This is a genomic window from Fictibacillus nanhaiensis (assembly GCF_023715445.1).
GTDB classification, from domain to species: domain Bacteria; phylum Bacillota; class Bacilli; order Bacillales; family Fictibacillaceae; genus Fictibacillus; species Fictibacillus nanhaiensis_D.
Genome location: NZ_JAMBOD010000001.1, coordinates 1,266,273 through 1,381,323, shown reverse-complemented (window position 1 = coordinate 1,381,323; position 115,051 = coordinate 1,266,273). Strand labels below are relative to the sequence as shown.

Here is a 115,051-nt window from a genome sequence, read left to right as displayed (position 1 = left end):
CCAGGAAGTCTGTATACGAGTATTCTGCCCAATTTGCTTGTTACCGGTATTTCTACAGCTATTCGTGAGGCAACGGCACCTAGAGTGTATGTATGCAACGTGATGACACAACCGGGTGAGACGACAGATTATACAGCCGGAGATCATATCCAGGCTTTAATCGACCATGTTGGGCATAATTTTATTGATGTGGTCATCGTAAACAACGAAACGATTCCTTCTGAGTTTTTAGATCTTTACCTTGAAGAAGGTGCGTCACAAGTTAAGTTTGATGAAGAACGTCTAAAATCGTTCGGCATCGGATTGGTTTGCGATAATATTATTCAATACGGGACGCTGGTCAGACATGATGCCAAACGTGTATCGGATCTGCTTTTAGGTTTGATTGAAAAATAGAAAGTGTTATGGAACAAAAGAGGGTGGTGAAGCAGATGTCATTCGCTGCAGATACAAAGAAAGAATTGACGCAGCTGGAACTGAAGGACTGCTGTAAAAAGGCAGAACTGGCTGCATTGATTCGAATGAATGGCTCCATCTCTTTCAGCAACAGAAAGCTGATTCTGGATATTCCCACTGAGAATGCTGCAATTGCGAGAAGAATCTATACGTTGATCAAGCGTGTTTATCCTTATCATGTTGAGCTATTGGTGCGAAAAAAGATGCGCTTGAAAAAGAACAACGTATACATCGTACGTGTTTCAGAAGAATCGAGAGCATTGTTGGAAGATTTGAAGATTATTGACGGGTCGTTCACGTTTACCCGCAATATTGCAGAGGAATTTAATAAAAAAAGCTGTTGCCGTCGTGCATATATGAGAGGAGCTTTCCTTGCGGGGGGGTCCGTAAACCATCCTGAGACAAGCTATCATCTCGAGATTTTTTCAATGTACGAAGAGCATACGGTTGCATTAGCTGAACTGATGAATAAGTTTAAGCTGAAAGCGAAAGTTCTTGAACGTAAAAAAGGGTATATCATTTACTTAAAAGATGGTGAGAAGATCTCAGAGTTCTTAACATTAATCGGCGCTCACCATGCCGTTCTATTCTTTGAAGATATTCGCATTTTAAAAGATATGCGAAATTCGGTTAACCGCCTTGTAAACTGCGAAACGGCAAATTTAAACAAAACCGTTGGAGCAGCGATGAGACAGGTGGAGAATATTAAATACATCGAAGAACAAGTAGGACTTGAGGTGCTTCCTGATAAGCTGCGTGAGATCGCCCGGCTGCGCGTTACACATCAGGAAATTACGCTTAAGGAGCTAGGAGAAATGGTATCCTCCGGCCCTGTCAGCAAATCAGGTATAAATCACAGATTGCGAAAAATTGACGAAATTGCAGAAAAAATTAGAACCGGTCAACCCATCAATTGATGTTTCATAGAGAGAAGAAGGTTAGAGGAGGTAGAATAGAATGGTTGAGAAGAAGGTAACTGTGCAGTTGAAAAGCGGACTTCAGGCCCGTCCGGCAGCGCTTTTCGTGCAAGAAGCAAACCGTTTCACATCAGATGTGTTCGTTGAAAAAGAAGGCAAGAAAGTCAATGCAAAAAGCATCATGGGGATTATGAGCTTAGCAGTCGGTTCTGGCTCTGAGCTTTTGTTAGCAGTTGATGGTCCTGATGAAAATGAGGCGATCGAAGCCCTCGCTGAGTTTGTTTCAAAAGCAGAGTAGGGGTCTGACCCCAGACAAATACAAACCGCCCTTTTGTCCATATGAGGAGGACAAAAGGACGGTTTTTTTCAATTTATAGGGTTGGCCCTACAACGTTTCTTAATATAATGATAAAGAGGAAAGGGAGGCGATTGCTATGCAGCATACGAGTATTATGTATGACTGGTCGTTTGCCGCGGTGTTAACGGTGATAAACTTTCTCTTAACTCTTTATATTCTTAAACCCAAGAAAAGCACACTGCGGAGGATCTATTGGGTTTTTATGCTTATTTTTATTACCATCTATCCTCTTGCTTTGTTGAGTTCTTCCTTTTTGGACCCGGTTAATCCAGGTCTCTTCTTAAGTTTAGCGTTTACCATCACGGTTTCATTTACTGCTTTGTTAGTTTTCAGTGTTTGCTGGGTGTGGGTCTTCAGGCATTCCTTTTTTCGCTAACAGGACTGAACGGCCACAAACCCCCTCTTCAATTGGCAGTTGACAGATAAAGGGCTAGCCTTTATATTATTCACTAATCAGGAGAATAGCAATTAGTTGAGATGAGTGGAGAAAAGAGAGCATAGCTTGAGCTGAGTTGAGAGTTTTTAATCCTGGATTAAGCCTCTTTCTTAGTTTATTAATGATGCAGAAGCAAGCCTCCGCTATAACGATAGCGCGAGGCTTTTAATTTTTAGAAAGAGGTGAGTTGACTATGTTTATCCCATCTTTAGAAGATACTCTAACTTTAACGAAACAGAAATATAACGTCATCCCGATAGGATTCACGTACCTATCTGATCATGAAACGTGTATCTCACAGTTTGAGAAGGTCCGCCACGAAACGTATTCGTTTTTACTCGAAAGCGTTGAAGGCGGAGAACGCTGGGCGAGGTACTCCTATATTGGCAGAAGGCCATTTTTGGTGATCTCCTCAAAGGGTTATGATGTGAATCTAACTTATTTGAATGAAAATGAAAACCAAACGATGCATGAACAAGGATCTCCTTTAGACATTGTTAAGAAACACATAGCACGCTACAAATCTCCCAAACTCTCTGAACTACCTCCATTTACAGGAGGGGCTGTTGGATTTTTCGGCTATGATCTTATTCATACGTTTGAAAACGTCCCAGCGCCGCCAAATCCATCCAAACAGTCGAATGAAATGGAATTTTTGTTTACGGATGAAATAATTGTTTTTGATCATCTCAAACAAAAAACTACGATTTTATGTAATTTGCACATTGCTCCTGATGATCATGCAGACTCTATTCGATTAAAATATGAAAAAGTATGTTCCAAAATCCGAAAAACTTACCGTGAATTGCAGGAACCATCGATAAACAAATCAATTAAAAATGAGTTTACATTTGAAAAAAATCAACAGGGATCGAAAGTCCGTTCATCACATTCAAAAGAAGAATTTTGTTCGATGGTTGAAAAAGCTAAAGAATACATTAAAACAGGTGATATCTTTCAGGTCGTTTTATCACAGCGATTTGAGCAGGAAACAGAAGCGGATCCTTTCGATGTGTACAGGCTGCTTCGTTCCATGAATCCGTCGCCCTACATGTATTATTATAAATCGAACGACACCTATATTGTTGGCGCGTCACCTGAACTGCTTGTTAAAGTTGATAACGGCTGCGTGGAAAACCGCCCGATTGCAGGTACCCGGCCAAGAGGGAAAACACGTGAAGAAGACTTAGCGTTTGAACAAGACCTTTTAGCTGACGAAAAAGAACGGGCAGAACATGTGATGCTTGTAGACCTTGGCCGAAATGATGTTGGCCGGGTGAGTGAATTCGGAACAGTTGAACTGGATTCTTATATGGAGATCGAACGATATTCGCATGTGATGCATATGGTTTCTCATGTAAAAGGAAAATTAAAAAGTGATAAAGATTTCTTTGATGCGCTTCGTTCATGTATGCCGGCAGGTACCGTTTCAGGTGCCCCAAAAGTAAGAGCGATGCAGATCATCTCAGAGCTTGAAAAAGATGCACGAGGCGTCTATGGAGGAGCAATCGGCTATTTAGGGTTTAATGGCCAAATGGACTCTTGTATCGCCATTCGAACTATAGTGTTCCAAGACGGAAAAGCGTGTGTACAAGCGGGAGCAGGTGTAGTAGCAGATTCCGTACCAGAGCGGGAATACGAAGAAACTGTCAATAAAGCCAAAGCCATGCTCAAAGCAATCGAGGGGGGGACAGACCCCAGACAAATACAAATCCCAAGTTTGTCCATCCAGTAAAGACACCATTATTAAGCCAAACGTAGTTGCATATAAAAAAACAGGACCGCCCTTTGCAGTCCTGTTTTTCATTTTTAAATTATTTTTTAATATCTGTGCTGTCCACAGATGTAATCAGCTTATCGACTAAGCCGTATTCAACCGCAGCTTCAGCTGTAAGGAAGTTGTCACGGTCTGTATCACGCTCGATCACTTCAAGCGGCTGACCTGTTTTTTCAGCCAAGATTTTGTTAAGCTGTTCACGCATCTGGATAATGCGGCGTGCATGAATTTCGATATCACTTGCTTGACCGCGAGTTCCGCCAAGCGGCTGGTGAATCATAACCTCTGAGTTTGGAAGAACGTAACGCTTTCCTTTTTCACCTGCAGCAAGCAAGAATGCACCCATGGATGCAGCCATACCGATACAAATCGTTGATACATGCGGCTTAATGAAGTTCATTGTGTCATAGATCGCCATACCAGCTGTAATGGATCCACCTGGGCTGTTTATGTATAACGAGATGTCTTTATCAGGATCTTCAGCGGCTAAGAATAAAAGCTGTGCAACGATAGAGTTAGATACGTTGTCATCGATCGCGCTGCCAAGCATAATAATACGGTCTTTTAATAATCGGGAGTAGATATCGTAAGCGCGCTCCCCACGGTTCGTTTGTTCAATTACTGTTGGAATTAAGTTCATGGAAATCCTCCTTCTCCTTTTTCACTTTTAACTGTACTGTCATCATACAAAAAAGGTCAAACAAGGTCAAACGATATGCTGTGTAACTTTTCATTTCGCCAACTTTGCTGAATATCCTTCTTAAACCTTATGTATGGGCTATCATCATAATGCCCGCAAGGAGTAGGATTTTAAACCTCTAGATGTGAAAACATTACCCTAAATCTTATAAATGTAAGCTTATATCTCATTTTTTATTTCTATATAAGCCGTTTCTAAATTACGGATGCGGCGAACGATCTCGCTATTTTTATTCAGGTTATCGTTAATTAATGTACCAACAATAGAACGGTAATACGCGTTCATCGCATGTGTTTTTGTAAAAATGTCTTTGTTTCTTTCTATATATTGTTGAAAATTTTCTTTAAAATAAGGAACTGAAAATGCTTCGCTCATGGTCATCCTCCTAAATCTTAGTTAAAAGTAAAAATTAATGTATAGAAAACCCTTATTTATCATAGCCTATTCTTGTGCTCAATCAAAATTAAATGAACAAAATCATCCCTTGTTTTGACAATTGAACTTGAGCATGTTATAGTATATTTAACCATTTACGTTGTGAATATTTTTGGATTTAAAGCGGTCGTACTTTTGAATAAGAAGTGGAACACTTAAATCCGCTTCTGATTATTCAGATGAGTACGCATTTTTTTATGTTCTTTTATTTACATAGTAATACGGTTAAAAGAGTTAAAACGCTTACATAGCGTTTGTAAGGAGGAAACACCCATGCAAAATGGTAAAGTAAAATGGTTTAACGCTGAGAAAGGTTTCGGCTTCATCGAGGTTGAAGGCGGAAACGACGTATTCGTTCACTTTTCTGCGATTCAATCTGAAGGCTTCAAGTCTCTTGAAGAAGGACAAGAAGTATCTTTCGAAATCGTTGATGGCGAGCGTGGACCACAAGCTGCTAACGTAACAAAACTTTAATAGTAAAGTTTAAAATGCCAGACTGCCTTCGGGCGGTGCTGGCATTTTTTTGTTTTAACGAGTTTTAAATTGTGTGGGAATTGACTGGGGTCTGTCCCGGGACAGACCCCAGTTAGTTTCAATCAATCCCTCTTCTATTGCCACACCAAATTTTGTAGGATGTACAGCGCTTACATCTGTAGTATCATGATAGGTGGGGAGGGATTTAAAAAATGGAAATGGGTTTGTATCAACAGCAGAGCATGAATCTTGTCATGACAACTGAACTACGTCAGGCCATCGCCATTTTACAAGTTCCTAGTTATGAACTTACATCCTATCTACAAGAACAAGCGTTAGAAAATCCTCTAATTGAAATTTCAGAGCCTAAAGGCATGTTTACAACACTGAAAAAGAGCGTTCGCAAAAAAGGAATCAGCGGTTCTTCCGCCGATAAACAACAAAGTTATGACCATCTGATCATCGAACAAGAAACTCTATATGACTTTCTATATAAACAATCGATCCTGTTTCCGCTCCAGGAACAGGACCGCAAAGTATTTAATTTTCTATTAATGAGTCTGAATGAAAATGGCTATTTGACGGTTTCGGCTGAAGAAACGGCTGCACGTTTTTCCATCAAAATAGAAACATGCGAAGAGCTGATCAAACTTCTTCAAAAATTAGAACCTGCAGGTATCGGTGCACGAAGTTTAAGAGAATGCCTTCTTATCCAGCTGCGCTGTCAAAAACTTGAAAACACACTAAGCTACATAATAGTAGATCAGCATTTAGAACTGCTTGCTGAACGTAAAATAAAAGTGCTATCTGCGCTGCTTCACGTTCAGCCCCAGCAAATAGAAGAGGCAGCAGATTTTCTTCAAACCTTGGATCCCCGCCCAGGTGCCGCTTTTTCACCGGCAGATGAGCAGTCTTATCTTTATCCAGATGTTTCAGTGACTGAAGAGAACGGACGGTTTCATATTTCCATTAACGAGCAATATACGCCTGACATAAAACTGAACGACAGCTATGCATCACTTTTACACGATAAAAACTCAACTTCTAAGTTTATAGATGAATCCTTTCAGAAATTCAACTGGCTAAAAAAAGCATTAGAGCAAAGAAAAGAGACGCTGCTCAAAATAACAGCTGAAATCGTTAGAGTTCAAGAGAAGTATTTTTATACGTTCAACAAAACGGACCTTATACCGCTAACGTTAAAAGATGTAGCTGATGAAATAGGCGTACATGAATCTACCGTAAGCCGCGCAGTCAAAAATAAAGTCCTACAGACTTCAAAGGGAGCAGTTGAGCTCAAATCCTTTTTTTCTGCAAAAATATTAATGCAGGATGGAGGGAGTGCTTCTGCAACATCTGCTAAATCTGAGATAAAAAAGCTTGTAGAAAGCGAAGACAAATTAAAGCCTCTATCCGACCAGGTTCTTGCGTCACTGTTAGAACAAAACAGCGGAATGAGCATCTCACGCAGAACTGTTGCAAAATACCGGGAAGAACTTAAGATACCTTCATCTGCAAAAAGAAAACGTTATTCTTCATAATTGAAATATAAGATCTTTTCCAGGGGAAGAGATCTTTTTCTTTTGATCAATAGATTCATGATAAACTAACTACAAAGTTAACAATCGTTTTAAAAGGAGAACCAAAAATGGGCCACAAAAACTTGATTTTTTATACGAAAATACATTGTCCACTCTGCGATAAGGCGCATAAACTATTACAAGAGCTACAAACAGAGATCCCTTTCACAATTGAAATAGTAGACATCTATAATGATGATGCTCTTGTTGAAAAATACGGAATGATGATTCCAGTTGTTGAAGTTGACGCCGAAGAAATTGACTATGGAATAATATCCATGGAAAAGGTTAAGAAAGCGCTTACTAATTTTTAATAAGTAAAAGTTGTTGAAATCTAGTGAAAGTATTTGATAATATATACTTGCCAGAAGGAAATTTGAATTTTTTATGACAAAAATAATGTCTGGCATGTTTTAAAATCATGCGATCAGGGAATTATACAATTGGCACTATTCATACTTGGGTAACACCAAGTTATTTTCTTACGCTAATGGGACACAAAATGACTAACCGGGACGAAGAGTGTCCACAGAGACACCATTTTACCCATCTTGTTTTTAAAACTTAACGGAATCCCATTGAATCAGGAGAATGTGCAATGAAAAATCTATTAGATGTACAAAAGAAATTGCTGCCAGACCTTCTGGAAACGATGAGGAAACGTTACAACGTTTTAAATGTAGTGAGAATTCACGAGCCAATTGGCAGAAGAAGTTTAGCTTCAACCCTGAACATGACAGAACGAGTCTTGCGTTCTGAGGTTTCCTTTTTAAAAGATCAAGGACTTCTTACCATTCAAACGTCTGGCATGTCATTAACTTCAGAGGGACATGATATTTTAGTAGAACTTTCTGAAATGATGAAAGAATTGTCAGGTTTGCATGTTTTAGAATCAGATCTTAAGGAAATGTTAAATCTGTCTGAAGTCATCGTAGTACCTGGTGACAGTGATCAAGATCTTTGGGTCAAGAACGATATGGGTAAAGCTGCGGCTGACAGGCTTAAACGTCAGCTATCATCAAAAACCATCATCGCGGTAACGGGCGGTACAACACTTGCCTCAGTAGCTGAAATGATGTCTCCCATTCAAAAAGGCCAGCAGTTGCTGTTTGTGCCTGCCCGCGGCGGACTTGGAGAGAAAGTAGAGAACCAAGCCAACACCATTTGCTCGACAATGGCTCAAAAAGCCAACGGCGAATACAGATTGCTTCATTTGCCGGATCAGCTAAGCAAGGAAACTTACCTTTCGTTAATGGCTGAACCTGGTGTAAAAGAAGTGATGGAGCTCATACACTCCGCTGGTATAGTGCTTCACGGGATTGGTGATGCTAAAACAATGGCAGAACGCAGGAATTCCAACCCATCCCTTTTGGAAAAACTGGATGAAGAAAAAGCCGTTGCAGAGGCATTTGGCTACTACTTTAACCAGAAGGGGGAAGTCGTTCATCGCGTCCGAACAATTGGACTGCAGCTTGATGAGCTTCACAAAAGTGACTTCATCATGGCAGTAGCAGGCGGTTCATCAAAGGCAGATGCGATTGCAGCTTTTATGAAACACGGCCCGAAAAAGGTACTTATAACAGACGAAGGAGCTGCCCGTAAACTTTTGGAACGTTCATAAGTCTATTTTCAATTCGTTATTAAGGGTTTTTCCCTTTATATAAAAAATAAATTCTCTCTTAAATCAAGGAGGTCATTTTACATGGCAACAAAGATTGGTATTAACGGTTTCGGTCGTATCGGCCGTAATGTATTCCGCGCAGCATTCAACAACCCTGAGGTAGAAGTTGTAGCTGTAAACGACTTAACAGATGCAGACACACTTGCATTCCTTTTAAAGCATGACACAGTTCATGGCAAGTTCACTGGTTCTGTAGAAGTTAAGGAAAATGCACTTATTGTAGATGGCAAAGAAATTAAAGTTTTAGCTGAGCGTGATCCAGCACAACTTGGCTGGGGAGACCTTGGCGTAGAAGTAGTTGTTGAATCAACTGGACGTTTCACAAAGCGTGCAGACGCTGCTAAACACTTAGAAGCTGGCGCTAAGAAAGTAATCATTTCTGCTCCTGCATCAGATGAGGATATTACAGTAGTTCTTGGTGTTAACGAAGACAAGTACGACGCTGCTAGCCATGATGTTATCTCTAACGCATCTTGTACAACGAACTGTCTTGCACCATTCGCAAAAGTTCTTCACGAGAAGTTCGGCGTGAAGCGCGGTATGATGACAACCGTTCACTCATACACAAACGATCAGCAAATTCTAGATCTTCCACATAAAGATCTTCGTCGTGCTCGTGCGGCAGCTGAGAATATCATTCCTACTTCTACTGGTGCTGCAAAAGCGGTATCTCTAGTGCTTCCTGAACTAAAAGGCAAGCTTAATGGTATGGCAATGCGTGTTCCAACTCCTAACGTTTCTTTAGTTGACTTAGTTGTTGAGCTTGATAAAGAAGTTTCAGTTGACGAGGTTAACGCTGCACTTAAAGCAGAAGCTGAAGGCAACCTAAAAGGTATCCTTGGCTACTCTGAAGAGCCGCTAGTATCTACTGACTACAATGGCGATACTCACTCTTCTACAATCGATGCTCTTTCCACAATGGTTATGGAAGGAAACATGGTTAAAGTAGTATCTTGGTACGATAACGAAACTGGTTACTCAAATCGTGTTGTAGATTTAATTGACTATATCGCTAAAAAAGGACTTTAATAGATAGAGAAGAACAATAAGGAGGGGGAGAAGTCGTTTTAAACCGGCTTCTACTCCTCTTTCCCATGTAAAACCCGGGGATTGTCATTCTTTTAATCTTTTTGACTAGTCAGGAGGCTGCATGTACTTATGAACAAAAAAAGTGTTCGTGACATCGATTTAAAAGGCAAAGTGGTTTTTTGCCGCGTTGATTTTAACGTGCCGATGAAAGATGGGAACATTACGGATGAAACGCGTATTGTTGCCGCTCTTCCAACCATCAAATACTTAACAGAGCAAGGTGCAAAAGTTCTTTTAGCAAGCCACTTAGGACGTCCAAAAGGACAAGTGGCAGAAGAGCTTCGCTTAGACCCAGTAGCTCAGCGTCTTTCTGACCTTCTTGGAAAAGAAGTTGTGAAAACAGACGAGGCTTATGGAGAAGAAGTAGAAAAAGCGTTATCTAGCTTAGAAGAAGGCGGCGTAATCCTCTTAGAAAACGTTCGTTTTTATCCAGGTGAGGAAAAGAACGATCCTGAATTGGCAAAGAATTTTGCTGCTTTAGCTGATGTTTATGTCAATGATGCATTCGGAGCAGCTCATAGAGCTCATGCTTCAACAGAAGGCATCGCAAAACACCTTCCAGCCGTTTCTGGGCTTTTAATGGAAAAAGAACTTGAAGTGCTTGGAAAAGCTCTATCTAACCCTGACCGTCCTTTCACTGCGATCATTGGCGGTGCGAAAGTTAAGGACAAGATTGATGTAATCGACAATCTATTAGAAAAAGTAGACAACCTGATCATCGGCGGAGGACTTGGCTATACGTTCATTAAAGCGCTTGGCCATGATGTAGGAAAGTCTCTTTTAGAAGAAGACAAGATCGAAACAGCGAAAACGTTCATGGAAAAAGCAAAGAAAAACGGCGTAAATCTCTTGATCGCGGAAGATGTTTTAGTAGCCGACGACTTCTCAAACGATGCAAATACTAAGATCGTTGACATCGATTCTATCCCATCAGACTGGGAAGGTCTTGACATCGGAACGAAAACAATTGAAAAGTACGTAAAGGTTATTAAAGAATCGAAGCTTGTAATATGGAACGGACCTATGGGTGTGTTCGAAATCGACGCATTCGCAAATGGTACACGTTCTGTTGCAAACGCACTTGCAGAAGCCACTGACACATACAGTGTTATCGGCGGCGGAGACTCAGCTGCGGCTGTTGAGAAGTTTGGTCTTGCTGATAAGATGAGCCACATCTCAACAGGCGGCGGTGCTTCTCTTGAGTTCATGGAAGGTAAGGCACTTCCAGGCGTCGAAGCACTTAACGACAAGTAAGACGATTACAAATTGAAAATTTTTTGAAAAAGACTGTTTTCGTATACTTTGTTGCCCTCGTTGGTGGTTGATTTCCGCTTCAGGATGCTCGTTTTTATGTGAAAAAAGGTACTTTGAGCGAAAAAAGGAAGATTTTGAGCGAAACGAAAGGTAGTTTGAGCGAAACCAAGAAGATTTTGAGCGTAACTCGGCGTTTCCTGAGCGAAACCTCATTGATTTTGAGCGAACGTGTAATAAATATAAGAACACGTACCGTGAAACAACGAGCCGCTTCCGCTTTTCGGGAATGTCCTGCTGTTCCTACCGGTAGTCTCGCGCCTTGCGATCCAATCAAATTGTCAATGATGTTCCGAATGCAACAACCTATTAGAAAATAGTCAAAAAAGAAACTCTTTAAAGAGGTGAATTTTGAATGCGTAAACCTATTATTGCAGGTAACTGGAAAATGAATAAAACGTTAACAGAAGCACGCAGTTTCGTAGAGGAAGTGAAAGGTCTTGTGCCTTCAGCTGATACAGTTGATTCTGTAATCTGTGCGCCTGCTCTTTTCCTTGATTGTTTAGCAGACGAAGCTGAGGGTACACCTCTTGCGATCGGTGCACAAAACATGCATTTTGAGGAGAGCGGTGCTTTCACAGGTGAGATCAGCCCTGTTATGTTAAAAGATCTAAACGTTCAGTATGTAATTCTTGGACATTCTGAGCGTCGTGAACTTTTTGGTGAAACAGATGAGCTGGTTAACCAAAAGACACATGCTGCTTTTAAACATGGATTAACTCCGATCGTTTGCGTTGGTGAAACACTGGAACAGCGTGAAGGAGACAAAACAAAGGATGTTGTAAAAGGCCAAACAGAAAAAGGACTTCAAGGTCTTTCAGATGAGCAGATGAAACAAACGGTTATCGCATATGAGCCAGTTTGGGCAATCGGAACAGGAAAGACCGCTTCTTCTGAAGATGCAAATGAAGTTTGTGCATACATCCGCAGTGTTGTTGCAGAACAATTCTCACAGGATGTAGCAGACGCTGTTCGTATACAATACGGCGGGAGTGTAAAACCTGATAACATTAAAGAGCTTATGAGCATGTCTGATATCGACGGTGCATTAGTTGGCGGAGCTAGTCTTGAGCCGAAGTCTTACCTTCAGCTTTTGGAGGGCGTTAGCCGATGAGTAAAAAACCGGTAGCTTTAATCATCTTAGACGGCTTTGCTTGCCGTAATGAAAACAAAGGTAATGCTGTTGCACAAGCGAAAAAGCCCAACTTTGACCGCTACTGGGAAACGTATCCGCATGCACAACTAACAGCAAGTGGGGAAGCTGTAGGACTTCCTGATGGTCAGATGGGGAATTCAGAAGTAGGTCACTTAAACATTGGTGCAGGACGTATCGTGTATCAAAGTTTGACTCGCGTGAATTTAGCGATCAAGGAGGGAGATTTTCACGAAAATCAAACCTTTATCGAAGCCATGAACCATGTGAAAGAAAAAGGAAAAGCGCTTCATATTTTTGGGTTGCTGTCTGACGGTGGAATTCACAGCCACATCGAACATATTTTATCGTTGCTTGAACTTGCTAAAAAGCAGAATGTAGAAAAGGTATATCTGCACGGATTCTTGGACGGGCGAGATGTACCGCCTCAATCTGCTAAGGGCTATATTCAAACAACAGTCAATAAGATGAATGAACTTGGTGTTGGTGAGATCGCAACATTATCAGGCCGCTATTATTCCATGGACCGCGACAAGCGATGGGATCGTGTAGAAAAGTCTTACCGCGCGATGGTTTATGGTGAAGGACCTGATTACACAGATCCATTTGAAGTTGTCGAAGATTCTTACAGCAATGGAATTCATGACGAGTTCGTCTTGCCATCTGTGCTTAAAAGGGAAAATGGCGAGCCAGTAGCAACGATCCAGGATGGAGACGCAGTCATCTTTTGTAACTTCCGTCCAGACCGTGCGATCCAAATTTCACAAGTGTTTACGAATGAAGACTTCCGTGGTTTCGACCGAGGGGATGCTTTTCCTAAAAATCTTCATTTTGTATGTTTAACACATTTTAGTGAAACAGTAGATGGTGATGTGGCATTTAAGCCGACAAACTTGGACAATACGCTTGGGGAAGTTTTATCACAGCAAAACTACAGACAGCTACGTATTGCCGAAACGGAAAAATATCCGCACGTAACGTTTTTCTTTAGCGGAGGACGTGAAGCGGAGTTCCCTGGTGAGACCCGCATCTTGATCGATTCGCCGAAAGTTGCAACATACGACTTAAAGCCTGAAATGAGTGCTTATGAAGTGACGGATGCACTTTTAGGAGAGATCGAAGCGGATAAGCATGATGCAATCATCTTAAACTTTGCTAACCCTGATATGGTAGGTCATTCTGGAATGCTTGAGCCTACGATTAAAGCGGTTGAAACAGTTGATGAATGCTTAGGGAAAGTAGTAGATGCGATACTTGCAAAAGGGGGAGCGGCTATCATCACAGCTGACCATGGAAACGCCGATGAGGTAATTACGATGAAAGGCAACCCGATGACCGCTCATACTACGAATCCTGTACCGGTAATTGTCACTCAGGAGGGAGTAGAACTCCGTCAGGATGGAGTATTAGCAGACCTGGCACCAACGGTTCTAACCCTTTTAGGCGGCAATCAGCCAAAAGAAATGACTGGTAAAACGTTAATCAAATAGGATCTTTGGTGAATAAACCTGTAAAGGACCCTTGTACGTTTGCATCAGCTGGCTTATGGTGAGTTTATAAACTTTTTTATTAAAAGGAGAGAATTTTATGTCAACGATTATTGAAATTTATGCTCGCGAAGTCCTTGACTCTCGTGGTAATCCAACAGTTGAAGTAGAAGTTTACACGGAATCAGGTGCTTTCGGACGAGCAATCGTTCCAAGTGGTGCTTCTACTGGTGAATACGAAGCAGTTGAGCTTCGTGATGGAGACAAGGAGCGTTACCTTGGAAAAGGTGTTATGAACGCTGTTAACAATGTAAACGAAAACATCGCTCCTGAGCTAATCGGCTTTGATGTATTAGACCAAGTTGGAATCGACCAAACGTTGATCGAGCTTGATGGAACTGAAAACAAAGGTAAGCTTGGCGCTAATGCAATCCTTGGTGTTTCCATGGCTGTTGCACACGCTGCTGCTGATTTCTTAAATGTACCGCTTTACATGTACCTTGGCGGATTCAACTCTAAGACTCTTCCTGTTCCGATGATGAACATCCTTAACGGTGGAGAGCACGCTGACAATAACGTTGATATTCAAGAATTCATGGTTATGCCTGTTGGTGCGGAAAGCTTCCCTGAAGCACTTCGCATGGGGGCTGAAATCTTCCACAGCCTAAAAGCAGTACTTAAAGAAAAAGGCTTAAACACAGCTGTTGGAGACGAAGGCGGATTTGCTCCCAACCTTTCTTCAAACGAAGAAGCGCTTCAAACGATCATGGAAGCAATCGAAAAAGCCGGCTACAAGCCAGGTGAAGAAGTTCGTCTTGCAATGGACGTTGCAGCTTCTGAGTTGTTCAAGAAAGAAGATGGCAAATACCACCTTTCTGGTGAAGGTGTTGTTAAATCATCTGAAGAGATGGTTGCATTCTACGAAGAGCTTGTTAACAAGTATCCAATCGTTTCAATCGAAGACGGACTTGATGAAAACGACTGGGAAGGCTTTAAGCTATTAACAGAGCGTATCGGTGACCGCGTTCAGCTAGTTGGTGACGACTTGTTCGTTACAAACACGACAAAGCTTTCTGAAGGAATTGAAAAAGGGATCGGAAACTCAATCCTTATCAAAGTTAACCAAATCGGTACATTGACTGAAACATTTGATGCGATCGAAATGGCTAAGCGTGCAGGTTACACAGCTGTAATCTCTCACCGTTCGGGTGAATCAGAAGACAGCACAATCGCTGACATCGCCGTTGCTACAAACGCTGGTCAGATTAAAACAGGTGCTCCTTCACGTACAGACCGTGTTGCGAAGTACAACCAGCTTCTTCGTATCGAAGACGAGCTAGGTAACCTTGCCGTATATCCTGGAATGAACGCATTCTACAACCTAAAGAAATAAGTAGTACAAAAGTAGGGGTCTGACCCCAAACAAAGACAAACCCGCCATTTTGTCTTTCTGAAAAAAACACCTCCGAGTTTATTAATAACTCGGAGGTGTTTTTTATGTGAAAGCAAGAGGTCAGTCCTCTAACTACAACGAGCTTTTTGGAATATGCTTTTCTTTTATGTGGATATTTGTATAATTAAAACTAGCTGAATAAGAAATTAAGGTCGTTTTATGCCTTGCATAAAGCGTTAAAAGGGAAGTTGGTGAAAATCCAGCACGGTCCCGCCACTGTAATCGGTAGAGCTGTTCAATAGCCCACTGTTCGTTTAAGAATGGGAAGGGGAGCTAAGCTTGTTTGACCCGAGAGTCAGGAGACCTGCCTTAATAGATTGTGCGTACCTTCGAGGAAAAGGGAAAGCAATAAGTGAACATTAACACTTTGTTTATTTTATTGTATTTTGCTCTCCGAAGGGAGGGCTTTTTTTATTTTAATACGTTCGCCCTTTCAAACAGGATTTAGAAAGTACCGGTCGATTTGTTTAGCTGATAAATTATACGGGAGAGATGAAAAGATGAAAAGATTGATATCTTTATGGTTTACGCTGATGCTCGTCATTAGTGTAATAGCAGGATGTTCTGCTGAAAAGACAGGATCTACAGAAAAGGCTGCTGAAAGCACAAAAGTACATACCGGCGCATTTCCTGTTTCGATAGAAGATGATACAGGTGAAAAAATAACAATAGAAAAAAAACCAAAACGTATCGTATCTTTGGTTCCGAGTAATACGGAAATTGCTTTTGCTCTTGGATTAGAAAAAGAAATCGTAGGAGTTTCTGATTTTGATAATTATCCTGAAGCCGCGCTAAAAAAAGAAAAAATCGGGGACATGGAGTTTAATGTTGAGAAGATTATAGGTTTAAAGCCAGACCTTGTTCTTGCACATGCATCAGGAGGTGAAAGTGCTAAACCAGGGTTATCACAGATTAAAGATGCTGGGATACCTGTTCTTGTTGTAAAAGATGCAACCAATTTTGAAGACACGTATGGATCAATCGAAATGATAGCAAAGGCGACAGGTACGAAAAAAGAAGGACAAACTATCATTCAGTCAATGAAAGATGACTTAAAACAGATTAAAGATCAAGCAAAAAATGTAAAAGATAAGAAAAAGGTATGGGTAGAGGTTTCTCCAGAACCTGAGATCTATACGACTGGAAAAGGAACGTTTATTGACGAGATGTTAAACGTTATTCAAGCAACCAATGCAGCTGGTGATCAGCAAGGCTGGGTGAAAGTGACTGAAGAAGAAGCGGTTAACTACAATCCAGAAGTAGTGATTACAACTTATGGCTATTATGTTGAAAATACAAAAGACCAAGTAATGAAACGGAGTGCATGGAAAGATGTCCCTGCGGTAAAAAATGAGCAAGTTTTTGATGTTCATTCAGATAAAGTAACAAGGCCGGGTCCTCGCTTGATCGAAGGGGTGAAGGAACTTGCCAAAGCAATCTATCCAGATGTATTTAACGAATAAATTCTTTTGGTCTTACTTGACTGTTTTTCTTATTTTATTGTTTACCATTGGAATTGGGGTATCGGCAGGCAGTGTGCCAATCCCCCTTTCTCACGTATTTCAAATCATTTTTTCTGAAATTTTTCATACAAAGCTGCCCGATGGCATTGACATTGCAACTGTAAATATCGTCATGCAGATTCGCTTTCCAAGAGTGCTTTTAGCAGCAATGGTCGGGTGCTCTCTTGCTTTGGCAGGTACAGCGTTTCAGGGACTTTTAAAAAATCCTCTAGCTGATCCATACACACTCGGGGTTTCTTCCGGTTCAGCGCTTGGGGCAGTCTGCGTTTTATTTTTTAGCTTCCAACTACCGTTCCTAGGAGATTTCACATTACCGGTAGTCAGTGTAATTGGCGGTTTCATCGCATTATTAGGAGTGCTTGCCCTAGCGCAAATTGTTCAACGGGAAATGTCTATCGAGACCATTATCCTCGCAGGAATTTTAGCAAGTTCATTTCTAGGTTCTCTTATTTCATTATTGATCGCGATGACAGGTGAAGAGCTCCGACAGATCATCGGCTGGCTATTAGGAAGTGTCTCAATGAGGGGATGGCCATATGTACAACTTGTCACTCCATTCTTGGTAATTGGATTTATCATTTTAATAATGAGCAGCCGGGAACTGAACGCGATGTCATTCAGCAGGGAAGATGCTAGAACTACAGGGGTTAATGTAAAGGGACACACTTCATGGATTCTGCTTGCTGCTTCCATACTGACAGGATCTTCGGTAGCAGTTTCAGGTACGATTGGGTTTGTAGGACTTGTCATCCCACATATAGCCAGAAGGTTTTGGGGCACTGACCATCGTCATTTATTGCCTTTGTCAATGGTACTAGGGGGTATCTTTCTCGTTTTGATTGATGTGATAGCACGAACTATCATTTCCCCAACAGAACTGCCGATCGGGGTTTTGACAGCCATTATCGGCAGTCCTGTATTTGCCATCATTTTTATTTCTTATCGAAAAAAGAGGGTGGGTTCATGATTCAAGTTGATCAAGTATCTGGAGGGTATTACGGGAAGACCATACTTAAAGAGATTTCACTCTCAGTTGAAAAAGGGCAATTTACTGGAATCATCGGTCCTAATGGAAGCGGTAAAACAACACTTATGAAGATGCTTAGCGGGGCATTAAAGCCTTTAAAAGGAACGGTATTGATCAAAAATCGTGATATCCGGTCTTATTCTTCGAGGGAATTAGCAAGATCTGTTGCTGTTTTGCCTCAGCATGGGAATCATTCCTTTGAATTTACTGTTCGTGAAGTCGTAAGTTTAGGCAGGTACCCATATTTCAAAGGATGGCTCAAACAATCAGACAAACATGATGCAGAGTTGATCGAAAGAGCCATGGAACTCACACATGTTCAACAGTTTGCTTCTCATCGAATTCAGGATTTAAGTGGCGGTGAGCGTCAACGAGTGTTCCTGGCGAAAGCTTTAGCACAAGAGCCTGAGATATTATTGCTAGACGAACCTACGAATCACTTGGATTTGTCCAATCAGATGAAGCTTATGGATCTATTAAAGATGTGGAATCGATCAAGAGAACTGACAGTGGTCGCCATATTGCATGATTTAAATATTGCAAGCTTGTACTGTGATAATATCTACATGCTTAATAATGGGGAGCTTCAATCAAAAGGTATACCGAATGATGTAATGGATCAAGTAACGTTACAGAACGTGTATGAAGCCAATCTTTTACGGCAGGAACATTCCAAGGTTCCACGGCCATTGATTTCCATTAATCCTCGGGAAGTGAAGAAAGTGAATAGCCTTGAGGATTTAAAGATTTCTCAACAAGAAGATAGGTTAGTCGTTTCGTCTAGATACCCGCTAAAAACACTCTCATCAACACATGGTTTTGAATGGACGGATACTTTTATCATTGAACGGGAGCCTGCTCAAAGCTATACCCGACTTGATCACACATTAAGATTTCAGGTAATGAATAACTTGAATCAGGCAGCTGTTATACACAGCACAGAATCATTCGGAAAAGTTAGTGTTGTGGCAAGTGTCGATCCATTTACTAATCGACCAATCACTATTGGTGTATTTTTACAGGCGACTCTTACAGATGCATCTTTCATTCAAGTGATGCTTACTGTTAATGAATCCATACATACTTTAATCCCAATAAAATCAGACTTCGATTCAAATACTTTTATCGCTGTTACTCAAACAGGAGAAAAAATTCTTTCTGCCACGAGGAGTACAAAAATTGCCAAGACACTATTAAAAAGGGTAACAGAAGCGATAGATCTAGCTAAACAAAAGATAGCTGATACAAGGTCTGATGAACCTAGAGATTATCGAGTGTACTTAGAAAGGCGGTAGGAGCATTGCTGATATTTGTAACCGGAGGGGTTAGGAGTGGTAAAAGTACCTATGCCGAACAAGTTGTTTCTCGATTAGCCTCAGATGATCGCACAGCTTATTATGTTGCAACAAGTAATCATATTGATCATGAAATGAGAATGAGAATCCAAAAGCACCAGAATGATAGAGAAAGAGATCCATTGAATTGGATAACTTTTGAACAGCCTAGAAATCTTCATGAATTAGCTGTGTCTTTTCAACCTGGAGATGTGGTTTTAATAGATTGTCTGACAAATCTCTTGAATAATGAACTATTTGATGGATGGGAAATGAACGCTAACTGGTGGATTTCACCTCTATTCAGAAAAAAAATGTACGAAAAAATCTTAAAAGGTATAAATGAGCTTATGAAAACAGGTATAAACTTGGTGATTGTATCAAATGAAGTATTTTTTGATCCTATATCAGTAAATGAGGATGGAACATATTACTTTATTGAGCTCCTCGGAAAATTGCATCAAGCTATCGTTAAAAAAGCAGATATAGCTTGTTTAGTAGAGAATGGAACACCGATGTTTATGAAGAGGAGCAGCAGGCATGCAGACCGAACAGCGATCCGTTAAGTTTTCCTTCCTTCATGGTCTTGGACTAGCCTTTCAATTTTTGACGATTTTGCCCATTTACCGTTCTTTTATATGGAACCAGCAAACCGCCAGATGGAGCATTATGTTTTATCCATTCGTAGGGTTGGTATTAGGAATACTCGCTTCGGTTCAAGCCTCACTGCTTCAGCCAATAATCAGTATTCCACCACTTATACTCACAGTTTACTTGTTTTCCTTTTCTATCATTATTACCGGTGGCCTGCATTTGGACGGCTGGATGGATTGCAGTGATGCATATTTCTCCCGGGCTACAAATGAGAAGAAACTAGAGATTATGAAAGACTCACGTGTAGGTGCGTTTGGAGTACTGTCTGTTTTATTCCTTCTTGGCTGGCGTTTTGCGTTCGTTTACGAAATCGTAAAGGGAAACCATGAATTTGGATGGTTGCTATTTTTATTTATACCTTTTCTGACGCGTATTGGTATGGTGTATGTCCTTGTAAAGACCCCATTAGCAAGGAAGAACGGAATGGCATTCGCTATGAAAGAGGCTTTAGCTCCACATCTGATGGCCGGGTTAATCGGGTACGTTATTTTTGGTCTATTCGTCTCTTATTTTACTAGTACCTTCCTGTTGGTATTATCGTTAAGCGTTAGCGGGCTTGTTTTCGCTATAGTAAGCGGACATTTTTTTATAAAAAAGTTTGGAGGAATTACTGGTGACATGCTTGGTGCCTGTGTGGAGGGAGCAGAAACATGGCTATGGTTCGTAGGGTGGCTGTTACTATACTTCGTCATGGCTTAACAGCTGCAAATCAACAAAAACAATACATCGGGTTACATAATCCTTCCCTTTGTAAAGAAGGAATCAAAGAAATAAATCGCTTAAAAGAAGAATTGATGTTTCCTGCGGCAGATGTAGTGATATCAAGTGACAGAAATCGTTGTGTGGAAACGTCCCGTATCCTTTACCCAGATCAGGCAATCATTACTTCAGGGTCCTTTTGCGAAATTCATTTTGGAAAATGGGAAGGGAAGACCTATGAGGAGTTGAAGCATCACCCTCATTACCAAAAATGGATAGATGATCCCTCCCAATATCAGCCACCAGAAGGTGAATCACTCTCAGAATTTGAAAGAAGATTAGAGCTCGGATGGCAAACAGAATTGATTTCCTATTTTGAAAAAGAACATGTTAATCACATCGTTCTTATAACACACGGTGGTCCGATTCGCTATTATTTATCCAAGCTAGGACCAGCTAACTATATGTGGACGTGGAAAACAGGGCATGGAGAAGGATATACATTCTTTTGGGACAGAGAAGAATTAAGGAGTGGTAAGCGATGCATTTCGTTGCAGGCGGTGCCTTTCATGGCAAGGCAAAATGGGTAACAGAAACCTACAAGTTCTCTCGGGAAAATAAAGGTTGGTTCGTTTTAAAAGATGTCATTCCTGACACCGATGATTTTTATGGTGCCAAAATAGTAGTTCTTGAAGGAATTGAACATATCGTTCGAACGTTGATACTCGAAAAAGGCGAGTCAGCAAGAGAAACGTTATCACAGGTTTTAGCATCCTGGATGATTTGGGATGAAAGTAAAGATCATCACCTTATTTTAATTGGGACAGATATTGGAAAAGGAATCGTACCCATGGAACAGGAAAATCGAATGTGGCGTGATCTCAACGGTTGGTTCTTTCAGGACATCGTGAGAATGGCTGATAGAGTCGATTTAATCTGGTACGGTATCCCACAGCTTTTAAAAGGAAAGGGTGAAGGACATGAAACTGTATACGAAAACCGGAGATGAAGGAAAAACGAGTGTTATTGGAGGACGTTTAAACAAAAGTCATATTCGAGTAAAAGCATATGGTTCTCTTGATGAATTGAATAGTTTTGTTGGACTTACGATTACTAAACTATACGATCCCTCATTGAAAGATATTGCCTCTGAAATGGTCAAAATTCAGCATGAACTTTTTGACTGCGGTGGGGATCTCTCTGCTGTTAAAGCAGATTATCCTTTTAAAACAAAAGAAGAAATTGTCTTTTTTCTTGAGGAACGGATTGATCTCTATGTTCAGGAAGCACCTGAACTGGAACGCTTTATTTTACCTGGAGGTTCTGAACTCGCAGCTCTATTTCATATTTGCCGTACAATTGCACGCCGGGCAGAACGAGAGATTGTAGAATTGAAACAGACGGATACCATTCATCCCGAAGTTCTACGTTATGTAAATCGATTGTCCGACTACTTTTTTGCTGCAGCTCGTGTAGTCAATCACAGGCTAAAAATCAAGGATGTTGAATACGAACGCAGTGCGATTGTTTTTAAGGGAGGAAAACGGAAAGGAAACGACCAGGATGAGAAGTAATCATCCTGTTCTTTTCGTTAGTTTCTTATCACTCGCAATTGCGGGTTCATTTATTAAAATCCCAGCTGGAATCGGTACCCTTGCATTTGATTCCATGCCTGCCTTGGTTGCTGCTTCTCTGTGGTCCCCTGGTTGGGGCATGATTGTTGCTTGTGCTGGACACTTGATGTCAGCAGGACTTGCAGGTTTTCCATTTGGTCCATTGCATGTTCTTGTTGCTGTTCAAATGGCCGGGTTAACTTTCCTTTTTGGATATTTTTATCGTAAAAAAAACCGCCATCTTGCATTTTTCTTGTTTGTCGCTGGAAACGGAATTATTGCGCCATTCATGCTTTGGCCGATAATCGGGAAGGGAATTATACTAGCAATTATGCCAGGACTTATCATTGCTTCTGTACTAAACGCATTTGTTTCTATGCTCATTATCCCCCGGTTAAAACCATTTTGGGAAAGACGGAGGGTGTGATGGACCGATGAATAAAAGAGACATTTCCATAATCCCTTTTCAAAAAGAAACTAGCCTTGTATTTGCATCTGACAATTCAGGTTGTATTGGTTTAAAGGAACTTGATCAGGTGAACGTGCACTATGATATTGTTTCTTATTATGGATTTAGAGTAGCGCTGATGGAGCTGCTGGCTGTCGGGGCACAACCAATCACATTAATTGTCCATTCTTTCAATGGAGATGAAGCATGGAGTTCACTAGTTAATGGAGCGAATCGGATAATTGCCGAGCTCGAATTGGATGATTTGGAAGTAACGGGTAGTTCTGAGTCTAACTTTTCACTCCTTCAATCAGCATCCTCTTTTATAGTCGCGGGAACAGTATTACATAAAAAATTACGAATTGGAAGAACACTTGAAGACGCCAAATTTGCTGTGGTAGGAGAACCTCTCGCAGGTGAAGAAGTGATGTGTAAGGAGAATAAGATTCTTCCTTTACGACTATTTAAGGAACTTTTAGCTCAGGAAGAAGTGTATGAAATTATCCCTGTAGGCTCAAAAGGAATTCTATATGAACTCCATTTACTCACTGATCAGCAGAGAGCATTTACATCCGATTTAACGTTAACAAAGTCTGCAGGTCCGGCAACATGTGTTGTTATTAGTTATTCACCCACCGTACATGACACTCTTAAACAAATCTGCGGAGCACATTTTCATCCATTAGGGGTCTGACCCCAAACAAAGACAAAACTTACTTTTGTCTTTGTGGAAAGGACAGCCCCCAAGCAATTGCTTGGGGGCCTTATTAATACTGGTAGTTAACGAGAGCGGCCATTAGAATGAAGGATGGTAACAATGAGCATCGAGAAACTAATCATCAGTGACATTGTTTCAAAAACAGTCATTTCGATCCCTCCAATCTTGTTACCCTTAAGATTTGTAAAAGCTGGGTTGTCCTATACGGTACAATTAAAATATTTGAAAAAATTATTAAAAATCTTGGCGTATCTGCTAAATAAGCTCTTATTTCTTCTAATTTTAACAATTATCATTTAAAATGCTTATAACACGTTAATTGTTTTTGTTCGGAGGAGTTATCATGAAACAAAGTTTATACATACGAATAGAAGCCGGAGATCCATATGATACGGGGAGCTTGATTCCGCTGAAGCCTGAAGGAGAAGTATTACTCTTTGGGCGGTCATCTCATACAAATGAAACGGATATTTCACTCCTCAGTCCATATGTATCGCGCAATCACGCTGAGATCTACTTACAGGAAGGTGAGCCACTTATTCGTGACTTGGATTCCAAACATGGCACTGAGTTAAATAATGTCATGTTAGAACCTAATGTCCCTATAAAGCTCCAATCTGGTGATGTGATCAGTCTGGCAAAGGGTGTTGTACTGCTTACCTATTTAAATACCCAAACAGGAGAAACCGATTTAACAATGGAGTTCACATCTCCGATCGAGCCTGCTGAAAGAAAAATAACAAACGGCCTTCACATCATTCCCGAACGTCGCCAGATCACTATCGATGGCGAACCATTATTTTTATCAGGAAAACATACAGACCTGCTTGTGTTTCTCTATCGAAAAAAGAACCAGGCTGTAAGCAGTGATGAAATAAAGATTCGTATTTGGCCTGAGAGGATGGTATCGGGATCGAATGAAATCCCCGACGTCGGCAATGATGAGATCAATGCTCTCGTATATCGATTACGAAAGAAACTTGGCCCATATGGGGATACGATTGTGACTGTTCCCCGATATGGATACATGCTTCAAATTAAATAACTTTGACCTGATAAAACCTGCATGGACACTAACGTCCTGCAGGTTTTTAATCGTGTTTTTAACCCTATAATCAACTTGTTTAATTTTCTGAACTTTATCATGTTCGTATGAGAGAAGAATCATGAAAAAGCCATTTTAGAGTTGACCAAAAGAGAGTAAATTAATGAAAAGGAAAATACTCCTTATAAATTGATGTTTTTTTCCAAATAGGTGTGGTGAACTAAAAATGAGGGTAGAGGAAACTATACAGTATCGAAAAGACAGGGCGTTCCGTTTTCATTTATATCTTGCTTTTATTATTTTATTATTTTCGATATTGATGTACAGAACGTATAACCTGCAAATCACTCATGGCGAAAAAGCCCGTTTGCAATCAGAAACCTATGAAGATGTTGTTATGAAAAAGTCCATATTCAACGACAACTACTATTCCTCACAGAAGGACACACCATCAGAATCAGACATAAAACAACCAAAAGAACAGTAAAATGAATATGGGGGATGTCCCCATATATGCGAAGAGGGGATGTTTATGATGCAGCCACTTAAACAAGAATCTTCGGATGGTGCAGAAAACAAACAGGAAAAATTGAATCCAATCAGCTTTATCGGAAAAGTAAAAGAAGCAAAAGGCAGTGTATTCACGATTCATCATAAAAAAACGGAGATGAGAGTGCAGCTGGACTCAAAAACTGAACTCCTTGATGGAGATAAGACCTTAGATATTGCGCCAGACGAAGCTGTTCAGCCAGGAACTACCGTCCAAATAGTCGGTTTGCTAAATAAGAGGCTGAACGTAATAAAAGCTGTCAGACTTTATATCTTTCATAAAGAATTTGATATTAATTATCTCGGCATAAATTAACGAAGGTGCTAAAGAAAACTTGCCTGACGCCAAGCGTTGTCCGTCAGTCTTAGTCGCACTTTTACTTTTTTCCTAAACTTGTTTGCTACGTCGATTACCAATACAGTCAACAAGTAATGCTTTCTAAAAAGTATGAAAAAAAACTTTGCCTCGTCCCTCCCACTATGATACATTTATAGTAATGTAACGTGGAACGGTGGAGGTGTAACATTCATGCTAACAGCAGCAAAAATCCTTCTTATTTTAGTATCACTAGCTTTAATCGTTGTCGTTGTTCTTCAATCAGGTCGTTCGGCTGGATTATCAGGCGCGATTACAGGTGGTGCTGAGCAGCTTTTTGGAAAGCAAAAAGCACGCGGTATCGATGCGTTGCTCAGTAAACTAACAGTAATTTTAGCGGTATTATTTTTCATTTTAACAATTTCTGTAGCGTATTTCCTACCTACAAATTAAGTGACAAATTAAAGCAGCAGGCGGCACAATCCGCTTGTTGTTTTTTTATTGTGTCAAAAACCGTTGCTCACCCTTTATGATAGTCGTTGTGATATGATTTGATACGTACATATAAGGGTAATCTAAAGTCAAAAAGGTGGTAGCATGATCGGTTGTCTTTGTTTACATGGCTTTACCGGGGGACCCTATGAAATCGAGCCCATCACAGAGTTTTTAAAGAAAAATACCGACTGGGTACTTTCTGTGCCAACTTACCCTGGGCATGGAACCAAACTTTCTTTAAAAGGAAAAACACACGAGGAATGGCTGCAAGAAGCAGAAAATGCTTATCTTGAACTTCGGAAAAAAGCAGATAAAATCTATATTGTCGGTTTTTCGATGGGCGGAATGATTGCTGGCTACCTGGCAGCTAAATATGGCTGTGACAAATTAATTCTGTTAAATGCCAGTGCTTATTACTTAAACCCGGGCCAGATGATTAAAGATATAGCAAACATGATGATTTCTGGTTTTAACGGCCAGTTAAAGGATCATGAACTATATAAAAGGTACAGAAAAAAATGGATGGATACGCCTCTCAGTGCCACAAAAGAATTTCGCAAGCTTGTAAAGCGACTTAAACCGGAACTGGCTCACATCTCAGCACCAACGCTAATCGTACAAGGAGAGTGTGACGGCCTTGTACCTCGAAAAAGTGCAGAGTTTTTATACGGAACAATTGCAGCATCCAATAAAAGAATCTGCTACTTCAAAGAATCGAAGCACATGATATGCCATGATGTAGAAAAAGATCAGTTAATCGACGAAGTTTATCAATTTTTAATGAGTGAATAGGAGAGAAACAACATGAAAATCACAGCACCAAAACCGTTTTTCTTTGAAGGAGGAAAACGGGCAGTCTTGATGCTGCACGGATTTACGGGCAGTTCAGCAGACGTAAGAATGATGGGGAGGTTCCTTCAAAAGAAAGGCTATACGTGTCATGCGCCCCAATATAAAGGACATGCAGTACCTCCAGAGGAATTAGTCCACACAGGTCCTGATGACTGGTGGGAAGATGTCATCGGCGGATACAATCACCTAAAAGAAAAAGGATACGAAGAAATTGCCGTTTGCGGACTTTCTTTAGGCGGAGTATTTTCACTGAAATTAGCAACTGAACAGCCTGTAAAAGCGGTGATCCCTATGTGCGCTCCAATGTCCATCAAAAGCGAAGAAGTGATGTATAAAGGGGTTTGTGATTACGCCGAAGAATATAAAAAACGGGAACAAAAATCACCTGAACAAATTAAACAAGAAATGGAAGAATTCAAAAAAACGCCGATGAATACGTTAAAAGCGCTTCAAGAACTCATTCAAAGCGTAAGAAATTCTGTTGATCTAGTATACGCACCCATATTTGTTGTGCAGGCTAGACATGATGAAATGATTAACACTGATTCTGCAAATATTATTTATAAGGAAGTTGAAAGTGAAAAGAAAGATTTAAAATGGTACGAAAATTCAACACACGTTATTACATTAGATAAGGAAAAAGAACAATTGCATGAAGATGTTTATGCATTCTTAGAAGACCTCGACTGGTCGGAATAGCTCTTTACCTTATAAAAGGAGGTCAGTTTTTGGATAAACTGCAAATACTCCAGCTCATGAAAGAATCGGAAAAACCGATGACCGTTACAGAAATTGAAGAATCTCTTCAACTTCCGGACGCTGAAGCTTTCAAAGAACTGGTTTTAAAATTAAACGAACTGGAAGATGAAGGGTCTGTAGTCAGAACACGAACTAACCGTTATGGTCTCCCTGAAAAGATGAGCCTTATCAAGGGACGTGTACAAGGGCATGCAAAAGGTTTTGCCTTTTTAATACCAGAAGATAGTGACCAAAAAGATGTTTATATCTCACAATCTGATATGAACGGGGCAATGAGCGGTGATACTGTTCTAGTCCGTTTAAACAATACCTCATCTGGGTCGCGTCCAGAAGGAACAATCATTCGCATTTTAGAACGCGGTGTAACAGAGGTAGTAGGAACGTTTCAGGAAAGCAGGAAATTTGGTTTTGTAATTGCTGACGACAAAAGAATCCCTAACGACATCTTCATTCCTGCAGACGGCGTAAATGGTGCAGTAGAAGGACATAAAGTCGTTGTCAAGATTACAAAATACCCAGAAGGCCGAAACAGTGCTGAAGGAGAGATCATCCATATAATCGGACATAAAAATGATCCAGGTGTGGACATCATCTCCGTTATTTTTAAGCATGGACTTCCAAGGGAGTTCCCTGAAGAAGCTTTAGAACAAGCAAATAATACCCCAGATGAAATCGATCCTAAAGACATTGAAGGGCGCCGCGACCTGCGTAACGAAACGATCGTAACGATCGATGGTGCCGACGCGAAAGACTTGGATGACGCAGTTCATGTCATCAAACTGCCGAATGGTCATTATAAGCTAGGTGTCCACATTGCTGATGTTACAAATTATGTAACGGAAGATTCTCCGATTGATACAGAAGCCCGTGAACGCGGTACGAGTGTGTATTTAGTAGACCGGGTTATTCCGATGATTCCACACCGTTTATCGAATGGAATCTGTTCATTAAACCCGAAAGTTGATCGCCTGACGATCTCTTGTGAGATGGAAATCAATCATGATGGTGATGTAATAAAACACGAGATTTTCCCGAGTGTGATTAAAACAACTGAGCGAATGACATATACGGATGTCCGAAAAATTTTACAGGATGAAGATGAGGAAGTAACAAAACGTTATGAGCCTTTAATTCCATTCTTCAAGCTAATGGGAGAACTTGCAGAAGTTCTGCGTAAAAAACGTTTCGCCCGTGGTGCAATCGACTTTGATTTTTCAGAAGCAAAAGTTCTTGTCGATGAAAATAGTGATCCGCAAGATGTAGTTCTGCGTGAGCGATCTGTAGCAGAAAAGTTAATTGAGGAATTTATGCTTTGTGCTAACGAAACGGTAGCGGAACATTTTCATAAGCTTGAGCTTCCCTTTATGTATCGTATACATGAAGATCCGGACGAAGGCAAGCTAGAACGTTTCTTGGAATTCATCGGAATGTTTGGTTATGCCATAAAAGGATCTGCAAGTGATATCCATCCAAGAAGTCTTCAGCAGCTGCTTGAAACCGTAAGAGGCGAGCCGGAAGAGATGGTTATCAGCAAGATTATGCTTCGTTCCATGAAACAGGCGAAGTATGATCATATATCACTAGGCCATTATGGTTTAGCTACTGAGTTCTATACACATTTCACTTCACCTATTCGCCGTTATCCGGATTTAATCGTTCACCGATTGATTCGTACGTATCTGTTTGAAAAAGATACAGGTCCAAAAACGGTCAGCCACTGGAAGGCAGAACTTCCGAGCATCGCCAAACATGCTTCTGCCATGGAACGCCGTGCAGTTGATGCTGAACGTGAAACTGACGAACTGAAAAAGGCGCAGTTTATGCTCGATAAAGTTGGGGAAGAGTTCGATGGAGTAATCAGTTCGGTCACAAACTTTGGACTTTTCGTCGAGCTCCCGAATACGATTGAAGGTCTTGTTCATGTCAGTTACTTAACAGACGATTACTATCGTTTTGATGAAAAGTTTATGGCCATGATCGGAGAACGTACAGGTAACGTGTTCCGAATCGGCGACGAGATTTCAATACGTGTTGTAAACGTAAACGTTGATGAACGTGCGATCGATTTTGAAATCGTTGGAATGAAAGGAACTCCTCGCAAGCGTCATAAAGACCGCCAGCAAGTTATCGATATCGGTGATACACCTCAACGGGGACGCGGACGACGCAGCAAGAACCGCAAAAATGAGTCTGACCGTTCGAGCGGACCACAGGATTCTAAGAAGGGAAAGAAAAAGCCTTTTTATAAACCTGTTGCTAAAAAGAAGGGCAAGAAAAAGAAGAAATAATTGGGGTGATGTTCAAGGTTCATCTATAAGGGTGAACCTTGACGTTTTTTGACCAAATTGCTATAATTAGAGTTCACTTGCTGTGGGGAGGATTGAGTTTACATGCCAAAAGGAGAAGGGAAAGTAGTCGCACAAAATAAGAAAGCGCGGCACGATTACCACGTCGAAGAAACATTTGAAGCTGGAATTGTCCTTCAGGGCACAGAGATAAAATCCATTCGCGCAGGACGGGCAAACCTAAAGGATTCATTTGCCCGCGTGCAAAACGGCGAGCTTTTTTTACACAACATGCATATCAGCACATACGAACAAGGAAACCGTTATAACCACGATCCGCTCCGTACACGTAAGCTGCTCTTGCATCGCAAGGAAATTAATAAGCTTTTAGGTGCAACAAAAGAACAAGGTTATTCTATTGTTCCTTTGAAAATGTATCTGAAAAATGGTTTTGCCAAGCTTTTGATAGGTTTGGCAAAAGGTAAGAAGCATTATGACAAGCGTGATGATCTGAAGAAAAAGGATGCGAAGCGTGAAATCGAGCGTGCATTTCGTGATCGCCAGAAAGTCTAATCGGCTCTCTTTACAGGAACTTACAATTGAGAGAACAGCTTAAAAATGTTATACTAAGTACACAAGTGAATAAGAGCAAATAAGCTTTTATCTCTCTCCGTGGTTCGGCAGGATTAATTTCTTGCACACCATTTTTATAATGGGGACGTTACGGATTCGACAGGGGTAGTTTGAGCTTAAGTTGCGAGTCGAGGGGGTCGGCCTCGTTAAAACGCCAAAGCCAATAACTGGCAAAACAAACAACAACTTAGCTTTAGCTGCGTAATAGCACTTTAGCTGTTCCTCCCTCCATCGCCCATGTGGTAGGGTAAGGGACTCACTCTTAGTGGGCTACGCCGGTTGTCCTCCGCCTGAGGACGATGGAAGAGAATAATCAGGCTAGCGATCTGGACGCCTGTCGGCTGGCAGATGGATTCGCGAAATGCGAATAAACCGACTACACTCGTAGAAGCTTAAGTGCCAATATCTTTGGACGTGGGTTCAACTCCCACCGTCTCCACCAATACATATATTGGTGGTTTTTTATTTAGTTGTGTTGTGACATAAAGCATAAAATTTCCGTTAGGAAAACTTTATGCTTTATTTTTTTTAGGAAATTTTTTGCTTTATAGCATTCAACAAACGGTTGAGATTGAAAATTACCTAGTGATCTAAAGATTTTATTTTGGTGGGATTCATTGGAACATCTAAAATTATGAAGAAAACAAAAGAGGTAATTTTATAAAACGGACCGATATATAAAAAGCCCAAGCAGTTCAATCATTATATACATAAAAATGGATTTAGGTGAACTTTAAGCTGTTTCTAATAAAAAAATACTAAATATTTTCCCCAATAAATAGAAATATAGACGAGTTACCTATGCCTTTTTAACGGGTTGCTACATATAATGCATGGACAAGAAATAGTCAATATTATTTTCAGGAGGAAATTTTTTGAATTGTAAGAATAACAAACTCTCGGCTCGAGAGGTAGCACAATTTTTATGTAAACGTATCATAGCCAATGAGGGATTTGAAGACATTGAAATAGAGGGTAAGCTTGTCTGTGTCGGCAGAGATTTCATTGCGATCAAAACAGACGACAAAGAAGTGTTCTATTTACCGCTAAACAATGTCAGAAATATCTCAGTCGTATCTGACAAGAGCTGTTGCCATACAGATCGTAAAAGAGTATGCAATGATAATTTCCGAAGTATTTTAAGAAAATTAATCAATTGCAAGGTAAGAGTGAACGATGGAGGCGAAGAAGAGATCGAAGGCGTTCTTACAGCTGTTACCCGCCGGTCCATTCAAATTGTTGAGGAAGAAAGTTTAAATTTTGTAACCATCCCAATTGGGTCTATTAACTTTATTACACAAGCTGGCGAACAGGATCACGACGAAAGCAGCGATTGCAGGATTTTATGCTGTAGAAAAGAAGATCCTTGCAGGAAAAAGAAACATGATGACAAAAAGAAACATGATTGCAAAAAAGAATCTTCTTCTTCTAAATCCTGTAAGAAAGAGTCCTCTTCTAGTTCAACCTCTTTTTGGTGTAAAAAAGAATCTTCATCTTCTAGTTCATCCTCATCCTCTATTTGGTGTAAGGAATCTTCTTCAAACGATTTTCATTGTAAGAAAAAGAAAAAACACCACAAAAAAAGAAATTGTGCAGATTTAGAATCTAGAGGCTGGTTTAAACTCTAATAGGATTAATACCCTGTTTTTCAATAACAGGGTATTTTTTTGAAGTTCGATCATCCATAACTTCATTAATCGTACTTATCTGAAAAGATAGGTACTTTTTCTTTATGTGTGAATCGAGTGCTTAAATCATTTAGTTAGGGTAAACATTTTATGTAATATTTCAGAACTTTTTTCCCATCCTATATAAATAGGAAGGTGAAAACAATGGATTTATTAAAAGAATTAACTGAAACAAACGGTGCTCCTGGATTTGAAAAAGCAATTCGTGCCATCATGAAAAGGGAAATCAACCAAACTGGATCCAACTTGCTGACTGATCATCTTGGCAGTATTTTTGGCGAGAAAAAGGGTGCAGCACAAGAAGGACCAAAAATTCTGTTAGCTGGACATATGGATGAAGTAGGATTCATGATCAGCGAAATAACAAAAGATGGCTATCTGCGTTTTGTTCCACTTGGCGGCTGGTGGTCTCAGGTTCTTTTGGCGCAGCGTGTTCAGGTGGTTACTAAGAACAAAATATTTACAGGCGTGGTTGGTTCTAAGGCGCCTCACGTTCTGCAGCCAGAAGAACGGAATAGAGTATACCCGATGAGAGAAATGTTCATTGATATTGGAGCAAATGACAAAGATCAAGTGAAACAATGGGGAATTAAAGTGGGGGATCCAATTCTTCCAATCTGCCCATTTGAATTAATGCCCAACAATGATACGATTCTTGCAAAAGCACTCGACAATAGAGCAGGATGTTATACAGCCATCCAAGTTCTTAAACAGCTTCATGGGATAGACCACCCGAACACCGTTTACAGCGGAGCAACCGTTCAGGAAGAGGTTGGTTTGCGGGGGGCATTAACGGCCCCTTATATTATGGATCCGGACGTAGCTATAGCACTTGATGTAGGTGTAGCTGAGGACGTGCCAGGCGGTAATGCAAACAAAGCAAAGTTAGGTGAAGGTCCGCTCATAACGTTCTTAGATTCTTCCATGATTCCGCACACTTCTTTCCGTGATCTAATTATTGAGGTTGCGGAAAAAAACAATATCCCTTATCAAGTGGATGTCATGTTAGGGGGAGGAACAGATGCGGGGAAATTCCATCTGTTTAAAAAGGGAATACCAAGTATCGTCGTTGGGGTAGCTGCCCGTTATATCCATAGTCATACCTCTATGATCAGTAAGAGTGATTTAGAAAACAGCGCAAAGCTGGTAGTTGAGCTTATTAAGGTTTTGGATAAAGAAAAGCTTCAATCGCTTATTGAATATTAACCAGAATAACCCCGCTAGATTTATTCTAACGGGGTTTTCTATTTCCTTTTTTATGGATGTTCAACATTTCACAAATATGTTACAGTGTTATAAAAAGTTAGCCAACATTTTTTGCTAAACTTAAGAAAAACAGAATACAAGTAATAAAAGGAGAAAAGTAATAGTATGGAAATCCTATTGGTATTAAAGGCCCTCATTTTAGGGATGGTCGAAGGTTTAACGGAGTTTGCTCCAGTTTCCTCTACAGGACACATGATTCTTGTGGATGATATGTGGTTAAAATCTGAGGAATTTTTAACAAAATACGTAGCAAATACATTTAAAGTAGTCATTCAACTCGGATCGATCTTAGCCGTCGTTGTTGTATTCAGACAGCGATTCATAGATATGCTGGGCTTTCGCAGAAATAAAGCAACGAATGAGGTAACAGGAGGCCGTCTAAAATTATCTCAAGTGATTGTAGGTTTAGTTCCGGCGGGCATTTTAGGCGTTCTTTTTGAAGACTTTATTGACGAGCACCTTTTTACAGCTAATACTGTTCTAATAGGTCTTGCTATTGGTGCGGTACTCATGATCATTGCTGATAAATTTGCTTCCAAAAACCAAAATCCTGTTATTGACAGTGTGGATCAGATTACGTACAAACAAGCATTTACTATCGGATTAATCCAATGTTTATCCCTTTGGCCTGGGTTTTCCCGTTCTGGGGCAACGATTTCAGGCGGAGTCTTGGTTGGCTTAAGTCACCGAGCTGCAGCTGACTTTACATTTATTATGGCAGTTCCAATTATGGCTGGAGCAAGTGGTATTTCATTGATTAAGAACTGGCAATACTTTAGTGCGGATGCGATGCCGTTCTTCGTGGTTGGTTTTATAAGTGCGTTCGTATTCGCTATGCTGTCTATCCGCTTTTTCTTGAAAGTTATTGAAAAAGTAAGATTGACACCTTTTGCGATCTACCGTCTCGTATTGGTAGCTGTCATTCTTCTTGTTATGATGTGATTTTATATTTAAAACAATAAATCCCCGCCGGTGTTATCACCTGACGGGGATTTTTCTATTAATATTGTTCGATTCTGCTGTACCAGTCATCATACTCGCGTTCAGCATCTTCTCTAGTCTTTCCATGTCTTTCCTGAATCTTGCCGACCATTTTTTCCCGATCACCTTGTGCTTGATCGTAATCATCATCTGTTAAATTACCCCATTGTTTTTGAGCTTCACCTTTAAACTGTTTCCATTTGCCTTCCATAGTGTCGTTTTTCATCTTTAATCACCCTCCATTCTAATATTTATTCGAATAGGAATCTTCATAACGATGAGCATTTGTTGAACGATACGTACGGAAAGTATCGTTTACTTGTCTGTGACGATCTACTTCATTAGCTTCAACAAGTACAAGAATGTCACCTTCCTCGACAGCTTCCTCATACTCTTTTGCCTCTTTCTCTGGAATGCCTAAACCGACAAGTGCGCCAACGATTCCTCCAGCACCTGCACCAACAGCAGCACCGCCTAGAGCAGCAGCAATTGGTCCGGCGGCTACGATCGGTCCGATTCCTGGAATAGCGAGTGCTCCTGCACCTAGCAATAACCCTCCTAGTCCGCCGAGAATTCCACCAGTAGCCATTCCGGTCGCAGCACCTTCTGGAGCCTTGGTGCCTGTCTCCTCATGGATTTGTTTAACTTCCTTTTTATCCTTTGCAATTACCGAGATGTCATTTTCATTGTAACCTTGAGCTCTTAATTCTTTGATCGCGTCAATTGCATCATCTTCTGTATGGAAAACGCCTACTACTTTATTATGCTTATCCATCGACTTCCTCCTTTTTTAAGATGATTACTACGTAGGTCTTGTTCCCATTAGAGGATGTGATTAAACGTTTTGGAGCACTTTTGAGTCTAAGTTACCATTGATGTCGCCTATATATGTAATATTACAGATATTTTATTGGTTATTTTAAACAGTAAGCCTTGTATGGTCTTTATTTACAATTTATGGTTTGATGTCTATATAATAGTAATTTAAATTGTTTATTCTTGTACAATAAATAGTGAATCGGTGATTGAAAAATGGATATTTTTATTGGCAGACAATCCATATTAGATAGAGAAGAAAACGTTGTTGCTTATGAACTGTTATATAGAAACAGTAAAGCAAACAGATATGGAGGATCTGATCATGATAGCGCAACAATAGATGCTATGGTTAATAGTTTTACAGGAATCGGAATAAGAGAAGTAGGGGATCATAAAAAATGTTTTATTAATTTTACTGAGAATCTATTGTTAAACCGAGTTCCTACTTATATTTCACCAGAGTATATTGTTGTTGAAATCTTAGAGAACGTAAATCTGAAAGAAATTTTAAACGGTTGCAAAGAATTGAAGAGCAAGGGTTATATCATTGCACTGGGGACGTAGCCTTTAAGAGAAATCTTTCAACCCTTCTGCCGTACATCGATATTATTAAAATTGATTACTTAGCAATGGACCTTAAAGATATAAAAGATATGGTCCTGTAAATAACACATTAGAAGCGTAAAGATAAACAGAATTATAAAAGCTGACCGTAAAAAGGGTATATTTCATGTCCTAATAGCAGGAGGATATTATTTGTAAGCAAAATTTTTTAAATCAACAAAGTATCTTGTTATACTAATAGCGATTATTAAAATATAGTAGCTAATTTTTTTGTTGCTTCTTATAAGGAGGACGCAGATATGTCCATTCATAAAAAAAGAATCGGTGAAATACCGCTATCTGTTCTTGATTTGGCTCCGGTAGTCGAAGGTGGAACGGCTTCTGACTCTTTTAAAAACACATTAGATTTGGCCCAGCATGCAGAAAAATGGGGATATAACCGCTATTGGCTGGCTGAACATCACAACATGCCAGGCATCGCCAGTTCTGCTACCTCAGTTGTAATCGGTTATGTGGCTGGAGGAACCACTAAGATTCGTGTAGGATCGGGGGGGATCATGCTGCCCAATCATGCACCGCTCGTCATAGCTGAACAGTTCGGAACTTTAGAATCTATGTATCCAGGAAGGATTGACCTTGGACTCGGCCGTGCCCCAGGAACGGATCAGGTGACTGCACATGCATTACGTCGTGAAATTAGTATGAGTGGCGATGAATTTCCTCAACAGCTGGATGAATTACGTACTTATTTGAATCCAAAATTGGCAGAAGTCAACATGAAGGTAAGAGCAATACCAGGAGAGGGGCTTAATATCCCAATCTGGCTTCTTGGTTCAAGTGGTTTCAGTGCAAGGCTAGCGGGACGTCTTGGTCTTCCTTTTGCATTTGCAAGTCATTTTTCACCGGAAAATACATTGCCTGCCCTAGAGTTGTACAGAAATACGTTTACTCCATCAGAAATACTCGATGAACCATATGCGATGGTAGGTGTGAATGTAGTGACTGCGGATACGGATGAAGAGGCCGTATGGCTGGCGACTTCTCTTCAGCAGCAGTTCTTAAATTTGATCCGCGGCAATCCAACAAAGCTTAAGCCGCCGGTTGAAAGTATGGAAGGAATTTGGAGTCCATATGAAAAATCAGTTATTGACCAGCAGCTCCGCACAACAATTATGGGAAGTCCCGAAACAGTAAAAGAGAAATTACAAGGATTTCTTGATGAAACACAAGCTGATGAAATGATAATAAATGGACAGATTTATGACCATCAAGCGCGTCTTCGTTCGTTTGAGTTATTATCAAGCGTTTTAAAGGAAAAATAATAAAAGCGTACTCCTTCAATTCTAAGGAGTACGCATTTTTTTATGTTTTTAGTTATGCTTTTGGTAATTCAGATCCCATGAAATACCAAAACCGTCTTTCACTTTGCCATACTTTGCACCCCAAAATGTATCTTGAAGTTCCATTAAAACAGATCCTTTTTGGCCCAATTTATCATAAAGATTTTGAATTTCTTCTTCACTTTCGACCTCTAGAACAAGAGAAATGTTATTGCCTGCAGTAAGTTCATGACCTGGAAAGCAATCTGATACCATTAACAAAAGATTGCCTTTTTTGAACTTAGCATGCATAACGCGGTCATCCGCTTCAGGAGGAGTAGGAAAATCAGCTTCTCCAAATGTTTGAATTTCAGTGATCTCTCCATTAAAAACGTCTTTGTAAAAATTTAAAGCCTCTTTTGCATTGCCATTAAATGATAGATAAGGAATAGCTTGATTTTTCATCAGGAACACTCCTCTTATAATTTTGTGTCTTCATTCATATTTATCATACTATAAATTTCTAATTAATGACAAGAACATTTGTTCGACAAATCTTTATTTTAGAAAGGAGATTAATTACTATTTATAGAATTTATCAGTAGAGAATTTTTTGTTTTTAAAAAATTTTAGTTATTTGGAGGCATGGAAATGAACAAAACGGTACAGCTGCATCAGTATAATGGTTGGGCAAATGAAAAAGTATTTGAGAATTTGAAGAAACTGCCAACTGAAATCTATCAAAAGGAAGTTCAAAGTGTATTTCCGTCTGTTTCAGCAGTGCTTATCCATATGTATCAAGTTGACTATGTATGGCTTAAGGCTATGAAAGGGGAAGCGTTTTATGATATAGTAGCGAAACTCGGCCGATTAACTGATGAGTTAAGGGCAGCAAGCTTGGGTGAGTTGGAAACTAAGTTTGAAGAGTTGAGCAGACAATATGATTTTTTTATTCAAAGTAAAAAGGATATAAACTCACACACGACAATAAATCATCCGCATTTTGGCACGCTCGAAACTAACTACGCAGATCTTATTCAGCATATTGTCAATCACGGAACCTATCATCGCGGTCATATCTCAGCCATACTCAATCAGCAGGGTCATAAAGGTGCGTCAACTGATTATATTTTTTATCTGTACTCACTGCAGCACAAATAGGAAAAGAGTCAGTACCTGAACGTTCCATTTGAACATAAACGTTTTGACACATACAATTTGCTTTACAGGACAAATCCCTATGCGTTTGTCCTTTGTTAGTTCTTGTTGTTATTTTGAATCTTTTTTTTCAGTTCATTAATATAATTTTGCTTTGCTTTTTCATCTTTTAAACTACCGGGAGCTCTATCCTTTAAGTATTTTTGCAATGCCCCTGAAATTTCTTCTTGTGATGTATTTTCAGGGATTTCCCCAGATTTCTTCAACATCTCAATAATCTTTTCATCGTTAGCTATCATTTTAACCGCCTCAGATTGTGAGTTAATTTTTTCTGGTTTCTTAGTGTTTGAATCTTCAATATTAGAACAAGCTGTAATCCCAATAATGAATAAAGAAATTTTGATTACTTTCATCCATTTCCTCACCCAGTTCACCTCTGTACGCCTTTTTATTGTATGAAACAAAACCCAATTGCAAAAGAGCAATTGGGTTTCTGTTCATGTTTTATTTATCTTCGGGAAAGTTTGATTTTAGCAACTGAATCGTCCTTGCTTGTACCCATTACTTCAAATTGAAGCCCGTATTCAGGCACATTACGGCCAGCATGTGGATTGCCAGGATTGCTGTAATCTTTTTTATCGTTAAACTTAGGATTTGGACTAACGTTGTTATCTGTCATTGTCAAACCAAGCAATTCACGATAATCAAGGAACATTCTTTCACTCTTTTCCTTGCTGAATGCGGCATCATGAACAAGATAACGAGCGGATGCTACTGAGTTATCGCTCCATTTTAATGTTTCTTGGTTTGCATCAACAACTCCTAAGAATCCTTCACCAGGGTGGATTCCTGTCCAGTTATCAGTATAGCTGTTGTCAACATACCAGACTACTAAACCGCCATCATATTTCATCAAGCTGTCACCACGGCGGATATGTGCTAATCCTTCGTCTACACCTTCATGATTTCTCCACTCTAATAGATAGTAGTGATCTGAGTAAAATTTACCTTGGTCTTTCTTAAAATCTTGTAAATCAAAAGCAGATTCGCCTTCAGCATCATCAAACAGTGTTTGAGTGCCATCAACATTTACTGCTACGTCATCTACATAAAAACCAGCTTCAACAGCAGCAACATCTGTCCAGTAGTTCAGTTTTACATTGATCTTTTTACCTTTATAAGATGAAAGATCAAATGTTCCGTCAACCCATCCATCAGAGTTACCTGTAATACCATGTCCTGGATTCTGGTCATGCGGATCAGTTTCTGTTGTTATATTACCAGGGATTGAACCCCAAGTGTCAGTGCCTTCTTCTTGTACTTGAACGGATGCATAATCCCAATCTTGTTCAATTTGATACCAAGTTTTAAAAGTAAGCTCTGCAGATGTTGCATCTGTTAAATCTAGAGATGTTACCATTGAGTTATTCAGGTTATTGCCTTTTCCACTATGGTACTCATAGTCACCGCTGTATGGCGTATTTACAACCGTTTCCTTTTGTGGAAGGTCTACACGAACAGCATCGTGATTTGTGCCTTTTGAATTTGCTTGATCTAATAATACTTCAGTGCCTTTAGGATTTAGCTCTTCAAGATTAAAAGTTTCACCTGTTAACCAGTTAGATTCTGTCATACTGGATTGTAAAAACTCTTTCGACCATGCACTGAATCCTGTTGGTTCTGTTCCAGGGATGTCCCCGGCCCAGCTTCCGCTAGACATGATCGACCAGTATGCGACAGGCTCACCAGATCCAGAATATTGTGTGTCATATTCGTCAGGAAGGCCTAAGTCATGGCCATACTCATGAGCGAATACGCCAGCAGCCCCATCAGCAGGCTCGATTGTATAATCGTAAGCATACATTGTTCCGGCTTTCCAGTAATCTACTTCTGGAGTCGGAGATCCAGGGATAGAGAAGATTCCACCAAGGTTCCAACGATGACTCCAAACTGCATCTCCACCGAGGGAACCTCCGCCAGCTTCTTCACCAACACTGGAGTGAACAATCATCAGGTGGTCCACTAATCCATCCGGCTCACGCAGGTCTCCATCACCGTCCAGGTCATAGCGGTCTTCTTTGTCAAATTCACTTAAATCAATATTTGGATCTTGTGCCGCCGCTGTTAATGCTTCTTGAACTAAAGCACGAGGTTTAGCGTCACTTCCGTCTGGAGCAGGAACGTTTCCGCCGTAGTAAGCTGCAGGATGTTCAGCTTGGTACCAGCCGCCGACTTTACCTGTGATCGAATAGCTTCCACCAGATTGCTGCTCATAATATTCTTTTACAGAAATCAGATCTTCTCCATTTGGACCTTCATATCCATCTTCACCGAAAATCATATCTTCATAATGTTCTTTTAAGTATTCATCATAATGCATGTCTGTTTCTTCAGGCGCGATGTCTTTAGCCTTGAAATCCGGATACTCTACAAGGAGTACCAACACATTATCAACACGCTGACCGCCAGTCCATTTTTCTTCTTCAACTGGCTTGATGTCTTTTCCTTTACCTTTCTTTCCATGCTTTAATCCATCTTTTTTATGTTTTTTATGTCCTTTTTCATCTTTCTCAGCATGCTCGTCTTCAAGCTCTCCTTTAGGAAGAGATTCAGCATGCTCTTGCTTGTTCTTCAAGAATTGCTGAAGTTCTTTTTGTGCTTCTGCTTCACTAGCATTCTTTGAGATCTGTCCGTTCTTCTTGAGCATTTCTATTAATCTTTCATCATTAGCAAGCGCTAAATCAAATGGACCACCCGTGTGTTTATGGCCTTTTTCTTCGACTGAAGATACTTTTTCATCAGACAGTACATTAACAGGTGCGGCACTTACTGAAGCGAGAGTGCTGCAGCTTAACACCGCTGCAAGCGCAGCTGAAACCCATTTTCCTTTTTTCATCAAAATCCCCCCTGGAAGTATTGTTCATGACTGGAAATCGACAACAATCATTGTCGAATAATTCCGCGTATTCAAAATATTACCACGACATGTCGAAAACTAGAATAGGATATATATCCCTGGTTATTTAAATATAATGAGTATTTTTTACTAATGATGGAACTATTTCGTTATAGTCGATTTATGGGGAAAAATGCTGAATTCCCTTAATCGACGCTATTTTATAATAGGTCTTTAGAACCGAATAGAATAACTAAAATATTTTTTAGAAAATAGATTTGTTCATCATGTTTCCGTTTAATAAAGTAGGGAAAGTAGTAAGGTGGTGTTTAACGCTGCATAAATAGAGTCTTACTAACGAAGGTCGGTCTATTACATTGTCTATTATTCTAAAACCAACTATTAGTCCTAAATCGGTCAGAAATTTTGAAGAAGTGACAGAAAACATACTTCAATTTATGAGTATGAAGACGGTTAAATTTATGGCAACATATGGGTCTCGATACTAACTTGTTTTGAATTTACGGAGCGGCATGTTGAACTTTTTCATACGATGTCATCTCTATTAACATATGTACTTGAACTGGATAAAGCAAATAAGGAAATTAAGGAATTATCCGTGCGATCGTTCCTCTTACAAAGGGAATAGCTATCTTGCCGATTATTGGCGATATTAGCGAGTACCGCGTTGAGATCATCATAAAAAGCACACTGGACAGCAGCATGAACTTGGACCTGGAATATATGATGATAGATTTGTCAGGCATAAGCCGTATTAATAATACAGTCAGCAGTTATCTTTTAAATATTGTAAAACTATTAAAATTAATCGGTGTCACACCAATCTTTACTGGATTCAGACCAGACCTTGCTATAAAAACACTTGAAGTTGAGGTTGATTTTCACGATATTGTCATCACAAGTAATTTAGAAAGTGCACTTTCCCATATAGGTTTTGTGTTGAACAAAAAATTATAGAACCAGTGTTGGCCACTTAATTGATGTGGTCAATTTTTTTAGGATTTAATTAGTCTAAATTTTCATTTTACTTTATAATGTAATATTATAAACTTAACAGTCGTTTTTATTTGAACTTAACTGGAGGGGGAAGTTTGTGATGAAGTCGTTTGAAGAGAAATTGGATCAATATGCTGAACTTGTTGTTAAAGTTGGGTTAAGCTTACAAGAGGGACAAAGACTTTTAATTAGTTCTCCAATTGAGGCTGCAGAATTTACACGTAAGGTTACGAAACACGCTTATGAAAATGGATGTAAAAGAGTGATGGTAGACTGGGTAGATATCCAAACAAACCGTATTCACTATTCGAGTGCGGCTGTAGAAGTGCTACAAGATGACCTCCAGCCATGGGAAATTGAAAAATATAACAGCCTTGTAGAAAACCATGATTGTTTTTTGATGGTCACTGGTAATGATCCAAACGCATTCAAGGGTGTACCTTCAGAACGAATGATGTTTGTACAGAAGAACCGAGGCGAGAAGCTGCAATCTTTTTCTGCAGGTCAATTAAGAGGCGATATGCACTGGGCGATTGCCGGGGCACCGACAGCAGGATGGGCAAAGACCGTTTTCCCTGAAAAGAGTGAAGAAGAAGCAGTTGAAGCATTATGGGAAGCGATCTTTAAGACGGTTCGAGTGGACCAGGCTGATCCGGTTGCAGCATGGGAAGAACATGTGAAAACACTTACTGAAAAAGTAGATTATTTAAATGAGCAGAGATTTAAGACGCTTCATTATAAATCAGAAGGCACAGACTTAAGCATCGATTTGCATCCGGATCATACTTGGATCGGCGGAGGGCATAATTCCACGTTTGGGACTTACTATATTCCGAACCTTCCTACAGAAGAAGTGTTTACAACGCCAAGAAAATATGGGGTTAATGGGAAAGTGTCAAGTTCTAAGCCATTGTCAGCAATGGGTAACCTTATCGACAATTTCAGCTTAACGTTTAAAGATGGCAAAGTGGTCGAGTTTACAGCTGAAGAAGGGTACGACACGCTTAAGCAGCTTTTAAGCATCGATGACGGCATGGGTTATTTAGGAGAAGTTGCTTTAGTTCCTTATGACTCACCAATTTCAAACTCTGGCATTATTTTTAACAACACACTTTATGATGAGAACGCTTCTTGTCACTTAGCAATCGGTACTTCCATTACAATGTCTGTAAAAGATGCTGGTAACCTTTCGCCTGAACAGATGGAAGAAAAAGAAATCAATCACAGCAGAGGTCATACCGATTTCATGATTGGTTCTGCTGATCTCGAAATTGATGCTGAATATGAAGGTGGGAAGCGCATGCCATTATTCAGAAACGGCAACTGGGCGATCTGAAAAGACGAAAAGACTCCACTATGTGGGGTCTTTTTTTGAATATGATCTAGAACATAAGTCACTAGTTACGGTCAGTCTTTATAATAACGAATAAAACTCGATAACATCATTTTGCAGCCATAGAGGTGGATCTGATATAGAGAAGTCAGCAACTGCAAAGGTTCTTGAGTTCCTCTCCAAATGCTGCGCTTCGGATGTTCCGAACAAAAATCCTTTTAAAGGCATAAAAAAGGCACTATTTATTTATTTTGATCCTAAAGAATAGTATCTCCAGGGATCATAAAAATAGTACACAATTTCCACGTTAACTACTATTAAATCATCATTACAGACCTCAATCAAAAGATACCAAATTTTAGAAAAACAGTCTATATCTTTTGGAATTTTCTCGATATGCTGAAGAAAGAAATGCAAGAGGAGGTTATGAAAATGAATTCATTTTTTGATCAGTCGCCTTATGAGGTTAAACTGGACTGGGGGATTAGAGGTGCAAGGGAAGCGACTAAAAGAAAAGAGATTTTGATCATCGTTGATGTATTAAGTTTTTCTTCAACTGTAATCGCGGCAATGGAAAATCAAGCGGTTATTTATCCTTTTGCGCCTCCAATCAATGAGGAGGCAAGAAACTACGCGAATCAAATAAGAGCGGAGCTTGTGGTCGGAAGAGCCGAAGCGATCAAAACGGGAAAGCGTTCACTCTCACCCATCTCTTTCACAGTAGATGATTACGGAAAATCCTATGTGTTATGTTCACTAAACGGTGCTGCATGTGTGGAAGCCGCCAAAAGAGTTCCTTCGCTCTTGATAGGTTCGTTACGGAATGCACGCGCTGTTGCAGAAGCCGCTATAGAATTGAAAAAAATGACAGGAAAAGCCATTACCATTATTGCCTGCGGAGAAAGATGGGAAAATACTGCAAGTGATGAGAATGAGCTTAGGCCTGGGATTGAGGATTATTTAGGAGCTGGAGCAATAATTTCATACATAAATGGATCTCAATCTCCGGAAGCTTTTGTTTGCAAACAAGCCTTTAAAGCCTCACAGCAGCAACTGACTGAGTTGATAAGTAAGTGTGGCAGTGGAAGAGAATTAGCGGAAAGGGGATTTAAAGAGGATGTAGGCTTCTGCATGCAATTAAATCAGAGTTCTATTGTACCCATCTTATCTCAAAATAAATTTGTTTGTTTCAAGCCATCTATGATTTTTAAAAATTGAAGAATATATCAAACCTCCTCTAGGAAAAATAACAAAAATAAGGAGGTTTATGTATGAAAAAATTAGTCGCGCTCTTTGCGGCATTTACCATTGTACTTAGCGGCTGCGGCGGTGGTTCTAATGAAATAAACGAGAGCGAAGCTGCACCGAAGAATATGAGCAATCAAACAAGAGAAAGTCCTCGGCTGGAACAGATCAATTCACCTAAAAAAACACAGCAGGACACCTCTAAAGCTGAAACAAATCATGGAAAAACAAAGATTGAAACGCTTGGGTATTTAGAACCGATAGAAGCGAAGCAATCGGTTAAAGACGTTAAAGAAGCTATAAATGATTTAACGTATGTAGCTTTCTTCAGCTATATGGTAAATAAGGATGGTACGTTAAAGCCAATTAAGGATTGGGCAGCTCTGAATCAGGTGAAAAAATCAAAAGCTACTCCAATGATGGTTTTAACAAACTTTACTGAAGGTAATTTTTCACCGGAAGTGGCACATACGATTTTTACAGATAAAAAAGCTTCAAAAACATTGATCGGCAGTGTAATCAGCACAATGAAACAAAAAGGATACAAAGCGCTGAACATTGATTTTGAACATATTAAAGAAAAAGACCGCGAGCTGTATAATGGGTTCTTAGAAACCATCATCCCATTAGTTCAAAAAGAAGGATTTAAGGTTTCAACGGCATTGGCTCCTAAAACCAGTGATGAACAAAAAGGACCATGGCATGGTGCTCATGATTATAAACGCCATGGGGAACTGGCCGATTTCGTTGTACTGATGACATACGAGTGGGGCTGGTCTGGCGGACCTCCGATGGCTGTCGCACCTGTTCCGCAAGTAAAAAAAGTTGTGGATTATGCCGTTTCTGTAATACCACCAGAAAAAATTATAATGGGTGCTCCGCTATATGGCTATGACTGGACACTGCCGTATAAAAAAGGGAACAAATTTGCAAAGCGTATTGCACCGGCAGAAGCCCATGACTTAGCCCTTAAAGAAAAAGCTACAGTGAAATATGATAATGATGCGCAAGCGCCATTCTTTAATTATGAAGACGATAAAGGGAAAGAACATGTTGTCTGGTTAGAAAATGAGCAAAGTGCAGAAGCAAAAAATAAGATTGTTAAACAATATAACCTTCGTGGTTTAGCGTATTGGGTACTTGGTGAACCATTCCCTGAAAACTGGACGCTTCTGCGTGATGAATTTCAAATTGCACATAAATAAAAAACAAGGATTAGGCCATATTTGCCTAATCCTTATCTTTTTTGTGTATCAATCATCCGGTTTTGTTCATTCGGGATCCGTTTCGTGTTTTCGTATTTGGCTTGTTCTTTTTCTTGTCTTTTTCTTTCCTGTTCTTTTAAGCTTTCTTTGTTTTCTTCCGCCACTTTAACCCCTCCTAAAGGATTTGATATAGTCCTTTACCACGTTGTTCATAAACGAAACGTAAATAGGAGGAAAAGCAACGTTTGTCCTATAAAGCAGCAGCTGATAAAGACTTATTCACCAGAACACCTTTTCGGTCAGGAAAAACCGTTTCAAAATGATATTCGGGATAAGCACTAGAAAGCTGTTCTGTTATAGAAGCGGCTTTTTGATGCGGTGTGAAGAAAACGATCGCTGGTCCAGAACCGCTGATCGCTGCACCATATGCACCAAGGGAGACAGCTTTTTGTTTTAGATCTGTGTAAAAAGGAATATGTTTTACCCGAAATGGCTCATGAAACAGATCACGATTCATCATGTCAGCAGCTTTTTCCCAGTCGTTTTTGATTAAAGCAGCAACAAGGACATTACTGATAGCGCTCGCTTCAACTGCTTTATTAAAAGGAAGCAGGTTTGGCAATGATTTTCGCGACTCCTTTGTATGAAGAACCTCATCGGGGATGGCAATGATCATTTCAACCGCTATATCAGGAACATGAACGGTCTCTACATCTTTTCCATTATAAAAGCTGATCGTTAATCCCCCAAAAATAGCAGGCACTACGTTATCAGGATGTTTTTCTAATGAAACTGCATAAAAAGCTTTTTCTTTTTTAGATAGCTTCAGATCTAAAAGAATGTTGGCAAGCTCAACGCCAGCAACGATAGCTGATGCAGAACTGCCCATCCCTTTAGAAGGAGGGAAGCTGCTTTCGACCTCCAGTCTGCATGGGTAAAGCTTTTGATTATATTGTTCTGCGACATATTGAGCTGCATGGATGATTAAATTATCTTTATCATCATTTAATCCTTGCAGTTCTTTTCCATGATAAACCGTTTCCCAAGCTTCTGAAGGCTGAACGTGAACCGATAGGTAACGGTTGACTGCAAGTCCAACAGAATCAAAGCCTGGACCCAGATTAGCTGTACTTGCAGGTACATGAATAGAGAAGGCATCAAGCTTCATTTAAACGACACATCCTTTTAGCTGTTGACGTAATTGATCAAGATCATTTGGAATGACAACGGGTTCTTGTTCGACGGTTTTCAGAGCGATGTCAGGGTCTTTCAAACCGTTTCCCGTTAACACTGCTACTACAGATGACCCTTTTGGCATGAGCCCCTGTTGATGCTGCTTATAAAGCCCAGCGATTGTGCTGCATGAGGCAGGTTCTGCAAAAACTCCCTCTTTTGACGCGAGCATTTGATAAGCTTCTAAAATTTCTTCATCTGTTACACTGTCGATCAATCCTCCAGATTCCTCTAATGCTGCAGAAGCCAGCTGCCAACTGGCAGGGTTGCCGATCCGAATGGCTGTAGCAATCGTATCTGGATTTTTTACGATGCGGCCGTTAACGATTGGTGCAGCCCCAGCTGCCTGAAAGCCATGAATTCTTGGCAGACCTGAAGATTTTACAGAATTGTATTCTTTGAAGCCTTTCCAATATGCACTTATGTTGCCGGCGTTTCCGACGGGGATCGCGAGAATGTCAGGAGCTTTTTTAAGAGTGTCAACTAATTCAAATGCCGCTGTTTTCTGACCTTCTAAACGATATGGATTTACCGAATTAACGAGTGTATATCCTTCTTCCTCGCTCATTTGCTTGACCATTTCAAGTGCTTCGTCAAAATTTCCTTGAATAGCAAAGATCTCAGCTCCGTACATTTTGGCTTGAGCCAGCTTGCCTTGAGCAATTTTTCCGTCAGGTATAACAACAATGCATCTTAAACCTGCACGGGCTCCGTAGGCCGCTGCAGCTGCGGAAGTATTTCCGGTAGATGCACAGATGATGGCTTTGCTTCCGGCTTCTTTAGCTTTTGCAACTGCAAGGACCATCCCCCGGTCTTTAAAGGAACCTGTTGGGTTGGCTCCTTCATATTTAGCATATAAATTGATGCCCCATTCCTTTGACAGGTGATCTAATGTAATGAGAGGCGTATGGCCTTCATTAAGAGAGAGCGGGGGGGTAGCTTCACTAACTGGCAAATATTCTTTATATTGATGCAGCAATCCATTCCAATGCATACGCTTAAGCTCCTTCCACTCTGTAGTGACTTTTAATCTCCTCAACAACATCTGAATCGCGAAGCAAGTTATATACTTGATTATCCTGATGTTTGTTTGTGCCATGAGTAACGATAACTACTTCTGCAACTCCCTTTTCATCGACTGGACTTTGGATCAATTTTTCCAATGAGATCTCATGAAGAGCAAAGAGGGAAGTGATCGCTGAAAATGCACCAGCTTCATCTTTAATATGAAGTCTGTAAAAGAACTTTCCATTGATTTCATTAGGCTGCTTTAATTGTTTATCAAATTGGGGTGCAACTGCGCTTTTGCCGTTAACTCCCAACCTCATATTTTTAACTACAGCTACTAAATCGGATACAACGGATGTAGCTGTTGGAAGCTGTCCGGCACCCGGTCCGAAGAACATTGTCTCTCCGACAGATTCACCGTATACATAAACAGCGTTATATTCGTTGTGGACACTCGCCAGTGGATGAGAATGAGGCAGCAATGTCGGTTCCACACTGATTTCAACTTTTCCGTTATCTTTTTTCGCATTTCCGATCAGCTTCAGCGTATAACCAAATTGTCTCGCATACTCCAAGTCTTCTTGTGTGACACGTGAGATACCAGATACTTTCACATCATCCAGATGGATATGCATGGAGAAGCCGAGGGTAGATAGAATGGCCATCTTTCTCGCAGCATCAATTCCTTCAACATCGGATGTTGGATCAGCTTCTGCATATCCGAGCGACTGTGCTTCTTTTAAGACCTCATCATAATTCCGCTGCTGTTTATCCATTTTTGTGAGGATATAATTAGTTGTTCCATTTACAATACCCATCATTTTTGTGATTCGGTCTGAAGCAAGGCCATCTACCAGGGAGCGGATAATAGGGATTCCGCCTGCGACACTCGCTTCATAAAAAAGATCGCATCCATTTTCCTGGGCAACTTGCAAAAGTTCAGCTCCATGTAAAGCCATAAGATCTTTGTTTGCTGTAATAACATGTTTTTTATTTTGTAGGGCAAGCGTTATATATTCACGTGCTAGCTCGATGCCCCCCATTACTTCAATGACAACTTGAATGCCTGGGTTTTCCAAAACTTCATAGGGCTGTTGAGTCAGCCAGTCTTTATTAATGGCAACCAGTCGTTCTTTTTCAATGTTTTGAACTAAGATTTTTTCAATATTAACCGGACATCCAACACGATGCTGGAGCTCTTCGCGGTTTCCTTCAATCATTCTAACAACACCGCTGCCAACCGTACCTAATCCTAAAAGTCCTACCGAAACTTGATCTACCACTTGATCCACCCCTTGTGTTTTTCTGAGAAATACAATTGTATGTTTGATAAAGACATTTTACATGCAGTTTTCAAAACATACAACCGGGATTTTTGTAAAGATTTAGACAGCGCTTACATTTATGGTGGAATGTGCTGGGAAACCTGAGAATATGGAGGAATTATGTAGAGTATTTGATTGAACTCAGCTATGATAAAAACAGGAAAAGAGAGAAGGGGATAGCTTTATGAAGCATCAGTTAGAAAATACTGTTACAGATACACTTAATTGTTTAGAGGAAAATATATTTTTTATAGATGTAGAATATAAAATTGCATGGATGAATAAGGCTGCAGAAGAATTTATTGAATCTGTTAAATCCTTTTTTAAATTGGATAGAGCGGAAGATTTAATCGGCACACCGATTGCACGTTTTCATAAAAATCCTTCCTATCAGGAAGAAATGCTTCAAAAAGGTGATTTTCCAATTGATATGCAGCTTATCCTCTTTAATAAATTTGTGGCCAGACTCGTTGTAAAGGAACTCGTTATCAGAGAGCAAAAACTGGGCTTTATTCTAATTTGGAAAGACATAACAGAACGTGAAAAAGAAAAGGAAAAAACAAAAGCGTTAATCAATGAATTATCTACCCCCATATTGCCGACGTTTGCTGAACATACCCTCCTTGTTCCACTTATCGGGGAGTTAACATTAGAAAGAATGGAAAACCTCACTAGCAAACTTTTAAATGAATGTTTAAACTATCAGGCGGAATATGTTCTGCTAGATTTTTCAGGGGTAACGACAGTAGAAAATCTTGATTTAGAACGAGAAATACAAAATTTGGCGAGTGCCGTTGAATTAATGGGTGCAGAAGTTATTTTTTGCGGATTCACAACAAATATGGTAAAAAATTTAGTGCATTTAGGTATTAATGCAAATCAGCGTTCCTTTGTTTCATTCCGTAATGCAATGCGTTATGTGGTTTCAAAGCTTGGTTATCCATATGAAAAATGATTATTAAACCTGTCTCTTCATATAAAAAAGCGGCTGATCTTACTCAACCGCTCTAAAGTCTTAATTTAGTTAGCTTGTTCTTTATTTAAATGATTTTTTGCTTTAAAAGCCAAATGGAAGTACTTGCTAGCTTTCTCAAAATCGTTAATTTTGTAAAACTCAGAAGCTATTTTTTCGGTATAGTCCTGTATGTAACCCCACAATTGCTGAGACTCAAAAAATGAAATAGCAGCCGCCACGGACTCTTCTAACTGGTCAGGATGCGATAAGTGATTGAAGGCATTCAAAATTGCAAAGTGATGCTCGTATTCTTCGCTTTTTAATTCTTTAGCCATTTTTAAACCTCGCGAAATCCATTCATCAGCTAGATCAATGTTACCCAGCTTACAATGTTCACGGGCAATCAAGAAAGTAGTTTTGTAATCGGAATCTTTGTCCTCGAATGCTTCATTTAAATGCTTAAGTGCCTTTTCGGAAAGATTTTGTTCTGCATATAGCAAGCCGAGATTATAGCGTATCATCAAATCGAACTGTTCGATGTTTAAACCATATTCATGAAGAATACTTAAAGCTGAGAGGAAGTTTTCCTCAGCTTCTTTATATTGCTTGAGCGATGTTGAGGCAAGTCCAATAATATTCTCGCAGCCTGCTATTTTAATTTCATATCCCGTTTTTCCTTCGAAAAATTCTTTTGCTTTTAAGGCATGGCTAACAGCATGCAGGGGCTGGCGGATATGGTAGTAAAAGGTAGCGACTTTATAGTTGAATTCGGCTTTTTCAATGTCATCAGGAAACTGTTTCAATAATTTTTCAGCCAGCCGGTAGTGAATCTTTGCCTCCCTATAGCTGCCAGTCGTGGTTGCATAAATAGCCTTAAAAAAATTGTAATAGTATGAGAGAAAATCATCAGTCTGTCCTTTTTTCTCAAAGTCGATTTTGTTAAGTGTGTACCTTGCTTCCCATAATTGATTGATCATGATTTGATACCGAAAACATAATAAAGAATAATAGATAAAGAGTGTCTGTGAAGGATCGATTTCCATCGATTCAATTTTTTCATCGATCTCGACTTTAAACTTGCGCGCTTTAATTACATTTTGCGATAGAATTTCATGATACCAGTTATTTAGCAGCTGTATCATCTGTTCTGTGCTCGTTACCTCTATCCCCATATTGTCCGCCCCCATTCTTTAGCATTATTTTACAATTCAGCACAATCTTAGCATAGGAAATTATTGTTTGATTGAGTAAAATGTCGGAATTAATGGAAAATAAAAACCTAACTTTTATCCTAAAATTTCACTAAAAAATAAAAAGAGGGAACAATGAGTTCTCTGTTCCCTCTTCGATGATAGGTATTTATCATGGTGTATTAACCTGTTAATGTGAAATTAGCTTCTATTTGTTGTAGAAAATGTTTTTCCGTGTTCAGCTTGAAACACTGTAGGTTGATTTAAAACATAACCGCCAATCAATAAAGCACCTGCTAATGTAACGCCGACTAGTGCGCCTACCATTTTCTTCATAATTGACACCCCTTATAATTATGGTTTCTTTGCCGTTAATGATTTTGCTGATGAGTCCAAGAGTCAATGTTGAAATCCAAAAAGATTCTATAAAAAAACATTAAACCTCCTTTATCAACATCATTTTACAATTTACAACAATAATAGCAGATAATTTTTGGTTTGGATTGGGTTAAATGTCATAATTTATTGAAAATTCTTACATAACTTTTTTACTAAATTTACCCAAAAAAAATCCCGAAGAGCAGACTTTTAAAATCGTCCATTATTCGGGAGCCGTTTATTTTTATGAAATTTGTTTTGTTTTCTTAATATTTTTGATAGCTTCTTTATAAGATAGAGGACTCAGTTCTTCTTTATGTACGTATTCCCAAACCCAATCTGGGTTGTCTTTTGCATATTCACGCAGTGCCCAGCCGATGCCTTTGCGAATAAAGAAGTCTTGCTCATATTTAGTCTCTTTAATAATGTGTGCCAGCAGTGCTTTATCCGTTTTGTCTTTATACCCTAATTGAAAAAGAATAGCGGAACGCATAAGCCAGATATTTTTGGATGCGATCCAGCGTTCCGTTACTGGATGTATTTGTTCAGGGAACTTGGTGAAATAAAACCCTGCTATATGTTTAGCGATATGATCGACTGTGTCCCACCAGCTTTTATTAACAATGATGTATTCAATCCACTCAATGTCCTTTATTGTCATTTCTTTTTTTAGTTTGTCAGCGATGGATAGACCTGCCATTTGCATTTCACGTTCAGGCATTGACCATGCTTCTTTTAAAAAGGAATAAAGTTCCCTGTGAGCAGGAAGACCATTTTCTTTGATGAAGTTTTTAAATGCCTCCTTCATAGCAGGTGCACGCAAACCAAAATATTTAAACTGTCCGCGCATATACTGTTTCATTTTTTCTGCGTCTTCTTTATTTTCTTTCATTTGAAGAGCATTTCTCAATTGATCTATATACATGGATATCCTTCCCCTTTCTTTAAGATTATACAAAAAATTCTTAACAAACTGAAACTTTTTAATTAGTCATTCGTAAATTTACATATAAGACTAATATTGGAATTTCTGTTACTGTCGACAAGATTTTACATTTTTTTCTTATTCTTTTTGATAAAGTTAAAGAAATTCGACAAGGGGGCTTGTGATTATAAAAAAAGGACAGGGGAGATGATCATGGAACTGTTCGGGTATCCGTTATCAACTATATACTTAGGGAGTTTCATTGTTTTTGGATGTATCACTTTTGTTTATATCCTTTTTGGCGACATGCTTGATGCAGTGATTGATTTCTTGCATCCAGCACTTATTTTGTCTTTTTTTACGATTGGTACAGCTTGTGGTTATCTCCTGGAGGTTATGACCGGAATCAACAGCTGGTTCATCATTGTATTTAGTTGCTTGCTTTCTCTTTTGCTTGTCACACTTCTTAATGTTTTTGTATTAATGCCCATTCGGTCATCAGAAGAGTCATTGGCTTATCGTGATGAGGATTTAAAGGGTAGAGTCGGTACGGTCATTACGTCGGTACCGACGGATGGTTTTGGAGAAATATTAATAGAAGGAATAAGCGGAAGAATCTCTAAGACAGCTGTAAGCATGGATAACAAACCAATCCAGCAAGGAGAAAAGATTTTAATTATCGATATCCAAAAAGGTGTCGTTTCGGTTATGCGTTATGAGCAAGTAGAACAAACATATTTTCATTAATCTGGAGGGGATTTCATGAGTTTTTCGCCATTATTTATTGTAATTGGGATTGCAGTATTTCTAGTAGCTGCTCTAATTAGTGTTTTTATTACAAAGTACCGTACAGCAAGTCCTGATGAAGCATTGATCGTAACAGGAAGCTTCTTAGGAAGCAAAAACGTGAATATCGATGAGTCAGGAAACAGAATCAAAATTGTACGCGGAGGCGGTACGTTTGTTCTGCCGGTGTTCCAGCAAGCAAAACCTCTTAGTTTATTAACGAGCAAACTGGATGTTCAAACGCCAGAAGTGTATACAGAACAAGGTGTTCCCGTTATGGCTGACGGAACGGCAATCATCAAAGTCGGAAGCTCAATCGGTGAAATCGCAACAGCTGCGGAACAGTTTTTAGGAAAGTTAAAAGAAGATCGAGAAAACGAAGCACGTGAAGTGTTAGAAGGACATTTGCGTTCGATTCTAGGTTCCATGACTGTTGAAGAAATCTATAAAAACCGTGAGAAGTTTTCTCAAGAAGTTCAGCGTGTTGCTTCACAGGATCTAGCAAAAATGGGATTAATCATCGTTTCATTTACTATTAAGGACCTGCGTGACAAAAACGGTTATCTTGATGCACTCGGTAAGCCGCGTATTGCACAAATCAAGCGTGATGCTGATATGGCAATGGCAGAGGCTGAAAAAGAAACGCGCATCAAACGCGCAGAAGCAGATAAAGAAGCTAAACAATCCGAGTTAGGACGCGCGACAGAAGTAGCGGAAGCTGAAAAGATGAATCAGTTGAAGGTAGCCGAATACCGTCGCGAACAAGATGTTGCAAAAGCACGTGCTGACCAGGCTTATCATTTAGAAGAAGCAATCGCTAAACAACAAGTTACAGAAGAGCAGATGCAGATTAAGATCATCGAGCGTCAAAAGCAGATCGAGCTTGAAGAAAAAGAAATTCTGCGTCGTGAAAAACAATATGATTCAGAAGTGAAGAAGAAAGCCGATGCAGACAGATATGCAGTTGAGCAATCGGCAGAAGCGGATAAACGCAAGCAGGTTGCAGAAGCTGATGCGCATAAGTACCGTGTGGAAGCAATGGCAAAAGCGGAGGCGGAAAAGGTTCGGCTCGACGGTCTTTCCAGAGCAGAAGCAGAACGTGCTAAAGGGGAATCTGAAGCTGAAGTTATCCGTCTAAAAGGTCTTGCTGAAGCGGAAGCGAAGCAAAAGATCGCCGAAGCGTTCGAGTTATACGGCCAAGCAGCGATGATGGATATGATGATTAAGATGCTTCCAGAATACGCGAAGCAGGTTGCAGCACCACTTTCTAACATTGATAAAATCACAGTCGTTGATACAGGCGGCGGTGAAAACGGCGGAGCCAACCGCATTACGGGATATGCAACAAACTTGATGTCCACTTTGCAGGAATCCTTGAAAGCTTCCTCTGGAATCGATGTAAAAGAAATGCTCGAAAACTTCTCAGGTAAAGGGAATGTCCGTCAAAGTATCGATGACCTCCGCATTGAGTTTGCCAAAAAAGAACCAAATGCAGTAAATACGAAGGAAAAAAGCGAAGTAACGGCATCAAAAGTAGAATAATAGAAAAAAAGCTTACTCAAACGGGCTGAAACCGCCCAAAACGAGTGAGCTTTTTTTCTAAACATGAGGTTTGCAGGGCGGTTCAGGAAGGCATATGCGTGTTCGCGGGAGATTTATGCGCGCTCGCTGAGATTTATGCGCGTTCGCTGAGATTTATGCGCGCTCCCCAGGTTATATGAGCACTCCCTAGAATTACGAGCTTTTCATCTTGGCTTCAACCGCCTGCAGCTTGCCTGCCATTGTTGATTTTTTATCACGGCGGTCATCAATTCGGATATTAGTAGCTACACGCTGGATGCCATTTGTAAATGGGATCTCGTGAAGCTGCTGAATCACATCAAATAAATCGGAAAGTTCGCCTTCAATCAATGTGCTCATCGGCGTTAGCTGATAGTTCACTCTGTCTGTATTTTGTTGAAGCACTTTTTGAATTTCCGCAACATATGAACTGACACTAGGGGTTTCCGTGCCAATTGGAATAATGGTAATGTCTGCTATAGGCATCGTCTCAACTCCATTCGTTTTTTCATATTGTAGCAAAAATTAGAAGAAGAACAAAAGAAAGGGAAAATAGAATGAAAGTGATAGAGGCTCGCAAGAAAGATATAGAACAAATCATTGAAATCGATAAAGAAATAATCGGAACGGACCGAAGAAAAAAAGAAATCGGACAGGCTATTGAGCAAAATAGATGTTTGCTTGTCATTCATGAAGGTATCATCGCTGGTTTTTTACTCTATCATACTCACTTTTTTGAGTGTACATTTGTTTCATTGATCATGATTAAACCTTCCCATCAAAAAATGGGTCTCGCGAGTACACTCCTTAGTCACATGACTGAATTTTCAAAGACAGAAAAGCTTTTCTCCTCTACGAACCAGTCAAATTTAGCGATGCAAAAAGTCTTTGAGGCAAACGCTTTTATAAAAAGCGGAATGGTAGAAAACCTGGATGAGGGAGACCCTGAATTCATTTATTTTAAAAGAATAGGAGAGAGGAATAAATGGTACACCTAAAAAAAATAGATAAAGCCATAGATGAACTTTTCCGATTTAGAGAAATAGGAATCGATCCAGCTTTTAGCCGGTTTATACCGATGGTCTATGACCCTATTACATATAATTGGCGGCAGGAATTTGAACCCGAATTCACCGAGCTGTTTAATGGGCTCATGATAAGAGGTGATGAAGAAGTTGGCCGTGTTTTCTTAGCGGTTTTTCCAACGGATGAGGTGCTTACACGTTTTATTTCAGAGGGCAGTCCAGGGGACCTGTTATTTATGCACCACCCTCTAGTGATGGAGTGCGGTGACCCGAGAGGAGGATGGGGACAAGGTTTTTTACCAATCAATCCGGATTTCATTTCGCAATTAAAAGAAAAGCGGTTATCCGTCTTTACCCTTCATGTTCCGCTAGATTACTTGAGAACCATCAGTACGAGTGACGCAATTGCAGAGGCATTTGGTGCAACAGTGATCGGAGAATTTTTTAAAGAGGAAAAAGGGGCTTGCGGTGTGATTTGTGAAATTCAAACGACTACAACAGAACAACTCATTAATAAATGTAAAGACATCTTTCACATTCCTTATACAGATGTAGAAGGACCCACTCACACTAACATTACAAGGATTGCAATAGCTGCGGGCTGCGGAGACAAAGTCCATGTTATGCAAGAAGCAGAAAGGCTCGGAGCTCAGGCCTACTTAACTGGGGAAGTGCATTGCCACATAGACAACGAGTACGGAAAGAGAAAATTTGAAGAAATGAAAGAATACTGTAAGAGCACGTCTATGAGCTTAATAGGAGTGTCACATGCGTCTTCGGAATTTTTAGTTCATGCCACACAATTGAAATCATGGTTTGAAGTGCAATTTCAGCTTCCTGTAAGTTTGATTCCTCAAGAGAAATGGTGGGTATAGCATGAAAATCCGTCCCGCTGTAAAAGAAGATGCGGCCAACATTGCTGAAGTGCAGGTTAGAAGCTGGCAGGAATCTTATAAAGGAATAGTGGATTCAGACTATTTATTGAATATGTCTATACCTGAAAGAATAAAAAGATGGGAAGATTGGCTGTCAAAGGGACCTTCCTATCTTGTTTATGTGCTTGAAAATGAACAATCCAACATTTGCGGTTTTATTTCGGGGGGTGCGATCCGTTCAAAACATCCATATGATAGTGAAATTTATGCTTTCTACCTTATAAAAGAAATTCAGCAAAGAGGATATGGAACAAAGCTGTTTAAATGCTTTAGCCAGCAGCTTGTAAACGAAGGGAATAATAGTATGATCGTTTGGGTATTAAAAGAAAATCCTTCAAAACGGGCATATATTACACTTTACGGGAAAAAGATAGATGAAGAGTTAATTACCATCGGAAAGCAAGAATTATACGAAGAATGTTATGCGTGGGGAGATTTGTCTTCTATTTGAATTAGTATCCGTCTCGTCCCAATATGCATATGTTAGGATAGACACATTTTCTTAGCAATTTTTGTTTTCCTCTTTCCAAATACCCCATATTATCGTTACAATGGTAGAAGGTGTAAAAAAAGAAGTTGGTGACGTCATGGAATTTGACTTGATTAATATCATTTATCAATACAGCTATTTTGGAATCATTCTATTATTAGCTTTAGGTATTATAGGATTGCCGATCCCGGATGAGATTCTTTTGGCTACAATCGGATATTTTATATTTGCAGGCGACCTGCCTATGGTCTCCGCTGTTTTAAGCGCATATTTGGGAGCGCTAACAGGTATTACGGGAAGCTATTATTTCGGAAGGGTATGCGGAAAACCTTTATTGTATAAATTAGGTCCGAAAATCGGAATTTCAGATGAGAAAATAAATAAAACGCAGCGCTTTTTTTCAAAATACGGAAAAACTGCTTTGTTCTTCGGCTATTTTGTTCCTGGCGTCAGGCATCTTACAGCTTATTTTGCGGGCATGTATTCTTTAAAATTTAGACAATTTGCCATTTACGCCTATTGCGGCGCTGTTTTCTGGTGTTCATTCTTCATATTTATCGGCTATCAGCTTGCGGGACGCTGGTATATTGTTATGGATATTACTCATAAAATCGGGATTTATGCATTCTCATTGCTTGCGCTTTGCATTATTGCATGGCTGATCTTTAAGCCGAAGAATAAAAGTACCTACTCAAACGAATGGTTTAAATAAAAATCGCTTCCTAAAAGGAGCGGTTTTTTGTATGGATAAAAGCATTAAAACTCAGTTACCATGTATATTTTCCCTCGAACCTACAAATTTTATTAGATGACAGTCAAAAATTATATTAAAGGAGTGTCATCTTAATGAAAAAGGCAATTTTGGTTACCTCAATGGCAGTTATGCTGTCTTCTTTCTTAGGTGCTTGTAACATGAACAATAACGACAGGGACTTGGGAGAAGAGGCTCGCGACAACTTGACTGATGTCAACTACAACAATCGTGCGGACCGTGACCGTGACCGTGACAATGACAATGACATGGACATGAACATGAACATGGGTACAGACAACCAGTTTGACGAGAATACCCGCATGGATGTAGCAGATGAAGCTGCTGACAAAGTAACGGATTTAAAGGAAGTTGAAGACGCAACAGTAATCGTTACTGAAAATAATGCTTATGTTGCAGCTCAGCTTGAAGGCGGAGAGGGCGAGAAGCTTTCGAAAGAAACGGAAAAAAAGATCGCGGATGCTGTAAGAAATACTGATCCGGAAATTAATGACGTGTTTGTATCAACAAATCCTGACTTTATCGATCGTATGCAAGGTTATACAGATGAGATTGAAAAGGGGAACCCGGTTTCAGGGTTTGTTAAAGAATTCAATGAAACGATTCGACGTATTTTCCCGACTGACCGTTAATGAGTGACAAAAGGGCTGAGAATTACTCAGTCCTTACTTTTTGTTATCATTTGTTAGAAAATTCATTATATCTGAATATTGACTCCAATCGTGAATCGTGATACAAATACATATGGAATTTAAATTATTTCGACAAATTTCGATAAAAATATATTAATTAATGACCACGGAGGTGGAAAAAAACATGGAGAAACGAACACTCTCGGTGGGTTTAATGTTGTTCGCATTGTTTTTTGGAGCAGGGAATTTAATCTTTCCGCCAGCATTGGGGCAGGCAGCGGGTGATATGGTCTGGCACTCCATGATTGGCTTTTTTATAACTGGTGTAGGGTTACCATTATTAGGGGTTATCGCTTTGGCGCGTGCAGGCGGTGGTTTGCAAACACTGACCGAACGAGTTAACCCGCTTTTCGGTTCTGTTTTTGCCATTATCTTATATTTAGCTATTGGGCCTTTCTTTGGGATCCCAAGAACAGGTACGGTAGCCTTTGAAATGGCTGCTTTGCCATTTTTGCCTGAGGGAATAAGCACTGGGCTGCCGTTATTCCTATTTACGGTCGTTTTCTTTGTCATAACGTATTGGCTTGCATTGAATCCTTCAAAACTTGTAGACCGAATCGGAAATATCTTGACGCCATTGCTGCTGCTTATTATTGGTTCTGTTCTTGTAAAAGCTCTTATTACTCCTGTTGGTAAGATAGGACAGCCGTCACCAGAGTATGGAAGCAGCCCGCTTTTAAAAGGCTTTATGGACGGATATTTAACAATGGATACGCTAGGTGCATTGGCTTTTGGAATTGTGGTTATCACGGCGGTTAATAAGCCTGGAATGAAAAAAGAACAAGTAACCAGTATGGTGGTAAAAGCGGGTGTAATTGCTGCTGTTTGCTTAGCAGGAGTTTATGGAATTCTGGCTTATCTAGGTGCAACAAGTCAAGGACTTGGTAAATCAGAGAATGGCGGACAAATCTTGACTAATGTAGTTTCTCAGCTATTTGGAGGACCAGGCAGTCTTTTACTTGGTCTTGCTGTAGCACTTGCTTGTCTAACAACATCCGTTGGACTTGTAACAGCTACCGGTGAATTTGCACATAAAATGTTTCCGAAACTTCCCTACAAAATTGTTATTCTTGTGTTAAGCATCTTTAGTGCGGGTGTAGCAAACGTAGGTCTAAGCCAGTTAATTACTGTGTCTGTACCAGTTTTAACAGCGATTTACCCTATAGCTATTGTTCTAATTATCTTATCTTTTTTCCATGACACATTCTCAGGAAGTCAGGAAGTGTATCTTGGTTCCATCATTGCAACTGCATTGGTATCCATTGCGGATGGCTTAAAAGCGTTTGGGTTAAAATTTGGCACGATCGAACAAATCTATTCTCATATTCCATTGTATGCCGATGGAATTGGATGGCTCATACCAGCTATTATCGGGGCAGTTGTTGGTTTTATCATTGCTCTAATCAGAGGCAGAATCGTCATTTTCTCAACTTAATATAATATAGAATAAACGATGCAGAAGGATCAAATCTCCTTTCATGCATCGTTTTTTTTATTACACCATAGCAGGTATTTTTTCTTTTAACTTGGCAGCGACATTTTGTGCGATCCATACTCCGCAAGCACTGGCTTGTGCAAGACCGCGAGTGATCCCAGCTCCATCTCCGCCAACATACAGTCCGCCGATTTCTGATTCGAATTTATCATCCAGCATTGGACGTGCAGAATAGAATTTTGCTTCAACTCCATAAAAAAGTGTATGCTCTGATGCGATTCCTGGAGTAACTTTATCTAATGCTTCAGTCATTTCGATTAAGCTCTTCATGGTGTTATAAGGAAGTACGAGCCCAAGATCTCCTGGAACAGCTTCTTTTAATGTTGGACGCAGAAACCCTTCTTTGATGCGTTTCTCAGTGGAACGACGGCCTTTTAGGATATCACCATATTTTTGTACAACCAGTCCGCCCATTGAAAGCTGGTTAGCTAATTTTGAAACCTCATGTGCATATTCGGTCGGCTGATCAAACGGCTCAGCAAACTGATGGGATACAAGCAAAGCAAAGTTTGTGTTTTCACTTTCAAGTTTAGGATCCTTATATGCATGGCCGTTTGCAAGCATAATTCCAGAATGGTTCTCAACGACAACATGACCTGAGGGATTTGAACAAAATGTACGGACTTTTGTTCCTACCGATGTATTGAAAACAAACTTTCCTTCGTACAGATGTTCATTGATCTCTTCCATAACAAGGTTGGATGTTTCTACACGTACACCAATATCAACTTGGTTTGCGGTCATTTTTATGCGCCGCTTCTTTAGTATCTTGGTGAGCCATGAAGATCCGTCACGACCCGGAACGATAACAACTTTTTCGGCAGTAAGTGAGGTTCCGTCCTTCAACAAAATTCCTTTTGCTGCATATCCTGTTTCGGTGCGCTCAGTGATTATGTCATCAACCTCAGCTTTGTATTTCATATCAATTCTTGTTTTTAAATACTCATAGATGCTTTTTAAGATCTGTAAGTTTTGCTCGGTTCCAAGATGACGCACTTGTGCACGCAGAAGCTTTAAACCTGCAGCATAGCCGCGTTTTTCAATATCTTTTACTTCTGGTGTAAGAGGGTCTGTAATGGAGTCCGTTGCGCCGTGCTCCAAGTTAATTTCATCTACATATTTAATAAGTTCTACTACTTTTTCTTCTGAAAGATAGTCTGTCATCCATCCACCGAATTCGGAGGTAATATTGAATTTCCCATCTGAATAAGCGCCGGCGCCGCCGAAACCATTTGTAATTGAACAAGCGGGTAAACATCCGGCAAACTCTTTTCTACCAGCAGCTGGCGGACATTTTTTAATTTTCTTTTCTAATATTGGGCAAGATCTTGAATAAATGTCATGACCTTTATCAATTAATAAAACTTTTGCATCCGGTAGTTGTCTCGTAAGCTCATAGCCTGTAAAAATTCCAGCAGGACCTGCACCAACAACAATCACATCGTAATGGGTATTCATAATATCCCCCTTGAAAGATAGATAATTTTCTTAAATTGTTTGTCCCTTGGTAAATATAACAATTCCACAGTATGATTTCAACTAAAATACGAACATTTATTAATTTTTTTTAGATATCATTCGTTTTTGGCTTCAACAAAAAATCCTTAAGCGATTTGCTTAAGGATTTTTAGTATTTAATTTCAATAATTTTCCATCCATCAGTCATGGATTTACGCTCTAATAAGAAGGTATACGTTCGTGACAATTTGCCGCTTTCCCCATACTGTTTAACTTTAGCTGAAATTTCTGTTCGTACAATAGGAGGGTACCTCAAACTTTTTTTTCTTATTTCATACTGCATGCTCGTTATCCCTTTAAAGAGCCCGGTAATCTCTGTGTTATTCGCCAAAGATGAACTTAAAACGGGTCTGGCAATTTTATAATCCTGCTGTTTCATTCCAACTAAAAACATGGAGACTGCTTGCTTTGCACTGGCACCTGAAGCATACTGGTTTAGCTGGTCGCCAGCTTTATAGATCATTAGCTGATGAGAAGGGTCAATGTTTCTTGAGCGGTGTGTTGAACTGCCAGAAAAATGGATACAGAAGTGGCCAGGAAAGCCGTTCTCTAAAGCGCCTGCTCCATGGGGCATACCGTGCATGCTTCCTGCGATCATCCTTCCTTTTACAGGGATTAATATTGCCCTGCGGTTCCAGCTCCATTTGCCATTATACAAATGCTTTAAGACAGCAGTATCATCATGGGTTAAAGGCTGGACGTCAGCATGCTGATTTCCGGCTCTTCGCTGTACCTTGAAATAAAATCCTGTCTCAAGATCAATCACTTTAAATACAGATCCTTTTGGGAGCAGTTTGCTTACTTCGCTCCATTTTAAAATTTCCCCTTTTTTTACGATCGGAAAATAAGTTAATGGCTCTTTTGCTTGATAAGGATCAGGGTTTATAAAAATAAGACAGCCAGCAAGCAATGCCCCCAAAGCAGTTTTCTTCCACATCTCGAATCCTCGATTCCATATTTTCTCTTCCTTAATATGGATTGTTTTATCATTTTTATCCTTCAAATGGAAAAAGAGATGAATGATTTTTAGGGAACAAATCGTCTATAGAAGAATAAGGGAGGAGGAGCGGGATGAAAATAGCAAAAAAACTGTTATTACAGCTTTTACTTACGGTACTTTCTATCATATTAATCAGCGGACTGCCTGAATTAATCATAAATAAAAATGTAACAGCTTATTTTGAAAAAGTGAAGGCCGTATTCATAGAGATGGTTCGTTTAGATGAAATGACATATTTCAATCAAGGAACGGAACGTTTATTTTTGAATGATATATGGGGTCCTTACTTTTATTCGTTAACGATTCTTTTTGGGGCATTATTTATTGCATTTTGTATGGCTCAAATTCTAACGTGGGGAACGTTGATGCTGCCTAGCATCATCAGAAAAACTGTAAAAAATTTCCTTACTTTTTTAGAATCGCTGCCGGATCTTCTCGTGTTTGCCCTCGTGCAGATGGGAATCGTTCTGATCTACAAAAAGACTGGGATATTAGTATCTAATGTAGCTTCTTTAGGGGCAGATGATAGGATATATTTTGTTCCCATAACCTGTTTAATGATATTGCCTTTTGTCTATTTTTATAAAATGATGATTCTGATGACAGAAGACGAAATGGGAAAACAATACGTAGAAACAAGCTTAGCTAAAGGAATGCGCAGACTTTACGTGCTGGTTTTCCATGTAACTAGAAATACTAGTGAAGGGATCTTCCATTTTTCTAAATCCGTTCTTTGGTTTATGATCTCCAATCTGCTGCTGGTAGAAATCATATTCAATATTCATGGCATCACACACTATATGTATCATGATTTCAGGCCTGAAATGCTTGCGGCATGCTTGATCCTGCTGGTTATTCCTTTCTTCCTGATATTTGCACTTTTCGAGTGGACGATAATGAGATATTCGAAAAGAGGTGAAGCCTTATAGTAAGAAGCTATAAATTTTGGATCGGTTTTGCAATCATCAGCATCTCCATACAAGTCATGTTAAAGTAACAAAACTAACAAGTGAATCTCAAGCCTTTCCTTTAAAACCATCCTATAAAAATAGGAAATTTCCTCTATATAAGAGGTGATTAAATTGATAAAAAAAAATAAATTTAGGACTGGATTATTAATCATTTTTGGATTTATTGCTTCAAGTATTATATATTCGGTGTTTTTTGATAGTCATGTAAGGCAAGTGCAAGTTATTTATGATGAAAATATGACACCTATTGATGCAGCTCCGTTCGAACCATCCATCATGTTTCCTTTGGGTACTGATCCTCTTGGCTATGATACGGCAGCAAAGGTACTGCAAGGGGCTAAATTTACTTTAATAAGTGCAATCGTCATTGGAATACTTAGGGTCTTATTTAGTTTTGCAGTAGGGATACCCTTAGCTTTTTATATGCCTGAAAAGATAAGAAAAGCATTAGATCAACTACTGAGTTCCTTTTATTTTATTCCACTTACAATCATAGCTGTTTTTATCCTGAGCCCGATTCTAAAAGAACAGATAAAAATGCCGGAGATGGAACCGTATTTTATTTATTCCTTTGCGGAACGCGTCGTGCTTGAAATAATAATTTTAACATTGCTGGTTGTACCGCTGCTCGGTTCAATGATCGGCAATATGATGGCTTCTACTTTAAAAGAAGACTTTATTGAAGGGGCAAATGTATTAGGCGCAAGCAGGTGGAGAATCTTTAACAAACACGTAATGCCTCATCTGTTGCCAAAACTCGTTATTGTGTGGTGTCAGCAATGTGTTCAAGTGCTGATTATCTTTACGCAACTAGGGTATTTAAAACTCTTTTTTGGAGGAACAGATATTGATTTCAATCCATTTATGGCTGATCCGCCAAAATCATTATCCAACGAATGGTCAGGGCTGGTAGGGAACTATTACACATATATACAAGCAAATCCTGCAATCGCTTTAGGTCCTATCCTTATGTTTGGTGTTGCCATCTATGCCTTTCAGCTTATAGCTGAAGGATTTCAAATCCACTTGCAAACTAGAAATGTGAAAAGAACCAGCCGAGATAAAAAGATGAAACAGAAAAACGAAACGATTCGTGTTCAGCAAAAGTTTGAATTTTTGCAAAATAGAGGAGCTTAAAAAACACCAACTTTCTCCCCTTGCCATAGTATGTAATATCCTGTGCAGACAGGGGGGAGAGAATTGATTTTTGTTAATGGCTATTCCGTAGATACTGCCCAAATCTCGGGTTTTAACCAGCTGACATCCGCCCAGAAACAGATCGGTCAGAAGCTGAAAAACTCTAGAGAGTCTTTTTATTACAGAAGTCCTCACCAATTTTTGTTTGAAGTGATTATGCGTTCGAATATCGTTGCTGCAGCCTATGCTATGCGCGACAGCGGTGCGGGGTTTTCAACATTTGTAAATGCTCGCTGTAATCCTCAATATTGGAGACGTACCGCTTATGGCGGGTTCTTACTTCGGCCGGATGTGAATCCTTCTGATGCCATAACGGATATATTCATTAATGGAAAAAGGTATGGCTTCGAATGTACTACTGCGATCATGATCATGCTGTATAAAGCAGTCCTTGAAACGATAGGAACGAGAATGTTTAATCAATTATTTAACGGATTGCTTCTTTATAGCACGGAGCACGATGAAGACCTGCAGATCATAGCGGTGCCATCCGGTTCATCCATGCCAGGAGATGTGAGATATATCAGAAATCCTGACCATCATCCTAATACACCGCAATGGCAAGGAGAGAATGTGATTGATCTTGGAAACGGTCTAGTGTTCGGACATGGAATCGGAACGGGTACAATCGGTGAGATCATCGATGTACTCAATAAAAAAAGAAGGCCTGGCGCTACAGTGCCAGCATTTTTAACAGCAGAGATTATCCGGCCGAATTACAGGCTGATGTCGGAATACACACGGCATCCGGTCCGCCGGCTTCTTGGGGGAGTCATATAAAAAAGACGCAGAGAATAAAAATCTCTGCGTCCTTTTATGTGTTTTATTGAATATATGGTCTTGGGTTAACCGCGTTTGACTTTGAAGCATTCCAAGGTCCTTTATGCAGCTCAAAGTGGAGATGCTGGCCGCGTGAAGCGCCTGTATTTCCTTGATAGCCAAGGAACGTACCTTGTGAAACTGATTGTCCCGATCTTACAGCTGGAGTTGTTCTCATATGAGCATAAACCGTTGTATATAATTGACCGTTAATATAGTGAGTGATATACACACAATTACCGTAACTACTAGAATAATAAGCTTTAGAAACTGTGCCTGATGCAGCTGCAACAATCGGTACAGTGCTTCCGCCTTGTGCTATATCCATTCCATAGTGCATTCCAGAGCTTCTATATCCGAAGTTTGACGTGATTACCCCTTGTGTAGGGAAGATGAAATCACGAGATACCGGAGTTGGAGCTGGTGTTGGTGCAGGCGGAGGTGAAACTGGTCTTGAAGAACCAGAGTTTGAAGAGCTTTTTGCTCTTGCAGCCGCTTCCGCCTTAGCTTTTGCTGCAGCTGCTTCTGCAGCGGCTCTTGCAGCCGCTTCTCTCTTCTTACGTTCTTCTTCCTCTTTCTTCGCACGTGCAATTTCCGCTTTAATAGCAGCTTCTTGCGCAGACAGCAATTCGTTTTTCTCATCCAATTGCATAATATGATCATGTAAATGTTCTTCTTCTTTTTCCAATTGTGCTAGAAGAGCATTTTTTTGCTTTTTTTGGTCTTTCAGTTTTTGGTTAAGTCCTTCAAGCTCATTTAAGCTTTTATTAAGGGATGTAAGTTCACTTTCAACTTCTCCCTTTTTCTTTTCAACAGAAGCTTTATCTTGCTTATGCTCTTCTAAAATCGCTTTATCTTGCTCAGCTATTACGTTAAGAGCAAATACGCGATCCAGGAAATCACCGAAATCTTTTGCGCCTAATAAAACATCCAGATAATTTACTGCTCCGCCGCTTTCATACATAGAACTTACACGTTCTTTTAAAAGTTCGTCACGTTCTTTGATTCTCTTCTCAAGCACTTCGATTTCTTCTTTCAGCTTTTCAATTGAAGCTTTTGTTTCTTTAATAGATTCTTTTTTGTTTCCGATTTGGGTAAGGGTCTTACCTATGGAAGACTCTAATTCTTCTATTTGCTTAACCATATAATCTTGCTGATTTTGATTTTCTTTTAATTCGCTCTTTGTTTTATTCTGTTCAGAGCGGTTCTGCTCTTGTTTTTTCTTTATAGAAGACAGGGTTTCTGCCGATACGGTATATGTACTGAATGCTAGACTGAGAGACAATGTAGCCATCACAAGCTTGCGTTTCAAAATGGGTACTCCTCCTTGTAAGTGCAAATGTTGCCAATTTCTTTACAAAAGTGATTATAACATTGATTGATGGTCAATTATCGCGAAATAATATTACATTTATATTTCAAAATATTACACTATGAAACATAATTCGACTTGATTGTGTAACAATTTGTATTTTAATGGAATTAACGTGGTATATTTAGATTGATAGATTACATAAAAAAGTAGGTATAACTATGGATATTACGTTACAAAAAAGTAACCCTTTACATAAACAGCATAGAGAAGCTCTTTATCCTTTGTTTGATGTAGTATTTGGCATTCCTGCATCTATGCTCAACGACTACCATAATAGAGGTTTTTGGAATCCGGATTATTGTCCATATACACTTTTTAAGAAGAACTGTGCAGTGGCAAATGTTTCCGTAATACCCATGCAATGGATCATAGATAGTGAGTTAGTAACAGCAGCAGGCATACAGTCTGTCATGACTCATCCTGCTGAAAGAGGTAATGGGTATATGAAGAAATTGATGAATACAGTATTAGAGGACCTCAAAAATACCTCCTCTCTGATCTTTTTGCAGACGGAAAATCCTGCGCTTTATGAAAAGTATGGGTTTGAAAAGGTGGAAGAACATATATTTATATCAGAGGCTTACCAGAATCCAAGCTTAAAAAATAGTTTGCTAAGAAAGATGGACTTTACCCTAGAAGAGGATGCTGAAGTTATTAGGTCTTGTTTTGCTGAGCAGCGTCCCAACTCGCGTATTTTTTCACCTGTGCACTATGAACATTCACTTTTTCTTAATTTATATAATCCTTATTTTTCAGAAAAGACGTTTTATAGTGTGACACTTAAAGCATTAATCGTTTATGAGGTGCAAGACAAAATTTTAAAGCTGTATGATGTGATTGGCAAGTCGGCTATAAGCCTCGCTGATATTTGTAATGTCATCCCAGAAGTGTTTCATAGATTAGAAATCTATTTCACGCCTGATCAATTGGTACCAACACACTCTTTAGAAACAAAAAAGAAACAGGGAACTCTGATGGTAAAGGGAAAGCTTCCTGTTGCCAAGCAGCCGATAGCATTTCCTTTCACAGCATCTTTTTAACACGTTAAGAAAGTATAACTTGTTAGCTGATTGATGTGAGATGCAGTTAACAAGTTCAGGAAAAAAGTATAAGTTCAACTAAGGCTGACGGATAAGGCTTGCGTCAGCCAAGTTTCCTTTAAAATTTTTGAATAAAAAGTATAACGGCAATCGTCTATATATATAAGAGACGAAAGGGGGAGAGGACTTGAAAATCATACCAAAAACGGGGGGTCAGGAGTTTTTTTCACAAGGTCTAAGTCAAGAAGAATGGCTGATACAAATCATGGAACTGTATGAAGACAAAGTGATCAGGCTGGCTTATACATACGTTAAAGACAGAAAACTTGCAGAGGATTTAGCCCAAGAAGTATTCGTTAAATGCTTTGTACATAAAGACAATTTCAGGAGTGAATCATCTGTAAAGACATGGGTATACGCCATAACCGTTAATCTATGTAAAGATTATTTAAGAAGCGGATGGAAAAAGTACATTCATGTCATTGACCGCCTGGGAAAATCCAAACAGTCCTCTGCTATGACGCCCGAACTTACTATCGTTCAAAAAAGTGAACACGAAGCTTTGGCAGATGAAGTTTTAAAGCTTCCACTTAAATATCGCGAAGTTATATTGCTTTTCTATTATAAAGAACTGTCAGTGAATGAAATCAGCCAGATTTTACATAAAAAAGAGCCGACAATCCGGACCTTGCTTCAACGCGGACGAGAGATGCTGCGGCGTAAATTGGAGAAGGGGAGATGAAATCATGGAAGATCCTCTAAAGCAGCTGCCTGAGATATTAAACAATGGCCGAATGAAAAATATTTCTTTTAAAGAAGAGCATAGACAGAAGGTTCTGCAGAAGACCCGTGAACTAAACAGACCTCCTGCTCCAAAAAGCTGGTTGTATCATTGGTTTCACCAAAGTCTAAGCTTGGCTCTTGGAGTAGCGTTCATCTTTATATTTATTCAGTTTGCACAGAGCACACCGCCGAAAGCAGATGAGCAAAAGGATGCTGTACAAATGGTGAAGATTCCTTATGCTAATCAGGCCATCTTGACAAAAGCAAGGCATGATATGAGAAACTATCATGATGTTACAGGAATAGATGCTTACCAAAAAGGTGATACATTAACGGTTCACATTATATTCCCAGATAATTTGTCACGAGATGACCAGATAGATTTAACTAAATCATACTTAAAAGAAGTATCTCACTTAACAATGAATGAACCATATGAAGCGCAGGATTACTTGGGAGCGCTTTGGAATTATGTTAATGTAAAAGTATATACAGCAGGATCAACCGATGATGACATGCTTGCTGCCAGACTTCAGGTTGAATTCGGATTTGACTCGCTTGGTTCAATTGATAAAAAAGAAGGTATATTAAAATGGGAACGAATTTCTGATAATAATCAACATTTAAAAGGAAATGTTCAATAAAAATAGAAGATACAAAGCAAACAAACAAAAGCGGTGAAAAGCATGAAAAACACACATATAACTTTCTTTACTGATATAGGAGCACAGAAACCAAACAGCATTCGCAACAAAGAAATTCCTTGTCCTTTTTGTCGCATTGATGAGCTGGAAGAAGTTCTCGATAAGAGCGGTTCAATTATTCTAGTGAAAAATAAGTATACGGTCCTCGATCAAGCCTATCAAACGGTTTTAATTGAAACGGACGAATGTGAGGGCGAATTATCTAATTATACGAAAGAACATCTCTATAAGGTGCTTTCTTTTGGAATAGAACATTGGGAACGGATGCTGCAAAGCGGGAAATACCGTTCGGTAATGTTTTTTAAAAACCATGGACCGTTATCCGGCGGGACTATCCGGCATCCGCACATGCAGATTATCGGTTTAAATGAGGTAGACTGCCAGCATGATTTTTCAGTGAGCCAGTTTGACGGAATTCCAATCATAGAAAAGGAAGGAGTCAGATTTACGGTTTCGAATCAACCTCGTGTAGGTTTTTACGAACTGAACGTGATCTGGGAAAAATACACCGAGCTTTCCTTATTCGCTGATTGCCTTCAAGCTGGAGCTCATTTTTTACTCAACCATTTTCATAGGAACTGTACAAGCTACAATTTATTTTTCTATAAAAATGAGGGGACCACGTACTGTAAGATTATGCCTCGTTTTGTTACATCACCGCTCTATATGGGGTACGGGGTGCAGCAAGTGGCAAACAATATTGAAAAGATTGCTGAAAAGATAAAAAGCATCTATTTTTCTGCATAATGAGAAAACCAGATCCAATTACAGGATCTGGTTTTTGTCTTAACTTTGTTTGTTTTCAAACAGAGTTTCCATTGCGAATACGATCAATGGATGGGTTTCATCTATCACTTTATTAATTTCAAGGCGTTCGGTCCATTGATGAGCATCCTTGCCTAGAGGACCAATGTTGATTACTGGAATATCTATCTCCCTCATGTCATCAAAAGGTATGTTATATCGTGATCCTAAGAGAGGGAAGTTGCTTGTGAATGAGGAGAGATCACGTGCATCTCCTTTAAAACCGATATAACTTAGATCCGATAAACCACTGAAATAGTGAACATTCACGAGCCTGCTGTTGAACTTTTCTTGAGCATGCTGCACCACTTTTTCTGTTGTAAGTTTTATGAGTGGATGATCACTAGAACAGACAGCCGGATAAAAAGGCGGTGTGTAAAATAAAACGGTCATTGGCGCCATGTCTCTGCAGAGGCTGGCAAGCTCAAACACATATTGAATAGTTAACTCCCGTTCATCTGCATTAGGATTGTTCGTTTGCAGCATGTTTTCTCTTCGGTCAAGCTCTTCCTGACCGTATTTTTCTACTGCGTGTTCATAGAGCTCATTAAAAGTAATGACTTTAATTTTTTCTTTTTTAGGTGTAAAAGGAACAATCTTAGATACTTCCTGACTTTTTTTATAAAGTCTGTTTTCCAATGCTGTTGCAGCTTTTTCAGCACTTTTTATGAGCATAGAGGTAATCTCTGAAAGCGGTCTGTTAAAAAGCATTAAGTTAAAAAGCGTTACAGCTGCATGTGGAATTTGAACAGAATAATGGTCTTTTAAATCTTTTTGAATGAGATTAGTAGGTACTGGTGTTGCTTCATCACGAAATGTTTCAACATAGTCTACGTTCCATTCCAATTCTCTCGTAATCTCAGCCACCATAGCATTTCCATTCATCCCCGCAAGAGGTTCTCCAACGTGTGTTTCTTTTCCATAGCAAAGAAAACCAGGAAGAATTTTTCCGGTAGAACCGGTATACATGTAAGGTGATGTATCGCCAGGATATTTTGTAAAACTCGGTTCCCCGTTTAGACAGGCGATATATTTAATATCATATTCTTCTTGAAGCTGACGCAAAACACTGACACCAGCAAGCATACCCTCTGAATGAACTTCCTCATCCGGCACAGAAATCATAAGAACATTGCCTTTAAAGTGACCGGTTGCTGCTTTTTCAATCATTGATATATGAAGTGCTACGCCGGCTTTCATATCCATCGTCCCCCTTCCGAACAGCCAGTCGCCAGAATTCAGATCTTCTTGAACAAAAGGATGGAGAAGATGTTTGTTTTCAATTATTTTCTCGCTTAATTCATCCGGACGAAAGGCTAGATGCTTCCATTCGCCAAAATCTTCAACAGCTACAACATCAAAATGACTTAAAAGAATGATTGTTTCTTTGACAGCTGGATCATTTTGAACGAATGCTGTTATTAGCTTTCTGCCATCAGGAGTTGGGTGATGGCGAACATGATCAGGATGATTCGTAAAATATTCAAGTGAAGAAAGAGTATGGTAGAGATGCTCAGCCATAAACATTTCCCCATCATGATTCGTGATACTGGGTATGGATACAAGATCTTTTAATAGTTTCGTATAACCCTCTTTAGACTGCCACTTTAACATATGTGCCCCTCCTTGATGTTTGCCTTTGTTTACTATACTACTCTTTCCCTATAAATCCTTTTTTAAAAAAATCCCATGGGAATGTATTGACATTTAATAATCATGAATGGTATATGTGTATTATGATAAATAGTACACTTAATACATAAGGGGTGGGGAAATGATTTCTGTAAGTAATTTATCTTATGCTTTTAAGATCGGAAGGAAAGGAAAAGAAAATATCGTTCCTGTACTGCATGATGTGAACCTTCATGTTGCAGAAGGAGAAATAGTTGCCGTTGTAGGCCGAAGCGGGTCTGGAAAATCAACTCTATTAAACTTGATTTCTGGTTTTATTCAGCCGGAAGTCGGGACGATCACGATCAATGGAACAAAAGTAAGCGGATTTTCAGAATCAAATTGGGCGGAGTTTCGCCTTAACCATCTAGGGTTTATCTTTCAAAGTTTTCAGCTTATTCCATCCATGACTGCGTTTGAAAATGTGGAACTTCCACTCGTTTTAAAGGGAGTGGGAGAGAAGGAAAGAAGAGAAAGAACGAATGAAATGTTAAAGCGTGTAGGTCTTGAAGCGTTTCGAAACCATTATCCGGGCGAGCTTTCAGGTGGACAGCAGCAGCGTGTCAGTATAGCAAGAGCACTAATCTTGAACCCGCCGCTAATTTTGGCGGATGAACCAACTGGAAGTCTGGACTCGGAAAATGAAAAAGAACTTTTATCTTTTATAAGAGAACTTAACAAAAAATACGGAATTACATTCTTAATGATTACACACGATCATGAGGTAGCTTCCATTGCTCATCGTAAAGTTGAAATCATTGACGGTTATTTAAAAGAAGGGAGAATGCTTCATGAAGTTCAAAGATAAGCACCGATTTGTAAGTAGCAATATGAAGAAAAATAAAACGCGTGTCTGGATGACGATTTTAGCGTCAACAATCGGATGTGCCTTTTTAATCATGCTGGCATCCATCGGTTTTGCGATTCATAAAACAGCAGTAAACGACGTAATGAGCTTCCGCATGGTAAATGAGATTCAAATTCAAAAAGAAGGCGGCATGATGACGGAAAACGATGTCAAAAAACTCGAACAGATTGAAGGCGTTAAAGCTGTTACACGAAAAAAATATACACCGGCAAACCAGCTATCTTCTGGTGAATATAATACATTTGCCAACGTGATGAGTGCTCATATGCCATCTGAAGAAAAAGCTGGCTTCGAATTAGATAAAGGACGAATGCCTAAGAGCAAAAATGAAATTGTGGTAGGGTATCATTTTGCAGAGGATTTGAGAAAGGATGTTCCAGAAAATTATTTGGAAGGATTAAGTGAAGAAGAAGCGGAAAAAAAGATGAAGGAACTCAGCTATGATGGTGAATTGCTGAACAAAACACTGACTTACTATATGAAGACAGATAATCCTGCTATTAAATTGGATAATCCTGTCCAAACATTGGATGTTAAAATTGTCGGAATCGGAAAAAAGCCGGCACGGGAATGGGCACATGATAATTCCGTATTCATTACTGAAGATTTATACAATGAAGTAATCTCAATTTTAGGAAAACAAGATCCTAAAATCGCATCCTCTGATAAGTTAAAGAACTATGGTGAAGTAAAAGCATTCACGGCTTCTGTTGATGATGTTCAAGAAGTAACAGACCAAATTGAAAAGCTGGATTACCTGACGTATTCCATTATTAAAGAACTCAAAGAGATGAATGTCTATTTCACCTTATTTAAAGCAGGATTGATTTTTATCGGTGCGATTGCGGTTCTCATTGCATCTATCGGAATATTTAATACGATGACAATGGCCGTAATAGAAAGGTCACAGGATATTGGGATCATGAAAGCAATTGGAGCTACTCCTAAAACGATTAAGCGAATTTTTCTATTAGAAAGCGGCTATATCGGATTGTGGGGTGTGGGATTAGGTACACTTCTAGCCTATTTAACTAGTTATGGCGTAAACTTTGCGCTCCCTATCATTTTTGAGCAGTTTATTAATGAAAAACCGCCGGAAGGATTTATGCTGTCCTATATTCCGTGGAGTCTGACTGCCATTGCGGTTACAATCTGTATGGGTGTTACATTACTATCCGGGTGGAGACCAGCAGCTAAAGCAACAACAGTAGACGTATTAAAAGCATTAAGAAGAGATGTTTAAAAGAGAGCACCAGCCGTGTCGAAGCGGCTGGTGTTCCTTTTTATAGGCAGTGTCTGTCTGAGGTGTACATTCTTAGCTGGAAAAGTAATTTGGTCAAATTATATGGTGATTTGGTCAAATTATCATTAAAATTTGTCAAAATATCATCAATATTTTTCAAATTATTCATCAAATACGTCAAATTACTTTTAACTTTTATGAAATTTGTTTTTCCTAGAAAGATAGTAAGCTTCATAGAACAGGAGTTAGATGTCAACTGGCGAAATCTCATAAAAAGGAGTGAAAAACAGTATGAAACAAATAATCGCAATGGGTGGCGGCGGATTTTCGATGGAGCCTGAAAACAAAAAGCTTGATCATTACATACTTGCGCAATCAAAAACTGAAAAACCTAATATTTGTTTTATCCCGACTGCAAGCGGAGATTCAGAAGGCTATATCGAACGCTTCTATAAAGCCTTTAAAACGGAGAAATGTGTGCCAGAGCATCTTTCTTTATTTTCTCCTCCCCAAAACTTAGAAGAGTTTGTAAAGAAACAGGATATTTTATATGTAGGCGGAGGAAACACGAAGAACTTACTTGCACTCTGGAGAGAATGGGGGCTGGATACACTTTTAAAAAAAGCGTATGAAGATGGCAAAATCTTAGCGGGACTAAGTGCAGGGTCACTTTGCTGGTTTGAAGAAGGTGTGACAGATTCTTTTGGACCGCTTCGCGGACTTCAATGTTTGGGGTTTATCCAAGGAAGTCATTGTCCTCATTATGACGGAGAAGAAGAGAGAAGACCTGCATATCACAATCTGATAAAAGAAGGATTAAAAGACGGTTATGCAGCAGATGATGGAGCCGCACTGCATTTTATAAACGGAAAGCTGCACCGCGCTGTAAGTTCTAGAGAAAAAGCAAAAGCCTATTTTGTGCACCTTGAAAATGAAAAAATCAAAGAAACAATGCTTGAAACTCATTTTCTTTAAAATGATGTTTAAAGTTCTGATGATTGGGCGGAAAATAGAATATCGCTAATCATCAGGAGGTAAGGTCTTTGAAAAAAATAATGAACACTATATTGTTAATCATGCTGGTCATTGTCTTAGCATCATGCGGAAACAAGAATAAAGACGAGCATAAAAATCATGATATGGAAGTGTCGCAAGCTGCATCCAGTAAGGTAAAAGGCGGGGCATATATTGTAAATCTCGTAGACACTAAAGGGAAAAAAGCGGGAGAAGCTACTTTAACCCAAACTGCTGAGGGTGTATCGGTAGAAGTAAACGCCACTGGCGTAAAGCCTGGTGAGCACGGGATCCATTTTCATGAAAAGGCAATATGCACACCGCCTGATTTTAAGTCTGCAGGAGCTCATTTTAACCCTACGGATAAAAAGCATGGCTTTTTAAATCCAAAAGGCCCGCATGTCGGTGATATCCAAAATATTACGGCGGACGAAAGCGGAGTTATTCAAGATGAAGTGCTGGCTACTATGGTCACACTTTCAGAAGGAAAATCAAACTCGCTGTTTGCAAATGGAGGAACTGCACTCGTCGTTCACGATAAAGCAGATGATTACAAAACAGATCCTGCCGGAAATTCTGGTGACCGTGTATTGTGCGGCGTTATCAAGAAATAAAAAACTAAGCTGGCTTCATTCGTTCATGAACGAATTGGAGCCAGCTTTCTTATTTAACTTCCTGTACTCGTAATAGCTAGGCTCATCCAGATATACCACTTTTAGACGGTGTAAAAAATCCGTAGCTTTCCCTAACCGGTATATCCCAGAACAATTGGTGCGAGATTGCACGATGTTTGACGCTCCTTTTTGAAAGCGTTTGCACAAAACAACAATAACGGTATTAAATACGAGTCGATTAAAATTGTAATATCCTCACCCCCATTTTTTAAGCTTTGAGTTTAGCTGTCTTTCTCATTGGGAAAGTAGAGCTTATGAAGAGGTATTCATACTAAGCTTAAAAGGAGGAAGAAAATGTACGATTACAACGGAGTAATGGATTCTTGGATGGCTTATTTAGGGAGATTGCCAGATTTACTTCTAGCTATTCTTGTTTTATTAATTGGCTGGCTCATCGCCTCATTAGTCTCAAAAGCAGTGAAAAAGGCACTGCATGAAACAGATTTTGATAATAAAGTAGCGAGATGGATGAAACCTGATTCAGAAGGTGATCATGTTGAAAAAACGAGGTCAAGCAAGTATTCCTCAGAAGAAATCATCAGTAAAATAGTTTTCTGGCTTCTTATGGCTGTTGCTATTGTCATGTTCTTGAACATGCTTAGCCTTCCGTATGTAGCACAGCCTATTTCAAACGCTTTAGGTGTTATTGCAGCTGCGATTCCAAATTTATTAAAAGCTGCGCTAATTGCAGCAGTTGCATGGTTAATTGCTTCTGGTTTATCAATCTTAGTAAAAAAACTTGGTCAGAACACATCCTTCGAAAGACTTCTTAATCGATGGAAACTAACTCGTGATCCAGGACAGTCTGATAAAGCCGTACTTTCTGCATCCAAAGCAGTCTTTTACCTTACATTGCTTCTGTTCTTGCCTGCAGTATTAGCTGCTCTAGGCATTGATGCAATTTCTGAACCGTTAGAAGGAATGCTGACTGGATTCTTTGCATTCTTACCTAAACTGCTAGGAGCTGCTATTATCCTGTTTGTTGGTTGGATTGTAGCCAAGGTTGTAAAAGAAATCCTAGTAAACTTTTTACAAAGTATTGGTACCGACCGCTTAGCGTCTAAATTAGGTGCTGAACGCGCTTTAGATAAAACATCTGTATCACAAATCATTGGTACGATTGTTTATGTATTTATTTTGATTCCAGTTGTGATCTCAGCGCTTGAGACGCTTGATATTAAAGGAATTTCTGGACCTGCTATCGGAATGCTAGGACAGATTATGGATATGATTCCAAACATTATCGTTGCAATCATTCTAGTTGCAGCCGGAATATGGATTGGAAAATGGGTTAAAAATGCCGTAACTTCATTGCTCGAACGCGTTGGCTTTAACGGGATCTTCCATAAGATGGGGCTTGGATCTCTTCATAAGAGTGATCAAACACTTTCCATCTCTCAAATTATTGGTTACGCTGCGCAAATTGTAGTTGTTTTATTATTTACGATTGAAGCACTTCAGCTTGTAAACCTTGAAAGCTTAGTTAGTATCTTATCAGTTGTTTTAGCTTACATTCCAATGGTACTTACAGCGGTACTTGTTCTTGGGATTGGATTCTATGCAGGTGACCTCGTAAAACGTGTGGTTATGAGCATGGTAAAACAAAAAACAGAGGGCAAGCTGTTAGGAAACATTGCGAAATATACGATTATTACGCTAGCTTTCTTTATGGCTCTTGACCAGCTTGGCGTTGCTAAGACAATCGTAAATGCTGCGTTCATTCTTATCTTGGGCGGTTTCACCATTGCCTTTGGACTTGCTTTTGGACTAGGCGGCCGCGAAGCAGCGGGACGTACGCTTAACAAACTAAGCAGAAGAATGGAGCAAACAACCATTCAAAGTCCTGATCCTGCAGAGTGGAAAGATAAAACAAGCTTAAAAGATTTTCGAACGGACAGCTCTAAAACTGAAAACGAATCAGCGAATGTTGATTTAGAAAAACCCCATACGATTGCACGTGATCGTCAGTTTAATCATTTAAATACACCAAGCGATGAGTTTGGTATTAATAAGAACAACGATCCTAAACGCAACGATTTTTAAATATAACTTATGAATAGTGGACGCGACTTTGCGTTCACTATTCTTTTCTATGCGTATATAAAAAATGTTTTAAGGATAAGGTGATAAGAAAAAGAGAGGGGTTAAAGAATGCTGCAAGCCGCCTTTTGGGGAGGGATAGCAGGTTCGGCTGTATTACTGGGATGTTTTACAGGGCTTGCCTTTCATATTCCTAAGAAATGGACCGCCTGGATCATGGCGTTTGGAACAGGTATTTTAATTGGAGCTGTTTCTTTCGAACTCTTAATAGAAGCAGTTGAACAAAGCAACTTAAAGATAACTGCAATCGGATTTATCTCCGGTTCTGCCATTTTTACTATAATAAACAGCATTTTATCAAGGAAAGGTGGGCATGAAAGAAAAAAGTCAGGTTCCAAAAAGGTGAAAGGTGTAGGCATGGCTATCTATTTTGGTACCCTTTTAGATGCTATACCTGAATCTGTTTTGATAGGCGCGAGTCTCATTGAACAAAGTAAGGTTAGCTGGCTGCTCGTTGTCGCCATTTTCTTAAGTAACTTTCCTGAAGGGTTGTCCAGTTCGATCGGATTGCTAAAAGAGGGGTTCTCCAAAAAGAAAATAATAGGAATGTGGATCTCTGTTTTCTTAATCTCTGCAATTGCGGCTTTACTGGGATTTATATTATTAGAAGATGCATCTGTTTCAACGCTTTCATTGATCGGTGCATTTGCAGGCGGAGCAATTATGGCTATGGTAGCTTCTACGATGCTGCCAGAAGCTCATGAAGATGCAGGATCGGCTGTTGGTTTGATTACATCCATAGGGCTGCTAAGTTCATTGGTTCTGACCCATTTTTCATAGAGATATTAAACAAGCAAAAAACTTCGTCAATACGAAGTTTTTTTATTTCTAAGGAAGATGAAGCGTTTTTATATGCTGGATATTTAGAAAAACACTCTTATTCCTCTTAATTGTCAACTGTATTTGACCATTATCGAGTTTAACTAATTTGCCAATCTTATTTTGGTCTTTTCCTAAGTCGAAGATAACGAGCTTTCCTTCATATTTTTTACATTGTTCTGTAAACGTTCTGGCAAATGTCAAGTTAAACGGTACTAATGGCAATTCTTCGTTTGTGAGTGTATAGGGTCTTTCACTTTCTTTATATGGAATGAGCCACTTAAGGTGATGCATCGGGATCAGCATCATTTTATAAACAGGTGAGTAGAAAATGAAGTAATCATTCATAATGTTTGTGATATATCCGTGGATGGACTGATTACTAGTGATAAATATCTCTGAAAATAACCCTTTTGCGTTTGTTAATATTTTTCTGAAAGAAATGCTTTCCTCTTCTAAGTTAATAGGAACGCTTTTAGGTTTTTCAATTTCTGTTTCGTTTTCTGTACTGCTATTAATACAATGAATATGCATTTTAGGTACATAGATAAATTGCTCACCGTCATAAACAACAATGATATCTGAACCAATATCGATCATCATTCCTATAATCCTATTTTTCCCGCTGATTGAAAGTTCAACGGTCTTTCCAATAAACTTATTGTAAATGCTCAAAACTATCCTCCTATCATAAATAATCTAGCTTCTAGAAAAAAAGCATACGAAATAGACAACCTTTAATTAAGCAAATAAATGTCCTGTTTTCAGATAAAAACAGGACTATTCATTACATTTACAGTTTGGACCAACCTTGATCAAGACCTGCTAATCTTGGTGGTCGTTCACCGTGTTTTTTAGACTTTTTTCTCTTCTTCCAGTTGCTAGACGATGAAGAGGAAGATTCGCTTCTTTTATGAGAAGATTCCTTCTTGTGAGAGGATTCTTTCTTATGCGAAGACTCTTTTTTATGAGAGGATTCTTTCTTGTGAGAAGACTCACTCTTATCGAACCATGAAGATGAAGAAGATGAAGATTCCTTTTTGTTTGAGGACTCTTTTTTATTCGAAGACTCTTTTTTATTTGAAGACTCTTTTTTATTTGAAGACTCTTTTTTATGCCTGCTGCTGCTTTCATCTTTACATCCGCCAACTTGGCTGAAGCTCTTAATATGCTTAATGGTGATAAAGATGACTTCGTCGCCTCGGATTACTTCAATCGTACTGCCTTTTACTGCAACAAGTACACCTGTAACGCTGTCTGGTCCTCCACGATTAATTTTTACTTTGTGTTTGATGAAATGCTTTAATACATCACAGAATGTATCATTGGTGCATCTCTTTGGATTGTGCCGGAAGCAAATTTCATCTGCTTCAAGGACAATGGCTTTTACATGGCGAAGCTGATAAAAGATTAGTTCTTTATCTTTATGATCCTTATCTTTGCCCTTATCTTTCCCCTTTCCTTTACCATCTCTATCTTTCGATTCAATAGCAAGGAAGTCTTTGCCTACACAGACCAATCTCCCTGCTCTTGATTCTGGACCACCAGTATTAACCTGGATTTTTTGGCCTAATAATTTGCATAACTCTCTTGAAGAAAGTTCTGTTGGACAGTCATTCTTTTTCAAAAATATTTCCTCCTGATAATGATTTTGACTACTCTTGTCCATGCATTATATGTATCTTGTTACTAAAAAGGCATAGGTAACGTGTCTATATTTCAAAAAAATGGTCAAACGTTTAATTTCAATTTAATTATGGTTATTATATTTAAATTTCACTTACCCAAGCTGGTAAGTATATAATGAAAGAAGAGAAGTAGAGGAGGCGGTATTGATGGTTAATGTACAAAAAATAGTGCAGCAGAACTCAAAATATCCGCCGTCTTTTAACCAGGAAGAACAGATGACTAATTAATTGTCATTTGTTCTTTTTTTGTATAGAGGAACAGGAGGAGAAGAAGATGCGTTATAGACGGGTTTTAATTAAGCTAAGTGGCGGAGCCCTTGCTGGGAATCAGGGAACAGGGTTTGATCATCTTTCTTTAAATCACATAGCAAAAGAAGTTTTATCCGTAATTGATAAAGGAATTGAAGTGGCAATCGTCGTTGGCGGAGGGAATATCTTTAGAGGAAATTTAGCAGAATATTGGGGGATCGAAAGAGTAGAAGCCGATCAGATAGGCACACTTGGAACCGTCATTAACAGCTTAATGCTAAGAGGTGTTTTGAACAGTAAAATGGACCGGGAAGTTAGGGTAATGAGTTCGGTTCCAATCAGTGCAGTTGCAGAACCTTATATTAGGCTAAGAGCCGTTCATCACTTAAACAAAGGGTATGTGGTCATCTTTGCAGGAGGAAACGGCCAGCCGTATGTTACGACTGATTATCCTGCTGTACAAAGGGCACTCGAGATGAATTGCGATGCTATCCTTTGTGCAAAACAAGGTGTTGATGGAGTGTATGACAGTGATCCTAATCGTTTTAAAGAGGCGAGAAAATATGCTACTCTGCACTATGACGAAGCGATTCGCAATAACTTAAAAGTAATGGATCAATCGGCACTCATTCTGGCAAGAGACCATGGTTTGCCCATCCATCTATTTGATTTTAATCAGGAAGGTTCTTTCTTAAAAATTTGCAGCGGAGAAGACATTGGGACCTTTATTAGCCATAATATAGAAACTGCACTTGTTTAAACAAATGGTTTAAAAGGCATTCCAAGCATCAGCTCCGAATGCCTTTTTGTATATTTAGCCATGTCTTTTCTCATATTAAATAAGAGGAAAGAGGGGACTATCATCATGATGAAATGGTTAAAAAAGAAACCGAAAGAACAGAGTCATACGATCGATCTATCAAATAATACATATGCAAACATCGTAGAACTAATCAATGCTAAGGACTCTGCTGACTTTATTCACTACCCGCAGAAGACCGTTTATCATAAGATATTCATCTCTTATTACAAAGCGATGATCGATGGAGAATTATTGCATCGTGATGTACTCCCTTACCTCATTCACAGCAAGGACTTTAAAGCGCTAAAAGACTTAAAGGATATTCTTCCAATTGAAAGTGTAACGATTACAAATGATATAAAAGAGATTCAAAACAAGCTATTAAGAGGATTTATTGTTGTACAGGTTGGTGGATACGACGAGGAATGTGCGGTTATCCGGGCTGAAAATTTTTCTACTAACCGTCCTGTATCTGTATCAGAAATTGAATTCTCAGTAATCGGTCCTAAAGAAGCTTTTATCGAAAACTTGGACAGCAATGTCTATTTAATCAGAAGAAGGCTTCCTGTACCTGAACTAAGTTTTAACGTTTCATTATCAGATGATTCCTAAAGATCTTCTTGCACCGTTGATTTCGTCCCGTGTAAAAAGCCAAATATTGAATTAATTGAAAAGACTTTTAAAATGCATGTTGAAAAAGATGCAAAAAAATTATTGCGAAATTTCAGCGGTTACAAATAGATCCTCTTGGTCTTGGTGATCAAGTTAGGCGGCGTGAAAAAGGTTGGCACTTTATAACTTTCAAAAAACAATATCCTGATATGAAGATAAAATTAACAACAGATATTGAGATCATTGAGTCAGGCGTAATTGAATAATAGGTTCATACAGCTGCCGGTTTTGTGCAGCTGTTTTTCATTTGTTTCTGCCAAGCGCGGACAAAAAGAAACATCTTATCCGAATAGATATATAGTTATTATTCTTTAATAGCGAGTTTAAAGGGGGCAAATTGCTTTGAAAACAACAGATGAGAAAATTAAACTCCGCAATCATTGGTTCAAAATTATTTTAATCAGCCTTTTTGCAATGGTCTTGATGTTTAAGATTGCTGTAACCAGATTTACGTTTCATTTTTCCGATATGCTGGCATTCATTCTGGCTATTTTTGCAATCGGTATTTGCAGTATGTTCTATGTTAAAGTGAACGAGGCACTGCAAGCATTTTCAGCAGCAGGAAAATTATTGCTGCCGTTCAGCAATAAAAACAATAAAGTAACTGAAGAAATAAAGGAACAAGAGGTACAAAAAGAAGAAACCATTTTAGATGAATCTGAAAGAAATGGACTTGAACGTCAATTATTAACACAGCAAGAACAAGTTAAACGCATGAAACAAGTACAAAAAGAAATTACCAACAGATTAGTTGCAGAAGATCTTCATGAAGAGGACAAGCGCGACTACATCGAATATCTCCTGCAAAAAGAAAAAGAGATCATGCTTACAAAGCAAGAGATTGTACGTATCACTACGTTACTGGAACCTGCCGAAGAGACTTCAGATGAGGAAGTCCATGAGCATGATGAAGAATTTGAAGATTATCAAGATGAACATTCTGTTCAGACTGCCACAGCTAAAGACATCGTGCAGCTGTTAGGAAAAGAATTTGTATTAAACGCTACACTTGAACAGTTTAACCATAAAATGAGAGAGATTCAGCATTCAATTACAATTGAGACTGCAAAACACCTTAAAGAAGAAGGGCTGATTGACCCTTACTTTAACGTAACGCGTAAAGGATTAAAAGAATTCAGACGTGCTGCAAAAAAGTTCAGTTATGAAGATGGTGTGAAATTTCTATCTAAAGTTGTACAAAGAGGAAATCGATAATTAACAAATTAGCTGGTTCAAAAAAGCCGTAGATTAAAGGCTGGATTGAATCAGCTTTTTAAATATATGGAAATTCGTCATATTGTCATTTCTTTTTTTACGTCTTTTCCCGTTCCCTGCTACAATAGATATAGATTGTTAAAGAAGGAGTTTGTTTGTCATGTTTATTGTTGCTAAGGCACTGCTGTATTTGTGTTTTTCCATACTGATCGGTGCTTTCATCCTATATTCTTTACCCAAACCAAGCAGTCCGGTCATTCGTATTACAAAAAAGTGGCTCCTGATTCTAATAGCCTTAGTGCCTGTTTTCGGTATAGGAGAATTGTTAAGGCTTACGCTATATTTAGGAGAGGACTTTGGTTATTGGCTAACCTTTCAAAATATCGTTTTTAGTTTTGAGGTTGGAAAAGGGTGGCTGTTTTTAACAGGCATATCTGTTTTATTATTTTTTATGGTTTTATTTAATGAGATAAAAGAAGAACGATTTTTTGCAGGGTTGTCTTTGGTGTTATTAACGGGAATGGCTGTTTCGGTAGGTTATGCAAGCCATGCTGCTTCTTTAAGTCAGTTAGGCATAATAGCTCATTCACTGCATTTTGTTGCAGTAACAGCATGGTCGGGTATACTCCTTGTTACAGGTTTTTTCAGCAGCGGGAAAAACCCGGGTCAGTCGTTTTATACATGGTTTACCCCTTTTGCACTAATTTGTCTTTTGACAGTAATCGGGGCTGGTCTTTGGCTGATGTCTTATATCGTACCAGAATATGTGAATGGCTATATGCTGGATTATGGCCAGGCGTTGTTAATAAAACATATTCTGCTGTTTATCGTTGTATTTTACAGCTTGATTAATGGTGTATGGCTAAAGAAGAAGCTAAAAGAAGGAAACAGCACTTTTCCATTATTAAAATGGATTAAAGCTGAAGGTATTGTATTATTTTTGGTATTCGCTGCCACTGCAGTAATGAGCCAACAAACACCTCCGCATAATGTTGCAGAAACATTGAAAATGGAGAAACCTTCACAGTTATTTTCGTTTGTTACAGGGATGAATCCTGGAGCCAACCCGAACTTAGGAATCGATTTGTCACTAATGAGTTTTGTTTGGCTTTTTATGGGAGTTATTCTTTTAATAGGAGTATTCATTGGGATCAAACGAAAGATTGGTTTTCTTCCCGCGTTTGCAGGATCAATTCTAGCAGCCTGTTCACTTTATTTAGCAGTGATGTCTTCGTTATCTCTTTAAAAGAAAGTGAGGCGTTAAACAATGGATAAAAAATTGCGATCACAGCTTGACGGACTTGCTGAAAAATATTCAGAGCTCTTGATTGGCAGTACAGAACCTGAACATGTTGAAATGGTAAAAGCTTATGTTCTTTATTCCTCAATTGCTAAAAGCATGCCGCCACTCGCGAAACACTGGAACGATCGTTATCCCGATGCAAAAGAAGCGATGAAGGAATTAATTAGTGAGATAAAAAAATTAAACGAAGCACACCGTGCATCAGATAAATAGAATAGAAAATATAAAAACAGCTTATGGCTGTTTTTTATTTATAAATAATTTAAATTTTGCAAAATCGACAAACTTCGCAAAAAAGATGATATATTTAAAGCGGTTACATCGATAAAAAAAATTAACCAGTTTTTATATAAATTTTAAAGTGTAATAGGGGGGCCATTGGATTGGAACAAGTAATGCGTAATTTTTTCTTATTTTTAGCTAAAAACAAACCAATGACGAGTCTGGCTAAAAAGTATGGTTTGCGTTTTGGGGCAGCACGTTTTGTAGCAGGAGCAACACTTGAAAGCTCGATTGCGGCGATAAAAAAACTGAATGAAAAAGGAATGCCTGTTACGATCGATCATTTAGGTGAATTCGTTGATAACGAACGAGAAGCGGCTGAAATGACAGAGCATTGTATTCAAGCGATCAAAGCGATCGATAAAGAAAAACTTGATTCACAGCTATCGTTAAAGATGACATCCATGGGCTTGGATATTAGTGATGAACTTGTTCTTAGCAACATGAGAAAAATTATGGATGCAGCAGTAAAACATAATGTATTCATCACGATTGATATGGAAGATTATTCTCGCTGCGAAAAAACATTGCATATTTTCAAACAGCTGAAGAAAGAATATGATAACATTTCAACGGTTATTCAGGCATATCTATATCGTTCATTAGAGGACGTGCAAAATCTTAACGAATATCAGCCTAATTTACGTTTAGTAAAAGGTGCATATAAAGAATCTCCAAGCGTAGCTTATCCTGAAAAGAGCGATGTTGATAATAACTTTAAGAAGCTTATTGAGACTCACCTGCTTAACGGCAATTATACAGCTGTGGCAACACACGATGATGAAATTATTCAATATACAAAAGACCTTGTTGACAAACACAACATTCCTTTTGATCAATTCGAATTCCAGATGCTTTACGGAATTCGTGTTGAGCGCCAGGATCAACTAATGCAGGAAGGCTATAAGATGCGTATATATGTACCATACGGAAATGACTGGTACGGCTATTTTATGAGAAGACTGGCAGAACGCCCGGCAAACGTATTATTCGTTTTAAAAGGTGTGTTTGGAAAATAATAAATGTAATTGATAGGGAACTTTCCGCCAACGGGGAGTTCCTTTTTACATAGAAAAAACAAATTGACTGGGGTCTGTCCCGGGACAGACCCCAGTCAATTTTGAAACAATTTAAAGAAATAGTTCTCAACTATTGCTAAAATTCTGAATATATTTTATATTAAGTATAGGCAAATTATTTTTTTATGGATAAAAAATGAATGAGTATTCATTCAATAAAGGGGGAAGTCTATTTTGTCTCGTCAAATCCGAAAAGCCGCCGTTCTGGGCTCTGGTGTAATGGGTTCGGGCATTGCTGCTCACCTTGCGAACGTCGGAATCCCAACATTGTTACTGGATATCGTTCCGCCTTCTTTAAGTGAAGAAGAAAAAGCGAAGGGAATCACAGAAGATCACCCGGCATTCCGCAACAAATTTACTTTATCAGCAACACAGAAATTACTTAAACAAAAACCTGCTCCGCTAGCTGTGAAAGAAAATCTGGATCTAATTACGATTGGAAACTTAACGGATGATCTTGAAAAATTAAGAGATGTTGACTGGATTATTGAAGTAGTCGTTGAGCGTCTTGATGTAAAGAAGAAACTTTTTGAAACAGTTGATCAATATCGCAAACCAGGAAGTATCGTTACATCAAACACATCCGGGATTTCTATTCGTGCAATGGCTGAAGGCCGGTCTGAAGATTTTAAAGCTCATTTTTTAGGCACACATTTTTTCAATCCTCCAAGATACTTAAAGCTTCTGGAGATCATTCCTACTGAAGACACGAAACCTGAGATCGTACAGTATATTAGAAATTTTGGTGAAAATGTACTCGGTAAAGGCGTAGTTGAAGCAAAGGATACACCAAACTTTATCGCGAACCGTATCGGCACATATGGGCTGATGGTAACGATGCAGGAAATGATGAAACAAGGATACAGCGTAGGTGAAGTAGATTCAGTAACAGGACCTCTCATTGGCCGGCCAAAATCCGCTACTTTCAGAACACTGGATGTTGTAGGACTAGATACTTTTCTACATGTAGCTCGAAATGTGTACGAACAAGTAGACGGGAAAGAAAAAGAAGTATTTGAGATTCCTGATTTTCTAAACGAAATGGTCGAAAAAGGTTGGACCGGAAGCAAAAATGGTCAAGGTTTTTATTTGAAGCAAAGAAGCAAGGCTGGCAGTGAAATTTTAGAACTCGATCCTAAAATTCTTGAATATAAGCCTCGTTCAAAAATGAAAACAGCAACACTCGAAGCTGCAAAACAAATGAAAACCACAAACCAGAAAGTGAAAGCGCTTTTATACAGCGATGACCGTGCAGGCAAGCTGCTTTGGGACATTATCAAACCGGTTCTTCTATATTCTGCAGAGAAGTGTTATGAAATCGCGGATGACCTTGTAGCAATCGACCAGGCGATGAAATGGGGATTCGGCTGGGAACATGGCCCGTTTGAGATATGGGATGCAATCGGACTGCCGGAATCCGTTGAAAGAATGAAATCTGAAGGAGAAACCATTCCACAGTGGGTAGAGAAATTGCTCCAATCAGAGAAAACGTCTTTCTATTCAAAAGCAGAAGGCGAAGTGTCCTACTATCATAATGGAACCTATCTGCCGGTAGAAGAAAATAAAAAAGTGATTCACTTGAGCCGTCTTAAAGAAAAAGGCAATGTGATCACGAAAAATGGCGGAGCTACCCTAATCGATTTAGGTGATGATGTAGCCGGTCTTGAGTTCACATCTCCGAACAATGCGATCGGACCTGAGATTATTATGATGCTTCACCAGGCTATCGATGAAGTGGAGAAAAACTACAAAGGGCTTGTCATCGGAAACCAGGGTAAGAACTTCTGTGTCGGCGCAAATCTAATGCTTATTTTAATGGAAGCACAAGATGACAATTTCTTTGAGCTGGATATGATGGTTCGCCAGTTCCAGCAAGCGATGGCAAGAGTACGTTACAGCACTAAGCCTGTAGTAGCTGCAAACTTTGGAATGACACTTGGCGGCGGAGTTGAGGTTTCTTTGCCTGCTGCAAGACTTCAAATGTCATCTGAAACTTATATGGGTCTTGTAGAAACAGGAGTCGGTCTTATTCCTGGTGGAGGAGGAAACAAAGAACTATACATCCGTCTCTTGGAACAGCTTCCTGAAGGAGCGAAAGGCGACCTCCAAAAAGTTGCGAATCAGGCTTTTGAAACCATTGCTATGGCGAAGGTTTCAACTTCAGCACAAGAGGCCCGCAAACTAGGATTCTTAAGAAACGAGGACAGCATCTCAGTAAATGGTGAACATCTTTTACATGATGCGAAAAGCCAGGTACTTGCGCTTTCAGATCTAGGCTATAAAGCACCCATTAAAAAGAAGATCCCAGTGATTGGTGAAGCTGGATACGCAACACTGGCACTCGGTGCACAAACGATGCACTTCAGCCAGTACATTTCAGAGCATGATCTGAAGATTGCTAAGAAACTCGCATTTGTTTTAGCGGGGGGCAGGGTGCCTGAAGGAACATATGTAGATGAACAATATTTATTGGACCTTGAAAGAGAAGCTTTTTTAAGCCTTGCCGGTGAACCAAAGAGCCAGGCAAGAATGCAGCATATGCTTGTTAAAGGCAAGCCGCTAAGAAACTAAAGGGGGGAAGAAACGAATGTTAAAAGATGCAGTCATAGTTGCAGGTGCAAGAACAGCTGTAGGGAAAGCGAAAAAAGGATCTTTTGCACATATGAGACCAGATGAATTGGCGGCAGTTACCATCAAAGAAACGTTAAAGCGTGCAGGAGATTATGATGGACCGATCGATGATCTAATTATTGGCTGTGCTGTACCTGAAGCAGAACAAGGAATGAACATGGCAAGATTAATTGGTGCTCGTGCAGGCTTGCCAGAAACGGTACCGGCTATAACAATCAATCGCTTCTGTTCCTCAGGTCTGCAAAGTATTGCTTATGGTGCTGAAAAAATCATGCTCGGTGCAGCTGATGCGATCATCGCAGGCGGAGCTGAATCTATGAGTCTTGTACCTGTGGTGGGCCATGTCGTGAAACCAAATCCGTATTTGGTCGAAACGGTACCACAATATTATATGGGGATGGGGCATACAGCTGAAGAAGTAGCTAGAAGATTCGGTGTTTCGCGGCAAGATCAAGATGAATTTGCCGTACGAAGCCATCAAAAAGCAGCAGCTGCAATTAAAGAAGGAAAGTTTAATGATGAAATCGTTCCCGTCCATGTAATGAAACGCTGGCTCGATGAGCAATCAAAACTTGTTGAAAAAGAAATAGCGGTATCAATCGATGAAGGCGTTCGTCCAGATACATCATTAGAAGTTTTAGGGAAACTGCGTCCGGCATTTACTCCAACAGGTTCAGTAACGGCAGGTAACTCTTCACAAACAAGTGATGGTGCAGCTTCGGTCTTAGTGATGAACAGGGAAAAAGCTGAAGCGGAAGGATTAACCCCGCTTTTAAAATTCCGTTCCTTTGCAGTGGCTGGTGTGGCGCCAGACATTATGGGTGTCGGACCTGTTGCGGCAATTCCAAAGGCGTTAAAGATGGCTGGATTGGAACTTTCCGATATCGGATTATTTGAACTGAACGAGGCCTTTGCCTCTCAGGCGGTGCAGGTTATACGTGAACTGAATCTTCCTGAAGATAAAGTGAACGTAAACGGTGGTGCAATTGCACTGGGTCACCCGCTTGGATGCTCAGGAACGAAACTTACTCTAACACTGCTCCACGAAATGATGCGCCGAAACGAACAATTCGGGATTGTGACAATGTGTATCGGAGGCGGAATGGGTGCAGCAGGAGTATTTGAACTTGTTGGATAAAAAAGGAGGAGAATAAAAATGTCAAACACAGCGGAAAAAGAGATTATCGGCGGAAGTTTCTTAATCGAAGACCTTGATGCAGCAGATATTTACACACCGGAAGATTTTTCAGAAGAACACTTGATGATCGCAAAGACAACAGAAGACTTTGTTGTAAAAGAAGTAGTGCCGCAGCTTGAAAAGATGGAAGACCATGACTTTGAAGTATCCCGTAAACTTCTTACAAAAGCAGGTGAGCTTGGGCTGTTAGGCGCAGATGTTCCAGAAGAATACGGCGGACTTGGACTTGATAAGATTTCTTCGTCTTTGATCACTGAAAAATTTGCACGCGGACGCGGTTTTTCAATCAGCTATGGTGCTCATGTCGGTATCGGCTCACTGCCAATCGTTCTTTTTGGAAACGAGGAACAAAAGAAAAAGTACCTGCCTGAGCTGGCAACAGGGGAAAAAATTGCAGCTTATGCACTAACAGAACCGGGTTCAGGGTCTGATGCACTTGGGGCGAAAACAACAGCAAAACTAAATGCAGATGGTACTCATTATATTCTTAATGGAGAAAAGCAGTGGATCACAAATTCTGCATTTGCTGATATTTTCGTTGTTTATGCAAAAATTGACGGCGAACAATTTTCTGCTTTTATCGTTGAAAGAGAGTTTCCGGGTGTATCTACAGGTCCTGAGGAAAAGAAAATGGGAATCAAGAGCTCCTCAACACGTACGCTGATTCTAGAGGACGTAGCCGTACCAAAGGAAAATCTTTTATGGGAAGCTGGAAAAGGCCATTTGATAGCATTTAACATCCTGAATATTGGCCGTTATAAGCTGGCGCTAGGCTGTGTAGGAGCTGCGAAACGCGCATTTGAAGTTTCCGTCAAATATGCGAATGAGCGTCAGCAGTTCAAACGTAAAATCAGTTCTTTTAGCTTGATTCAAGAAAAACTTGCGAACATGGCAATTTCCACTTTTGCTTCTGAAAGCTCTGTTTACAGAACAGTGGGGTTATTTGAAAACCGTCTTGGAGCTTTATCGGATGAGAAGCAAAAAGATGGACGTGAACTTGCAAAAGCGATTGCTGAATATGCGATTGAGTGTTCATTGAACAAAGTGTTTGCTTCTGAAACACTTGATTATGTAGTGGATGAGGGCGTTCAAATCCATGGCGGATACGGCTTCATGTCAGAATACGAGATCGAAGGGGCATACCGCGATTCACGCATAAATCGTATCTTCGAAGGAACTAACGAAATCAACCGCTTGCTAGTGCCTGGAACACTCGTGAAAAAAGCGATGAAGAATGAGCTGCCATTGATTCAAAAAGCAACTGCTCTTCAGCAAGAACTCATGATGCTTATGCCAGTGGAAGTTGGTACTGAAGCGCTTGATCAGGAGAAGCACCTTGTTTCCATGGCTAAGAAGATTTTCTTAATGACAGCTGGTCTTGCTGTTCAAAAGTTCGGGCCAAAGCTCGAGAAAGAGCAGGAAGTGTTATCAAATCTTGCAGATATCATCAGTGAGATCTACAGCATGGAATCTGTTCTTTTACGAACGGAAAAAGCAATCGGTAAATCTGGAGCGGATAAGGCAAAACAAAAGCTTCTCTACACAGAAGTTTATTGTCAGGAAGCTTTCAACCGCATCGAAGCACATGCGAAGGAATCCATTATCGCTGTTGAAGAAGGGGATATGCTGCGTATGATGCTTTCTGCATTAAAGAAGCTGACGCGTCATACACCTGTAAATGTTATTAAGAAGAAACGGGAGATTGCCGTTTTACTTCTTGAAGAAGAACGCTATGTTGTTTAATTAATTTTTATTTACGCCAACCTTCAAAAAAACCTTTTCCCTCTTGCTTTTGCAGGAGGGCCTTTTTTTGTTAATACGTCGCATGCCTTGCGATAAGGATTCTCAGGTGGGGGCACGCTGCTCCTAGCCGTAGTCTTGCACCGTCAGCTCCAATTTTCAGAAGGAATATTTCAATTTTAAAGGAGAAAATGAGCTAATCCTACAAACATCTAAGTAAGGTAGGCTGAACCCATCGTAAAACGTTAAAAACTGGTGCAGTTTCGGGTGCCGAAACTGTTTTCAGACGATACCTAAAGGGGTATTCAGCCTTGTTCAAGAGTTTTATTCCAGAAAAAAGAGGCATCAATCCAGAAATTCAGCCACTTTATCCACGAGTTTTAGCTCTCAATCCAAAAGTTTCTGCTGTTTATCCACGAGTCTACAATCCTCGACAAATTCTGCCATTCATATTCCCTCGCCAACATTATAGAACAACCAAAAAAGCCCTCCAACTTCATGAAGAACTGAAAGGCTTACAAAACTAACGTTCGCTGCAATTCCGATACAATTTAGAAAGTGTAAAATTTCTTGTTTTATTGGAGACACTAGTTTGTGGTACTATGAATAGGGGTGATATAATGCTACTGACAGTATACGAATATCCGAAATGCTCAACATGCCAAAAAGCAAAAAAATGGCTTAAAGAAAATGACGTAGCCTTTCAGCCTGTACATATCGTGGACAACCCTCCTTCTAAGGAAGAACTTAAGGATTTAGTTCAAAAGAGCGGGTTGGAACTAAAAAAATTCTTTAACACAAGCGGCATGAAGTATCGCGAATTAGGTATGAAAGAGAAAATGAAAACGGCTTCAGATGATGAGCTTCTTGAACTATTAGCATCTGACGGCATGCTGATCAAAAGACCGATTGCCACGGATGGAAAAAACGTGACAGTTGGCTTTAAAGAAGAACAGTACGAAAACGTCTGGAAAAAGTAAAATTTGTTGCTGACTATAATAAAACATTTATTGTAGTTACTATAAAAACAAAGAAAAGCTGGAGGGATTACACATGGAATTTCCAAAAGAGTTACGCTATTCAGAAGAACATGAGTGGACTAAAACAGAAGACGGCAATAAAGTACGTATTGGTATTACGGCATTTGCCCAAGATGAGCTTGGTGATATCGTGTTTGTTGAACTTCCTGAAGTTGGAGATGAACTTAAAGCAGACGAGCCATTCGGGAGTGTAGAATCCGTTAAAACTGTTTCAGAGCTTTATGCTCCTGTTTCTGGAAAAGTAGTAGAAGTTAATGAAGATCTTGATGACAGCCCGGAATTAGTTAACGAATCTCCATACGAAAAAGCATGGATGGTAGTAGTTGAACTTTCTGATTCCTCTGAGCTTGAAAAATTAATGACTGCTGAACAATATGAGGAAATGATTAAAGAAGATTAATGAAAAGATTCTCTTCAGGAAAGAATAGGCTTATTGCTAATTTCTTTTTTGGAGGGATTTTTTTATGAACCAAGATAGACGTGATGTGACTTCAAGAGTATTTGGCAAAATGAAGGGCGGCTCAATGTCCCTTTACCTGGATAAAGATGAAATTGGTCAGATTCGGTTTACGAACCAAGGCAATATGTATGAAATGGCCGAAGGATTTGAATTTGATTCTGATAAAATTTATAAACGCGAAAAGCCTGCGGAAATACCAAATCCTACAAAATATGTAGACGAGTGTGATAAAGGCTGGTGCTAGCATGCAAAGAGGATGATATGATTGATCATCCTCTTTTTTTATTTTCAGTTCGGACAGAAAACTTCTGAAAGTGGACAGATTATCTTGAAAAGTGGACAAATAAACCAAGAAAGTCGGCAGAATAATTCTCAAATCCGATCGATTCCACTGATTTGACACCATTTATCGGCTTGAACTGCCGCCTTTAGCTCCGATCTTCTGATAAAAGCTCTTGTCATGGGTCTTAGATGTAGTTTGCCCGCCTTTTTTTCCGATCCTTTGATAAAATTCCTTGTTTTTTGATTGAGAAGTAGTCATACCGCCCCTTCTTCCTATCTCCTGATAAAACTCAGCATTGTGTCCTTTAGCAGTAGAAGAGCCGCCCTTTTTTCCAATCTCCTGATAAAATTCCTTCCCATGCGATTTTGAAGTTTGTTTTCCTCCAAGCCGGCCAGCTTCTTCTCGGCTCATTTTTTCTGACATAGCCAATGGTGATCTCCTCCTTTTGAACAGTTTAAAATATCTGGATGTATTCAATGATTAACCTTTATTGATGCGATTAAAACGCTATTTAAAGCAATTAGGACAATTAGCTTACTGTATGAATTTAAGGGTAGGAATATAGTAAAAAGGGGAATAGTAATAAAGAACATCTCTTGCAGGATTTTAATAAAATAAAGCAAATATATAATCTAAGCGATGCATTCATTTAATAGTTCTTCAATGTATAGGAGAGATGAGTAATGAATGGAAGCATGAATAAAGTAATCATTGTAGAAGGAAAATCAGATAAAGATAAACTTGCTGCGATATTGAATGAGCCGGTTGAAATTATTTGTACAAACGGAACTTTAGGGTTGGATAAATTAGAAGAGCTAGCATTGGCAATTGAAGATAGAGATGTTTATATTCTCGTGGATGCGGATGATGCTGGACATAAATTAAGAAAACAGCTGCAGCGAGAACTACCGAATGCAGAGCATTTATATATTCATAAAATGTATAGAGAAGTTGCAAAAACACCGCTTATGTACCTGGCAAAAGTGCTGGTAGGTGCCCATTTTAATATTCACAAAAACTGTTTAGGGTAGGTTGATGAAAAAATTATTGAGCGCAATATCCATTTTGATTCTTGTAAATGACTGCGGTTCATTGAAAGAGGAAACAAGAAATCCGCCTTCCCAAGAGACTTTGGCAAAACAGTTAAATATAACATGAAAGATCAGCAGCTCCCAAAATGAAATTTGAATCTGTGAACGAACCGGGGAGCTTGTTTCAGGGCTAAATGAAAGGTAAACCTCTTACACCCCTTAATTTTCATCAGCACTTTTTGATGAAGGGGAAGGAGGTTTTTTTTTTGTTTTTTTTATTGGATTCAGATTTTAATCAAAACTAGATAGCATTTGTTTATTATACATACCAAAGAATAAGAACAACTTTTTAACAGAGTTTTTAAGATGACCTTTAAAGAAGGAAAAAACCTGAGCGCCCTCTGGTCTGCACTATAAAGACGGCCTTTTTTATACAGCGGCTTTAAGAGGAGCAGGTATTTCTTATGATTAATAAGAAAACTAAGAAATGTTTCTTAACTACCACGGAAGAATTCGTGATATTCTTATAACAGAAAACGAAATTATGATCATAACTAATAATACTGATGGAAGTGAAGACCCGTCTCTGAGGAAAATGACCGTCTTCTTAAAATGCCATCAGAATAATAACGGAGCTTTTATGAAAGAAATTACAAGACATAACTGGGAAAACGTTGTAGAGCAATCAATAAATGAGCCTTTCTTCCTTTATTTGGAAACGCCTTTATGCGGCACTTGTAAAATGGGTAAAAAGATGATGGAAGTAGCTATTGAAACCGTTCGTGCCCAAAAGGATAGCAGTTTATTGACGGGTGTGTGCAATATTAACGAAATGCCTGAACTTGCTGATCGTTATGGTGTAACAAGCGTACCTTGTTTAATGATTATTTCGAGAGGCATAGCCTTAAAAAAGATTTATGCCCTCCAATCAGCTGGAAATATCTATCAAACCATGATGGATTTCTTAAATAAGGAAAAATAATTTGTAATAAAATGTGGGAAAAACCCCATATTTCCTCACGTTTATCCTAATTCTCAAGAAAAATGATTTTTTCGGGGGTTTTTCTGTAAGAAAAAAATGGTAAATTAATGTCGTGTGCACACTTATCTGTAACATTAGAAGGTGTGTTTTTTTAATTTGAAATTTTCGTCAGACCTTGTCGTATTAAGGGATTTATAAGTTAGCGAGTTAATTATCAGTTATTTTTGCTTATTCAGTTATTTAACAAGAAAGTCACAAATGTTACGAGGTCTGTAATATTGTTATAGAACTGTATCCTACAAATGTCAAAAGTCATGGTATAAATGATTAGGAGAGCTTGTTTCATGTTTGCTCCCGAACGATTAGTGGTAAATAAGAATGGTTTTATGAAAATAAAAAACAAACGTTGAACGTTAACGGAACAAAACAGAAGTAATTTTTTTAGCAGGGGTGAATGATAATCATGGCATCTTTAAATTTAAACGCAGTATTTCCTATCGCAAAAAATAAAATGACAAGCATAGAAGATAAAGTATTAACGATCCAAGAAAGAAACGACGAAAAATTGAGAAATGAATTAATTGGTGATTACCAGCCATTCATTAAGAAAGTTACGTCTAAAGTTTGCAGTCAATATATAGATCGAACAATGGATGAGTTTAGTGTAGGTCTATTTGCCTTTAATGAAGCGATCGATCAGTATCAGGAAGGACAAGGGAGCCGCTTTTTATCCTTTGCAGATATGGTGATCAGACGCCGTGTTATTGACTATATCCGTAAAGAGGTACGTCAAAACAGACTGATTTTCCTTCAGCCGGATGAGGAAGATGAAGAGGGTCGTTTAGAAGAAAGCTATGCTGAACAAAAAGCAGCATTGGATCATTTTGAAGATCAAATTCAAGTCGAGAACCGTGTATATGAAATTGAAGAATATCAAAAGCTGTTAAAAACATTTGGTTTGGACTTTAAAGTATTAAGCAAACATTGTCCTAAGCACGTGGACGCACGTGAAAATGCTAAGGAAATTGCACGGCTTTTAGCAGAAAATGAAGAACTTGCCGCATTTTTAAAAGAAAAAAAGCAATTGCCAATAAAAGATTTATTAAATATGGTATCCTGTAGTCGTAAAACCATAGAGAGAAATCGAAAGTATATAATAGCAGTTTCTTTAATATATTTAGGCGATTTCCAAGCGCTGAAATCATACATTCAGCCTTAAGGTGAGGTAAATATGATTACATGGTAAGAGGATTAAACTTCCTCTTGCCCTGTAATTTCTACTGATCCTGCGACTTGCGGGAGGGATACCATTGAAAAGCGGAAGCGGTATTGTAATAGAAGTTAATAATAAAAAAGCAACTTTGCTCATGAAAGATGGAACATTTGTAACGGTACGAATACCACCAGGCAAACATCCATCAGTAGGCAGGGAGTATCAGGCTTCTTATTTTTCAAACAGAAAAAGAAGTCTTTTTGTGCTGCCTTCCCTAGCAGCACTGTTTGCGTTTGTTCTATTATCCGGCCTTGTGCCAACAGGAAGCAAGTCAGCAGCCGCAGCTTATGTTAGTTTCGATATTAATCCAAGTCTCGAGGTGGGTGTGGATGATGACATGCGAGTTATTCAGATCCATCCCTTTAATGATGAAGCTAAACATTTACTCAAAGAATATAATATGACCGTTGATAAGGATTTCTCATTTGAGGAATTTGCGGAAAAGCTCATAAAAGCTTATGAAACAGAAGGCTATATGAATAATGATCACTCAATGCTCATTACAACTGTTCCGAGTGAAGAAGGAAACGAAAAAACTGTAGCAGCTTTAGATCAAGCTGTTGATACAATTGTTAAGGATACTGTCGTAAAGTATCCTGTTCAAATTACGGTATCGGAATCCAACACAGACACGCGTAATAAAGCAACAACTTTAGGTGTTTCTCCAGGTAAATATACTGCTTTCCAAAAAGCCAATAATGGAAAGCCTTTAAATAAAGAAAAGATAAAAGAAGTGCATTTTCAAGAGTTGAAAGTGAGCACTGCATCATCTACAGCTGATAAAAAAGCAATACCGCATCCTCGTAAAATTAAAGCAGAATCAAATAATAACCAAAAAGATATAAATTCAACAGTTTCAAAAAATGCAGTCAGAAAGCAAAAAACAGATCATGTTCAAAATAATAAACCTAAAAAAGCTCAAGAAAAACCAAGAAAACCGCAGAAAGAAGTTAAACTAAAAGAAGTTAAACTAAAAGAAGTTAGACTAAAAGAAGTTAAACTAAAAGAAGTTCTAAATCATGACAATAAACAAAAGCAAAACCGTAATATAAATCACAATGCGCAAAGGGGAAAGGAAAATATTAACCGAAAAGCATTGGATAATCACAATCAAAATAAAAACAAACATAATACCAATCAAAATAAAAACAAACATAACAACAATCAAAATAAAAACAAACATAAACACTAATTATGGTTAATACTGTCGGAAATGCAAAAACGATTTTTTTCCGCTGTCGAAGACTAAATGAAGGTAAACAATCAGTTCCTCTCGAATCGGTGAAGTAACAACCAATTTCGGGGGGATTTTATATGCTGGATGTCACCTTTTTTGAAAGACAGATTGGAAGAAGCCCTTACTTGCCACTATATAACATTCCGGTTAAACCCAGTTTTAAACTCAAAGATGAAACCACATTAAGAATTGAGTATAGAGAAGGGGAACGCAATCGCATTGTTGTGTTTAAAGGGAATCCTAAGTATCTCTCTTTAATGCTAGAGGGAAAAATGAAGCTTACAACCCTTTTACGCCAAGAAATGGTAGAGTTTCAAGGGACATTAAGGCAGCGATTAAAATGGGAAGCAATTTTCTATTTAAGTTCTCATTGGGAGCAAATTTCAGCAGGGGTCTTAATTAAAAATGCTAAAAATGTTTGACATGAATCGACAGTGGTGATATTATTCATCACAGTGATTCAAAAATGCATCGCTTTAACTTAATAACGTAACGCTTTACTTATCACGAGAGGTGGAGGGACTGGCCCTATGAAACCCGGCAACCGCTAGTTGTATGTTCCATACTGACTAGAAAGGTGCCAATTCCTGCAAGACATTAAATGGTCTTGGGAGATGAGGAGAACGCGCATAGAATATTATATGCCTTTCTGCTCATATTGAAGCAGAGGGCATTTTTTTATTATAAGAATTACAGATTGGAAATGAGGTTAGTTCTATTGATTAATTTACAGTCAGTCCGTAAAGTCTTTCAAACTAAAGATGGTGAAGTGAAGGCTGTTGATACGGTAGATTTAAACATAAAACAAGGTGAAATTTACGGGATTATTGGATATAGCGGTGCTGGAAAAAGTACACTGATCCGGATACTGAACATGCTGGAAAGACCAACCAGCGGTACGGTAACCATTGGCGGAAAAAACATGTCAGAGCTCTCTTCGAAAAAGCTCAGACAAGCCAGACAGGAAATAAGTATGATTTTTCAGCATTTCAATCTTTTGTGGTCAAGAACAGTAAGAGAAAACATCGCATTTCCGCTCGAGATTGCTGGATATCCCAAAGATAAAATTAAACAGCGTGTCGATGAGCTTATCGACCTTGTTGGACTGGAAGGAAGAGGCGGGTCCTATCCTTCGCAGCTGAGCGGCGGTCAGAAACAGCGAGTTGGTATTGCAAGAGCTCTTGCCAATGAGCCGAAAGTTTTGTTATGTGATGAAGCAACATCAGCACTTGATCCTAAAACAACTGACAGTATCTTGGATCTTTTAGTTGAGATTAACCAGAAGCTGGGTTTAACGATTGTTTTGATCACGCATGAGATGCATGTCATTCGTAAAATCTGCCACCGGGTTGCCGTTATGGAAACGGGAAAAGTAGTTGAAGAAGGCGACGTACTGAACGTCTTTAAAAATCCAAAAGAACCGATTACGAGAGATTTTGTAAAACAAGTAACAGAACCAGAAGAAACCGTTGATACCATCAAACAATTTATTCAGGAGTTCCCTGAGGGCCGAATCGTACAGCTTACTTTTATTGGTGGACGTGCTGGCCAGCCTCTAATAACCGAACTGATCCGGAATTTCGAAGTGGATGTTAATATTCTGCAAGGAAAGATTACGCAGACACAAAATGGTCCATACGGTACATTATTTATTCAAATTAAAGGTTCTGAGGAAGCACTTTCTAAAGCGATGGAATTTTTAGATCGTGTTCAGGTGGAAGTTGAGGTGATCCATAATGCTTAGTACTTGGTTCCCAAATGTTCAATGGGATGTTGTCTTAGAAGCAACTAAAGAAACATTGTACATGTCAGCCATATCTGTATTGGTTACATTTATTTTAGGACTTGCCCTGGGTCTTGCGTTATATTTAACAGCTCCCGGCAACTTGTGGGAAAATAAATTCTTGAATAGCGTTATCGCTATAATCGTAAACGTGTTCCGTTCCATTCCTTTTATTATTTTGATTATCTTGCTTATTCCTTTTACTCGTTTTATCGTGGGAACAATGCTTGGAGCTGAAGCAGCATTACCAGCTTTGATTGTGGGGGCGGCTCCATTCTATGCACGGATGGTTGAGATTGCTTTAAGAGAGATTGATAAAGGTGTCATTGAAGCAGCGAAATCAATGGGTGCTACAAATACTCAAATCATTTTTAAAGTCCTTATTCCGGAAAGCACCCCAGCTCTTGTATCAGGCATTACTGTTACTGCAATTGCCCTTGTAAGCTATACAGCAATGGCAGGGGTAGTCGGTGCAGGGGGGCTTGGCAACCTTGCATACATGGAAGGCTACCAGCGTGATAATGCAGACGTAACACTAGTTTCAACTGTATTGATATTGATCATCGTGTTTGTTATTCAATGGATAGGCGATCGATTCACGACAGCTTTAGATAAAAGATAAACATCAAGGAGGAATTCATATGAAAAAAGTATTATCTATTATTTTACTTGCAGTAGTTGCAGCAGCACTAGCAGCTTGCGGCAATAAAACAGAAGGCGGCATCAGCGATGAAAAGCTGATTGTAGGAGCATCAAACGTACCGCATGCTGAGATTCTTGAAGAAGCGAAGCCTCTTTTAAAAGATAAAGGGGTAGAACTTGAAATCAAAACGTTCCAGGACTATGTGCTCCCAAATAAATCTCTAGCTGAAAAAGAAATCGGAGCAAATTACTTCCAGCACGTTCCTTATTTAGAATCACAAATGAAAGACCACGGCTACAAATTTGAAAATGCAGGCGGCATTCACATCGAGCCAATTGGTGTATATTCAAAAAAATATAAATCATTAGAAGAACTCCCAGAAGGTGCTACAATTATCATGTCTAACTCTGTAGCCGATCATGGCCGAATGCTTGCTCTTTTAGAAAAAGAAGGATTAATTAAAGTAAAAGAAGGCGCGGGCTATGAAGCGCAAGTCAAAGACATCGTAGAGAACCCTAAGAAACTGAAATTCAAGGCAGATGTTGATGCAGGTATGCTTCCAAAAGCTTATAAAAACGGTGAAGGCGATGCTGTTCTGATCAACACTAACTATGCGATCGATGCAGGATTAAATCCTCAAAAAGACGCAATCGCACTTGAAGGCTCTGATTCTCCATTCGTAAACATCATTACTGTGCGAGAAGGAGACAAAGATAAAAAGTCTATTAAGGCATTAGTTGAAGTACTGCGTTCAAAAGAAATCCAGGACTTCATCGAAAAGAAATATGAAGGTGCTGTAGTGCCTGTATCTGAATAATTGAATGAAAAGGTGTCTCTGATTGAGGAGGCACCTTTTTTGTGCTTTTTATGTGATTGATGCTTTTTTTGTGATGAACGGTTTTTTTATGTGATAATGTCCTCTTTTTATATGATGCTCTTTCTCATAAAGCACAGCTCATTTTACATAACAGCTACGGATATAACTCATACTAAACCTGTTTACTAAAACGTGACAGGAGTGTATGAAGATGAAACAAGAAGATCAGCAAATGCCAGGGTCGAATTCTGCCCAATACCATCTTATTCGTTATAAAGAAGGTTTAGGAAAATATAACGAAAATATGCCAGAATTAACGCATGCTTATAATGAATTCACACGCCATTGCTTCAAAGAAGGAGAAATCTCGGAAAAATATAAACAGCTGATTGCACTCGGTATCAGTATTTATTCTCAAGATGAATATTGCATTATCTATCACACAAAAGGATGCCTGGATCAAGGATGTTCAGAAAATGAAATCTTGGAAGCTGTAGGTGTTTCTGCTGCATTTGGTGGGGGTGCTGCGATGAGTCAGGGAGTAACCCTTGTACAGGAATGCATTCAAGAGCTGAACAAACCAAGACATTAGTTTATAGATGCTTACACTTTACCATGTTTTATAAATACTCAAAAAGGGAATGGAAGTAATATAGCGGATTCAGCAGGATTATTAAGAAAATCATAGGTCAAATTATCTGTAAATTGATATAGCCATAAACAAAACGATGCATTAGACTATATGCTTGTGGTTGATTACTTTCACTGCTGTTAAGCTTAAATTACCAAAATCGAAAGGATTGATTCATTATCCACCCCATAAAAGTAAAGCATACATCTGAAATGGAAAAAGCGATGCACCAGTCACATGGTTGCGGTTTTGCAGAGTATGAAAGGGATTTGGAAAAGCGGTTAGATGTTGAGAAAGATCGTGAAAAGGACTACAAAAAGGGATTAGAAGTCGCGGCAGACGCTAACAGGAATCATACGCCGTAAGCATATTTAATAAAAGCAAAAGGCTGACTCAATAGGTGATATACTGCCGATGAGTTAGCCTTTTTTAAATGGATTTAATAAATAACGATTAATTAGACTACACTTAGGAAGTTAACTAAATATATTCTTTTTGGCAGGTTCCTTGAAGATACATTTCATTTGTTATAAGATTAGAATGAGAATAAATTGAGAATGGCTATTTAGTGGCTTTTATCAAAAATCTTGAGAATGATTCATATTGGAGGTTGTATTATGTCAGCACCTAATTTAAAGATTGAAGATCTTCGTGTATCGATTGAAGATAAAGAGATTATTAAAGGTTTAGATCTCGAAATTAATGGTGGAGAAATCCATGCAATTATGGGGCCGAACGGAACAGGGAAGTCTACTCTTTCTGCAGCGTTGATGGGTCACCCTAAATATGAAGTAACTTCAGGTAAAGTTACTTTTAATGGTGAAGACCTTCTAGAGATGGAAGTTGATGAGCGTGCACAAGCAGGTCTTTTCCTAGCTATGCAATACCCATCTGAAGTAAGCGGAATTACGAATGCAGATTTCCTTCGTTCTGCAATTAATGCAAAACGTGAGGAAGGCCAAGAGATTTCTCTTATGAAGTTTATTCGTGAACTTGATAAAAAGATGGATACTCTTGAAATGGATAATACTTTTGCACACCGTTACCTAAATGAAGGTTTCTCAGGTGGAGAAAAGAAACGTAATGAAATTCTTCAAATGATGATGCTTGAACCAAAACTTGCAATCCTTGATGAGATTGACTCTGGCTTAGATATCGATGCTCTTAAAGTAGTAGCAAAAGGCGTTAATGATATGCGCAGTCCTGATTTCGGCTGCTTAATCATTACTCACTATCAGCGTTTATTGAACTACATCACACCTGACAGAGTACACGTAATGATGCAAGGCAGAATTGTGAAATCAGGCGGACCTGAATTGGCTCAACGACTTGAAGCTGAAGGGTATGACTGGATTAAAGAAGAACTTGGAATCAAAGACGAAACTGTCGGTCAAGAAGCGTAAGCAATAAGGGGGACTATACATGTCAGTTGATACGAGCCTAAGATTTGATAAGGACTACGTAAACGGTTTTTCAAGCAGCAGACAGGAACCCGCTTGGCTGCAGGAGCTTCGTTTGCAAGCATTGGAATCAGCTCAAAATTTGCCAATGCCAAAACCGGATAAAACTAAGATTGATAAATGGAACTTTACTGATTTTAAACATGAAGCAACGGGTAATACAGTAGCTTTTAACGACCTTCCTGAAGAAGTAAAAGCATTAATCGGTTCTGAGGAAGAAGCGAAAAATGTTCTTGTAATCCATAATGGAACGCCTGTGTTCTTCGCAATGGAGCAAAGCGTAAAGGATCAAGGTGTAATCTACACGGATCTTCTATCTGCAGTGAAAGAGCATGGAGATTTAGTTAAAAAGCATATGATGAAGGCTGTTGCAGTTGATGAAAATCGTTTAACAGCATTGCATGCAGCACTTTTTGTGAATGGGGCTTTCCTTTATGTTCCGAAGAACGTAGAACTGACTGCACCTATTCAGGCGGTATACTATCAAGATGATGAAGCGGCAATGTTCAATCATGTAATCATTGCAGTTGAAGATAACAGCTCTGTGACATATGTTGAAAACTATCTTTCAACAAACGAAAATACGGACTCTGTAGCAAACATCGTTTCTGAAGTATTTGCAGCCAGTGGTTCAAAAGTAGTTTACGGAGCAGTAGATAACCTTGCAAAAGGTATGACTACTTACGTGAACCGAAGAGGACGTGCTGACCGTGATGCCCGCATCGAATGGGCGCTTGGTCAGTTCAATGATGGAAATACAGTTTCTGATAATACAACGCACCTTATTGGTGACGGTTCATTTACTGATACAAAGACAGTAACAATCGGCCGCGGCGATCAAAAACAAAATTTCGTTGCCCAAATTTTTAACCACGGAAAACATTCTGAAGGTTATATTTTAACTCACGGCGTAATGAAAGATAGCGCTAGCTCTATTTTTAACGGAATTACGAAAATTGAGCATGGAGCTACAAAATCTCATGGTGAGCAAACAGAACGTGTGCTTATGTTAAGTGAAAAAGCACGTGGGGATGCTAACCCGATTCTTTTAATCGATGAAGATGATGTAACAGCTGGTCACGCTGCTTCAGTAGGTCGAATTGATCCACTTCAAATGTTCTATCTGATGAGCCGTGGTATTTCAAAAGTTGAAGCAGAACGTCTGATCATTCATGGATTCTTGGCGCCAGTAGTTAGCCAAATGCCATTAGAATCTGTAAAAAATCGTCTAGTCGAGGTTATTGAAAGGAAAGTGCGCTAAGATGAGTGCAAAGGAATGGAGAAAGCTGTTTCCTATCCTTGATCAGGAAGTTAACGGCAAACCTCTTGTTTACCTTGACAGTGCAGCCACTTCACAAAAACCTATTCAGGTTATTGAAACATTAGAGAAATATTATAAAGAATATAATTCAAACGTTCACCGCGGCGTCCATACCCTAGGTACTCGTGCGACAGATGGCTATGAAGGAGCACGCGAAAAGGTACGCCGGTTTATCGGTGCTAAATCTACTCAGGAGATTATTTTTACACGTGGAACCACAACCGCGATCAATACGGTTGCAAGAAGCTATGGAATGGCTAATTTAGCAGAAGGTGATGAGATTGTGATTACTCCTATGGAGCATCACAGCAACATCATTCCATGGCAGCAGGTTGCAAAAACAACTGGTGCTACGTTAAAATACATCCCATTACAGCCAGATGGTACGATTGACCTCAGTGATGTTGAAAAAACGGTAACAGAGCATACTAAAATAGTCTCAGTTATGCAGGTTTCTAACGTATTAGGGACGATCAATCCGATAAAAGAAATTGCAGCGATCGCGCATAAGAATGGTGCTGTCATGATGGTTGATGGTGCACAAAGTGCTCCGCATCTCAAAGTCGATGTTCAAGACCTTGACTGTGATTTCTTCGCCTTTTCTGCACATAAAATGTGTGGTCCGACTGGAATCGGTGTACTATATGGTAAAAAAGCTCTTCTTAATAAAATGGAGCCTGTGGAATTCGGCGGTGAGATGATCGATTTTGTTGGATTACAGGAATCCACATGGAAAGAGCTTCCTTGGAAATTTGAAGGCGGCACTCCCATCATCGCAGGTGCGATCGGTTTAGGTGCAGCTATCGATTTTCTAGAGGACATCGGGTTGGATAACATCTTAAAACTAGAGCATGAACTTGCAGGTTATGCAATGGAACGTTTAAATGAACTTGACGGTGTAACAATCTTCGGGCCAAAGGAACGTGCAGGTCTTGTTACATTCAATCTTGATGACGTTCATCCACATGACGTGGCAACTGTACTTGATTCAGAAGGAATAGCAGTTCGTGCTGGTCATCATTGTGCACAGCCTCTCATGAAGTGGTTAGATGTTTCAGCAACCGCCCGAGCTAGTTTTTACCTATATAACACGAAAGATGACATCGACACTTTCGTGAAAGGATTAAGAACAGCAAAGGAGTATTTCGGTCATGTCTTCTAATTTAGATCAGCTTTATCGGCAAGTGATAATGGACCATTATAAAAACCCACGTAACAAGGGGATTTTAGAGGATGGTGCATTAACGATTAATATGAACAACCCAACATGCGGCGACCGTATTCAGCTTACATTAAAAGTGGAAGATGGAAAAATCGAGTCTGCTAAGTTTGACGGAGAAGGTTGTTCCATTAGTCTTGCATCTGCTTCTATGATGACTCAGGCCGTAAAAGGTCTTGCTGTTGAAGATGCAGTTAAGCTTGCAAAGATTTTTTATGATATGATGTTAGGGAACGACTATGATGATGAATCCTATGATTTAGGAGACATCGAAGCTCTTCAAGGAGTTTCCAAATTTCCTGCCCGTATTAAATGTGCCACACTCGCGTGGAAGGCAATGGAGCAGGGAGTAGGGAAACAAGAGGAAGAATAAGTTCCTGTTAATATGAGTAAAGAGTGCCAATCCAGTAAGGAGGGATTCTGCAATGGCTAAGAAAATGCCGGATATCGGCGAATATAAATATGGTTTTAGAGATAAAGATGTATCCATTTTCAGATCAAAGCGTGGATTAACAAAAGAAATCGTTGAAGAGATCTCACGCATGAAGAGTGAACCTCAATGGATGCTTGATTTCCGTTTGAAGTCATTAGAACAGTTCTATAAGATGCCTATGCCTCAGTGGGGCGGAGACATGAAAGATTTGAACTTTGATGACATTACGTATTATGTTAAGCCATCTGAGAAATCTGAGAAGTCTTGGGATGAGGTGCCTGCAGAAATTAAGGCTACCTTTGATAAACTTGGAATTCCAGAAGCGGAACAAAAATATCTTGCAGGTGTATCTGCTCAGTATGAATCAGAAGTTGTTTACCACAACATGAAAGAAGACCTTTCAGATCTAGGTATTCTATTCACTGATACAGATACAGCTTTAAGAGAGCACGAAGAAATCTTCCGAGAGTACTTTGGAACGATTATTCCGCCAACTGATAATAAGTTCGCAGCATTGAACTCAGCAGTATGGTCTGGTGGATCTTTCATCTACGTACCAAAAGGCGTAAAATGCGATACTCCGCTTCAAGCTTATTTCCGAATCAACTCTGAAAATATGGGTCAGTTCGAACGTACGCTTATAATTGCGGATGAAGACAGCTCAGTACACTATGTCGAAGGCTGTACAGCACCGGTTTATTCTACAAATTCACTTCATAGTGCGGTTGTAGAAATCATCGTTAAGAAAAACGCTTATGCGCGTTACACAACGATTCAAAACTGGGCGAATAACATCTATAACCTCGTTACGAAACGTGCAGTTGCAGAAGAAAACGCAACGATGGAATGGGTAGACGGTAACATCGGATCTCGTTTAACAATGAAGTATCCGGCTGTTATCATGAAAGGCCGCGGCGCGAAAGGTACCATTCTTTCTATCGCGATCGCAGGTAAAGGACAGCATCAGGATGCAGGAGCAAAAGTTCTTCACCTTGCACCAGATTGTTCTTCTACCATCGTATCCAAGTCTATCTCCAAGCACGGCGGTAAAGTAACATACCGTGGTATTTCTCACTTCGGGCGTAAATCTGATGGATCAAAATCCAACATTAAGTGTGATACACTAATCATGGATAACCAATCCACATCAGATACGATTCCGTATAATGAAATCCTGAACAACAACATTACGCTTGAGCATGAAGCAACGGTTTCTAAAGTTTCTGAAGACCAGTTATTCTACCTCATGAGCCGTGGTGTATCTGAACAGGAAGCAACAGAAATGATCGTAATGGGCTTTATCGAGCCATTTACAAAAGAGCTTCCTATGGAATATGCAGTTGAAATGAACCGTCTGATCAAGTTCGAGATGGAAGGTTCAATCGGATAATGTCTGAAAAGCCTTGGTATATAAGGAATATACCAAGGCTTTTTTATGTCTAAATTAGTCACGTGCCGATTTCGTGCCGATTCAAATTCAAATATGAGACTTTTTATGTTTTATTCAACAAACGGGCCAGATTGTGGAATAACCGACACAGGATATTTCAGTTAATTAGAGAATTAGACTTATGTAGTTCAAGGTGAGGAGCAATATGGTGAAAGCAACCCAAATCATAAAGAACGTCATATGCACCCTCTTCAATATCTAATTCAATATATTATGAACAAAGGAGAACTGAAAATGAGAAAGCTCGTTCTATTTCTGCACTCATCGCTTGACGGTTTTGTAGAAGGGCCGAACGGTGAAATGGACATCGGCTGGGTTTCCTACGATGCTGAATTGGAGAAACACGCGAAAGAAATTCTGAGTACTGCCGACACTGTTATTTGGGGACGTAGGACTTATCAGATGATGCACAATTACTGGCCATCTGTGCCTTCGAACCCATCAGCATCGCAGCATGAACGCAATCATGCCGAGTGGATCGAGAAGACCTCCAAAATCGTTTTTTCCACGACGCTGGAGAAGGTCGAATGGAACAATTCCAGACTGGTGAAAGGAGATGTCGAGGAAGAGATCAAGAACCTCAAACAGCAGCCAGGCAAGGATATGGTCATCCTCGGCAGTCCTAGGTTCGCACACTACCTTATGCAGCTTGATTTAATAGATGAGTATAAAATTACGGTTTCACCCGTATTGATTGTCAGTGGGTTGCCGTTATTCCAAGGTCTCAAGGAAAAAATCAATCTTAAACTTATCGAAAACAAGACATTTGATTCTGGAGCCATAGGCCTCGTTTACCAGACGGTTAGATGATAAAGTAGATTACGCTAACCGGATTACGTTAGTACAATAAAAGCACGGCAGTCTAATTCAGTTTGCCTGGTGATCGTGTCGTTAAGATTGAATCTTCCACAAAAGGGTGCGTTGATCCAAGAAGGATTAACGCCCTCTTTATGGAAATTATTGAACAATCGTAGCAGGAATGTTGATAAAAAGGAATGATAAAATGAGTGAAATATATAAATTAAAAACTGAAATAAAAGCGATATGTACACGATTTGAAAATGAAGATTTTGATTTGCAAAAATTTCAGGGGCGACTATCAAGAGTCATTACACCAGAACCTGATATACATAACATTGATGGGCTTCTACTCAAAATAGATAATGATTTGGAAGAGATTATTTTTACAAAATCAGAAAGTAATTATCGTCAATACGGATTAGAAGTAGTATATAATTTTCTAAAAAAACTTGAAGAAATTGAAAAGAATGTTTGATTTTTCTTCTTCAACTATTGGGCGCGATTGTGGAATAAAACTTAGATTTTAAACGACTTTATTGTTAAGGCATCCTTTATAAAAAATATAACAACTTTATTTTACCCCCATCTAAAACAGGATGGGGGTATGTGTGTTTGAAGTATGAAAATTAAATACTTATTGTAATCTTGACATTTCCTTATTGCGGGTAGTGACAGGCTTCGCTGGTACTACCCCAACAAGGAGAAATGCACTTTTTAGATGACTTTAAAGGCAGCTAATTAATGTGACAATAAACTAAAACAATTCGTCTAAATCATATAAGGAGTGTGATAGGGTTGAAAAATATAAGCATTACTTTGTCTGTACTTTTAGTCATTGTATTATTTGGTTGTCAACAAAGTCATGAAGGTCCAGACTATGTTACAAAACCAAACGAAGTAGCAACAAAAAAAGCTTCCAATGAAAATTATGATATATCTGGGGTCGTTTCAGAAGTAAATAAAGATCATAAAAGAGTTTTACTAACATTAACTAAACATATACAAGAAGATGAAGAACAAATGTGGGTAACAATTGATGGTAACACAAAAATTACTGATAAAAAGGGGGCTTTTATTTTTGAGGATTTTAAAAAGGATGTTAGATTAAAAGCTAACTTTTCTAAGATGTGTAAAGATTTTTCACCTCGTATATGTTTTGCAGAAGAAATTGTAATTCAATAATATTCTTCCACAAACAGGGTGCATTTCTTCCAGATTATTAAAAATCTCTCATTTTATTAGAGTGAATTCGTTGTAATTTTTTGTTATGATTGCAGTTCGGAGAAATTTAATCAGGTAGGTGTTTTTTATAAAAATAGTAGAAGAAATTATAAAGGAATCTTCTCTCGATATAGAAATTGAATTTAAAAATAATTCAGAAACCCGACCATTAGCAGGGGGGGTTTATAATCCAAAAGAAAAAAAGATCACGCTTTATATAAAAGGATTAGAGAATCAGTGCTTTTTTTGTATAAATCATTAAAGCCATTTGAATTACATGCAGCTATTGTATTTGCTCATGAATTGGGTCATGCCATGGATGATACTCTTTTAGATATCTGCGAACAATTAGATACCATAAAAGAAGCTTTTCTAAGAAAAAGAATTGAATTACGTGCAGAGACAAATGCCTGGGAAAAAGCTAGGCAATTACTTGGTGATAGGCTTATTTTGCCAGACAATATGGAGTTGTTTGAACTCCTCATGCACCACTCTCTTGAACCTTATTATAGTAAGGGATTTCCAGCATGACGTCCGGTAAATGTTATAATATTTAACAACCAGTGCGTTTACTAAATTTGCTATCTTACTCGAAGAAGGTAGTAAACGGTGTTTTAGGTATTTAAAAAAACTCGGCCATTAAAGCCGAGTTTTTTTAGTTTTTACCCATTATTATTGTTGTTTCTTGCATTTCCGCCTTTTTCACCGATTTCTTGATAAAATTCTTTATCATGGTTTTTGGAAGTAGCTTCTCCACCTTTTTCACCGATCTCTTGATAAAATTCTTTATCATGGTTTTTGGAGGTAGCTTCACCGCCTTTTTCACCGATTTCTTGATAAAACTCCTTATCATGGTTATTGGAAGTAGCTTCACCGCCTTTACGACCGGCTTCTTCTCGACTCATTTTTCCTTGATTTTCTCTAGCCATTAAAAATTCCTCCTTTAAGGGTTAGATCAGCTGACAAACTATACTATTTATCAACTGTACAGAGAATGTAACCGTTATTTAAAGATAATAAACATGATGATGTGCTTTTCCTATTAACACCTTTAATTCTTCTCTACAAACACTAAATACAAGGTGGAGTAATAGTAATGGACCTGAAGATTTCCAACTAGACGCATCGTATGGAGACTCCATAAAATCCATTATTAGCGGCGTAATTTTGTACTCTTTAAGCCTATATCGGAACCAAATATTGGATAGTAAAGAGAAATATTATAGGTCTTACTGCTTCAATACTTGGTGGGGTCATTGGTGGTCTTTTAACGTTTTGAGGTGTCTAATACCATAAACAGAGGACAAAAAGATAAATTTATAGGTGAATAAAGCTTCGGCAAAATTTATTATAACTGGGGAAAGACAAGTAAGTCGTTTTGAATGGTTTTATCAATGATCCAGCCTTGGGCAAGTCTGTTTGTCCTTAGAGAGGTGGACTATAGAAAAAAGACGCCCAAATAGGACGTCTTTTTATGCGTTTTGCGGCGAGAGACAGCACTCTACATAGTGCATTGCCAAAAGGCGCGTCAATCTCGTCTTATGCAAATTAGCTCATCGCTTGACTAGTTTACCACTATCGATATTAAAAAAGAAGTAATCATTTAATAATAAGGCGTTAGTTATGAGATTATATGTTGTTAAAATATATGATTTGTTTTTATAAGATTAAGACAATTTAGTATGAATGATCTTTCTTTTCTATTATGATAATGAAAAGAAATGGAAAGGAGTTATGTTCATGAAACACGTCGAATTTAATCTGCCAACCATTATCAGAGCTGGAAACGGTGAATTTCAAAAAACCGGGTTATACCTAAAAGAATTCATAAAGGGAACTCGAATCTTTATCGTAACAGACCCTGGAATCGAGCAAACTGGATTTGTAATAGAAGCTATACAAATGCTGCAACGGCAAGGTTTTGAAACCCGCATGTTTAATCAGGTAAGGCCAAATCCACGGGATGTTGATTGTAAAGCTGGCGGGGAAGCAGCAAGAGAATTTCGTGCGGATGCGATATTGGCTTTAGGCGGAGGATCAGTTATTGATTCAGCGAAGGCGATTGCGATTTTACAGTGTCTTGGCGGTGAACCACAGGATTATGCTGGGCGAAATAACGTTCCTGAAAAAGTAACTCCTATTGCTGTTGTTCCGACTACAGCTGGAACAGGTGCAGAAGTGACACGTTCATCGGTTATTACAGATACAGCAAAAAAGATTAAATTTACTATCAAGGATGTTCATATTGCCCCAGCTTTAGCGATTGTGGACCCCGAGCTTACGTATGGATTACCTCCCAACTTAACTGCATCTACAGGAATGGACGCCTTGGTGCATGCAATAGAGGCCTATACTTGTAAGCTTTCAAATCCCATTTCAGACGGTCTGGCACTACAGGCAATGAAGCATATCTATCCTTATTTAAGAACTGCCGTAAATGATGGGAATAATCAAGAAGCCCGTTACAACATGATGGTAGGATCCACCCTTGCAGGCATGGCTTTCTCCCATGCAGATGTTGCATCCGTTCATTGCATGGCTGAAGCAATCGGTGGATTATATGATACGCCACATGGGATAGCAAATTCGATGTTCCTGCCATATATGGTTGAATACAATGCAGGAGCAGATCTTAAAAAACATGCAACGATTGCGAGGACGATCGGTATTGCTTCTCCAAACGATTCTGATCAAGATGCAACTACTCGCCTTGTAGCGGAAATGAAGCTACTGGCAGCCGATCTCTCCATCCCAACGTTCTCCTCTTTAGCAGAAGTCAGCGAGTACGACTTCAATTATCTTGCCGAATCGTCGTATTTGAATGGTTCAACATCAAGTAATGCAAGGGAAATAACAAAAGAGGACTACCTAAGACTATTTAAGATTGCCTACTCAAAAGAATATAAGGAAATAAGCCTTCAAAAATAATGTTGGTCTTGTATGAAAGCATGTGCCATTTGATATAGTATCGTGAAGGGAAGGATGTATAAGATGTCATTAGAAAGTGTATTAGCTCATTTTAAACAATGGAATCGGGAAGGTGATGTGAAAGAGTATGAGACATTAAGTGCTACGGTCGAGCAGGCTGCTGAAACAATTGGTGTTATTCCTGCACGAATTGCGAAGACGTTATCCTTCAGGGGAGAAGGGGATAAAGGCATCTTGATTGTTACTGCAGGTGATGCCAAAATCGATAACAAGAAATTTCGTCAAGTATTTGGATTTAAGGCGCGTATGCTTACGCCTGATGAAGTGTTAGAACAAACCGGACATGTGATTGGTGGAGTTTGCCCTTTCGGATTGGAAAACGAAATGGACATCTATCTAGATGTCTCTATGAAACGATTCAATACAGTTTTTCCCGCTTGTGGAACAAGAAACTCTGCCATAGAACTGACCTGTGATGAATTATTTCAATATTCAATGGCTAAAGAGTGGATAAATGTTTGCAAAGGGTGGGAAGAACCTACGTTTATTGAAGCAGTAACTGTAAACATCGAAAATTCTTGAATATATACTTAATTTCAGAAAAAACGTTACTAAATCATTACTAGTCTATTATGTCCAGATTAGAAAGAAGCAGCGTGAAATTGGCTGCTTCTTTACGTTTAATAGGTTAGTTGAACTTTTACTGCTGTTTTTGGGGAGATAGATTTACATATAATAAAATTGCTATAAGGGATTCTAGTATAAACCAATGATTCATACCTGTTTGAAATTCCTTTGGGTTCGCTTTTTTGCTTTTAAAAAGTATATAATGCAGTCAACAATCACTATTTTATAAAGGAGCTTCCAGCATGAATAAAGTGATAGAGACAATTTTAGCTCACAAATCCATTCGTAAATTTAAAAATAAACCTCTAAGTGAAGAAACGATCACAACACTGGTAGAATGTGCACAGTCTGCCTCAACATCAAGCTATCAGCAGGTTTGTACCATTATTGGAGTTGAAGATCAGGGAAAGAAACTAAAGCTCGCAGAGCTTGCAGGAAACCAGTCTTATGTAGCGGACAATGGTTATTTCTTTGTTTTTTGTATGGATTATAACCGTCATACGATTGCTGCCAATATAATGGACAAAAATATAAATGATACTATCCAATCAACAGAAGCGTTCATTGTAGGAACAGTCGATGCTTCTCTTGCTGCGCAAAATATGGCGATTGCAGCTGAATCTCTTGGGCTGGGAATCGTTTATATAGGCGGAATCCGAAACAACCTGAAAGAAGTTTCAGAGTTGCTTTACTGTCCTGAATATGTGCTTCCGCTCTTCGGCATGGCAATCGGTTATCCAGACGCAGAACCTGGCAAGAAACCTCGTTTACCACTTCCAGCTGTTTTTCATAAAAACGGTTATAAGAAGAAAGAAGAGACTGAAAATCTTTTAAAACAATATGAAAAAGAAACGTCTGAATATTATACAAAACGTACTGGAGGTAAACGCACGGAAGGCTGGGTGACTCAGATTACAGCCTCAATGGCGTCCCCGAAACGTACATATATGAAAGAATTCGTACGTGAGAAAGGTTTAAACAAAACATAAAAACTTACAGGCAGGTGAGTTTAAAGAATGATTCGAATAGGTGTTACAGGGTGGGGAGACCATGATTCACTTTACCCGGACGGAACTTCCCCAAAAGATAAACTGGAAGTATACAGCGGTCATTTTCCCGTTGTAGAGGTTGATTCTTCCTTTTATGCCGTTCAACCCGTTAAGAACTATGAAAGATGGGTTTCGTCAACAACAAAAGATTTTTCTTTTGTTGTAAAAGCCTATCAAGGGATGACTGGCCACTCAAGAGGAAAAGTGCCTTTTGATTCTGTTAAACAAATGTTCGAAGCCTTTATACAATCTATTCAGCCCGTCATCTCTTCTGGAAAACTAGAAATGGTTCTCTTTCAATATCCGCCATGGTTTGACTGCAAAAAAGAAAATGTTCAGATCCTTCGATACGCAAAAGAATTGATGGGTGATATCCCACTCGCTTT

At 39.2% G+C, this 115,051-nt stretch carries 123 protein-coding genes, 1 other RNA gene, 1 pseudogene and 2 riboswitches (2 of these 127 only partly in view); of the genes and pseudogenes, 101 read left to right on the top strand and 24 right to left on the bottom strand.

What is annotated here, in order from left to right:
- The 4 genes from M3196_RS07130 to trpE form a co-directional block, all read left to right on the top strand.
- Positions 1-396 carry the final stretch of a gluconeogenesis factor YvcK family protein gene (locus M3196_RS07130; RefSeq protein WP_251321530.1) on the top strand. The gene continues 555 nt to the left of window position 1, outside the view, so the window shows 396 of its 951 coding nt (coding positions 556-951); its start codon lies beyond the left edge, outside the window; its stop codon occupies positions 394-396.
- Positions 397-431: 35 nt separating this feature from the next.
- Positions 432-1,373, top strand: coding sequence for a DNA-binding protein WhiA (gene whiA, locus M3196_RS07125; RefSeq protein WP_251321529.1), 942 nt, complete (start codon positions 432-434; stop codon positions 1,371-1,373).
- Between the two features lie 40 nt (positions 1,374-1,413).
- The gene (locus M3196_RS07120; protein WP_251321528.1) at positions 1,414-1,671 is read left to right on the top strand and encodes an HPr family phosphocarrier protein; all 258 of its coding nucleotides are present in this window, start codon (positions 1,414-1,416) and stop codon (positions 1,669-1,671) included.
- A 689-nt stretch (positions 1,672-2,360) separates the two neighbouring features.
- Positions 2,361-3,902 carry an anthranilate synthase component I gene (gene trpE / locus M3196_RS07115; RefSeq protein ID WP_251321527.1) on the top strand — a complete coding sequence of 514 codons (1,542 nt, stop codon included), beginning with the start codon at positions 2,361-2,363 and terminating at the stop codon, positions 3,900-3,902.
- Positions 3,903-3,981: 79 nt separating this feature from the next.
- Here trpE and clpP read toward each other — a convergent pair whose 3' ends face one another.
- Both clpP and yvfG read right to left on the bottom strand, forming a co-directional pair.
- Positions 3,982-4,584 (bottom strand): ATP-dependent Clp endopeptidase proteolytic subunit ClpP, encoded by a 603-nt coding sequence (gene clpP / locus M3196_RS07110; protein ID WP_066245680.1) that lies wholly within the window; start codon positions 4,582-4,584, stop codon positions 3,982-3,984.
- Between the two features lie 219 nt (positions 4,585-4,803).
- Positions 4,804-5,019 (bottom strand): protein YvfG, encoded by a 216-nt coding sequence (gene yvfG, locus M3196_RS07105; RefSeq protein ID WP_251321526.1) that lies wholly within the window; start codon positions 5,017-5,019, stop codon positions 4,804-4,806.
- Positions 5,020-5,352: 333 nt separating this feature from the next.
- Between yvfG and cspD the strand changes: the two genes are divergently transcribed.
- From cspD to M3196_RS07010, 19 genes are all read left to right on the top strand, one after another.
- Positions 5,353-5,553 carry a cold-shock protein CspD gene (cspD, locus tag M3196_RS07100; RefSeq protein ID WP_066245685.1) on the top strand — a complete coding sequence of 67 codons (201 nt, stop codon included), beginning with the start codon at positions 5,353-5,355 and terminating at the stop codon, positions 5,551-5,553.
- A gap of 212 nt (positions 5,554-5,765) precedes the next feature.
- On the top strand, positions 5,766-7,094 hold the full coding sequence (gene rpoN, locus M3196_RS07095; RefSeq protein ID WP_251321525.1) for an RNA polymerase factor sigma-54: 1,329 nt from the start codon (positions 5,766-5,768) through the stop codon (positions 7,092-7,094).
- A 107-nt stretch (positions 7,095-7,201) separates the two neighbouring features.
- A complete protein-coding gene (locus M3196_RS07090) occupies positions 7,202-7,447 on the top strand; it encodes a glutaredoxin family protein (RefSeq protein WP_251321524.1) in 246 nt (81 codons plus the stop codon).
- A 284-nt stretch (positions 7,448-7,731) separates the two neighbouring features.
- Positions 7,732-8,754 (top strand): sugar-binding transcriptional regulator, encoded by a 1,023-nt coding sequence (locus M3196_RS07085; RefSeq protein ID WP_251321523.1) that lies wholly within the window; start codon positions 7,732-7,734, stop codon positions 8,752-8,754.
- 81 nt (positions 8,755-8,835) lie between these two features.
- On the top strand, positions 8,836-9,843 hold the full coding sequence (gene gap / locus M3196_RS07080; RefSeq protein WP_251321522.1) for a type I glyceraldehyde-3-phosphate dehydrogenase: 1,008 nt from the start codon (positions 8,836-8,838) through the stop codon (positions 9,841-9,843).
- Between the two features lie 129 nt (positions 9,844-9,972).
- Positions 9,973-11,157: a phosphoglycerate kinase gene (locus M3196_RS07075; RefSeq protein ID WP_251321521.1), complete on the top strand. Its 1,185-nt coding sequence runs from the start codon at positions 9,973-9,975 to the stop codon at positions 11,155-11,157.
- 412 nt (positions 11,158-11,569) lie between these two features.
- Entirely contained in the window at positions 11,570-12,328 is a 759-nt protein-coding gene (tpiA, locus tag M3196_RS07070) for a triose-phosphate isomerase (protein WP_251321520.1), read from the top strand.
- Positions 12,325-13,857: a 2,3-bisphosphoglycerate-independent phosphoglycerate mutase gene (gene gpmI, locus M3196_RS07065; protein ID WP_251321519.1), complete on the top strand. Its 1,533-nt coding sequence runs from the start codon at positions 12,325-12,327 to the stop codon at positions 13,855-13,857. The genes tpiA and gpmI overlap by 4 nt, the downstream gene beginning before the upstream one ends.
- A gap of 97 nt (positions 13,858-13,954) precedes the next feature.
- Positions 13,955-15,247 (top strand): phosphopyruvate hydratase, encoded by a 1,293-nt coding sequence (gene eno, locus M3196_RS07060; protein ID WP_251321518.1) that lies wholly within the window; start codon positions 13,955-13,957, stop codon positions 15,245-15,247.
- A gap of 192 nt (positions 15,248-15,439) precedes the next feature.
- A riboswitch (cobalamin riboswitch) is annotated at positions 15,440-15,633 on the top strand.
- Positions 15,634-15,807: 174 nt separating this feature from the next.
- Positions 15,808-16,770: an ABC transporter substrate-binding protein gene (locus M3196_RS07055; RefSeq protein WP_251321517.1), complete on the top strand. Its 963-nt coding sequence runs from the start codon at positions 15,808-15,810 to the stop codon at positions 16,768-16,770.
- Positions 16,733-17,797 carry a FecCD family ABC transporter permease gene (locus M3196_RS07050; RefSeq protein ID WP_251321516.1) on the top strand — a complete coding sequence of 355 codons (1,065 nt, stop codon included), beginning with the start codon at positions 16,733-16,735 and terminating at the stop codon, positions 17,795-17,797. Before M3196_RS07055 ends, M3196_RS07050 begins: the two co-directional genes overlap by 38 nt.
- The gene (locus M3196_RS07045) at positions 17,794-19,152 is read left to right on the top strand and encodes an ABC transporter ATP-binding protein (protein WP_251321515.1); all 1,359 of its coding nucleotides are present in this window, start codon (positions 17,794-17,796) and stop codon (positions 19,150-19,152) included. Before M3196_RS07050 ends, M3196_RS07045 begins: the two co-directional genes overlap by 4 nt.
- A 5-nt stretch (positions 19,153-19,157) precedes the next feature.
- Positions 19,158-19,757, top strand: coding sequence for a bifunctional adenosylcobinamide kinase/adenosylcobinamide-phosphate guanylyltransferase (locus M3196_RS07040; protein WP_251321514.1), 600 nt, complete (start codon positions 19,158-19,160; stop codon positions 19,755-19,757).
- Entirely contained in the window at positions 19,732-20,544 is an 813-nt protein-coding gene (cobS, locus tag M3196_RS07035) for an adenosylcobinamide-GDP ribazoletransferase (protein ID WP_251321513.1), read from the top strand. The genes M3196_RS07040 and cobS overlap by 26 nt, the downstream gene beginning before the upstream one ends.
- A complete protein-coding gene (locus M3196_RS07030; RefSeq protein ID WP_251321512.1) occupies positions 20,496-21,134 on the top strand; it encodes a histidine phosphatase family protein in 639 nt (212 codons plus the stop codon). The genes cobS and M3196_RS07030 overlap by 49 nt, the downstream gene beginning before the upstream one ends.
- Positions 21,086-21,553: a bifunctional adenosylcobinamide kinase/adenosylcobinamide-phosphate guanylyltransferase gene (locus M3196_RS07025; protein ID WP_251321511.1), complete on the top strand. Its 468-nt coding sequence runs from the start codon at positions 21,086-21,088 to the stop codon at positions 21,551-21,553. The genes M3196_RS07030 and M3196_RS07025 overlap by 49 nt, the downstream gene beginning before the upstream one ends.
- Positions 21,525-22,118 carry a cob(I)yrinic acid a,c-diamide adenosyltransferase gene (locus M3196_RS07020; RefSeq protein WP_251321510.1) on the top strand — a complete coding sequence of 198 codons (594 nt, stop codon included), beginning with the start codon at positions 21,525-21,527 and terminating at the stop codon, positions 22,116-22,118. The genes M3196_RS07025 and M3196_RS07020 overlap by 29 nt, the downstream gene beginning before the upstream one ends.
- The gene (locus tag M3196_RS07015) at positions 22,108-22,584 is read left to right on the top strand and encodes an ECF transporter S component (protein WP_251321509.1); all 477 of its coding nucleotides are present in this window, start codon (positions 22,108-22,110) and stop codon (positions 22,582-22,584) included. Before M3196_RS07020 ends, M3196_RS07015 begins: the two co-directional genes overlap by 11 nt.
- A gap of 7 nt (positions 22,585-22,591) precedes the next feature.
- On the top strand, positions 22,592-23,299 hold the full coding sequence (locus M3196_RS07010; protein WP_251321508.1) for an ATPase: 708 nt from the start codon (positions 22,592-22,594) through the stop codon (positions 23,297-23,299).
- A gap of 86 nt (positions 23,300-23,385) precedes the next feature.
- Here the strand turns inward: M3196_RS07010 and M3196_RS22200 are convergent, their stop codons facing one another.
- Positions 23,386-23,472: a putative holin-like toxin gene (locus M3196_RS22200; protein ID WP_226536389.1), complete on the bottom strand. Its 87-nt coding sequence runs from the start codon at positions 23,470-23,472 to the stop codon at positions 23,386-23,388.
- A gap of 194 nt (positions 23,473-23,666) precedes the next feature.
- On the opposite strand from M3196_RS22200, the gene M3196_RS07005 reads away from it, so the two are divergent.
- The 12 genes from M3196_RS07005 (at position 23,667) to M3196_RS06950 (ending at position 34,153) form a co-directional block, all read left to right on the top strand.
- Positions 23,667-24,368 carry an FHA domain-containing protein gene (locus M3196_RS07005; RefSeq protein WP_251321507.1) on the top strand — a complete coding sequence of 234 codons (702 nt, stop codon included), beginning with the start codon at positions 23,667-23,669 and terminating at the stop codon, positions 24,366-24,368.
- 226 nt (positions 24,369-24,594) lie between these two features.
- Positions 24,595-24,855 (top strand): hypothetical protein, encoded by a 261-nt coding sequence (locus M3196_RS07000; protein ID WP_251321506.1) that lies wholly within the window; start codon positions 24,595-24,597, stop codon positions 24,853-24,855.
- 45 nt (positions 24,856-24,900) lie between these two features.
- Complete coding sequence (locus tag M3196_RS06995; RefSeq protein ID WP_251321505.1) at positions 24,901-25,233, top strand: hypothetical protein; 333 nt, start codon at positions 24,901-24,903, stop codon at positions 25,231-25,233.
- A 213-nt stretch (positions 25,234-25,446) separates the two neighbouring features.
- A complete protein-coding gene (secG, locus tag M3196_RS06990) occupies positions 25,447-25,686 on the top strand; it encodes a preprotein translocase subunit SecG (RefSeq protein ID WP_251321504.1) in 240 nt (79 codons plus the stop codon).
- Positions 25,687-25,830: 144 nt separating this feature from the next.
- Positions 25,831-26,520 carry an alpha/beta hydrolase gene (locus M3196_RS06985; protein ID WP_251321503.1) on the top strand — a complete coding sequence of 230 codons (690 nt, stop codon included), beginning with the start codon at positions 25,831-25,833 and terminating at the stop codon, positions 26,518-26,520.
- Between the two features lie 12 nt (positions 26,521-26,532).
- Positions 26,533-27,279, top strand: coding sequence for an alpha/beta hydrolase (locus M3196_RS06980; RefSeq protein ID WP_251321502.1), 747 nt, complete (start codon positions 26,533-26,535; stop codon positions 27,277-27,279).
- 56 nt (positions 27,280-27,335) lie between these two features.
- Positions 27,336-29,627 (top strand): ribonuclease R, encoded by a 2,292-nt coding sequence (gene rnr / locus M3196_RS06975; protein WP_251321746.1) that lies wholly within the window; start codon positions 27,336-27,338, stop codon positions 29,625-29,627.
- Between the two features lie 102 nt (positions 29,628-29,729).
- Positions 29,730-30,197 (top strand): SsrA-binding protein SmpB, encoded by a 468-nt coding sequence (smpB, locus tag M3196_RS06970; protein WP_066292503.1) that lies wholly within the window; start codon positions 29,730-29,732, stop codon positions 30,195-30,197.
- A 141-nt stretch (positions 30,198-30,338) separates the two neighbouring features.
- Positions 30,339-30,699, top strand: a transfer-messenger RNA (tmRNA) gene (gene ssrA, locus M3196_RS06965).
- A 433-nt stretch (positions 30,700-31,132) separates the two neighbouring features.
- The gene (locus M3196_RS06960) at positions 31,133-31,885 is read left to right on the top strand and encodes a hypothetical protein (RefSeq protein WP_251321501.1); all 753 of its coding nucleotides are present in this window, start codon (positions 31,133-31,135) and stop codon (positions 31,883-31,885) included.
- A 204-nt stretch (positions 31,886-32,089) separates the two neighbouring features.
- Positions 32,090-33,151, top strand: coding sequence for a M42 family metallopeptidase (locus M3196_RS06955; RefSeq protein ID WP_251321500.1), 1,062 nt, complete (start codon positions 32,090-32,092; stop codon positions 33,149-33,151).
- 165 nt (positions 33,152-33,316) lie between these two features.
- The gene (locus M3196_RS06950) at positions 33,317-34,153 is read left to right on the top strand and encodes an undecaprenyl-diphosphate phosphatase (protein ID WP_251321499.1); all 837 of its coding nucleotides are present in this window, start codon (positions 33,317-33,319) and stop codon (positions 34,151-34,153) included.
- Positions 34,154-34,211: 58 nt separating this feature from the next.
- On the opposite strand, the gene M3196_RS06945 is transcribed toward M3196_RS06950, so the two are convergent.
- Together M3196_RS06945 and M3196_RS06940 are read right to left on the bottom strand one after the other, a co-directional pair.
- Positions 34,212-34,418 (bottom strand): CsbD family protein, encoded by a 207-nt coding sequence (locus M3196_RS06945; RefSeq protein WP_251321498.1) that lies wholly within the window; start codon positions 34,416-34,418, stop codon positions 34,212-34,214.
- Between the two features lie 18 nt (positions 34,419-34,436).
- The gene (locus M3196_RS06940) at positions 34,437-34,967 is read right to left on the bottom strand and encodes a general stress protein (protein WP_251321497.1); all 531 of its coding nucleotides are present in this window, start codon (positions 34,965-34,967) and stop codon (positions 34,437-34,439) included.
- 257 nt (positions 34,968-35,224) lie between these two features.
- Here M3196_RS06940 and M3196_RS06935 point away from each other — a divergent pair, with 257 nt between their 5' ends.
- Both M3196_RS06935 and M3196_RS06930 read left to right on the top strand, forming a co-directional pair.
- A complete protein-coding gene (locus tag M3196_RS06935; RefSeq protein WP_251321496.1) occupies positions 35,225-35,575 on the top strand; it encodes a hypothetical protein in 351 nt (116 codons plus the stop codon).
- Positions 35,576-35,874: 299 nt separating this feature from the next.
- The gene (locus M3196_RS06930; RefSeq protein WP_251321495.1) at positions 35,875-36,897 is read left to right on the top strand and encodes an LLM class flavin-dependent oxidoreductase; all 1,023 of its coding nucleotides are present in this window, start codon (positions 35,875-35,877) and stop codon (positions 36,895-36,897) included.
- A gap of 48 nt (positions 36,898-36,945) precedes the next feature.
- Here the strand turns inward: M3196_RS06930 and M3196_RS06925 are convergent, their stop codons facing one another.
- Complete coding sequence (locus tag M3196_RS06925) at positions 36,946-37,359, bottom strand: VOC family protein (protein WP_251321494.1); 414 nt, start codon at positions 37,357-37,359, stop codon at positions 36,946-36,948.
- A 186-nt stretch (positions 37,360-37,545) separates the two neighbouring features.
- On the opposite strand from M3196_RS06925, the gene M3196_RS06920 reads away from it, so the two are divergent.
- On the top strand, positions 37,546-38,055 hold the full coding sequence (locus M3196_RS06920) for a DinB family protein (protein WP_251321493.1): 510 nt from the start codon (positions 37,546-37,548) through the stop codon (positions 38,053-38,055).
- Positions 38,056-38,150: 95 nt separating this feature from the next.
- Here M3196_RS06920 and M3196_RS06915 read toward each other — a convergent pair whose 3' ends face one another.
- Both M3196_RS06915 and M3196_RS06910 read right to left on the bottom strand, forming a co-directional pair.
- Complete coding sequence (locus tag M3196_RS06915) at positions 38,151-38,465, bottom strand: hypothetical protein (protein ID WP_251321492.1); 315 nt, start codon at positions 38,463-38,465, stop codon at positions 38,151-38,153.
- 95 nt (positions 38,466-38,560) lie between these two features.
- Positions 38,561-40,948 carry an immune inhibitor A domain-containing protein gene (locus tag M3196_RS06910; RefSeq protein WP_251321491.1) on the bottom strand — a complete coding sequence of 796 codons (2,388 nt, stop codon included), beginning with the start codon at positions 40,946-40,948 and terminating at the stop codon, positions 38,561-38,563.
- Positions 40,949-41,560: 612 nt separating this feature from the next.
- On the opposite strand from M3196_RS06910, the gene M3196_RS06905 reads away from it, so the two are divergent.
- From M3196_RS06905 to M3196_RS06890, 4 genes are all read left to right on the top strand, one after another.
- Positions 41,561-41,926, top strand: a complete 366-nt coding sequence (locus tag M3196_RS06905; protein WP_338082939.1) for an STAS domain-containing protein — start codon at positions 41,561-41,563, stop codon at positions 41,924-41,926.
- A gap of 139 nt (positions 41,927-42,065) precedes the next feature.
- On the top strand, positions 42,066-43,301 hold the full coding sequence (locus M3196_RS06900) for an aminopeptidase (RefSeq protein ID WP_251321745.1): 1,236 nt from the start codon (positions 42,066-42,068) through the stop codon (positions 43,299-43,301).
- 429 nt (positions 43,302-43,730) lie between these two features.
- On the top strand, positions 43,731-44,516 hold the full coding sequence (locus M3196_RS06895) for a 2-phosphosulfolactate phosphatase (RefSeq protein ID WP_251321489.1): 786 nt from the start codon (positions 43,731-43,733) through the stop codon (positions 44,514-44,516).
- A 53-nt stretch (positions 44,517-44,569) separates the two neighbouring features.
- On the top strand, positions 44,570-45,748 hold the full coding sequence (locus M3196_RS06890) for a glycosyl hydrolase family 18 protein (RefSeq protein ID WP_251321488.1): 1,179 nt from the start codon (positions 44,570-44,572) through the stop codon (positions 45,746-45,748).
- A 32-nt stretch (positions 45,749-45,780) separates the two neighbouring features.
- On the opposite strand, the gene M3196_RS21960 is transcribed toward M3196_RS06890, so the two are convergent.
- From M3196_RS21960 to M3196_RS06875, 4 genes are all read right to left on the bottom strand, one after another.
- Positions 45,781-45,912: a hypothetical protein gene (locus tag M3196_RS21960; protein ID WP_276531253.1), complete on the bottom strand. Its 132-nt coding sequence runs from the start codon at positions 45,910-45,912 to the stop codon at positions 45,781-45,783.
- 86 nt (positions 45,913-45,998) lie between these two features.
- Complete coding sequence (gene thrB / locus M3196_RS06885) at positions 45,999-46,916, bottom strand: homoserine kinase (protein WP_251321487.1); 918 nt, start codon at positions 46,914-46,916, stop codon at positions 45,999-46,001.
- Complete coding sequence (thrC, locus tag M3196_RS06880) at positions 46,917-47,975, bottom strand: threonine synthase (protein WP_251321486.1); 1,059 nt, start codon at positions 47,973-47,975, stop codon at positions 46,917-46,919. It lies immediately after the preceding gene.
- Positions 47,976-47,979: 4 nt separating this feature from the next.
- Positions 47,980-49,272 (bottom strand): homoserine dehydrogenase, encoded by a 1,293-nt coding sequence (locus M3196_RS06875; protein ID WP_251321485.1) that lies wholly within the window; start codon positions 49,270-49,272, stop codon positions 47,980-47,982.
- Positions 49,273-49,498: 226 nt separating this feature from the next.
- On the opposite strand from M3196_RS06875, the gene M3196_RS06870 reads away from it, so the two are divergent.
- On the top strand, positions 49,499-50,269 hold the full coding sequence (locus M3196_RS06870; RefSeq protein ID WP_251321484.1) for an STAS domain-containing protein: 771 nt from the start codon (positions 49,499-49,501) through the stop codon (positions 50,267-50,269).
- A gap of 65 nt (positions 50,270-50,334) precedes the next feature.
- On the opposite strand, the gene M3196_RS06865 is transcribed toward M3196_RS06870, so the two are convergent.
- The 3 genes from M3196_RS06865 to M3196_RS06860 form a co-directional block, all read right to left on the bottom strand.
- The gene (locus M3196_RS06865; RefSeq protein ID WP_251321483.1) at positions 50,335-51,441 is read right to left on the bottom strand and encodes a tetratricopeptide repeat protein; all 1,107 of its coding nucleotides are present in this window, start codon (positions 51,439-51,441) and stop codon (positions 50,335-50,337) included.
- 219 nt (positions 51,442-51,660) lie between these two features.
- Positions 51,661-51,795: a hypothetical protein gene (locus tag M3196_RS21955; RefSeq protein ID WP_276531252.1), complete on the bottom strand. Its 135-nt coding sequence runs from the start codon at positions 51,793-51,795 to the stop codon at positions 51,661-51,663.
- Between the two features lie 286 nt (positions 51,796-52,081).
- Positions 52,082-52,762 carry a DNA alkylation repair protein gene (locus tag M3196_RS06860; protein WP_251321482.1) on the bottom strand — a complete coding sequence of 227 codons (681 nt, stop codon included), beginning with the start codon at positions 52,760-52,762 and terminating at the stop codon, positions 52,082-52,084.
- A 213-nt stretch (positions 52,763-52,975) separates the two neighbouring features.
- On the opposite strand from M3196_RS06860, the gene M3196_RS06855 reads away from it, so the two are divergent.
- Together M3196_RS06855 and M3196_RS06850 are read left to right on the top strand one after the other, a co-directional pair.
- Positions 52,976-53,509 (top strand): NfeD family protein, encoded by a 534-nt coding sequence (locus tag M3196_RS06855; RefSeq protein ID WP_251321481.1) that lies wholly within the window; start codon positions 52,976-52,978, stop codon positions 53,507-53,509.
- A gap of 15 nt (positions 53,510-53,524) precedes the next feature.
- Positions 53,525-55,090, top strand: coding sequence for a flotillin family protein (locus tag M3196_RS06850; RefSeq protein ID WP_251321480.1), 1,566 nt, complete (start codon positions 53,525-53,527; stop codon positions 55,088-55,090).
- Between the two features lie 192 nt (positions 55,091-55,282).
- Here M3196_RS06850 and M3196_RS06845 read toward each other — a convergent pair whose 3' ends face one another.
- Positions 55,283-55,594: an MTH1187 family thiamine-binding protein gene (locus M3196_RS06845; protein WP_251321479.1), complete on the bottom strand. Its 312-nt coding sequence runs from the start codon at positions 55,592-55,594 to the stop codon at positions 55,283-55,285.
- 71 nt (positions 55,595-55,665) lie between these two features.
- Between M3196_RS06845 and M3196_RS06840 the strand changes: the two genes are divergently transcribed.
- From M3196_RS06840 to brnQ, 6 genes are all read left to right on the top strand, one after another.
- Positions 55,666-56,106, top strand: a complete 441-nt coding sequence (locus tag M3196_RS06840) for a GNAT family N-acetyltransferase (protein ID WP_251321478.1) — start codon at positions 55,666-55,668, stop codon at positions 56,104-56,106.
- Complete coding sequence (locus M3196_RS06835; protein WP_251321477.1) at positions 56,094-57,008, top strand: Nif3-like dinuclear metal center hexameric protein; 915 nt, start codon at positions 56,094-56,096, stop codon at positions 57,006-57,008. Before M3196_RS06840 ends, M3196_RS06835 begins: the two co-directional genes overlap by 13 nt.
- A 1-nt stretch (position 57,009) precedes the next feature.
- Positions 57,010-57,519: a GNAT family N-acetyltransferase gene (locus M3196_RS06830; protein WP_251321476.1), complete on the top strand. Its 510-nt coding sequence runs from the start codon at positions 57,010-57,012 to the stop codon at positions 57,517-57,519.
- Between the two features lie 136 nt (positions 57,520-57,655).
- Complete coding sequence (locus M3196_RS06825; protein WP_251321475.1) at positions 57,656-58,270, top strand: DedA family protein; 615 nt, start codon at positions 57,656-57,658, stop codon at positions 58,268-58,270.
- Positions 58,271-58,404: 134 nt separating this feature from the next.
- Entirely contained in the window at positions 58,405-58,962 is a 558-nt protein-coding gene (locus tag M3196_RS06820) for a YhcN/YlaJ family sporulation lipoprotein (protein WP_251321474.1), read from the top strand.
- Between the two features lie 184 nt (positions 58,963-59,146).
- On the top strand, positions 59,147-60,457 hold the full coding sequence (gene brnQ / locus M3196_RS06815) for a branched-chain amino acid transport system II carrier protein (RefSeq protein ID WP_251321473.1): 1,311 nt from the start codon (positions 59,147-59,149) through the stop codon (positions 60,455-60,457).
- Between the two features lie 60 nt (positions 60,458-60,517).
- Here brnQ and M3196_RS06810 read toward each other — a convergent pair whose 3' ends face one another.
- Together M3196_RS06810 and M3196_RS06805 are read right to left on the bottom strand one after the other, a co-directional pair.
- Positions 60,518-61,975 carry an NAD(P)/FAD-dependent oxidoreductase gene (locus M3196_RS06810; protein ID WP_251321472.1) on the bottom strand — a complete coding sequence of 486 codons (1,458 nt, stop codon included), beginning with the start codon at positions 61,973-61,975 and terminating at the stop codon, positions 60,518-60,520.
- 169 nt (positions 61,976-62,144) lie between these two features.
- Positions 62,145-62,972, bottom strand: coding sequence for a hypothetical protein (locus M3196_RS06805; protein WP_251321471.1), 828 nt, complete (start codon positions 62,970-62,972; stop codon positions 62,145-62,147).
- A gap of 134 nt (positions 62,973-63,106) precedes the next feature.
- Between M3196_RS06805 and M3196_RS06800 the strand changes: the two genes are divergently transcribed.
- The 3 genes from M3196_RS06800 to M3196_RS06790 all read left to right on the top strand — a co-directional run bounded on the left by M3196_RS06800 (position 63,107) and on the right by M3196_RS06790 (position 65,983).
- Entirely contained in the window at positions 63,107-63,964 is an 858-nt protein-coding gene (locus M3196_RS06800; RefSeq protein ID WP_251321470.1) for an ABC transporter permease subunit, read from the top strand.
- Positions 63,965-64,117: 153 nt separating this feature from the next.
- A complete protein-coding gene (locus tag M3196_RS06795; RefSeq protein ID WP_251321469.1) occupies positions 64,118-65,143 on the top strand; it encodes an ABC transporter permease in 1,026 nt (341 codons plus the stop codon).
- Positions 65,144-65,206: 63 nt separating this feature from the next.
- Positions 65,207-65,983, top strand: a complete 777-nt coding sequence (locus M3196_RS06790) for a protein-glutamine gamma-glutamyltransferase (RefSeq protein WP_251321468.1) — start codon at positions 65,207-65,209, stop codon at positions 65,981-65,983.
- A 43-nt stretch (positions 65,984-66,026) separates the two neighbouring features.
- Here the strand turns inward: M3196_RS06790 and M3196_RS06785 are convergent, their stop codons facing one another.
- A complete protein-coding gene (locus M3196_RS06785; RefSeq protein WP_251321467.1) occupies positions 66,027-67,334 on the bottom strand; it encodes a murein hydrolase activator EnvC family protein in 1,308 nt (435 codons plus the stop codon).
- Between the two features lie 221 nt (positions 67,335-67,555).
- Here M3196_RS06785 and M3196_RS06780 point away from each other — a divergent pair, with 221 nt between their 5' ends.
- From M3196_RS06780 to M3196_RS06765, 4 genes are all read left to right on the top strand, one after another.
- The gene (locus M3196_RS06780; RefSeq protein WP_251321466.1) at positions 67,556-68,437 is read left to right on the top strand and encodes a GNAT family N-acetyltransferase; all 882 of its coding nucleotides are present in this window, start codon (positions 67,556-67,558) and stop codon (positions 68,435-68,437) included.
- 187 nt (positions 68,438-68,624) lie between these two features.
- Positions 68,625-69,179 (top strand): sigma-70 family RNA polymerase sigma factor, encoded by a 555-nt coding sequence (locus M3196_RS06775; protein ID WP_251321465.1) that lies wholly within the window; start codon positions 68,625-68,627, stop codon positions 69,177-69,179.
- A gap of 4 nt (positions 69,180-69,183) precedes the next feature.
- Entirely contained in the window at positions 69,184-69,864 is a 681-nt protein-coding gene (locus tag M3196_RS06770; protein WP_251321464.1) for a hypothetical protein, read from the top strand.
- Positions 69,865-69,906: 42 nt separating this feature from the next.
- Entirely contained in the window at positions 69,907-70,671 is a 765-nt protein-coding gene (locus tag M3196_RS06765) for a DUF4931 domain-containing protein (protein ID WP_251321463.1), read from the top strand.
- 39 nt (positions 70,672-70,710) lie between these two features.
- Here the strand turns inward: M3196_RS06765 and M3196_RS06760 are convergent, their stop codons facing one another.
- A complete protein-coding gene (locus tag M3196_RS06760; RefSeq protein WP_251321462.1) occupies positions 70,711-72,342 on the bottom strand; it encodes a M20/M25/M40 family metallo-hydrolase in 1,632 nt (543 codons plus the stop codon).
- Positions 72,343-72,502: 160 nt separating this feature from the next.
- Here M3196_RS06760 and M3196_RS06755 point away from each other — a divergent pair, with 160 nt between their 5' ends.
- The 6 genes from M3196_RS06755 (at position 72,503) to M3196_RS06730 (ending at position 79,078) form a co-directional block, all read left to right on the top strand.
- A complete protein-coding gene (locus tag M3196_RS06755; RefSeq protein WP_251321461.1) occupies positions 72,503-73,207 on the top strand; it encodes an ABC transporter ATP-binding protein in 705 nt (234 codons plus the stop codon).
- Positions 73,191-74,510: an ABC transporter permease gene (locus M3196_RS06750; RefSeq protein WP_251321460.1), complete on the top strand. Its 1,320-nt coding sequence runs from the start codon at positions 73,191-73,193 to the stop codon at positions 74,508-74,510. Before M3196_RS06755 ends, M3196_RS06750 begins: the two co-directional genes overlap by 17 nt.
- A 291-nt stretch (positions 74,511-74,801) precedes the next feature.
- Positions 74,802-75,485, top strand: a complete 684-nt coding sequence (locus M3196_RS06745; RefSeq protein WP_251321459.1) for a peptidase E — start codon at positions 74,802-74,804, stop codon at positions 75,483-75,485.
- Between the two features lie 68 nt (positions 75,486-75,553).
- Positions 75,554-76,138 carry a superoxide dismutase family protein gene (locus M3196_RS06740; protein ID WP_251321458.1) on the top strand — a complete coding sequence of 195 codons (585 nt, stop codon included), beginning with the start codon at positions 75,554-75,556 and terminating at the stop codon, positions 76,136-76,138.
- Between the two features lie 354 nt (positions 76,139-76,492).
- Positions 76,493-78,241: a mechanosensitive ion channel gene (locus tag M3196_RS06735; protein ID WP_251321457.1), complete on the top strand. Its 1,749-nt coding sequence runs from the start codon at positions 76,493-76,495 to the stop codon at positions 78,239-78,241.
- Between the two features lie 108 nt (positions 78,242-78,349).
- On the top strand, positions 78,350-79,078 hold the full coding sequence (locus tag M3196_RS06730) for a ZIP family metal transporter (protein WP_251321456.1): 729 nt from the start codon (positions 78,350-78,352) through the stop codon (positions 79,076-79,078).
- 48 nt (positions 79,079-79,126) lie between these two features.
- Here M3196_RS06730 and M3196_RS06725 read toward each other — a convergent pair whose 3' ends face one another.
- Positions 79,127-79,792 carry a DUF2642 domain-containing protein gene (locus M3196_RS06725; RefSeq protein WP_251321455.1) on the bottom strand — a complete coding sequence of 222 codons (666 nt, stop codon included), beginning with the start codon at positions 79,790-79,792 and terminating at the stop codon, positions 79,127-79,129.
- A 118-nt stretch (positions 79,793-79,910) separates the two neighbouring features.
- A complete protein-coding gene (locus M3196_RS06720; protein WP_251321454.1) occupies positions 79,911-80,744 on the bottom strand; it encodes a hypothetical protein in 834 nt (277 codons plus the stop codon).
- 335 nt (positions 80,745-81,079) lie between these two features.
- Here M3196_RS06720 and pyrH point away from each other — a divergent pair, with 335 nt between their 5' ends.
- From pyrH to M3196_RS06655, 14 genes and pseudogenes are all read left to right on the top strand, one after another.
- Positions 81,080-81,814: a UMP kinase gene (gene pyrH, locus M3196_RS06715; protein ID WP_251321453.1), complete on the top strand. Its 735-nt coding sequence runs from the start codon at positions 81,080-81,082 to the stop codon at positions 81,812-81,814.
- Between the two features lie 105 nt (positions 81,815-81,919).
- On the top strand, positions 81,920-82,468 hold the full coding sequence (locus M3196_RS06710; RefSeq protein ID WP_251321452.1) for a spore germination protein: 549 nt from the start codon (positions 81,920-81,922) through the stop codon (positions 82,466-82,468).
- A 95-nt stretch (positions 82,469-82,563) separates the two neighbouring features.
- Positions 82,564-82,734 (top strand): annotated as a pseudogene (locus M3196_RS22195) (Ger(x)C family spore germination C-terminal domain-containing protein); the annotation flags it as partial.
- A gap of 136 nt (positions 82,735-82,870) precedes the next feature.
- Positions 82,871-83,743 (top strand): hypothetical protein, encoded by an 873-nt coding sequence (locus M3196_RS06705; protein ID WP_251321451.1) that lies wholly within the window; start codon positions 82,871-82,873, stop codon positions 83,741-83,743.
- Positions 83,744-83,903: 160 nt separating this feature from the next.
- Entirely contained in the window at positions 83,904-84,989 is a 1,086-nt protein-coding gene (locus M3196_RS06700) for a copper resistance D family protein (RefSeq protein ID WP_251321450.1), read from the top strand.
- Positions 84,990-85,010: 21 nt separating this feature from the next.
- Positions 85,011-85,259 (top strand): YusU family protein, encoded by a 249-nt coding sequence (locus tag M3196_RS06695; protein WP_251321449.1) that lies wholly within the window; start codon positions 85,011-85,013, stop codon positions 85,257-85,259.
- A gap of 170 nt (positions 85,260-85,429) precedes the next feature.
- Positions 85,430-86,347: a proline dehydrogenase family protein gene (locus tag M3196_RS06690; protein ID WP_251321448.1), complete on the top strand. Its 918-nt coding sequence runs from the start codon at positions 85,430-85,432 to the stop codon at positions 86,345-86,347.
- A gap of 234 nt (positions 86,348-86,581) precedes the next feature.
- The gene (locus M3196_RS06685) at positions 86,582-88,978 is read left to right on the top strand and encodes a 3-hydroxyacyl-CoA dehydrogenase NAD-binding domain-containing protein (RefSeq protein ID WP_276531251.1); all 2,397 of its coding nucleotides are present in this window, start codon (positions 86,582-86,584) and stop codon (positions 88,976-88,978) included.
- Positions 88,979-88,994: 16 nt separating this feature from the next.
- Positions 88,995-90,176 carry an acetyl-CoA C-acetyltransferase gene (locus M3196_RS06680; protein ID WP_251321447.1) on the top strand — a complete coding sequence of 394 codons (1,182 nt, stop codon included), beginning with the start codon at positions 88,995-88,997 and terminating at the stop codon, positions 90,174-90,176.
- Positions 90,177-90,194: 18 nt separating this feature from the next.
- Entirely contained in the window at positions 90,195-91,979 is a 1,785-nt protein-coding gene (locus M3196_RS06675; protein ID WP_251321446.1) for an acyl-CoA dehydrogenase family protein, read from the top strand.
- Positions 91,980-92,287: 308 nt separating this feature from the next.
- Positions 92,288-92,503: a hypothetical protein gene (locus M3196_RS06670; RefSeq protein ID WP_251321445.1), complete on the top strand. Its 216-nt coding sequence runs from the start codon at positions 92,288-92,290 to the stop codon at positions 92,501-92,503.
- 93 nt (positions 92,504-92,596) lie between these two features.
- Positions 92,597-92,956: an arsenate reductase family protein gene (locus tag M3196_RS06665; RefSeq protein ID WP_251321444.1), complete on the top strand. Its 360-nt coding sequence runs from the start codon at positions 92,597-92,599 to the stop codon at positions 92,954-92,956.
- 73 nt (positions 92,957-93,029) lie between these two features.
- Positions 93,030-93,416 carry a glycine cleavage system protein GcvH gene (gene gcvH / locus M3196_RS06660; protein WP_251321443.1) on the top strand — a complete coding sequence of 129 codons (387 nt, stop codon included), beginning with the start codon at positions 93,030-93,032 and terminating at the stop codon, positions 93,414-93,416.
- Between the two features lie 64 nt (positions 93,417-93,480).
- Positions 93,481-93,720: a YusG family protein gene (locus M3196_RS06655; protein WP_251321442.1), complete on the top strand. Its 240-nt coding sequence runs from the start codon at positions 93,481-93,483 to the stop codon at positions 93,718-93,720.
- Positions 93,721-93,882: 162 nt separating this feature from the next.
- Here M3196_RS06655 and M3196_RS06650 read toward each other — a convergent pair whose 3' ends face one another.
- A complete protein-coding gene (locus tag M3196_RS06650) occupies positions 93,883-94,188 on the bottom strand; it encodes a glucose starvation-inducible protein B (RefSeq protein ID WP_425310976.1) in 306 nt (101 codons plus the stop codon).
- Positions 94,189-94,442: 254 nt separating this feature from the next.
- Between M3196_RS06650 and M3196_RS06645 the strand changes: the two genes are divergently transcribed.
- From M3196_RS06645 to M3196_RS06555, 19 genes are all read left to right on the top strand, one after another.
- Positions 94,443-94,790 (top strand): toprim domain-containing protein, encoded by a 348-nt coding sequence (locus tag M3196_RS06645; RefSeq protein WP_251321441.1) that lies wholly within the window; start codon positions 94,443-94,445, stop codon positions 94,788-94,790.
- A 640-nt stretch (positions 94,791-95,430) separates the two neighbouring features.
- On the top strand, positions 95,431-95,772 hold the full coding sequence (locus M3196_RS06640; protein WP_251321440.1) for a thioredoxin family protein: 342 nt from the start codon (positions 95,431-95,433) through the stop codon (positions 95,770-95,772).
- Positions 95,773-96,235: 463 nt separating this feature from the next.
- Positions 96,236-96,991, top strand: coding sequence for an RNA polymerase sigma-I factor (gene sigI / locus M3196_RS06635; protein ID WP_251321438.1), 756 nt, complete (start codon positions 96,236-96,238; stop codon positions 96,989-96,991).
- Positions 96,992-97,082: 91 nt separating this feature from the next.
- Positions 97,083-98,237, top strand: coding sequence for an anti-sigma-I factor RsgI family protein (locus M3196_RS06630; protein WP_251321436.1), 1,155 nt, complete (start codon positions 97,083-97,085; stop codon positions 98,235-98,237).
- Positions 98,238-98,407: 170 nt separating this feature from the next.
- Positions 98,408-98,704, top strand: a complete 297-nt coding sequence (locus M3196_RS06625; protein WP_251321434.1) for a hypothetical protein — start codon at positions 98,408-98,410, stop codon at positions 98,702-98,704.
- A gap of 76 nt (positions 98,705-98,780) precedes the next feature.
- A riboswitch (SAM riboswitch) is annotated at positions 98,781-98,903 on the top strand.
- 97 nt (positions 98,904-99,000) lie between these two features.
- Positions 99,001-100,026: a methionine ABC transporter ATP-binding protein gene (locus M3196_RS06620; RefSeq protein WP_251321432.1), complete on the top strand. Its 1,026-nt coding sequence runs from the start codon at positions 99,001-99,003 to the stop codon at positions 100,024-100,026.
- Entirely contained in the window at positions 100,019-100,687 is a 669-nt protein-coding gene (locus M3196_RS06615; protein WP_251321431.1) for a methionine ABC transporter permease, read from the top strand. Before M3196_RS06620 ends, M3196_RS06615 begins: the two co-directional genes overlap by 8 nt.
- A gap of 19 nt (positions 100,688-100,706) precedes the next feature.
- The gene (locus M3196_RS06610) at positions 100,707-101,525 is read left to right on the top strand and encodes a MetQ/NlpA family ABC transporter substrate-binding protein (RefSeq protein WP_251321430.1); all 819 of its coding nucleotides are present in this window, start codon (positions 100,707-100,709) and stop codon (positions 101,523-101,525) included.
- A gap of 211 nt (positions 101,526-101,736) precedes the next feature.
- Positions 101,737-102,117: a carboxymuconolactone decarboxylase family protein gene (locus M3196_RS06605; RefSeq protein ID WP_251321429.1), complete on the top strand. Its 381-nt coding sequence runs from the start codon at positions 101,737-101,739 to the stop codon at positions 102,115-102,117.
- A gap of 251 nt (positions 102,118-102,368) precedes the next feature.
- On the top strand, positions 102,369-102,521 hold the full coding sequence (locus tag M3196_RS06600) for a hypothetical protein (RefSeq protein WP_251321428.1): 153 nt from the start codon (positions 102,369-102,371) through the stop codon (positions 102,519-102,521).
- 252 nt (positions 102,522-102,773) lie between these two features.
- Positions 102,774-103,559: a Fe-S cluster assembly ATPase SufC gene (gene sufC, locus M3196_RS06595; protein ID WP_251321427.1), complete on the top strand. Its 786-nt coding sequence runs from the start codon at positions 102,774-102,776 to the stop codon at positions 103,557-103,559.
- 19 nt (positions 103,560-103,578) lie between these two features.
- Entirely contained in the window at positions 103,579-104,877 is a 1,299-nt protein-coding gene (sufD, locus tag M3196_RS06590; protein ID WP_251321426.1) for a Fe-S cluster assembly protein SufD, read from the top strand.
- A gap of 1 nt (position 104,878) precedes the next feature.
- Positions 104,879-106,099 carry a cysteine desulfurase gene (locus M3196_RS06585; protein ID WP_251321424.1) on the top strand — a complete coding sequence of 407 codons (1,221 nt, stop codon included), beginning with the start codon at positions 104,879-104,881 and terminating at the stop codon, positions 106,097-106,099.
- Positions 106,089-106,529: a Fe-S cluster assembly sulfur transfer protein SufU gene (sufU, locus tag M3196_RS06580; RefSeq protein ID WP_251321422.1), complete on the top strand. Its 441-nt coding sequence runs from the start codon at positions 106,089-106,091 to the stop codon at positions 106,527-106,529. Before M3196_RS06585 ends, sufU begins: the two co-directional genes overlap by 11 nt.
- A gap of 52 nt (positions 106,530-106,581) precedes the next feature.
- A complete protein-coding gene (gene sufB, locus M3196_RS06575) occupies positions 106,582-107,979 on the top strand; it encodes a Fe-S cluster assembly protein SufB (RefSeq protein WP_251321421.1) in 1,398 nt (465 codons plus the stop codon).
- Between the two features lie 294 nt (positions 107,980-108,273).
- Positions 108,274-108,849, top strand: a complete 576-nt coding sequence (locus M3196_RS06570; protein WP_251321420.1) for a dihydrofolate reductase family protein — start codon at positions 108,274-108,276, stop codon at positions 108,847-108,849.
- Positions 108,850-109,042: 193 nt separating this feature from the next.
- Positions 109,043-109,315 (top strand): hypothetical protein, encoded by a 273-nt coding sequence (locus tag M3196_RS06565; RefSeq protein WP_251321419.1) that lies wholly within the window; start codon positions 109,043-109,045, stop codon positions 109,313-109,315.
- Positions 109,316-109,635: 320 nt separating this feature from the next.
- Positions 109,636-110,022 (top strand): hypothetical protein, encoded by a 387-nt coding sequence (locus tag M3196_RS06560; protein ID WP_251321418.1) that lies wholly within the window; start codon positions 109,636-109,638, stop codon positions 110,020-110,022.
- A 276-nt stretch (positions 110,023-110,298) separates the two neighbouring features.
- Positions 110,299-110,592 (top strand): hypothetical protein, encoded by a 294-nt coding sequence (locus M3196_RS06555; RefSeq protein WP_251321416.1) that lies wholly within the window; start codon positions 110,299-110,301, stop codon positions 110,590-110,592.
- Positions 110,593-110,723: 131 nt separating this feature from the next.
- Here M3196_RS06555 and M3196_RS06550 read toward each other — a convergent pair whose 3' ends face one another.
- Entirely contained in the window at positions 110,724-110,990 is a 267-nt protein-coding gene (locus tag M3196_RS06550) for a KGG domain-containing protein (RefSeq protein ID WP_251321415.1), read from the bottom strand.
- A gap of 811 nt (positions 110,991-111,801) precedes the next feature.
- On the opposite strand from M3196_RS06550, the gene M3196_RS06545 reads away from it, so the two are divergent.
- The 4 genes from M3196_RS06545 to M3196_RS06530 all read left to right on the top strand — a co-directional run.
- Positions 111,802-112,989, top strand: coding sequence for an iron-containing alcohol dehydrogenase (locus M3196_RS06545; protein ID WP_251321414.1), 1,188 nt, complete (start codon positions 111,802-111,804; stop codon positions 112,987-112,989).
- A gap of 63 nt (positions 112,990-113,052) precedes the next feature.
- Positions 113,053-113,571 (top strand): YbaK/EbsC family protein, encoded by a 519-nt coding sequence (locus M3196_RS06540; RefSeq protein ID WP_251321413.1) that lies wholly within the window; start codon positions 113,053-113,055, stop codon positions 113,569-113,571.
- A 287-nt stretch (positions 113,572-113,858) separates the two neighbouring features.
- Entirely contained in the window at positions 113,859-114,605 is a 747-nt protein-coding gene (nfsA, locus tag M3196_RS06535; RefSeq protein WP_251321412.1) for an oxygen-insensitive NADPH nitroreductase, read from the top strand.
- 27 nt (positions 114,606-114,632) lie between these two features.
- On the top strand, positions 114,633-115,051 hold the beginning of the coding sequence (locus M3196_RS06530; protein ID WP_251321411.1) for a DUF72 domain-containing protein. The gene runs 424 nt beyond the window's last position; the window shows 419 of its 843 coding nt (coding positions 1-419); its start codon is at positions 114,633-114,635; its stop codon lies off the right edge, out of view.

What these genes read in the sequence shown, in the direction of transcription:
- M3196_RS06890 (WP_251321488.1), top strand. Translation starts at nt 44,570, where the DNA reads ATGAAAAAATTAGTCGCGCTCTTTGCGGCATTTACCATTGTACTTAGC.
- smpB (WP_066292503.1), top strand. Translation starts at nt 29,730, where the DNA reads ATGCCAAAAGGAGAAGGGAAAGTAGTCGCACAAAATAAGAAAGCGCGG.
- sufD (WP_251321426.1), top strand. Translation starts at nt 103,579, where the DNA reads ATGTCAGTTGATACGAGCCTAAGATTTGATAAGGACTACGTAAACGGT.
- M3196_RS07020 (WP_251321510.1), top strand. Translation starts at nt 21,525, where the DNA reads ATGAAACTGTATACGAAAACCGGAGATGAAGGAAAAACGAGTGTTATT.
- M3196_RS06645 (WP_251321441.1), top strand. Translation starts at nt 94,443, where the DNA reads ATGAATGGAAGCATGAATAAAGTAATCATTGTAGAAGGAAAATCAGAT.
- M3196_RS06955 (WP_251321500.1), top strand. Translation starts at nt 32,090, where the DNA reads ATGGATTTATTAAAAGAATTAACTGAAACAAACGGTGCTCCTGGATTT.
- M3196_RS06980 (WP_251321502.1), top strand. Translation starts at nt 26,533, where the DNA reads ATGAAAATCACAGCACCAAAACCGTTTTTCTTTGAAGGAGGAAAACGG.
- M3196_RS06925 (WP_251321494.1), bottom strand. Translation starts at nt 37,359, where the DNA reads ATGAAAAATCAAGCTATTCCTTATCTATCATTTAATGGCAATGCAAAA.
- M3196_RS06550 (WP_251321415.1), bottom strand. Translation starts at nt 110,990, where the DNA reads ATGGCTAGAGAAAATCAAGGAAAAATGAGTCGAGAAGAAGCCGGTCGT.
- sufC (WP_251321427.1), top strand. Translation starts at nt 102,774, where the DNA reads ATGTCAGCACCTAATTTAAAGATTGAAGATCTTCGTGTATCGATTGAA.
- M3196_RS06755 (WP_251321461.1), top strand. Translation starts at nt 72,503, where the DNA reads ATGATTTCTGTAAGTAATTTATCTTATGCTTTTAAGATCGGAAGGAAA.
- nfsA (WP_251321412.1), top strand. Translation starts at nt 113,859, where the DNA reads ATGAATAAAGTGATAGAGACAATTTTAGCTCACAAATCCATTCGTAAA.
- M3196_RS06640 (WP_251321440.1), top strand. Translation starts at nt 95,431, where the DNA reads ATGAAAGAAATTACAAGACATAACTGGGAAAACGTTGTAGAGCAATCA.
- M3196_RS06805 (WP_251321471.1), bottom strand. Translation starts at nt 62,972, where the DNA reads ATGTGGAAGAAAACTGCTTTGGGGGCATTGCTTGCTGGCTGTCTTATT.
- secG (WP_251321504.1), top strand. Translation starts at nt 25,447, where the DNA reads ATGCTAACAGCAGCAAAAATCCTTCTTATTTTAGTATCACTAGCTTTA.
- M3196_RS06820 (WP_251321474.1), top strand. Translation starts at nt 58,405, where the DNA reads ATGAAAAAGGCAATTTTGGTTACCTCAATGGCAGTTATGCTGTCTTCT.
- M3196_RS06800 (WP_251321470.1), top strand. Translation starts at nt 63,107, where the DNA reads ATGAAAATAGCAAAAAAACTGTTATTACAGCTTTTACTTACGGTACTT.
- M3196_RS06735 (WP_251321457.1), top strand. Translation starts at nt 76,493, where the DNA reads ATGTACGATTACAACGGAGTAATGGATTCTTGGATGGCTTATTTAGGG.
- M3196_RS06945 (WP_251321498.1), bottom strand. Translation starts at nt 34,418, where the DNA reads ATGAAAAACGACACTATGGAAGGCAAATGGAAACAGTTTAAAGGTGAA.
- M3196_RS06995 (WP_251321505.1), top strand. Translation starts at nt 24,901, where the DNA reads ATGATGCAGCCACTTAAACAAGAATCTTCGGATGGTGCAGAAAACAAA.
- rpoN (WP_251321525.1), top strand. Translation starts at nt 5,766, where the DNA reads ATGGAAATGGGTTTGTATCAACAGCAGAGCATGAATCTTGTCATGACA.
- sufB (WP_251321421.1), top strand. Translation starts at nt 106,582, where the DNA reads ATGGCTAAGAAAATGCCGGATATCGGCGAATATAAATATGGTTTTAGA.
- M3196_RS06680 (WP_251321447.1), top strand. Translation starts at nt 88,995, where the DNA reads ATGTTAAAAGATGCAGTCATAGTTGCAGGTGCAAGAACAGCTGTAGGG.
- M3196_RS06615 (WP_251321431.1), top strand. Translation starts at nt 100,019, where the DNA reads ATGCTTAGTACTTGGTTCCCAAATGTTCAATGGGATGTTGTCTTAGAA.
- thrB (WP_251321487.1), bottom strand. Translation starts at nt 46,916, where the DNA reads ATGAAGCTTGATGCCTTCTCTATTCATGTACCTGCAAGTACAGCTAAT.
- M3196_RS07030 (WP_251321512.1), top strand. Translation starts at nt 20,496, where the DNA reads ATGGCTATGGTTCGTAGGGTGGCTGTTACTATACTTCGTCATGGCTTA.
- M3196_RS06765 (WP_251321463.1), top strand. Translation starts at nt 69,907, where the DNA reads ATGAAAAACACACATATAACTTTCTTTACTGATATAGGAGCACAGAAA.
- M3196_RS06920 (WP_251321493.1), top strand. Translation starts at nt 37,546, where the DNA reads ATGAACAAAACGGTACAGCTGCATCAGTATAATGGTTGGGCAAATGAA.
- M3196_RS06710 (WP_251321452.1), top strand. Translation starts at nt 81,920, where the DNA reads ATGATGAAATGGTTAAAAAAGAAACCGAAAGAACAGAGTCATACGATC.
- M3196_RS06810 (WP_251321472.1), bottom strand. Translation starts at nt 61,975, where the DNA reads ATGAATACCCATTACGATGTGATTGTTGTTGGTGCAGGTCCTGCTGGA.
- rnr (WP_251321746.1), top strand. Translation starts at nt 27,336, where the DNA reads ATGAAAGAATCGGAAAAACCGATGACCGTTACAGAAATTGAAGAATCT.
- M3196_RS06900 (WP_251321745.1), top strand. Translation starts at nt 42,066, where the DNA reads ATGAAGTCGTTTGAAGAGAAATTGGATCAATATGCTGAACTTGTTGTT.
- pyrH (WP_251321453.1), top strand. Translation starts at nt 81,080, where the DNA reads ATGCGTTATAGACGGGTTTTAATTAAGCTAAGTGGCGGAGCCCTTGCT.
- M3196_RS06585 (WP_251321424.1), top strand. Translation starts at nt 104,879, where the DNA reads ATGAGTGCAAAGGAATGGAGAAAGCTGTTTCCTATCCTTGATCAGGAA.
- M3196_RS06865 (WP_251321483.1), bottom strand. Translation starts at nt 51,441, where the DNA reads ATGGGGATAGAGGTAACGAGCACAGAACAGATGATACAGCTGCTAAAT.
- M3196_RS06760 (WP_251321462.1), bottom strand. Translation starts at nt 72,342, where the DNA reads ATGTTAAAGTGGCAGTCTAAAGAGGGTTATACGAAACTATTAAAAGAT.
- M3196_RS06545 (WP_251321414.1), top strand. Translation starts at nt 111,802, where the DNA reads ATGAAACACGTCGAATTTAATCTGCCAACCATTATCAGAGCTGGAAAC.
- M3196_RS06910 (WP_251321491.1), bottom strand. Translation starts at nt 40,948, where the DNA reads ATGAAAAAAGGAAAATGGGTTTCAGCTGCGCTTGCAGCGGTGTTAAGC.
- M3196_RS06940 (WP_251321497.1), bottom strand. Translation starts at nt 34,967, where the DNA reads ATGGATAAGCATAATAAAGTAGTAGGCGTTTTCCATACAGAAGATGAT.
- cobS (WP_251321513.1), top strand. Translation starts at nt 19,732, where the DNA reads ATGCAGACCGAACAGCGATCCGTTAAGTTTTCCTTCCTTCATGGTCTT.
- M3196_RS06835 (WP_251321477.1), top strand. Translation starts at nt 56,094, where the DNA reads ATGGTACACCTAAAAAAAATAGATAAAGCCATAGATGAACTTTTCCGA.
- trpE (WP_251321527.1), top strand. Translation starts at nt 2,361, where the DNA reads ATGTTTATCCCATCTTTAGAAGATACTCTAACTTTAACGAAACAGAAA.
- M3196_RS06870 (WP_251321484.1), top strand. Translation starts at nt 49,499, where the DNA reads ATGAAGCATCAGTTAGAAAATACTGTTACAGATACACTTAATTGTTTA.
- M3196_RS06830 (WP_251321476.1), top strand. Translation starts at nt 57,010, where the DNA reads ATGAAAATCCGTCCCGCTGTAAAAGAAGATGCGGCCAACATTGCTGAA.
- gcvH (WP_251321443.1), top strand. Translation starts at nt 93,030, where the DNA reads ATGGAATTTCCAAAAGAGTTACGCTATTCAGAAGAACATGAGTGGACT.
- M3196_RS06985 (WP_251321503.1), top strand. Translation starts at nt 25,831, where the DNA reads ATGATCGGTTGTCTTTGTTTACATGGCTTTACCGGGGGACCCTATGAA.
- M3196_RS06915 (WP_251321492.1), bottom strand. Translation starts at nt 38,465, where the DNA reads ATGAAAGTAATCAAAATTTCTTTATTCATTATTGGGATTACAGCTTGT.
- M3196_RS06855 (WP_251321481.1), top strand. Translation starts at nt 52,976, where the DNA reads ATGGAACTGTTCGGGTATCCGTTATCAACTATATACTTAGGGAGTTTC.
- M3196_RS06850 (WP_251321480.1), top strand. Translation starts at nt 53,525, where the DNA reads ATGAGTTTTTCGCCATTATTTATTGTAATTGGGATTGCAGTATTTCTA.
- M3196_RS06770 (WP_251321464.1), top strand. Translation starts at nt 69,184, where the DNA reads ATGGAAGATCCTCTAAAGCAGCTGCCTGAGATATTAAACAATGGCCGA.
- M3196_RS06860 (WP_251321482.1), bottom strand. Translation starts at nt 52,762, where the DNA reads ATGTATATAGATCAATTGAGAAATGCTCTTCAAATGAAAGAAAATAAA.
- M3196_RS06950 (WP_251321499.1), top strand. Translation starts at nt 33,317, where the DNA reads ATGGAAATCCTATTGGTATTAAAGGCCCTCATTTTAGGGATGGTCGAA.
- M3196_RS07045 (WP_251321515.1), top strand. Translation starts at nt 17,794, where the DNA reads ATGATTCAAGTTGATCAAGTATCTGGAGGGTATTACGGGAAGACCATA.
- gap (WP_251321522.1), top strand. Translation starts at nt 8,836, where the DNA reads ATGGCAACAAAGATTGGTATTAACGGTTTCGGTCGTATCGGCCGTAAT.
- M3196_RS07015 (WP_251321509.1), top strand. Translation starts at nt 22,108, where the DNA reads ATGAGAAGTAATCATCCTGTTCTTTTCGTTAGTTTCTTATCACTCGCA.
- gpmI (WP_251321519.1), top strand. Translation starts at nt 12,325, where the DNA reads ATGAGTAAAAAACCGGTAGCTTTAATCATCTTAGACGGCTTTGCTTGC.
- cspD (WP_066245685.1), top strand. Translation starts at nt 5,353, where the DNA reads ATGCAAAATGGTAAAGTAAAATGGTTTAACGCTGAGAAAGGTTTCGGC.
- M3196_RS22200 (WP_226536389.1), bottom strand. Translation starts at nt 23,472, where the DNA reads ATGACTGTTTTTGAAACAATGTCACTGATGATTAGTTTCTCGATGCTC.
- M3196_RS06610 (WP_251321430.1), top strand. Translation starts at nt 100,707, where the DNA reads ATGAAAAAAGTATTATCTATTATTTTACTTGCAGTAGTTGCAGCAGCA.
- M3196_RS06780 (WP_251321466.1), top strand. Translation starts at nt 67,556, where the DNA reads ATGGATATTACGTTACAAAAAAGTAACCCTTTACATAAACAGCATAGA.
- M3196_RS06665 (WP_251321444.1), top strand. Translation starts at nt 92,597, where the DNA reads ATGCTACTGACAGTATACGAATATCCGAAATGCTCAACATGCCAAAAA.
- eno (WP_251321518.1), top strand. Translation starts at nt 13,955, where the DNA reads ATGTCAACGATTATTGAAATTTATGCTCGCGAAGTCCTTGACTCTCGT.
- M3196_RS06700 (WP_251321450.1), top strand. Translation starts at nt 83,904, where the DNA reads ATGTTTATTGTTGCTAAGGCACTGCTGTATTTGTGTTTTTCCATACTG.
- sufU (WP_251321422.1), top strand. Translation starts at nt 106,089, where the DNA reads ATGTCTTCTAATTTAGATCAGCTTTATCGGCAAGTGATAATGGACCAT.
- M3196_RS06695 (WP_251321449.1), top strand. Translation starts at nt 85,011, where the DNA reads ATGGATAAAAAATTGCGATCACAGCTTGACGGACTTGCTGAAAAATAT.
- tpiA (WP_251321520.1), top strand. Translation starts at nt 11,570, where the DNA reads ATGCGTAAACCTATTATTGCAGGTAACTGGAAAATGAATAAAACGTTA.
- M3196_RS06895 (WP_251321489.1), top strand. Translation starts at nt 43,731, where the DNA reads ATGAATTCATTTTTTGATCAGTCGCCTTATGAGGTTAAACTGGACTGG.
- M3196_RS07005 (WP_251321507.1), top strand. Translation starts at nt 23,667, where the DNA reads ATGAAACAAAGTTTATACATACGAATAGAAGCCGGAGATCCATATGAT.
- M3196_RS21955 (WP_276531252.1), bottom strand. Translation starts at nt 51,795, where the DNA reads ATGAAGAAAATGGTAGGCGCACTAGTCGGCGTTACATTAGCAGGTGCT.
- M3196_RS06540 (WP_251321413.1), top strand. Translation starts at nt 113,053, where the DNA reads ATGTCATTAGAAAGTGTATTAGCTCATTTTAAACAATGGAATCGGGAA.
- M3196_RS06600 (WP_251321428.1), top strand. Translation starts at nt 102,369, where the DNA reads ATGGAAAAAGCGATGCACCAGTCACATGGTTGCGGTTTTGCAGAGTAT.
- M3196_RS07090 (WP_251321524.1), top strand. Translation starts at nt 7,202, where the DNA reads ATGGGCCACAAAAACTTGATTTTTTATACGAAAATACATTGTCCACTC.
- M3196_RS07055 (WP_251321517.1), top strand. Translation starts at nt 15,808, where the DNA reads ATGAAAAGATTGATATCTTTATGGTTTACGCTGATGCTCGTCATTAGT.
- M3196_RS06825 (WP_251321475.1), top strand. Translation starts at nt 57,656, where the DNA reads ATGGAATTTGACTTGATTAATATCATTTATCAATACAGCTATTTTGGA.
- M3196_RS06570 (WP_251321420.1), top strand. Translation starts at nt 108,274, where the DNA reads ATGAGAAAGCTCGTTCTATTTCTGCACTCATCGCTTGACGGTTTTGTA.
- M3196_RS06935 (WP_251321496.1), top strand. Translation starts at nt 35,225, where the DNA reads ATGGATATTTTTATTGGCAGACAATCCATATTAGATAGAGAAGAAAAC.
- M3196_RS06930 (WP_251321495.1), top strand. Translation starts at nt 35,875, where the DNA reads ATGTCCATTCATAAAAAAAGAATCGGTGAAATACCGCTATCTGTTCTT.
- M3196_RS06675 (WP_251321446.1), top strand. Translation starts at nt 90,195, where the DNA reads ATGTCAAACACAGCGGAAAAAGAGATTATCGGCGGAAGTTTCTTAATC.
- M3196_RS07085 (WP_251321523.1), top strand. Translation starts at nt 7,732, where the DNA reads ATGAAAAATCTATTAGATGTACAAAAGAAATTGCTGCCAGACCTTCTG.
- M3196_RS06745 (WP_251321459.1), top strand. Translation starts at nt 74,802, where the DNA reads ATGAAACAAATAATCGCAATGGGTGGCGGCGGATTTTCGATGGAGCCT.
- thrC (WP_251321486.1), bottom strand. Translation starts at nt 47,975, where the DNA reads ATGCATTGGAATGGATTGCTGCATCAATATAAAGAATATTTGCCAGTT.
- M3196_RS06840 (WP_251321478.1), top strand. Translation starts at nt 55,666, where the DNA reads ATGAAAGTGATAGAGGCTCGCAAGAAAGATATAGAACAAATCATTGAA.
- clpP (WP_066245680.1), bottom strand. Translation starts at nt 4,584, where the DNA reads ATGAACTTAATTCCAACAGTAATTGAACAAACGAACCGTGGGGAGCGC.
- M3196_RS06655 (WP_251321442.1), top strand. Translation starts at nt 93,481, where the DNA reads ATGAACCAAGATAGACGTGATGTGACTTCAAGAGTATTTGGCAAAATG.
- M3196_RS07025 (WP_251321511.1), top strand. Translation starts at nt 21,086, where the DNA reads ATGCATTTCGTTGCAGGCGGTGCCTTTCATGGCAAGGCAAAATGGGTA.
- M3196_RS07000 (WP_251321506.1), top strand. Translation starts at nt 24,595, where the DNA reads ATGAGGGTAGAGGAAACTATACAGTATCGAAAAGACAGGGCGTTCCGT.
- yvfG (WP_251321526.1), bottom strand. Translation starts at nt 5,019, where the DNA reads ATGAGCGAAGCATTTTCAGTTCCTTATTTTAAAGAAAATTTTCAACAA.
- M3196_RS06605 (WP_251321429.1), top strand. Translation starts at nt 101,737, where the DNA reads ATGAAACAAGAAGATCAGCAAATGCCAGGGTCGAATTCTGCCCAATAC.
- M3196_RS06750 (WP_251321460.1), top strand. Translation starts at nt 73,191, where the DNA reads ATGAAGTTCAAAGATAAGCACCGATTTGTAAGTAGCAATATGAAGAAA.
- M3196_RS06565 (WP_251321419.1), top strand. Translation starts at nt 109,043, where the DNA reads ATGAGTGAAATATATAAATTAAAAACTGAAATAAAAGCGATATGTACA.
- M3196_RS07120 (WP_251321528.1), top strand. Translation starts at nt 1,414, where the DNA reads ATGGTTGAGAAGAAGGTAACTGTGCAGTTGAAAAGCGGACTTCAGGCC.
- whiA (WP_251321529.1), top strand. Translation starts at nt 432, where the DNA reads ATGTCATTCGCTGCAGATACAAAGAAAGAATTGACGCAGCTGGAACTG.
- M3196_RS06845 (WP_251321479.1), bottom strand. Translation starts at nt 55,594, where the DNA reads ATGCCTATAGCAGACATTACCATTATTCCAATTGGCACGGAAACCCCT.
- M3196_RS06730 (WP_251321456.1), top strand. Translation starts at nt 78,350, where the DNA reads ATGCTGCAAGCCGCCTTTTGGGGAGGGATAGCAGGTTCGGCTGTATTA.
- brnQ (WP_251321473.1), top strand. Translation starts at nt 59,147, where the DNA reads ATGGAGAAACGAACACTCTCGGTGGGTTTAATGTTGTTCGCATTGTTT.
- sigI (WP_251321438.1), top strand. Translation starts at nt 96,236, where the DNA reads ATGGCATCTTTAAATTTAAACGCAGTATTTCCTATCGCAAAAAATAAA.
- M3196_RS07010 (WP_251321508.1), top strand. Translation starts at nt 22,592, where the DNA reads ATGAATAAAAGAGACATTTCCATAATCCCTTTTCAAAAAGAAACTAGC.
- M3196_RS07075 (WP_251321521.1), top strand. Translation starts at nt 9,973, where the DNA reads ATGAACAAAAAAAGTGTTCGTGACATCGATTTAAAAGGCAAAGTGGTT.